The sequence below is a fragment of the Gracilimonas sediminicola genome (genome assembly GCF_024320785.1).
GTDB lineage: Bacteria > Bacteroidota > Rhodothermia > Balneolales > Balneolaceae > Gracilimonas > Gracilimonas sediminicola.
On record NZ_JANDBC010000001.1, the window covers coordinates 1,519,056 to 1,632,900 of the forward strand.

A 113,845-nucleotide genomic window follows, 5' to 3' on the forward strand; every position below is an offset into this window, starting at 1 on the left:
TTCTGAGGATTTTGAGTTAGAATGAAAATTACTTTTCTGGGTACGGGTACGTCTATGGGAGTTCCTGTTGCGGGAGGCTTTAGGCGCGAAGAACTTTCACATGATCCAAGAAATGAACGCACTCGCTGTTCCGTCTGGATTCAGGTTCACGGAAAATCGATCCTGATTGATGCCGGACCCGAATTCAGAATACAAAGCATTCGCTCGCGCATCAAAAAGATTGACCATTTTCTCATTACCCACGAACACATGGATCATGTTTCCGGGATCGATGATCTCAGAGTTTACTCTTATATAAATAAAGCCCCCATTCCAGCTTACACTTCCGGGCAATGCATTGAATCTATCCACAAGCGCTTTGATTATATGTTTGGGGAAAACAAATACCCCGGATCTACTTCTCTAGACCTGAACGAAGTAACCTCTTCTTTTAAATTAGATGAAGAAATCGAGGTTACTCCTTTACCGGTACAACACGGCGATTTGGATATTCTGGGATTTCGGGTAAATGACTTCTCGTACCTGACGGATGTAAAACATATCCCTGACGATACACTTGAGCTCATAAAAGGCTCTAAAGTGATTGCACTGAGTGCGCTGCGGTGGGAGCCGGAGCACCCTACCCATTTAACAATCCCCGAAGCGGTTGATGTGTTAGAAAACCTGGATGTCCCCGAAGCCTACCTCATTCATATGAATAGTTATGTGGATCACCAGCCAACCAATAAAAAGCTGCCGGATCATATCAAGTTAGCGTATGATCAGCTTTCCATTAAGATCTAATCACAGAAATTTTTGCAGGTCTTCTGCCGCCTTGAGCTGTTCTACAATTTGCTTAACACCCTGAGCAGAATTCAGGTCACATACCAAAATAGCGTCATCTGTTTCAACAACGGCAACGTTTTCAATGCCAACAAGTGAAATCATTTTTTCTGCATTAGAGAAGACCAGATTATTTTCAGATCCGGCAAAGGTTGCAAACGTGGTCTGAACAGCATTTCCAAGCTTGTCTTTATCTGCCAAATCATAAACAGCTGACCAGCTCCCTACATCATTCCAGCCAAATTCGCCCGGTACAACAAACACCGATTCAGAATTTTCCATAATACCGTAATCTATGGAGATTGATTCACAGGCATGATAGAAATCATTAACCGCAGCTTCGTGCATATTAGTATACAATTCGGGAGTGGCTGCTTTGACTTCTTCGTACATTGATGGAAGGTGACGTTCAATTTCTTTCAATACCGTCTCTGCTTTCCAGACAAACATACCGCTGTTCCAGTAATAATCACCTGAATCCAGAAATTTCTCGGCCGTAGGTAAGTCCGGTTTTTCGGTAAATGCTATAACAGGGTGAACTTTATTCTCTTTTAGTTCTTCCAGAGAGCCATTATCTGAATGAATATACCCGAAGCCTGTCTCCGGACGGTCAGGTTTGATACCAATGGTGACCAAATGTTCTCCGGATTTTGCTTTTGCAATAGCGCTTTCTAAGTACTGATTAAAAGCACCCGGATCTGTTATATGGTGATCTGCAGGAAGTACTACCATAACCGCCTCAGGATCCTTTTTATAGAGCATTTCTGCTGCTATAGCCACACACGGAGCTGTGTTCTTGGCAACCGGTTCTCCAACAATATTCTCTTCAGGTACTTTAGGGAGCTGTTCTTTTACAATGTCCACATAACTATCGTTTGTGACCACCATTATCCGCTCTTGTGGAATGAGGCCTTCAATCCGTTTGGCGGTATTTTGAATCATAGTTCCTTCACCAAAAAGAGAAAGAAATTGTTTGGGAAGCTTCTTTGTGCTTTTTGGCCAGAACCGTGTACCTGACCCGCCGGCCATTATTACTGCATATACCATAAATATTATACTTGTGTCACTGTTGGTTTGGGAAGGAAAGTACGATTTATATAATCAAACCTGAACCGGATCCAAGCGACGAAGGCTGATGGTGAAGGTTGAGCCTTTGTTAGGTTTACTTTCAATGTTGAACTTTTCTCCGTGGGCTTCCATAATATGCTTAACAATGGCCAGGCCGAGCCCTGTTCCGCCCCGTTCTCGGGATCGGGATTTATCAACCCGGAAAAACCGCTCCGTTACCCTTGGGATATCTTTTTCATCAATACCAATGCCGGTATCTTTAACCGAAACAAAAACACGCTCCGGTTGTTTGGGCTTCGTGAACACATTTACTTCTACCTTTCCATTAGGCACATTGTATTTAATCCCATTTTCCACCAGGTTAATCAATACCTGCTTCACCTGATTTTTATCCGCCTTCACCTTAATGTTCTTGTCAAAGTCGTGCACAATCAGCTTTATATTCTCTTTCTCGGCTTTGTAATTCAGGCTTTCGATAATGTCGTGCAGTACTTCATAAAGGTAAATTTCCTCTATCTCTGACTTCAGCTCACCGGTTTCAAGCTTGGAGATTTCCATCAGGTCTTTGGTGAGGTAAATGAGCCGGTTCACATTCCTCATCGCTTTTTTCAGAAAATCCCGGTTTACCTCTTCATCCTCTAACGCTCCGTTTAATAACGTTTCTATAAACCCCTGGATGGCAAAAATGGGCGTTTTCAACTCGTGAGAAATATCGCCGATAAATTCTTTACGATAGTTCTCTATACGGTTTAGTCGTTGAATTTCCCGCTCAATGGTTCGGCTCGACTTGATCCCCTGCTTCACCAGGTAGTCAACTTCATCATTGTGGGTAGAGGTTACGTTTTCGTATTCCATGAACCGCTTGCGCGCCATGTTCTTAAACAAGCGTTCGATAGTATCAATTCTCTGGTGAGAAACGAAGTAAATGACGGCATAGGATGTCAGGAATATTACACCGCCCACAAGAGCAGAAACAGACCCAGCGTCTTTTGGGGTGAAATTATACCCCAACCACATCAGCAGAAAGATAAGCGCCGCTGAAATTAGTGAAATGTAGATGGCTGCACGAAGGCCAAAGCGAAAAACGCCTCGCTTCTTCTTTTTAGATTTACTCATTCTTTAAATCTGTAGCCCACTCCTTTTACTGTTTCGATGTAGTGATCTCCCAGTTTCTCCCTGATTTTTCTCACGTGTACATCAACGGTACGATCTACCACATAAATATTATCGCCCCATACTTTGTTGAGCAGGGTTTGGCGATCTCTGACTTTTCCCTTGCGGCTGGCCAGGTAGTATAAAAGCTCAAACTCTTTGCGGGGAAGCTGAAATTCATCGTCGCCACGTGTTACAATGTATCGATCTTTGTCAATGGAAAGATCATGAACATCCAGCCGGTCAACATCTTCCGTGGTTTCATCAAACCTGCGCATCACGGCTTTAATCCTGGAAATCAATTTTGTGGTACTGATGGGCTTGGTTATATAATCATCGCCGCCTTTATCGAGACCTTCCACTTCTGTTTTTTCATCACTGCGGGCGGTCAGGAAAATAATGGGGATTGATTTCAGGTCTTCATCGGCGCGCATGGTCTCCACGGCTTCCATCCCATCCATTTTCGGCATCATGATATCCATCAAAACCAAATCGGGCTTATGCTCTTTGGCTATTTTGATTCCCTCTTCCCCATTTTCAGCCTTCAAAACGGCAAAGCCTTCTTTTTTGAGATTATATTCGATCAGGTCGAGCAGATCTTTTTCATCATCTACTACAAGTATGGTTTGTTTAGCCACGGCATCAGGATTTTGTGAAGATTTTCAGATAAACAATGGTACTAATGTACCAAGTTAATAGAAAATGAATGGGGATTAAGAAATTGTTACCCGATTCTCTTTAAAATAAGTAGTTTTTAGCGTTTTTCTCTTTCTTTGCTCATCGCAGCAAATAACCGACATTAGCCGGTTGATGTAATAGCCATCCCGTTAAACTGTAACGGGGCACATTTGTGGTTAACACCTCATGCTCAATGGTATCACTTTTAAAAAGTAACAGACGTTTGGAAAGGGGCTCAACCATTATCTCCTCTCCATCTTTGTAAATAATAAGTTCCCCGCCATCTCCCTTTTTCCAGTCTTTGTTGAGATATATAAGAACGGTTATCTGTCGGTTGGCACGTTCATTAAACTGATCCAGGTGCCGGTGATAATGAGTGCCGGCCGGGTACTTGGCTATATGAAATTCCGACCCCGATAAACTCAGGTAGCAATATCGTCTCAGGCTTTGAACCAACTCCTCTTTTAAATCAAAGAAAAAGGAAAGCTCCTCATCTCTTTCTTCATCCAGCCAGTAAATGAAATCTCCACGGACTTCAGCTTTTAACTGGAAGTCCTTTTTTGCCCCGACTCCGGCTTTCTTCAGTTTATCACTTTCCTCCGCTTCAGTGAAAAAAGCCATTATCCTATCGTAGAACTCATCAGAAATGAAATCATCCACAATAACATAATCTTGTTCGGCCAGCCGGTCCATCCAGCTAACCCATGTTTCTTCTGTAAAAGTCATACTATTCAATAAATTAGATAAGCTTGTTCTCTCTTCAGATAATGAAATTACCCTTTATTTCAGAATAAAAGAATAGGCAGAATCACTGGGTGTATTATTTAATTTTGAGATGCAAAAATCAAAGAAATAATTTCATACAAACGCTCTTGCTCGAACTCATTTTCACCTTCGGTATCAACCCGGTGAACCATTACCAGCTTTGAGCCAGGATAAACCCCCAACATGTGAACCCCTGCTCCGGTATGATAGAACGATTTCGTTTTGCGTTGCTCATTGGGAATCAAAACACTCCACAACATACCATATCCAATATTTACATACTTGTTGGTAAGCGAGTAAGAAGTGGTGCTGGCTTCAACCCAACTTTTGGGCACAATCTGCTTTCCATTCCAGCGACCGTCATTCAGATATAAGACACCATATTTCGCCAAATCATGAGCCGACATTCTGAAGTGATACGCCGGATATTTTGATTTACTTTTTTCGTACTGATACACACCATCTGTATCCGGAAGCTTAGCCTTTTCATCTTCTCCATCCAGTTCTGCAAACCTCCCCTGGTAGTGGAGCATACCCAATGGAAGGGCAATTTCTTCATAAAAAAGATCGTATATGGATTCTCCTGTTTTCATTTCGAGAATATAGCCAAGAGTGTTGAAATCCCAGTTGTTATAGTAAAAATGCTCATTCGGTTTGAACGATCCCCGCTCCGGTTTTCCAGCCAACATACCACGGGAAACAGCAGCAGCATTATGGTACACCCCCGATCTGGATTTTAACAAGTCTGCAACTGTGGCCTGCTTTTCCCTCGGGGTTAAGGAGGGCTCAATATCATCAATGCCCAAATCTGCTAATGTAGCACTGGTATCTATCACCCCCTTCTCCACGAAAATTCCGTACAAAGAACTCAACAACGCCTTTCGTATGGAATGTATAACATGTTTTTGGTCCGTTTTGCCCCAATCAAAAAATACCTGCCCGTCATACACCAGCAAAAGTGCCGAAGAGCCTGAGCTTTCCAGATAATGTTCCAGTTTTTTAAGAGAGTCAGTATTAAAGCCCGCTTGTTCTGCCGACATCTCAGAAAGTCGGGTTTTGGGAACTTGCGTGAACGCAACCGAATTGAGTACAAAAAGAACAACTAAAAATACCGATGAAAACTTCATTAACTTTTGCTGGTTATCTGTGACCGTAATAAGACTTAATTTTCAGAAGAAAGTTACGACCGGCTCAAATAAACAACATCCTTTCTTTTAACTTCTCTTTGATTAATATTGCTGCATGAAATTTTTCACTTCCCAGATCAGCTACTTCGTTTCTAACCGAAATACCCGCACCAACATCCGGCGGCTTATCCGCTTTATGCTCATTTTATTGGGGATGATTATCTTATACGGGGTACTTTTTCATGAAATCATGGAGATGGAGGGGCAAAAGCATTCATGGATGACCGGTTTTTACTGGACCCTCACCACCATGACCACCCTCGGTTTTGGCGACATCACATTTACTTCTGATTTAGGCCGGGCCTTCTCCATTCTTGTGTTGATTTCCGGGGTGATTTCCCTGCTCATTATGCTTCCCTTTACCTTTATTGAGTTTTTCTACGCCCCCTGGATGGAAGCTCAGCACCGTGCACGAGCCCCCCGTGAGCTTCCCAAAGGCACCAAAGATCATGTTATCATTACCAGCTTCGATGCCGTAACCAAAGCCCTGATCGAAAAGCTGGACCAATACGGACATGAGTATGTGCTTCTGGTGGATGAACTGCAGCAAGCCCTTGATTTATATGATCAGGGATACCGGGTGATGCTTGGTGATGCCGATGACCCGGAAACCTACCGTAAAATGAATGTGAAAGATGCAGCCCTGGTAGTTAGTGGCGGCACCGATATGTTTAATACCAATGTGGCCCATACTATCCGGGAATTCAGCGATGATGTTAAAATCATCTCTACGGCCAACTCATATGATTCCATTGATATCCTGAAATTAGCGGGGAGCAATCATGTGCTTCATATGGGGAATATTCTGGGGCGAGCCCTCTCCCGGCGAACATTAGGGCAGGATGCCCGGGTGCACCCGGTGGGCAGATTTGGTCGGCTTGTAATTGCAGAAGCCACCACCTATAACACTCCGCTTGTTGGCAAAACACTACGGGAAAGCAGGTTGCGGGAAGACCTCGGTATTAATGTGGTTGGTATTTGGGAACGCGGTACTTTTGTGGGCTCCCATCCCGAAGTGGAAATAAAAAGTCACAGTGTGTTAGTATTGGCTGGTTCCGTTCAGCAATTACGTAAGTATGACGAGTTATTCGGTATTTACAGCATCAGCGATGACCCGGTTGTAATTATAGGTGCCGGACGTGTAGGCAGGGCAGCCGCCTATCACCTGAAGAGAAGAAACATCAAGTTTAAAATTGTTGATAAGAATCCGGATCGCATTCGTAATTCTAAAAACTTTATCCTTGGTGATGCCGCCGATCTGGATACCCTAAAGAAAGCCGGTATCGAAACCGCCCCAAGCGTTATCATCACTTCTCACCTGGATGATGTAAACATTTACCTCACCATTTACTGCCGCAGCCTTCGCCCCAATATCCATATTATTTCCCGTTCTACTTTGGAGAGAAATGTGAATACGCTGCACCGCGCCGGAGCAGATTTTGTGATGAGTTATGCCTCGATGGGTGCAAATGCCATCTTTAATATTTTTGAAGAGAATGACATTGTTATGATCGCTGAAGGGCTCAACGTATTCAGCCTTAAAACTCCCTCTAAAATTCAGGGTAAATCGCTTATTGAATGCGATATCCGAAATAAAACCGGATGTAACGTGATAGCCTACCAAAAAGACGGAAAGCAGGTTATTAATCCGGATCCCAAAGAACCCATCCCGCCTGAAAGTGAAATTATACTCATCGGGCAGGCAGATGATGAGCAACGATTCATTAGTCATTACAAAAAACAGGACGATTAATCGGTCGGTTCTTCCTTACTCATTCTGCGCGCAAGGGCGATGGCTTCGAGTATAATCCAAATCGTGAACCCGAGGATGACAGCTCCGAAAATAAAAAGCAGCATGTTTCCTTCCGTATTTCCGTAGCCTGACCAGTCAAAAATTACCTGTTTACTCATGGCCCAAAGCGTCATGATTAACAAGAAAATCATGGGTACCAGGGTGTACACAATGCTTCGTCCATTTCTTTTCAGCCAGATGCTTACCAGCAGCAAGCTAATTCCCGCCAACAACTGATTTGATGTTCCAAACAACGGCCACAGTAAGTATCCGCCGGAACCCAGGCCTCGTGGTCCTTCGGGGAGCAAAACCAGTGCTGCACTGGCACCAACGGCAATCAGCGTAGAGGTGTGAAGTTTGGTAAGGGACTGTACTTTATACTCTTCTCCCAACTCGTTAATGATATATCGCATCAGTCGAACGGATGTGTCCAGCGTGGTAGCCGCGAAGCTGATCACAATAACTGCAATGATCGTCTTTGCGACTTCAAGCGGAATGAGTAGTGCTGTTGCCAGTTGGGCGGCTCCTTCCACAAAAATAGTTAACCCAACGGCTCCCGCCTCCGAAAAGGAATGATAGACATCCGTAAATTCGCCGGTGGTGTTGAAATAGGTTACAATTGCCACAATGGTGATAAGCGCCAGTGAACCTTCCCCTATTGCCCCGATGTACCCAACAAAGCGCGCATCGGTTTCATTATCAAGCTGTTTGGCGGTTGTACCTGAAGAAACCAATCCATGAAATCCGGAAATAGCACCGCAGGCAATGGTTATAAATAGAAGTGGAAACCAGCTCACATCCGAAGTTTCGGGATTGGTTGCCGGTGCGGTGATTTCCGGGCTGCTCACAAATAATCCGAGATATAAAATGCCCAAACCCAATACCAGCTGATAAGCATTAATTAAATCGCGCGGTTGTAATAATAACCACACAGGTAAAGTTGAAGCGAAGTACACATAGATCATCAAAATGACAATCCAAACAAAAAAAGCCATTTCAATGCCGCTCAAACCAAATAATACAACGTTTTCCGCTCCACCAAAATATTGTATCAAGTCAATTTGCAGCACCGGCACATAACTGGCGATAATGGCTGTGAAGTACATCACAAAAAGCACAAGGATGGTAGGAATGATCATGCCCCCGGTTTTTTTGAACGACCGATAACCAATCCATATAGCCAGGGGAATCTGAATAAAAATGGTCAGCACCGTTGCCGGGAAGCTGATAAAGAGATTGGAAATCACCCACGCAAACACGGCATTTACCATCAGCACCAAAATCAGGATAATAAAGAGGAACAGAAGTTTTGCACGTGAACCGATTAGTTTATCAGCAAGGGTTCCTACGGATTGTCCTTTATGGCGAACGGATAAAACCATGGTCCCGAAATCATGGACTCCGGCCGCAAATATGGTTCCTAAGACCACCCAAAGCATAGCCGGGAGCCAGCCCCAGTATACCGCAATAGCCGGGCCTACAATGGGCGCAGCCCCTGCAATAGAAGTAAAGTGATGACCAAGCAACACCCATTTATTAGTGGGCACAAAGTCCACCTCATCGCTGAACTCATGAGCCGGCGTCATAAAATCAGGGTTGAGCCGGTAGATTTTCTCCGCCAGGAATTTGGAGTAATACCGATAGCCTATAAAAAACAACAGTAACGATGCCGCTGCGACCCAACTTGCCTGCATAATTGATTCGGTTTAATTATTAAGTACCAACAATCTGCGACTTAATTACTATTTTTCATTTTGTGATGCAAGCCAACCCGAAACACCAATGTACCAGCGAGATTTTCTTATAAAACTTGTGCAGGCCCGAATGCCTTTCGGGCAATACAAGGATCGGTATATCACGCAGCTTCCCGTTCACTACCTGGAGTGGTTTTCTCGCCAGGGCTGGCCCAGCGGTCAGCTTGGGCAATATCTCGCCACCATGTTTGAGATTAAAACAAACGGGCTCGATGAGGTACTAAAACCCATCATCCGCCAGCATCGATAAAAAATTTAATTTTGTGTGTAACATATTTTTTACACCACGTAAAGAACTTTTGACATCTAACTAACACAATTTCATTATGTCAAAACAAGAAATTTTATCGTGGACCTCTATCGGATTCTCTCTCTCCGTTGTATTCTTTTATGTAATGTTCGTTTTTGGCTGGCCTGACACGATTCCTGATTATTCCGACCGGTTCGTAAAGATCTTCTTTAATGTATTCTGGGTTGCTGTGATTGTGGAGTTCATTATTGAATTGACAGAGAACAAGAACCAGATCAACAAAGATGAGCGGGATGAAAAGATAGAAGCCATTGGCCATAAGCGGGCTTATTCATTCCTTATTTTTGCGATTGTGGCCATTCTTTTTCAGGTGCTGCTTTCCAATTTTATAGGTGTGGCCAATAATGATTACCTGTTACTTGGGCAGCCTAACATGATCTTCCATGCTTTATTCCTGGTTCTGTTTACAGCCAGCATTGTGAAGAGAGCTTCCATGCTTTATTACTACCGAAAGAGCTATTGATATGGAAGACGGACAAATTGTAAATCAGATTCGAAAGCTTCGGTTTATGCATGGTGAAATGACCCAGGCTGAACTGGCGGAGAAAGTCGGGGTTACGCGCCAGACCATTATTGCCATTGAAGCCGCTAAATACTCTCCTTCTTTAGAGCTGGCTTTTAAAATTGCGGCCGTATTTGATAAGCCTTTGGAAGAAGTGTTCAAATATAAAATGTAGGCTTTACCGGAGCTGGAGTTGAAGATTCAATTCCTTTCCTATTCTCGCACAAGCGCCCTTAGAGATTGATCACTTTTCTGTACAAAACGTCGCCCTCCTATTTCTTCGGGTAGTATTCTATCTATTCTCAATTCTATTCAACTTTTTTATTAGTAACACCTTACCCAATATTAAGCTCTCAGACAGTAGAAGCTCATTTTTTGGCCTTTCTTTATTAAGTAAAAAATCCGGCCTGTCGATAACCACGGTAACTATGGAGTAATAAACCCCATACCAAATGAACACAGATTTTGATGTGGATAAGTCGAAAGAAGAGTTCACAACAATAAACATAAATTAATTCATCATGTTAAAAATGAAAATTTCAGCTTTAACCACACTTTTTGTGTTAGTAATAGGTATAGAGAGTGCTTATACGCAAGGCTTTTGGGAGCCGGTTACCAATGTCACAGGATATATTTCCACAGAGTTTAATTATTTCGATGACCTTGATGGTTACGAAGTAAATTACGGTGCAGCCGTATCTGAAGCAGGCATGTTAGTAACATACCGACCTACTTCAAATTTCAGTATTAAAAGTGTATTTGTTTACCGTCCGGGATATGACTTCGACCCTATGCTCAACGAAGCGTTTGGTGAACTCAATACCTCAGATGCTTTAAAAATTAAAGTAGGACGTTTCCTGACTCCATTAAGTCCGATGAACACCTACTACTATGCACCGGTAAATACCAGTGCAACTCTGCCAATCATTATTACCAATAATGAAAACTTTCCCCTGAACATAGATGGTATTTCTCTGAATGGTTCACTTGGTGAATCATTTAAATTGAAATACGATGTTTTCGGAGGCGGATATACCAACTCAACCTGGAAACCTTCCGGAGCCATTAGCTTTTTTGGACAGGAAGTTCCTTACTACAAAGCTCAGATCAATTCCCAGTTTACCATTGGTGAATCTTATAATGGATCTTACAATGTAGGCGTTGGCGGTAAAGTCAGTGTAGCTTATGAAAGCTATGTTGAAGTAGGTGCCGGCTTCTTTAATCCTAAAAAAGAAACCATGCCTATTGCTATAACCTTGCCCCCAAATGCATTAGGTGCAGGCTCACCGGCTATGAATATTACCTCACCTACAGGCATTAAACGACCTACATGGGGTTATAATGCAAAACTTAAATACGGAAATACCGAAGTTAATGCAGAGTATTGGACCGGTGATATACAACTGGATGCCATTGCTTATGACTTTACCGGAGGAGCAGGAAGCCCAACAGTGCTTCAGGCAGAGAGTGAAGTTGAATTAGAAGGACGTTTTATCCAGTTAAGTCACCGCATAGATAAATTCATTCCTTATGCCCGGTATGAGTTTCAACATACATCTGACGCCAAGTACAAAAGATATTCTGCAGGGATTAACTACAAGCCCAGCTTTACCCGTACTGTAAAATTAGAGTATGTGCATTACGAACATAAGTCCGGCAATATCAATGGACTTGTTGCTGCCTTAATCTATTCATTCTAAAGGAGTAAAAATGAACACCATGAAAAAAATATTTATCACAGCTGTCCTCCTCCTTGTTTTTGGAATGAGTGAACTGGCTGCACAATCTTTTAAAGTGATTGTGAACGAAGCGAATGCTACCGAAAGCATTTCCAAAAAAGACCTCTCAGATATTTTTCTGAAGAAGAAAACCAAATGGAATAGTGGTTCTGATATTACACCTGTTGATCAGGGTATCCGTTCTACAACACGTGCTGCTTTTTCTTTGGAAGTGCACGGACAGAGTATCGGTTCCATCCGAAGTTACTGGCAGCAAGCGGCCTTTTCAGGTGCCGGAACTGCACCTTTGGAAAGATCAAGCGATGCTGATGTAATTGCTTTTGTGAAGTCGTACCCGGATGCGGTTGGTTATGTATCTGAAGCTGCGGATGTATCCGGAGTTAAGGTTCTAACCATCGAATAATCCTGATAAAAATAGAGTAGTACAATCTGATCTTTTACGATTAGGAAAAAGCCGGTTATTAAATTAACCGGCTTTTTTTATATCCAAAACTCAAAAAGTTCGACTGGATAAACGGTAAGGCTGGGCAGTTGAATCAATATCTATTTCAAAACTTATGATTCCCAATACCAGTCCTTCTTTGGTGATTACATCCACCTCCCACTCTCCTTCCATCATTTTATTCTTGTAGGTATATCCCCGAAATCCCTCATCCCTGCCGCCGGTTATTTCGAAACCTATTTCGTCTATTACTTCCCAATTATTGGTATGTGGACTATACCATTTCCACCGGTGCAATACATCTTTTCTGAAATCAGAAGGAGCAAAAATAGATGTAAACACATACACATCAGATCCCGGTTCATATTCAAACTGGTGCCGGTTATCCTTCCAGATTTTGTACCAGGGCTCGCGCTCATAGGTCACAACATACGTGTCATCGCTGCGCTCAACATGATGGGCAACCAAGCCTTCATCCAGCGCAAGAGGAACCGGAGGAATTAAGTTGAAGAAGTAAAACGTATGGATAAGCAGGTATATTCCAAAAATGAACCCCAGCATCTTACCAAAACTTATTTCTTCTCGGGTTGATGGGCTGGCGTTGTAGATATAAATAATCAGCCCAAGCGTGATCCCTAAACTAATGGCACCCGACAGCATAAAAATGAACTGGTTCATGGTTCCAACCACCATCGGTACAAAGAACGTGAAGAAGGTAAAGTTCACAAAAAAGTACGCGCTGAACTGAAGGTACTTGTTAGAGATCCGTTTCTTGAGCAACTCGTTTGCAAATAACAACGCCACAAGAAGGATGAAGAAAATGACCGTTTTGGAAAAGGATACACTTCGGGAAAAGTAAATAACGTATGCACTGCACAATCCTCCCAGAAAAAACTGAATAGCTAACGGCAGATAATCCTGATACTTCTCAAAAAAGGTGTCTTCCCATTTTCCATCATCAGCAAGATTGAATAGGTACAGACAAACGGTAAGTGAGCTGAGGTACGTGCATAAAATAATGCGATCATATAAGCGATCAATTCGTCCAAGAGTCAGCGAATCCCAAACAAAACCGGCCATAAAAAAGACCACCGGTAAATACCGCTGGTTAGCACGCACAAAAGCCCGGAACCTGTTGATCATGAAAGAAACATTAATACTTCATTTGAAATTGACATCCAAGATAGGGCGGAAGGATGTTTTTATCAGAAAATATGTGAAGGAGCTCAGGTATAACTATAAATATATTGAACCATGATTTATAGGATAAAAGGATTGTCACGATTATGAGGTTAAATCAAGGTAATCATACAATCTTTCAAATCATGGTTCAAAAATGTTCCGGCTATACATCCCTTTCATTTAATCAGCATCATCTTTTTTCGTTCTGCAAAAGAGGATGTTTTCAACTCGTAAAAGTAGATACCGCCGGAAAGTTGGGAAGCATCGAAGGTGATGGTGTGATTTCCTGTCGATTTAAGTCCGTTATACAATTGATCCACTTTTCTGCCCAGAATATTATAGACAGAAACCACAACATTGGAGGGTTGTGATAGCGTAAACCGAATATTTGTGGTAGGATTAAAAGGATTGGGATAGTTCTGTTCTAAACTAATACCATAAGCTTGGGTTGGGTGTTTATCTTCAGAAGAAGTAATCACTCTGAATCGGTTGTTTCTGTAAATCCGTTGATTGGTAACCAGGTACCCTGTTTTATTTTTTGTGAAAAGGACATCATTAATCTGCGTGTCGGGGTCAATAACCGTTTTGGACCAACTGTTAAATCCATTTGTTGTTTCCAGCAACACGCCCTTATCCCCGGAAATAAATACCGTATCCGTACTGACTCCATTGATGGATATATAATCATTAAGAGGGAGCTCAATAACCTGCCAGGTATTTCCTAAATCGTGAGACTTAAAAAGCTTTTTAGGATATCCGCGGGAATTTGACAGAACATACACTGAATTTCCCTCTACATAAGAATCCACAAAATAATGGGAGAGTATATTTTTCTCTTTTATCGGAAGGGGAAGCGGATTCAAATTCTCGCCGTCATCCGAAGTTCTGTACACAAAATAATTCGTTATAAACAGATTCCTCTGTCCGCCCCCCAATTTAAAATCGATAAGTGTTTCACGCTCATACATGGTTTCTCCATGGTTACCAAACAATGTGCTGTAATCGGCTATGGTTTCCCACGATTCTCCACCATTGGTCGATCTCAGTAATTTTCTGCCACCCACATAAATGGTATCCCGGCCAATGGTGAACATAGACTCCAGATATAACGGCTCGTCCACCCCAAGCAGGTCTACCGACCATGATTGTCCCCCATCTTTGGTTCTATGCAGATTGTCTTCCGGGCCTAAAGCCAGTCCGTTTAACGAATCATAAAAAGTGAATTCTTCAATGCTATATACTTCCGGTATTTGAAGAAATTCGCTTGTCTCAAAGCCATCATTTGTTTTGTAGAAATGATCGTACCCGTTGTAAAGGGCAAAACCCAGTTCATCATCAAAAAAATAGAGTCCGCCAAAAACGTACGAATCGGTTCTGTACACCTCTTCCCATTGAGCAAAGGCCGTGCTTGTACTGAAAAGACATAAAAAGAAAAGCAGTAATTTTTTCATACAGGCTGAATTATTTATCGGCTTCTTTTAATAACAGCACATTCAGCCAAATAGTTTAACAGCCTGAGATAAGAGATATAAGTGGTTTTTTAAGGCAGATCCACCTCTGCTTCAAAATTTCCCTTTATGGAAATCTCGTCACCCGGTTCATGACTGCTAAAAGAACGCTCTACAACCACTCTAAAATTAAAACTTCCCCTGATTTTATTAGATGAAGCATTGTAATTGGTAACCGTGACGGAGGGAACCACACTATCATAGTCAAGGCCGGCATAGGTTCCGATAGCATCACCACCGGTAACATGATAATACGAAGGATTTCTAACCTGGTATTTACCTAAGCTTCCATCAAAATCAACAATAGAAAACTCAAGGTTTTCTGAATTTTCCCATTCTCCTTTTCTGCCAATGATAACAATGTCTGCATTCCCCACATCATTCTGATAGGCAAGAGCCTCAGCTGAAAAGGATTTAGATCCTATATTCGCTTCAAAACTTTTACCATCTGAATCGGCATTAAATATGGAACACCCGCTAATGAGTACAACAGTAAATAGTAAAAGCAGTTTTTTCATGAGGTTGGTAATTATAGTTCGTTTTAAGTTAAACTAATCATTAACCGATTTATTATCTCACAGTTCCAATCTTAAAAACTTCTTCTCCCAAATCTTCCGCTCTTTTAGTAACAGCACCTACCTGATCTTCAGAAACCACGACAATCAGTCCAATTCCTAAATTGAAGGTAGCTTGCATATCCTCTTCCGGTACGTTCCCGATTTCCTGGATAAGGTTATAAACCGGAGGACGTTCCCAGCTGTCCCAGTTAATATCCAGTTTGAGTCCTTCCGGGAGAATACGCTTGGTATTCCCTACAATTCCGCCGCCGGTGATATGGGAAAAACCGTTTACCCCGTTCATTTCTTTCAGCTCAGTAATCAATGGCAGGTAGGACTTGTGAACTTTTAGTAATTCATCCCCCACAGTACTTCCCAATTCTTCTACATAGTTCTCTACTTTATACTTACTGAAAAGCACTTTTCGGGCAAGAGAATATCCATTGGTGTGCAGCCCGGTGCTTTTGAAGCCTAACAGTACATCTCCCTTTTTGATGTCGGATCCATTGATCACTTTCTCTTCATCTACGATACCTACGATAGTGCCGGCCAGGTCAAATTCTCCGGCATCATAAATATCCGGCATTTCGGCTGTTTCACCTCCAATCAGGGCTACACCATTTTCCTTGCAGGCTTTGGCAAATCCTTTTACCACATCCACACCTACATGCTGCTCCAGCTTTCCGGTCGAAAAATAATCCAGAAAGAATAATGGCTTGGCTCCGCAAACAGCAATATCGTTTACACAGTGATTTACTAAATCCTGCCCAACGGTATCATATTTTCCCGCCTTAAAAGCCACAATGAGTTTAGTCCCTACACCATCAACAGAACTTACAAAAACCGGTTTCTTGTAAGAGCCTAAATCCGGTTTAAAAAAACCTCCAAATCCACCAATGTTAGAAAGAACTTCCGGTCCGTGAGTATCTTTAACCACGCCTTTAATGGACTCTACCATTTCTTCCCCGGCTTTGATATCTACTCCGGAATCTTTGTATGTAATTTGTTTCTTGTCACTCATGTAATCGTTGATTTGAATTTGTCACGAAGGCTCTAAAACACAAAAAGTTAAGTATTACTCATTCCTCACTTTGGGTAACCAATCGAATATGGGCTAAATGATGATTGGAATGCCAGGCATAGTGATAAGCAGATCTTGCCAGCGTAAATGTTTCTCCGGATTCTGGGTTCGTATAGGTTCGCTCCCATTGGTTTTCATTCAGGCTTTGATAAATACGAACTATCATTTCATGGGTATTTTCAAGCATATCCAGTGTGAGTTCCAATGGTATTTCGAACTGAAAATCTACATGGGCCCATCCATCCTGTTTATAAGGTCGAATAGTGGGGTTATCTTCTGTTAGGGCTGTTTTTAAACGAACTATGGTGTTTAAATGACTATCAAGCAAATGACTGATTACCTGCCTGACTGTCCAGCCATTTTCCCGATACGGAGTAAGTAATACATCATCTGAACATCCATCAATCTCTTCTCGGATACGCTCTGGCAATAAAGCAATATCATCAAGCCATTGATCCAGATCTTCCTGAGTGTAGTCCTCAGAAAAAGAAGGTTTACCTATGGGAAATTGGTTATTCATTTTGGAAGAATATATTGCTTAAAGAACAATCTAAATATAGAATCTTTAAGAGAGTGTTTTAAGAACTTTTTGGCTTTCTTTTCCACAGCATAATACAATAAGTATGAGATTTATAGTTTTTGTAGTAGTAGTAGAGACTGTGGATAAGTGGATAACTTTTTTATCCTGAATTTTACCGGCCACCTTAAAAACATGTGGATATTTTTGTGGGAAACCTGCTGATAAAAATCAATAAGTTAAACCCGTTCTGAAATTGTTGTTCACATACACATATATTTTTTACATAAAACCGTGTTTACAACCATCAACATTAAAAGTTGTTCTTTTTGAATGTTGATTATCCGGTTTGATTGTGGAAACTTGTTTACAACTTTGGGGCATTTTAGTTATCCAACTTTTGTTAATGAGTAATCCACATAGTAATCCACATATCCACAGTTTATGAAAGCAGTTATTCAGCGCGTGAAATCATCATCCGTTATGGTCGATAATGAAATAACCGGGGCCATCGATCAGGGACTTTTAGTATTACTTGGAATCCACGAAGACGACACCGATGAACAACTGGAGTGGATGTGTAACAAAATTGCCAAGCTACGAATTTTTGAGGATGAAGAAGGAAAAATGAATCTTTCGGTACAAGATGTGGGTGGTGGCATTCTGGTGGTATCTCAATTCACTTTATACGCCAATGCTGACAAGGGCACGCGGCCAAGCTTTATAGAAGCAGCGCGACCCGAAAAAGCCGAGCCGATGTATGAGGATATGATTGAATGGTTTACAAACCATACAGACCTGGACATCCAAACCGGAGAATTCGGAGCCATGATGAATGTGAAGCTGGAAAATGACGGACCGGTAACCATCATCCTGGAGAAATAAATGGCGGTTATATTCATATTTATAGATGGCGTTGGGCTTGGCGAGAAAGATTCCTCTAATCCATTTGCCAAAAACAGGTATGAGTCGTTTGAGATTCTTACAGATGGCTATTTCAACAAAGATGCGAAGCCGGTTCAGCAGAAAGATCATCTTTATAAAGCGATAGACGCCAATTTAGGAGTAGAAGGATTACCCCAAAGCGGAACCGGGCAAACGGCTCTTTTTACCGGACGAAATGCTGCCAAAGAAATAGGAAAGCATTTTGGTCCTTTCCCTCACTCCGGAATCAAGCCTTTCTTAAAGAAAGAGAGTGTTTTTCATGGGGTGAAGGAGATGGGCAAGAAACCGTACTTCATGAATGCTTACCCACCCATCTTTTTTGAGCACGCCCAAAAGAGGAACCGCTGGAGTTGTACAACGTTAATGACCAAAAGCGCGGACCTGAAGCTGAATTCCACCGAAGATGTTCTGAATGAAAGCGCACTTACAGCCGAAATAGTGCAAAATGCCTGGCGGGAGAAACTGGGCATTGATATCCCGAAAATCACCCCAACGGAGGCTGCAAATCGCCTGCTGAATGTAGTACCAGATTATGACTTGGTGCTCTATGAATATTACCTTACCGATAAAGCCGGCCACAACCAAAGCCCGGAAGAAGCCGAACGGGTGCTGAAACCGCTGGATGAGTTTCTTCTGCAAATCATTAAAGAAAAGCGCAGCTCAGATACCCTGGTTATCACCAGTGATCATGGAAACCTGGAAGACCTCTCCACAAAAACACATACACGAAATAAAGTGCCCTTGTTTATATTGGGTGAAAATGGGGAAAAGTTCGGGGAAATAGCGAGCCTTACGGGTGTAAAAGAGGCAATAATTTCGTTAATTGAGTAGCAAACTCATCGAATTATGATTACGAAAGAACAAGAAAATATCATCATAGAAAAAACCAGGCCTTTTAAACCGGAAAGGATTGGAATATTTGGATCCTATGCCCGAAATGAACAAACCAAAGAAAGTGATTTAGATATTCTGGTGAATTTCAGAGAAAGGATTAATCTGCTTGACATCGTTGGCCTTGAGCAGGAGCTGAGTGATTTGCTTGGAATGAAAGTCGATTTGATAACAGAGAAGTCAGTAGATAAGAAACTGAGAAGTTACATTCGGAAAGATTTAAAATTGATACTGGATGACTAAAGACCCAATCGTTTATATAAAACATATGCTTGAGTGTATTAAGAAAGTTGAAAATTACACGAAGGGCATTAACGAAGAAGAGTTTTTAGATAATGATCTGGTTCAGGATGCAGTAATCAGAAACTTCGAGATTATAGGAGAGGCAACAAAACAATTACCAAAACACTTCAGAGAAAAGCACCCATCTATAGAATGGAGAAAAATTGCAGGTATGAGAGACAAACTCATCCATGATTATATAGGCGTAGATATAGAAGCGGTTTGGGGCGTAGTTGAAGAAATACTTCCGGACTTTAAAAAAGAACTGAATTCCATATTAGAGGATGTCGATTAAGAAAGTCCATTTAGTTTTAGGAAGTGGTGGTGCACGCGGGATTGCTCATATTGCCGTTATCGAGGAACTGGAAAAACAAGGATATGAAATCATCGAAGTAATCGGTTGTTCGATGGGCGCTGTAGTTGGAGGAATTTACGCTGCCGGACAGCTTTCCGAATACAAAAAATGGCTGACCGGCCTATCCCGGCGGGATGTATTTGAACTGCTGGACTTTACCTTCACCAAGCAGGGATTTATAAAAGGAGAAAAGCTTTTTGCTAAGCACCTGGAGGTAACCGGTAAATTCAATATTGAAGAATTTAATATCCCTTTTACGGCTGTTGCTACCGACATGAAAAAAAACGAGGAAGTCCATTTCAAGTCGGGAGATTTATATAAGGCACTGAGAGCCTCCGTTTCCATTCCCGGATTTTTTGTTCCTGTTGTAGATAATGGCCGGGTTTTGGTAGATGGCGGCGTGCTCAACCCCCTTCCTATAAATCTTGTGAAAAAACAGGACGATGCTATTATTATTGCGGTAAACCTGAACGGTAGATATAACCCGGCCTATGACAGAAAACCCGGCCCGGATCGTATTCAGGAAGTGCAACAATGGTTCGAAAACCTGCTGCCTGACGTGGTGAGAGAAAAGCGGAAAAAGAAGCAAAAATCAGAGCCGGAAGAAGACTCTTTTTCGCTGATTGAGCTCATGGACAGCACCTTCAGTTTTACGCAGGACCGGCTCACCGAACTGATGATCGACATCCATAAACCGGACAAGCTGATTGAAATACCCCGAAATGCCAGCGGCATGTTCGATTTTGATCACGCCAAAGAAATATTGGAAGTTGGCAGAGAATCGTATAATAAAGTCATGAATGAGTAAATGAGGCGAATAAAATGAACTATTCTTCACTGATCCTGTGGGTTGTGTCTGCCCTGCTTCTTTTAAGCTGCGAACAAGAAGTGTCCGAAACGGAGTATTTGCCCAGCGAAAACTACAACTACACCAAAGTAGATTTTGATGTTCTGGAAAAACGACAGAAAATCTATGTGCCTATTTATTCGGACATTTACGTTTTTTCGGGAAGCAAGCGGTTTCCTCTTACCGCCACGCTGAGCATCCGCAATACCAGCTTCACGGATACCATGTATGTAGGAAAGGTTGATTATTACGATTCCGAGGGAAACATGACCAAAGCATACCTGGATGAACCTATTTATATGAGTCCGCTTACATCGGTAGAATTTGTGGTGCGCTCCAATGAGAATATTGGAGGAGCCGGCGCTAATTTTATTGTTGACTGGGGAGCAAAAAGCCGGACCAAAAACCCGGTCATACAGGCGGTGATGATCGGGGAAAGTAACCAGCAGGGAATTTCGTTTGTGACCAACGGTATTGTAATCGAAGAGCATAATAATGGAAGTGGCGAATGAACAGAGCAGATTTCCTTGATGAGATAAAAAACTACAACGACTTTTGGGATATAGTGGTGATCGGTGGCGGGGCTACCGGATTGGGATGTGCCGTTGATGCGGCTTCCCGTGGGTATAAAACGCTGCTTCTTGAAATGCATGACTTTGCAAAAGGCACATCCAGCCGCAGCACCAAGCTGGTACATGGCGGCGTGCGTTATTTGCAACAAGGAGATGTTTCGCTGGTAATTGAAGCCCTGCACGAACGCGGATTGCTCATTCAGAATGCCCCGCACCTGGTTAGTCATCAGTCGTTTATCGTGCCGAGTTATGAATGGTGGAACGGCCCGTTTTATGGAGTTGGGTTGAAAGTATATGATGCGCTGGCAGGAAAGCTTGGGATCAAGAAATCTGAAAACCTTTCCAAAGAAAAAACCCTGGAAAAAATCCCCACGCTGGAGCCTAAAGATTTGCGCGGAGGGGTGATGTATTATGACGGCCAGTTTGATGACTCCCGCCTTTCCATAAATCTCGCTCAAACCATAGCCGATGAAGGAGGCTATCCACTGAACTACATGAAAGTGACGGGACTAAAGAAAAATGGGAAAGGTTTTATAGAAGGACTCCAGGCCCGGGATATGCTGAATGGGGAAGATCATGAAATTAATGCCCGGGTGGTGATCAATGCTACGGGCATTTTCTCCGATCATATTATGAAAATGGATGATCAGAACCATGAAAACATAATCCAGTGTGCCCAGGGAATTCATCTGGTGCTGGATAAAGATTTTCTGCCGGGCGAGTCGGCCATTATGGTTCCCCATACCGATGACGGACGTGTACTTTTTGCCGTTCCGTGGCATAATAAAGTGATCGTAGGAACTACCGACACCCCAATTAAAAAACCCTCGCTGGAACCGGTGGCACTCGAAGAGGAAATTGAATTTATATTACGACATGCTGCCCAGTATCTCACCAAAAACCCTTCCCGTAAAGATGTGAAAAGTGTGTTTGCAGGTTTGCGTCCACTGGTAAAACCACCGGATGTGAAAAAGACCTCTGAAATATCCAGAAGCCATCACCTGCAGGTATCTGAATCGGGCCTGGTAACTATAGCAGGTGGAAAGTGGACGACCTATCGCAAGATGGCGGAGGACACCATCGACCGGGCAGCGTTGGTAGCCGGATTGGAGGTAAAAGAGTGCCCAACTAAAGACCTTCGAATTCACGGCTGGCTGAAGAATGTGGATCGCAAGGATCATCTGTTTGTATATGGATCGGATAAGGTAGCCTTGCAAAAACTGATAGACGAAAATGAGGAACTGGGTGAACAACTTCACCCCGATCTCCCCTACATAAAAGCAGAGGTGATTTGGGCGGTGCGGAACGAGCTGGCCCAAACCATCGAAGATGTACTTTCACGACGGACAAGAGCTCTGCTGCTGGATGCCAAAGCCAGTGTGGAAATGTCCCCTGAAGTAGGCCGGCTGTTGGCGCAGGAATTCGGCAAAGATAAAAGCTGGGTGGAACAGGAAGTGAAGGAATACAAACAGGTGGCGAAAAATTATATCTTGGAATGATTGTAAAATGAACAAGCAGTAATGAATACGGAAGAAGCCATACAAAAACGCCGGACCCTGAAATTGAGGGTAAATCCGGATGAACCTTTGCCGGTGACTAAAGGGGAAGAATTTAACAAAACCATCGAGCGGCTGATTGAGCTGGCCGGGCAGGCGCCCTTTCATTATCAAAGTGCGGAAAGTCATCAAAAGAAGAAGCTGACCGGCGCGGAACCGTGGCGGTTTCACGTTTTGGATGGGGAAAGTTGTCGGCAATTGCTGAAAAGCCTGAAGAAGGAGGAGCCCATGAAAGCCAGCGATGGAATCAAACAAATGCTGGCCGCGGCTGATGCCCTGATTTTAGCAACCTGGCTTCCCGAGCGCTCAAGATCTCTGTCCAGAAAATTTCATCCCAACGTGAAAAATATGGAACACATTGCAGCCACCGGAGCGGCCATTCAAAACCTGCTGCTGGCAGCCACGGCTAAAGGGGTTATCAATTATTGGTCGTCGGGAGGATGCTTGCGAAAACCCAAAGTGTTGGAGTTTTTAGGAATCCCCAGGCAGGAAATTCTGCTGGGCGCCGTCTTTCTATTTCCGGACGAATACCCCGATTCCGTTCAAACCAAACCCGGCAAAAACGCAGAAGCCAGAGGAAACCTGACAGACTATATGGAGTGGGTTGAGCTGTAGAATATCGAACATTGAATATCGAACATTGAATATTCAATGTTCGATATTCTTTACTCTTCCTTAATCAAGGCCAGTAGGTCATCATTTTCCGATCCAGCGCAGAGTGAGTTTCTAACTTTTTTTGTAATATAAGGGTATGCCAACGGTTTTAAGAATAGACGGATACAGGTTCTTTTTCTTTAGCAACGAAGGAAATGAACCCGTTCATGTTCATATTGAGAGTGGTGATGGATACTGTAAGTTTTGGATTAACCCTGTTTCCATTGCATATTCTACTGGTTATCACTCTGCTGAGTTAAATAAGATCAGGAAACTTGTTGAGGAACATAGAGAACATCTCGAGGAGGCATGGAATGAATACTTTAGTAAAAAATAAACCTACCAGGGCAACGGAAATTTGGTTCGATGATAGCAAGCTGTATGCGCTTCTTGAAGATGGAAGAGAGATTGCCGTGCCCTTAGAATGGTATCCAAAATTAAGAGATGCGAAAAAAGAGGATCTGAATGAATGGCGTTTTATAGGCGGCGGGGTTGGCATCCATTGGGAAGAGCTTGACGAGGATTTATCAATTGAAGGTTTTCTGCATTAAAAAGCCAAAATACAGAATTCGCTCCGATGCAGAGCGTCAGATCGAGGTTTTGAGTGAGGCAACGATGGCCTAAATTCATCAAAAACTCCTAACCCCCCCGCTCTTGTTCTTGTTCCCATCGATCCGCGGTGGAACATATAACTAATACCACTGAGCCCTAATACACAGGAAGAAGCAACTCCACCCCCTCACTTCAACAGTGAATGTTCAATATTCGATATTCCTTACCCTTCTTTCATAAGTGTCAGCAGGTCATCAATTTCATCCTGGTTGATAAGCTCTGAACGCAGACCAAGTTCGTTCTTCATCCGGTAATTCCGTTGCGGACCCAGGGTGAAAAACATCCGAAGCAGTTCCAGTTCGTTGTCAAAGTAGGTTGAGGTGAACCGGTCTTTGAACGTCAGGTTCATGATATGCTCTTCAAAATGATCGGCCAGCAGGCTGGAAGACCCTTTCAGAAACTGATCCACTAAAAATCCGGATTCCTCATCCAGCCGAAGCTGAAATTTTTGAGGGGTGATCCGGTTTAGTAGCTGGCTGGGTAGATAATGGGCGCTGGTGATGCTCGTTTCCTGCACAAAAAGCAGCTTCAGCAGTGCGCCGAGTCCTTTTCGCGTTTTAAGGTGACCTTTAAAGCAGCCATACACTTCCGGATAATCATCCAGCACCCGCATGGATAAGCGGAACTCCTTCTTGTTGCCCCGGCGCGCCGTGGAAATATAATAATAGGTCTCCGGTTTTTTGTTGGCATGATTGAAAGGCGGACGTAATGAACGAATAAGCAGGTTCTCAAGCAGAATGGCATCCGTTTCCGTATTACACACTTCGTAGCTTATACGCTCCAGGTGGGCAATCATTCGCTGCACCTTTTTTGACTTGGAATACCGATAAGAGGTAATGCGCTGCTGCAGGTCTTTTCCCTTGCCCACATATAATACCTGGTCGTGCTTGTCGTACATGGTATAAACGCCCGGCTCATGGGGAGGAAGCTCCTCTCCCATGGCTTTGTTCACCCGTTCTTTTTGGGTGATGGCAGTGGGTTCAAACAGGTCTAAAGTCACGAATGGAAATTTATTTGATTGCTAACAACGAAAGCTAAAATAGAAGAATAGCGACTAAAAGTGGAATGGGATTTTTTGGGAAATATATCGGTGGAATAAACCATCATTTGTTCGTCCGGTTTATAACAACTTATTAATTGGTTAAACTCTATTCTGCCCGGTACTCCCTGATAAACAATTGTTTAATAAATCAGAATAAAGTAGCTTCGTTGGTATAGTTATATGTTATACCACATGAATCAATAAGGAGGTCATATGAGAACATTCAGTTTTATTCTTCTATTTACTTTTTACATTGGTTGTTCTGATAATCAATCTGTAAACCTATCTGATGAAATTGAGTTTGGAGCTGGATACAGTATTATTACGACTTCAGATTTACCAAACATTAATAATGATACTTTAGATACTAAAGTATCATACAGTGGTTGCAGTGATGGTCACGAGTTTGAACTAAAGAATCGTACGGCAAATTCTACAGCTGAGCTTTGGTTATTTAAAAAAACCGACGATCAGCCTTGTGATGCATATTTTGAGGAAGAAAAAACTTATAATCTTTCGGAAAGTATTCTTAGCGCTGAAAACATTGTTTTAATTACTCCAACTGAAGATAGAATAACCCTTAAGTAAACATCGCTCTGTGGTATAACAAGCAAATTAAGCGGACGCGGACGGAGTTTGACTACCATTTTTATACTATTCATTGCCAATCTTTCTTGAAAGTGATACTTTAGTGTTACTATGAAAACCGAATTAGTCACAACGCTTAAACGTCAAGCAACTAAACTTCTCAAAGAGTTACGAGAGGAAAAAGAACCTGTGCTAATTACTGAGCATGGAAAACCTTCAGCATATCTTGTGGATGTGGATCATTTTGAACACATTCAAAAAAAATTATCTCTTCTTGAAGGATTGGCTCGCGGTGAGAAAGCAATTCTTGAGGGCCGTATTGTTCCCCATGCCGAGGCGAAAAAGCGCATGGCAAGATGGCTCGAATAATTTGGACTGAACCGGCTCTCAATGAGTTAGACGAAATAGCTGACTACATTTCTTTAGATAATCCAGCAGCAGCAAAGAAGTTAGTTCGATCTGCATTCGAAAAAATAGAGCGCCTGGCTCCTCATCCTAAAAGTGGTAAGCTTGTTGAAGATATTGATAACTCTATATATAGAGAAGTAGTATTATCTCCTTGCCGAATATTTTATCGGGAGGAGAATGAGATTGTATATATAGTTCATGTAATCCGTGAAGAACAATTTCTGCATATAGATCTACTTAAATCGCGGTAGAATAATTAGCTTAAAAGGGTTTTTAAATTGAACGCGTATAAGGTGCGATGGAAACTTGTTTGCAAGAAATTAATTTCACTACTTCAAGTCGAAATACCATTCACAATTAAAGTAAAACATGATCATTCGAGACATACAGCCTGAAGAATTTGAAGCCCTTGGTAACATTATGGTTGATGTTTATTCCAGGCTCGGCGGTTTCCCGAGCCCTGAAGAACAGCCCAAATATTATGAGATGCTGCAAAACATTGGTCAACTCACGAAAAAACCAGATACCAGGGTGCTTGTCGCCTTATCAGAAGAGGATGAAATTTTAGGTGGTGTGGTCTATTTCTCTGATATGAAACAATATGGATCAGGTGGAACGGCTACCAAAGAACAAGGAGCTTCCGGCATCCGGTTATTAGCGGTTAGCCCTGATGCCAGAAAACAAGGCATTGGCAAAGCCTTAACGTTCCATTGTATTGACCTCGCTCAACAATCAAATAATAATCAGATCATTTTACATACAACCAAGTCTATGCAGGTTGCCTGGAAAATGTATGAAAAATTAGGGTTTGAACGGTCTGAAGATCTTGATTTCAAACAAGCCGACCTGCCGGTTTATGGGTTCAGGTTATATCTCTGAGCCACTAAATGGTTTTTGTTGTCAACAAAAAATTCTGCTTTTTTAAACTCGTTCCGCCGCTCTACTCCGGAATGCTTACACGAGGCTCTGCCTCAAACTAAACTGACCTTTTACTCACCAACCCAACACCTACTTTATCAGCGTAACCCCGCCGGATATATGCTCAATGATATAATTACTGATTCCGCCCGGGCCTTCATCGTTAATATCCCACTTAAAATCGGCCCCGCCTATAAAAAGGTGATCGGCTTTCAGCTTATTCATTTGCTCAACAATCACTTTCCCCGGTTCGCCTGTTTCCACAAAGGGAGTCAGCGGGCCTTCCTTTCCAGCGATGTCTTCGAAGGTGTATTTAGCCATTTCCAGAATAGCCTTCGCCTCGGTTAGTGAATCATCATCGATGGCAACTACCAGAATATAGACTTCCGGTTCGGTTCGTAAATCCCGAAAAAGCTCAGCTGCATATTTAACCGCTGCACTGGCGTATTTTGTACCGTTGGTAGCTATTACCCACTTTTTTGCATTTCCCATAATTCAAATATTAAGTCAAAATTATCTATATAGGTTAATTCCGGCGGGTTACTATGGTTATCGCCATCAAAACATTAACCGGTTTGTCGTTGTGTTCTCCGGGAACAAACTCAATTCTCTCAAAAGTTTGAAGGATCAGTTGTTCACAAAATGAATTAAGTTTACTCCGTGGGTGTAACCCTACTATTTTTCCCTCTTTTCCTATTACATATTGAAGTGTAAGGCTGGAAGGGCCATCACTACATGGTTGTTCTTTACGGTATGTATCTCCTAATGCAGAAGTAAAGAACTTACTTCCCCTAACCGGATAAGGTAAGTAATCCGGAGTAGTGTAAACGGTATCCTTATGACCATATTCCGATGCTTTGTCCCATGTCATTCCGCGTTCTATGCCCGGAGGAAGAGGGGGAGCAGCCCTTCTGTTAGATTCACAAGAAAGGATAAACAAGGAAAGAAATAAAAAAAGGTATTGAAATCTCATGTTATTGAAGAAACTACTTTTGGGAAAAATGATCAGACAAAATATCTTAGTTCTCCTCTGAAAGCAATCGCTAACATTCCTATCTTTGGCATGCTTTGAAACATATGGAAAATATACCGCCCGAACATCAGAAAGTATTTAATATCATCAGCCAAGCCGCACAGGAATTGGACTGCCCGGTGTATGTGATTGGCGGCTACGTCAGAGATTATTATCTCAACCGCTCTAAACAAGGAGAGATAGATCTTGACTTTGTTACAGTTGGATCCGGGATTAAGCTGGCTCGCAAAGTTTCTGAAAAGATTGAAGGCTCCTCGTTGGCTGTATATAAGCAATTTGGAACCGCACAGGTTAAAACCGGAGAGCTGGAGCTGGAGTTTGTGGGCGCCCGAAAAGAAAGCTACCGAAAGAACTCCCGCAAACCCATTGTGGAAGACGGAACCCTGGAAGACGATCAGCTCCGGCGCGATTTAACCATCAATGCCCTGTCGTGGTCGCTGAACAAAGAGAACTTTGGAGAGTTGAACGATCCTTTTGGCGGGATGGATGACCTGGAGCGGGCGCTCATCCGCACCCCCATCGACCCGAAAAAAACCTTTGATGACGATCCCCTGCGCATGATGCGGGCCATTCGTTTTGCCTCTCAGCTGGATTTCCGGATTGAGGAAAAAACCTTTGATGCCATTTCTGAAATGTCGGAGCGCATCAACATTATTTCCAAAGAGCGGATCATCGAAGAGCTGAATAAAATTATCCTGAGTGATTATCCCTCGCTGGGTTTAACCATGCTTTTTAAAACGGGATTGCTGAAAGAGTTCTTCCCAGAAATGCACAACCTGCACGGGGTGAAGGAAGTGAAGGGCGTTCGCCATAAAGATAATTTCTGGCACACCCTTAAGGTGCTGGACAATGTGATTAAAATGGATGCAGACCTGTGGCTGCGATGGTCGGCCATCATGCACGATATCGCCAAGCCTCCCACTCAGCGTTTTCAGGAAGGAGTTGGGTGGACGTTCCATGGCCATGACGCCCTGGGAGCCAAGTGGACCAAAAGAATATTCCGACGGTTGGGTCTTCCGCTGGATGAACGGATGCGTTATGTGAGGAAGCTGGTGCGATTGCATCTGCGTCCCATTGCCCTGGTTTCAGATGAAGTTTCGGATAGTGCGATACGTCGGTTAATTTATGAGGCCGGTGATGACATCGATGACCTGATGAAACTGTGCCGGGCTGACGTGACTACAAAGAACGACTACAAGCAAGAGCGCTACCAAAAGAACTTTGATTATGTGGAGCGACGCATTAAAGAAGTAGAAGAAAAAGACCGCATCCGCAACTGGAAGAACCCGCTTTCCGGGGAGGAAATCATGGAGGCGCTCGATATTGAACCGAGCCGGACTGTAGGTGATGTAAAAGATGCGGTGAAGGAAGCGATCCTGAATGGCGACATTCCTAACGATCACGATGCCGCTTTTGAGTATATGATGAAACACAAAGAAGATTTTTTGAACTGATGGCAGAACTTTGGATTTCAAATTCACACGCAAAAATTAACCTGGGGTTGAATGTACTCGAGCGACTGGACAATGGATACCACACCATTGAAACCGGATTTTGTTTTATAGAATGGAACGACCGTTTTGAAGTAAAACACGCTCCCCGGATGGAGCTGGTGATGAGTGATGAAAAAATTCCGGTAGATGACTCCAACCTGATTGTAAAAGCCATCAAGCTGCTTCAACAAGAAGCGGGACTTAAAGATGAGTTCTATATAGAAGTGGAAAAGAACATTCCGGCCGGAGCCGGTTTAGGGGGCGGAAGCAGTAATGCGGCTACTACCCTTCGAATGATGAACAAGATTGCAAATCTCGGCCTGAACGAACATGACTTAATGGAGCTCGGGAGAAAGCTGGGCGCTGATGTTCCCTTTTTCATCAAAGGGAAGCCGGGTTTTGCTACGGGAATTGGCGAAGAAATTGAAGAGCTGGACATTCAGCCCGATGCGTGGGTTGTAACCGTTTTCCCGGATATTGAAAGCAGCACGGCGGAAGCCTATCAATTTTGTGAACCCAACCCGGAGCCCGAATTCTCTCTTAAAAACGTGCTTCTCGATGAAGAGCCGGAAGAATGGCGTTACCTGCTGATGAATCAGCTGGAGCCTGCGGTTTTTCCCCGACATCACCTCGTAGGGAACCTGAAAGATCAACTGTATGAATTTGGCGCCGACTATGCCAGTATGAGCGGAAGCGGTTCCAGTGTTTTTGGCGTTTTTCAGCAGGATTTTGTTGCAATTAACGCCTATGAGTCGTTTCATAAGCTCGGATTTCCGGCAAATCTCACCCGGCCAAAGTTTGAGCCTGATACCGGCATTTATGTAAAGGAAGAGTGAGAGTGATAAGTGACGAGTGATGAAGTATCCATACTATGAAAGCGATACATTATTACGGATTAAAACTTTATCACTTCATTACTCCTAACCTTCAAAAAGATTTAAGATTATTTATTAAGGAACAGCATTTATGAGTACCAAAAAAACAAATGGAGTGAATATCAGGTCCGGGATGGATAAGGATTCGCTTCGCGAAGATATTAAACTGCACCTGCGCCATACCCTGGCTAAAGATGAGTTTTCAACCACCAGCTGGGATAAGTACAGAAGCGTGGCGCTTACCATTATGGATCGCCTGAACGACCGGATGCTGAAAACCCAACAGCATTTCTACAAAACCAATGCCAAGCGGGTGTACTATCTTTCCATGGAGTACCTGATAGGTCGCCTTCTGGATAACATGTTGGTAAACCTGGACGTGCGCGACCTGGTAGCCGAGGCACTCGACGACCTGGATCTTTCCTATGAAGAAATTCGTGATCAGGAATGGGATGCCGGACTTGGAAACGGAGGCCTTGGAAGGCTTGCAGCCTGCTTCCTCGATTCGATGGCAACATTGGGGATTCCGGCAATAGGTCATGGCATACGCTACGATTACGGAATTTTTTATCAAAAAATTAAGGATGGTTACCAGATTGAGCGGCCTGATTTATGGCTAAAATATGGGAACCCCTGGGATACGGTTCGACCTAAAGTACAGTACCCGGTTGAGTTTTATGGAAATCAGACCACCCTTCAATCCAGCAATGGAAATACCCACTACACCTGGGAAAATACGCACCGGGTCAAAGCAGTGGCTTATGATACGCCCATCCCGGGATACGACAATGGCATTGTTAACTACCTGAGATTATGGAAAGCGGAATCATCGGCAGGGATTGACCTAAAGAGTTTTAACCAGGGCCAATACATTGATGCGGTTCGTGATAACCAGCTGGAGCAAAATATTTCGCGAGTACTCTACCCGAACGACAAGGTGTTTGTAGGGCAGGAACTTCGGCTGAAACAGGAATATTTCCTGGTGTCGGCATCCATGCAGGATATCATCCGACGCTTTAAGAAGCAGTCGAGTGATTTCACCAAGTTTCCTGAAAAAGTATCCATTCAGTGTAATGATACCCACCCGAATCTGGCGATTCCGGAACTGATGCGTTATCTGCTGGATGAAGAGCACATGGATTGGGAGAAAGCATGGGATATCACAGTAGATACCATGGCGTACACCAACCACACGTTGCTCCCGGAGGCGCTCGAAAAATGGCCGGTTTCCTTAGTAAGGAACCTATTGCCACGCCACCTGAATATTATTTATGAAATTAACCGTCGCTTCCTCGACGATGTTAAGATTAAGCTGGGTGATGATAAAAGCCGTCAGAGTCGCATGAGTATTGTGGGCGAAGGCGAACACCCGGTGGTTCATATGGCGCACCTGGGAATTGTAGGATCTCACAAAGTGAACGGTGTTGCGGCGATGCACTCCCGCTTGCTGAAAGAATCCATGTTTCGTGATTTTGATGAGATGTATCCGGATAAATTCACCAACAAGACCAACGGGATTACACCCCGCCGCTGGCTGAAACAATGCAACCCGGACCTGTCTGACCTCATTTCGGACAAAATCGGGGACGAATGGATTACGGCACTCGATGAGTTGAAAAAAATCAACAAGTTTGCCGACGACAAGAAATTCAGGAATAAGTTTGCAGAGATTAAGCTGGAGAACAAGAAGCACCTGGCTGAATACATTAAAGAGCATAATGGCCTGGATGTAGATCCTGAGTCGATGTTCGATATTCAGATTAAGCGGATTCACGAGTACAAACGTCAGCTGATGGCGGCGCTGCATGTGATTACGCTGTACAATCGCCTGAAAGAAAATCCGGACCTGGATATGACTCCCCGCACCGTGATATTTGCCGGGAAAGCGGCTCCGGGCTACACCATGGCCAAACTTCACATAAAGCTGATTAACAGCATTGCCGAAGTGGTGAATAACGACCCGGAAGTGAATCAAAAACTGAAGTGTGTATTCCTGCAGAACTACAGCGTAACGCTGGCAGAAAAACTGATTCCTGCGGCCAACCTCTCCGAGCAAATTTCAACAGCGGGAATGGAAGCTTCCGGAACGGGGAACATGAAGTTTGCCCTGAACGGTGCCCTTACCATCGGTACGCTGGACGGCGCCAATGTGGAAATTAAAGAAGAAGTGGGCGATGAGAACATCTTCATCTTTGGGCTGGAAGAAGAGGATATCGACCAGCTTCGCCGCGAGGGATACAACCCTTGGGATTACTACAACGCCAACGAAGAATTGAAGCAGGCGCTGGATCAAATCCGCGATGGCTTCTTCAGTAATGGCGATAAAGAACTTTTTCAGCCGATCATTAATGCGCTGCTGCATGAGGGTGATTACTTCATGGTGCTTGCTGATTACGAAGCCTATGTGAATAAGCAGAAAGAGGTTTCGGCTTTATTCAAAGATAAGGACGAATGGAACCGCAAGGCCATCCTGAATACGGCGAATATCGGGAAGTTTTCGAGCGACCGAACCATCAACGATTACAACGATGAAATTTGGAAGGCTCCAAAAGCAAGCCTCGACAAATAAGTAAAAAAGAAAGCCGGGTTATGGCATACATGGCCCGGCCTTCGATTACGCTTAGAAAATACTTGTGGGTTTTTTGTTTCAATCCATTACATTTGGCTCTATGAATCAACTACCAACAACAGCACCTTCTCAAATCGATTCTCTTGCTCCCGACAGCGGGCTTATCCGGGCAGACTCAGTAGATATCCCCAATCCTACGGATTATTCTCTGTCTGAATTCTTTATCTATATCTGGGATTTGCTTCAGGTTCAGTTATTCTCCATTCAGAATACACCGGTTACCTTCTTGAAGCTGATAGTTTTCATTCTGCTTCTGGTGGGCTTTTCATTCCTGGCGTCTTTCACAAAGAGAATGCTGAACCGCAAAATATTGCCCCGCTTCGTTAAAGATGGCGGACTTCGCTATACCCTGTCGAGGATGTCTCAGTATGTGGTGGTAGTTATCGGGGTGTTTATATCCTTCCAGTTTTTGGGGATAAACATGACGGGGCTGGCGGTAATTTTTGGTTTCCTGTCGGTTGGTATTGGTTTTGGATTACAGAACATCACTTCAAATTTCATTTCGGGTTTGATTGTGCTTTTTGAACGCCCGATTTCAGTAGGTGATCGCGTGATGGTTAATAATATTGAAGGGGATATAGAGGAAATAAATATCCGCTCTACCAAAGTAAAAACGCTGGATAACATCTCCATCATCGTTCCGAATTCAGAGTTTGTGTCCAAAGATGTGATTAACTTTTCCCATGGTGATCCCACCTATCGGTTAGGCATCAATGTAGGCGTGTCTTATTCCTCAGATCTTGATAATGTGTTGAAGGCTCTCAATGAGGTAGCCGAAGAGAGCGATGATGTGCTTAAAACCCCCAATCATGAAGTGCAGCTTCGCAGTTTTGGAGATTCCTCCTGGGACATGAAATTACTGGCCTGGATTCCGGATGTGAAGAAAAGGTATCAGGTTCAAAATGCACTGAACCAGGCGATCGTCAGAAAGTTTGCTGAATACGATATCGAGATCCCCTTCCCGCAAAGAGATTTACATGTACGCTCGGGACTGAATTTTGATAAGGATGAAGTTAAACACGGCTCCGAAGACTCTAAAACTTCGAAGAAAGACTCACGGGAAGATTAGGTTGAATTGGTGGTGAACACTGTCCCGGTGAGTAAAAGAGAAGTTGTAAGTTCCGGCCGTTTTCACATCAATCTTAATCTCTTTTTCGAGTAAGCCACATACAGCCAGGCAGGGATTTCCACTTCTTTCTGCTACTAACTTAACAGAGTACTCATCTCCACTTTTCTTAACTTCTGGTTTAATGTTCTTCCAACAACCGGATGAGCAGGTATTAACAAAGTTAAAAGTAACCGAACGATCACTCTTCTCTTGAAGGGTAACTTCATTTGGCGTGATGGACAAAGTATCAGAATCTCCTGTTCCAATAATCTGATCACAGCTAAGAAAAAGAGATAAAGCTATAACTGGGAGAATAATTCTTGATTTCATGGCCTTGCGATTAAATGTTAATCAAACACAAAACGAAAAGTTATAGTACCCCACTGGGTTTGCTGTGGTACACCGCCCGGTAGTCGTGAAAAGCGCCAGGTACGGAGCGTACTCATCACTTCTCTCTCTAATTCCGGGTTCATCTTTTTGATGGGGATAATGCGCCCGACAGTACCATCGGGACGAACTTCAAACCGGACGGTGATTACGCCCTCAGTATTGGAGGTGTTTTCAGGAAGAGGCTGAACCATCGGTGAGCGGTCAATTTCTCCCTCCCACTTCAGTTCATAAGGAGAAGTTTTCTCTTCATCATTACCAATTCCCTGGTCAGAATTCATATCGCCTCGGGCACCGTCCACATCACCGCTTACTTTTGCACCATCGGTAGATGTCTCATTCTCTTTGGCTACAGGCGGCACTTCTACCTCTTCTTCCTCAGGTTTGTTTTCTTCCTGATTCGGATCAATCTTTTCTGTTTCCGGGGTTGAAACCGGATCTTCCTGAACATCTTCAACCTGGTCAGACAGGTCAACGGCCTTAGTCTGTTCTTCGGTTGTTTCCTGTGGGGTTACTTCCGGTTCCGGCAATTCTTCAACCGGCTCTTCCGGCTCTGTTTCGGAGGGATTAGGACGCTGTGCAACCTGCTCATTCTTTACTTCTGAGTACTCGGCAAGCTGGCCGGTTTTAAACTCTCCGAATTCCACTTCAATGTAAGACGGGCGTGCATTTCGGTTCATATCTAAGGTGAACCAAAGGGAGAACAGCAATAAAGCGGCATTTAACCCGAAGGTTACATACAATGCTAAGCGATCGTCTTCCGTGAATTTCATGGTGTGATTATGAGCCTTGTTCGGTGGCCATTATAATTTTAAGATTCAAAGCCTTGCTTACATTCATAACGCGAACGGCATCATCAACTTTGGCATCTTTGTCGGCTCTCAATACAACGGTTCCCTGGGGCTTATTATTTCGGGCGTTTCGGATGGCCGTAGCAAGTGATCCGCGGGCGGTTAAATCACCGTCCACATAAAACTCACCGTCTTTAGTAACGGCTACCGATATGAACTGAGCCTCTGTTGCCGCACTGCTTTCTGCCTTGGGTACCTCTACTCGAATACCGAAATTGGTAACGAAAGAAGAAGTCAACAGGAAGAAAATAAGCAGTAACAGTACAATATCCGTCAGCGACGACTGTGAGAACAGCGACAGCGGCGGCAGCTTTTTATCTCCACGTCTGAAATCGCGCGACATAATTAGTTATTCTCTTTTTTGGCAGGTGATTGAAGCAGATCAAGGAAATCAGCCGAAGCATTTTCCAACTCAAAGATAGAACGGTTGATTTTACCCAGCAGAAAGTTATAGAAGCCGTATGCAATCAAACCGACAATCAGTCCGGCTGCGGTGGTGATCAGTGCCTCCCAGATACCTCCGGCAAGCACGCTCGGGTTTACATTTCCCTGAAGCGACTGAATATCCATAAAGGCTTCAATCATACCGGTTACGGTTCCGGTGAATCCCAGCAGCGGAGCCACACCGGCGACGGTAGCCAGCCAGTTCATGCGTTTTTCCAGGAAGAAAATCTCTTTCTTTCCGGCATTGTCAATGGCATCCTCAATATCACGAATGGGCCTTCCCAGCCGCTTAATACCCGCTTTAATAATTCGGGCAATGGGTTTGTCAAAATCGTCACAATAATCCATGGCATTCGCAGCTCCGCCCTTTCCGGATTTAAGCATACTCTCAATGGTGGAAAGAAACTTTTCCGGCTGTACATGAGACCGGGTTACGGCGCTCCAGCGTTCAACGATTACATAAACCGAGATGGCGAACAGAAGAAAGATGGGAATCATTAAAACGCCACCCTCGATCAATAGGTCGAAAAAGGTGACGGTCTCTTCCTGCATGGCCATCAGTGAATCAACCGAGGCCGTGTCTTGCAAAAAAATCAGCAATAAGTGCATGTAGATGATATTCGTTTAGTTAATTTTGGTTATGAAATAATTTTCTGAAAGGGGCGAATCAAGGGTTTCCGCAGCAATGGCAGCATTACGCATCGATTCAAACTGCCCTAAACTTACGCGCCAAAGCTGTCCATATTGTTGTGAAGGTATGGTGGCTAAAAGCACACGATAACCATCATCACTTAACTCTTTTTCTATGGACTTGGCATTGCGTTCGCTGCTTAATGAGTAAACCACGATGGTATAGCCGTCATTAGCATTCGGATTTACGACACCATTCAGCCCGTACATAGGTTGTCCTGCAGGAACCGCTTCACTTTGTGATACCTGATTATCAGTTGCTTGTTCCTGAGGTGGATTTTGAGCGGATTGCTGGGCGGGCTCAACATCAGACGATGTTTCAGAATCATCCTGCCCCTGGTTGGTTTGATTGTTTTGTTGAGCGGGCTGAGTCGGGGTTTCATCAACAGGAGGAAGTGGAACCGGGTCAGGTTGAGTTGCGGAAGCCTGTTGAGGTGCTTGTGGGGTGATTCCCGGAATGTTTACCACTCCGAAATATCCCAGCCCATAAGTTCCTCCGGCCAGCAGAACGATAATTAACAACACCCAAAGCAGTACCGGCGCTCCCTGAGAGTCCCTCGATGTAGACGGGCGCTTCGGTCTCTTGGAGGATTCGTCTTCTTTTTCAGCCGTCTCCTCTTCTTTTTGATCGGGCTGCTCTTTTTCCTGTTCAGCGCGTTTCTTTTTGGTTTCTTCAGAGGCGAGGTTGGTAATAACCGGGATGATTTCATCCTGATCCTCTTCTATAACATCTGAATCTATAAGCTCGTCAGGGGTTTCTTCGGGTTCCTCTTCTTCATCTCCGGCAAGGGCAGCGAAAGGATCGTCTTCACCGCCACTCTCGTCATCCAGTTCTTCTTCTACATCCGCATCCCCGAACAGAGCATCCAGAGAATCGTCTTCATCGTCTCCTTCAGACAGTTGCTTGTTCAATTCAGCCGCCAGGTCAGAATCATCGGTTTCTGAGGATTCTTCTGCTTTCTCATCATCTTTATCTCCTAACAAGCCGGAGAAAGTGCGCTCTGCCGAATCATCTTTGTAAGTATCAATACCCCACTTATCGGGACCCGGTTTGGGTTCTTCGGCATCCGAAATTTCTTCTTCCGTGTCTTCCTCAAGGTCTTCATCAGCAAAATCGAAAGGCGCCTCTTCCTCATCATCGGCAAACTCCTCAACGTCCTCGGAAGTGTCTTCATCAATTGGTTCATCTTCGCTGTCATCAAGCTCAAAAGAAGGGGTTTCTTCGTCCTCCTTGTCTTCATCTTCAAGGAGTCCGCCAAAAGGATCATCATCCTCACCGGCATCAGCCACAACCTCATCCGATTTTTCAGAGGCATCTTCATCTTCCTTTTCTTCTGATTGAGGCGCTTCCTCGGTGGTTTCCGGAGCCGCGTCATCCATCTCTATCGGCTCCATGCCCACGTACTTATAATTTATTTCGGTGGCAAAATCATCCGAAGGGATAAAGAGAATATTATTTCCTATTCCGCTAAACACCCCCAGCCCGGATACTTCGTAAGCATCGCCTTCGGCAATGGCTTCTTTAATTTCTTCAACGAGTTCTTCGAGCTGACTTTCAACCTTCTCTTTTTCAATTCCCGAAGTTTCGGTGAGCAGCTCTACCAGTTTTTGATGATCTATATGCATGACTTACCCCTTATTTTCTGCTGTAAATTCAACGGTGTCTTTTGGGGGGATCATCACATTGGTACCGTCGGCCTGTTTTTCTTGTTTTTGATTGTGATGAACGGCTTTAAATGTACCCAAGCCTTTTATTTCTACGGAATTCTTCATGATGATTTGATCACGAATCACAATTCCCAACGCTTCTAAAAACTCGTTTGTCATGTTATTAGAATTTTATGGTTAAACCTCCGAAAACCTGGAATGGTCGTTCCTGATATCCATTCCAAATTTCATATTCCTGTCCCAAAAGATTTAATAGTTTGGCATAAACGCCAAAGGTATCATTAATTTGATATTCAACTCCGGCATTAAGCAGTACGTAAGCACTTAAATCTGAGTTTGCCGCCGGTGCTTCCCGTGAGCCAATATATTCTGCCCAACCGTTAATTGTAAGTTCTTTTATCACTTTATATGAAATAGCTCCTTCCACCCCAAGCTTCTCTTCATAAGGTATAAATCCACCCCCGCTTAACTTTGGGCTGCGAACATATACTTTACCGTCAAACCAGAATTTCTCAGGAAGTAATTGCTGGCTGGCTCCGGCGTAGAGTTCAAAAATGTTAGCGTCTGCATAGTTAACATTATAAAAGCCTGCAGTATTGGATGGCTGGAGTGTCTGACGCCGGTAATATGCATAATCTTTAACGTGACGATAATTAACTCCTCCAAAAATACGGTTGCCATCAAACAGCTGGAAATTGACTTCGCCGGTAGTCCCAAGGTGATAAGCATGACGAAGTTGATTCTGAACATTCAGGAATCGATTGTACTGGTGGTGTGATTGCTGAGTCTGCATTTCAGGTTTAGCAAAGGCGGTTCCTGAAATAGAGAGAGCGTTGCTAAAGTTATGTTTAATTCGGATTTCAGGAGTAAAATAGACCTTGCTGGTTGTGGGATCTGAGATATACTCAATTCCTCCTTTTCCACTTATTCTGGTACTGAAGTTTAACAATCGCTCATACTCAAAAGAAGCCCCGGCATCTACCCAGCTTTGATCGGATGATACGGGGTTTGAATAGTTTCCGGCTTCAAGAGAGGCGCTTATATCAAAGGTTTCATAAAGGCGATTTCCCGGCCAGTAATAAGAAAATGTAGCATGGCCAATCTGCTCATCTAAATCTCCGGAAAGGCCGGAGTTTCCGGCATCTAATGAAGTATTAAATACATTTCCTCCTAAAGCGGCTCGCCATCCGGTCAGGGTATTCTTGGACTGTTGAAGCGAAAGCTGCGCAGAGCCTCCGGAATAACTCTTGTTGGATGTTTTACCAATAAAATTCTGCTGTAAGTTATCGGAGAGGTTAAACAGATCATTATAATCGCTCAGCCCTCCCACATCAATGGTAAGCCTGAGATCATCCTGAACCTTGGTTATATAACTTACATTGGCATCCAAATATCGAAAGGAGCTTTCCTGGTTGTCTAAGTGTCCATCTGAAGCCCGCATGTTTACATCGGCAGAAATCAGGCTTTTTTCATTCAGCTTATAAAACCCATACCCATTCAGCTCCGGCGTGATAAAACTGCCAAAACCACCTCTTATGTAAGCATTGATGCGGTCAGGATTGGTGAGAACAGATCGTTGGGGAGGCTCAGGGCGGCCGAGTTGAGTGATAGAGATATCGGCTACGGCTTCTTCCCTCGTCTCCATAAAGGGCATGCGGTTGGGGTCGATCTGGAAAACCCGCGGCTTTGGATTGAAGCCCAAAATAGGCTGTCGTCTGAGGCCCGGAAAGCGTGCCTGGAATTCACTTCGGATCTCAATATCCTGAGGATTAATTTCCGGCAAAAGGGAATTATCGGCCCCTTGTTGTCCGCCCTGTGCCAAGGCGAAAATCGGGCAAAAAAGAATAAATAGGGTAAATAATAGCGGTCTTGATCTCATCATGGAACTGCGTTTCCTGAATGTACTAATTTTTATAGGAAGGATTAAGCGTTTACTAACGAAAAGATGTACCGGGAATTTTAGATGGTTGTTCCTGAAATGAGCTGTTTTCTATCGCTATATAGAGCTTGGTTGATTAACAAAGAGAAAATTATTGATCATTGTTTATTACCTTAAAATAGCTTGATTTGTTACTGCTTATAAAGTTTTTTGTAGTGTCATTTACAGATACTGCAACATCATACTCTCCTGGCTCTAGGTCAACAATGAAAGAGTAAGTATTTTCAGTTGTGGAAATAGTCTTTTGGCTATTAGGTAAAATCCATCCAAAAAGTAAATTCTGAGCCACACTATCTTCTAACACGCAGGTGATCATAATTACCTCATTCATTTTAACTGGGTTAGGATCTATATCAATTCGAATGATCTCAGCTTCAATCGGAGTTGGGGGATCTGGTACCGATTTAAAACCATCACATCCGTAAAGAATTGATATTAATAATACTATGGCGGGGAATAATTTCATTGGAAACGAGATCTGCGGTAACGAGGTTATGACCGTTCCAGCATTCGGTTTAATGCAAGCACCGCATTTTCTGCCACTGCTTCAGGCACGGTTATTTGATTAACCACTTCTCCCTCTTCCAGCTTCTCCAGCGACCACAGTAAGTGTGGAAGATCAATGCGATTCATCGTCAGGCAAGGACACATAAACGGATTTAAGGAAACAATTTCTTTATCCGGGTTTTCCTGTGCCAGCCGGTTCACCAGGTTCATTTCGGTGCCGATGGCCCATTTCGTGCCGGGCTCAGCATTTTCAACGGTATCAATGATAAAGCTGGTGGAGCCATTGTAGTCGGAGGCCTGAACCACATCATAGGTACATTCGGGATGAACCAGAATTTTTGTGTCAGGTTCCTGCTTGCGAAGGTTTTCGATGTGCTTAATATTAAACTTCTCATGAACGGAGCAGTGCCCTTTCCAGAGAATAACTTTCACATCTTCAAAATCGCCGTCATAGATGAACTCCCCTTCAATGGGAGCCCAAATGGCCATCTGCTCAAGAGGAACGCCCAGGTCGAAAGCCGTATTTCTGCCTAAATGTTGATCGGGTAAAAACAGAATGCGCTCCTTTTGGGTGAAGGCCCATTCCAGCATTTTTTTGGCGTTGGATGATGTTACCGTGGCTCCGCCATGTTTGCCTACAAAGCCCTTGATGGCTGCGGTAGAGTTGACGTAGGTAAGTGGCAAGATGGTATCACCCCAAATTTCCTGCATTTTCACCCAGCCCAGCTCGGTTTGATCGATGTCGGCCATATCTGCCATAGAACAACCGGCGCGCAAGTCAGGGAGAATTACTTTTTGATCTGGTCCGGTGAGCATATCAGCCGTTTCGGCCATAAAGTGAACGCCACAGAATGCAATAAATTCAGCATTGGGCATTTCGGCACAGATTTGAGCGAGTTTCAGGGAATCGCCCCGGGCATCCGCAAACTGTATCACTTCATCCTTTTGGTAATGATGACCCGGAATAAAGAGCCGATCGCCGAATTTGGCTTTTATTTCCAGAATACGAGCTTCCATTTCTTCCTGGGAAAGCTCACTGTATCGCTTGGGAAGGGATACTTCGGATTCAATCTCTAAAACATCTAAAACTTCCATAAAGGGATAATTAAGAATTGGGGTGCTTCTGAGGAGATTCCCTCAAAAAATTTTGCATCGCTTTAGAAGCATTTTTATGAAGTAAATCCCTGTCAGCATAATACTTTTCATAAAAACGATTTCTTAATCGCTTCTTAAGGTCCAAGGCTTTTATTTCTTTTTTTTCACCCATAATAAAACTCCTTTGGGGAGCGGATTTCTATTTCATCATAATTTAAGGAATTGTTGACTATATTAAATCCCTCAATTCGATTAAGGTTAACGATATGTTTAAAATTCCAGCTAACCAAGACATCGACTTTATAAACGGTTGAAATAGCTACGTGTAATGCATCTTCAAAGTATTTTTCAGAAACAACTTTTTCTTCTATGTATTTGTCAGCCAGTAACTCACAGTTTTCAGTCAATTCAAGGGTTTCAAGTTTGGTTGCTTTCAAAGACGTTAGCAATTGGATTACACGCTCCGGCGCTCCTTCATATAACTCATCCACCGTAATAGCTGATATTACCGGGCTTAACTTTTCCTGTTCGAAAAGCTCAAACAATCTCTTGGTTTCTTTCCTGAATTCTTTGTCAAAAAAGCCACCGAAAATGGATGTGTCTAAGTAAACTCTCATTGCCTCACTCAAGGTTAAAACTGATATCCAGGGCCTTAACAGAATGGGTCAGCCAGCCCAGAGAAATTACATCTGCACCACAATCTTTATAACCGGCGATGTTCTCCGGGGTGATGCCGCCGGAGACTTCAACAACAATCTCGTCAGGGATTAATTGCATCAGTTCTTTTACTTCTTCCGGAGAGCGGTTGTCGAGCATGATAACATCTGCTTTTGCTTTTACGGCCTCCAACACCTGCTTTTTATTTTCCGTTTCTACCTCAATTTTCACCATATGTCCAACCCGGGCTCGTACCAGCTCAACCGCACTTTTTATGTTACCCGCAGCTTTAATGTGATTGTCTTTGATCATTACCCCGTCATCCAGCCTGAAGCGGTGATTTTTGCCCCCGCCACAACGAACGGCATACTTCTGTAAAGAGCGAAGGCCGGGCAACGTTTTTCGGGTGTCGGTTATGGTAATGTTGGGATCTCCCAGCAGCTCAATAACCTGCCGGGTAGATGAAGCGATTCCGCTCAGGTGCTGAATCAAATTCAGAATAACCCGCTCGCCCTTCAGTAATACCTGAACAGGGGCTTCAACTTCGGCTATTTTCTCCCCTTCTTTTACAGGCATACCGTCATTTTTATGAAGGGAAATCCTGGCCGACTCATCTAACATTTGGTAGCCGGCGGCTATAACTTCCAGCCCTGCCAGCACCCCATCAGCCTTAGCGGTGTAAACGCCTTTCCCAAGCTGGTTTTTGGGAAAAATAGAATCGGAAGTCAGGTCGCCCAATCCAATATCTTCACGAAAAGCGTTGGTCAGAATTTCTTTTAGCTCAAGATGGTTCATAAAAGTGAATCAGCCGTTTTATTTGTCTATTTTCAAAGGGTAACAAAGATACCTTTTTTTAAACATAAGAGCGATCGTCGATGATTTACCTGGACCATGCCGCTACAACGCCCATCAGTGACAAAGCGCTGGAGGTGTATGTAAATGTCTCGAAGCATTATTTTGGCAACCCCAGCAGCATGCACGATGAAGGCTCTTCGGCAAAGCAGATTCTGGAAGCATCCGCAAAAACCATAGCCGGGACTTTAAACGCGCGCCCTAAAGATGTGTTCTTTACTTCCGGTGCATCAGAATCGAGCTTTCTGGCAATCTATTCACTGTTGAATTCGCTGGGGGAAGAATCGGGACACCTGATTACCACACCCATCGAGCATTCTTCGGTGAGAAACCTGTTTTTAAAGCTGAAGCAGGAAGGGTATGAAGTATCAGTAGTTTCTGTGAATGAGTATGGGGAAGTGGATTTTGAAGAGTTGAAAAACCTGGTTCGGGAAGATACCGTTCTTGCCTCCATTCAGCATGTGAATTCGGAAATCGGAACCATCCAGGATTTAGCCAGGATAGGCGCTTTTCTTCATGAAAAAGGAGTGATGCTTCACAGCGATTGTGTGCAAAGCTTTGGCCGTATCCCGATAGATGTACAAACCTTAAACGTGGATGCTATTTCCCTATCAAGCCATAAAATATATGGGCCGAAAGGATGTGGAGCAGTTTGGATGAACCCCAAAGTGGAATGGAAACCGGTATTCCCGGATACAGATAATCAAAAGAAATTTAAGCCCGGAACAGCGGATGTTCCCACTGTTGCAGCTTTTGCAACGGCGGCCAAGTTAATCACACAAAACCGCGTGACTGAACAACATCGCATCCTAAAACTTAGGGAGCAGCTATTAGCTGAATTAACAAAGCTGGATTATGAGGTGGTGGTTGAGCAGCACCCGCGTGAGTATGTGCCCAATATTTTAGGCTTGCGGTTTCCGGGTATCGAAGGGCAGTTTTTTATGCTGGAATGCAGCCAGGCAGGACTGGCAATCTCAACCGGGAGCGCCTGTCAGGTTGGTTCAGAAAAACCAAACAAGACCATGACAGCCATTGGAAAAGACGAACAAGAAGCACGGGAGTTTGTGCGTTTATCGTTCGGAAAGGAGAATCAAATGGAACAGATTCCACAGATAATTGAAAAAATGAGTGGTATCTTGAAGCGACATTTTGAAAAAGTTAATCATCATAAGAAGAAAGAAGGGATGACGACATGAAACGAGGATTATTCTTACTCACGCTATTTGGGCTTTTATTCAGCAGCACGGCATTTAGCCAGGGTTCAGGAGAGTCGGAAACGAGAATCAATATTGTGAAATACAGTGATTACCAGTGCCCGGCCTGTAAATACTTCGTATCCATCGAAGAGCAGCTGAAGGAAGAATATGGAGGTGAGATTTCCATCACTACCAAGCACTTTCCGCTGAATATGCACGAATACGCGCAACTGGCATCGCGGGTTGCCGAGGCCGCCAGGGAGCAGGACAAATACCAGGAAATGCATGACATGATTTTTGCCGGGCAGGAACAATGGGCCCGGGGAAATGCGGAAGCTATTTTTATCGGATATGCCAAAAGCCTGGACCTGGATATGGAGCAGTTCAGAAATGATATGAACTCCGCCGATATGCAGCGAAAAGTGATGGCAGATAAACGGGAAGGATTGAACCTGAACGTAAACTCAACGCCGACATTCTTCATTAATGGAACCAAGTTGGAGAACAACCCGCGCACCTTTGAGCAGTTCAAGCAGCTTATTGAGGCAATGGTTAAATCATAACCGTTACCTTTGATTTTATCGCTACTAAATCGTGAAAGCACAAAAGGCTTAGTGGTTGGTTTTTATGCCGTACTGTGCTCGAAATAGCAAGCGATGAAGTTGCAATTTCTCTTCGTTACAACGCAGAGATTCAGGAGCGAGATTGTCTCTTACACCGAATAGATTTATTGTGCATCGTTCAAAATTCAGTGTTTGATGTTCAATATTCGATGTTCTTTTCCCTTATCTTTGGGGTGAATTTTGAAACCCATTTTTTCATGAAAGAATATTTAGTCGAGATTCTCAGCAAGTCGCTGGATCAATTTGAGCTGGAAGAACAACCGGAAATTCGTATTGAGGAACCCAATCAACCCGAGCACGGGGATGCCTCCACAAATGTAGCGATGATGCTGGCCAAGCCTTTGAAGAATAATCCGCGGGCTATAGCTCAGCAGATTGTGGATGGTTTGGAATATAATGAGAAGAAAATCTCTGCCGTTGAAATAGCCGGTCCCGGTTTCATTAATTTCCGATTTGCCGAGGATTATTTGTTTGATGAACTGGGAGAAATTCTGGGCACCGGATCTGAATACGGGAAAACAGATGCCTACAAAGGGAAAAAGGTGCTGGTTGAATTTGTGAGTGCCAATCCGACCGGCCCGTTAACGGTGGGTCATGGCCGAAATGCGGTATTAGGTGATACCGTTTCCCGGCTCCTGGAATGGACCGGCGCTGACGTAGAACGAGAATATTATTTTAATGATGCCGGCCGTCAGATGCGTGTTTTGGGTGAAAGTGTTCAGGCCCGCTATTTGGAGCTGTTAGGCAAAAGTGACGAATTCCCGGAAGGCGGTTACGAAGGTGAATACATCCGGGACATCGCCCAGGCTTTGGTGGATGAGCACGGAGAGGACCTGATTGATGCTGAAGATGAAAAGCCGTTCAAAGAAAAAGCCGAAGAAGAAATTTTTGCGGACATCAGCAGAACGCTGGATCGAATGGGCATTAAAATGGATTCCTATTTCAATGAGCACAGCCTTTATGAAGACGGCAAAATTGAGGAAACTATTGAGAAGCTGCGAAAGCTTGAGTTAGCGTATGATAAAGACGGGGCCGTTTGGTTTAAAACCACCGAATTTGGTAAAGACAAAGACACCGTTCTGGTAAAAAGTACCGGTGAGCCCACCTATCGCCTCCCGGACATTGCCTATCATGCGAATAAACTGGATCGTGGTTTCGACCTGTGTGTGGATGTATTTGGGGCCGATCATATTGCTACCTATCCGGATGTGCTTTCGGGGATTAAATCTCTGGGCTACGATCCTGATAAAGTGGACGTGGTGGTTTACCAGTTTGTGACTATCGTTAAAGACGGAAAGCCATTCAAAATGAGTACCCGTAAAGCGAACTTTGTCACCCTCGACGAACTCATGGACGAGGTGGGAGCCGATGTAACCCGCTTCTTCTTCCTGATGCGTTCACCCAACACGCATCTTGAGTTTGATATCGCCCAGGCGAAAGAGGCCGGAGAGAAAAACCCGGTTTTTTATCTGCAATATGCACATGCCCGAATTTCCAGTATTCTCCGAAAAGCAGAAGATGAATATGATTTTTCAGGAAAAGTTGATCTAAGCCTGCTCAGCCATCCGGCGGAAATCACACTCATTAAAACCATGCTGAAGTTTCCTGAAATTGTTGCGACAGCGGCCAGGCTTAGGGAGCCTCATCATGTAATAACCTTCCTAAATCAACTGGCGTCCGATTTCACAAGCTTCTATCACGACTGCCGAATTCTGGGAGAAAATGAAGAACTGGCGCAGGCCCGAATGGAGCTGGCGAAGGCCGTAGCGCAGGTTCTAAGAAACGGGTTGGGTATTTTAGGTATCACCGCTCCGGAACAAATGTAAGCAGATGAGCAAAATTATAAATAAAAACGTAGGGTTAATCGCATGTCTTCTATTTGTAGCATCAGGCTGTGGGTACTTTGACTTTAGTGCAGACCCGCGCTTTTGCGATGAGGTGAATATAGTGGTGGAGGAAATGCCACAATTGATAGGCGGAATGTCTCAACTTCAGGAAAGTGTGGAGTATCCTGCTGAAGCAAAGGAAGCAGGAATTGAGGGTAGGGTCACTGTTCAGTTTGTGGTAAATAAATTAGGACAGACGACAAGGGTTCAGGTAATCAGGGGAATTGGCGGCGGAGCAGATGAAGCAGCTGTCAGCGCTGTTGAAGAAGCTAAATTTGAGCCGGGCAAACAAAACGGTAAACCGGTGTGTGTTCAGTATGCTTTACCTATTAATTTTCGGTTAGAGAGTTAGGCAGGAGTTAGTTCTCCGCTTGTGCGGTGTATTACTACAAACGGTTTATGAAGGTAATGTCCAAGCGGACGCTTGAATCAGTTCGTGTTTAGATGATGACTAAGAAGGGGTAAGTTTAGTAAAGCACACAATGCCTTTTACTAATTGCTCTTCTACGTTAAAGCCGGCTTGATTAAATAGCTTGTTACTTTCATCAACGGTCCAGAAGTGAATCCCCCCAATAGCTGCTGATTCTTGCAGCAGTCGGCCGTACCAGGCATCAGATTTAGTCAGGTGCATCATGAAGAAAACGCCATCGTCTTTAATAACGCGTTTGGCTTCATAAAGGACCTTCAACACTTCGGTAAGCTCATTAAGTGTTCCGCCCATCACAATGCCGTCAAATGTCTTAGAGAAAAAAGGCAGCTCCCGCCCATCGGCTCTTAAAAAATACATGTCGGTTTCATCGGCTTCTGCTTTTAGTCGGGCTTCTTCCAGCATCTGGTACGAAAAATCGAGAGCTACAATATTGGCTTTTTTCTGAGCGGCTTTAAGTGCGCGACCGTAAAGCGCCGTCGAGCATCCAAGGTCTAAATAAAAGCCATCTTCTTCGGGAGCAGTCCAGTCGATGAGAAGCTCATGCTCTTTTTCAATGGGGAACTCTTCACCGGATAAAAGAGAGAGAGAGCGCTTGCGCCAGATATCCTCATAAATAGCAGCGGTCAGCTTCCAGTGATTTGTGCTTTGGGCGATGGAAGTGAATTCGGGTTCTTTCCCGAGCAAATCTATAATGTTGTTTTTAACCTGATACTCATCCCCCTCTTTGGACCCTACGGTACCATTAAATGGAGTAGAAAGGATGGAAACTTCATCAGGGATGGAAATCCCTGCTCGTTCGTCTATTGGGGAGCGTAATTCAAGTGTCATAAAAACCAATCATTTTTTTGTGATGAATACGCTTAATTACCGCTCGTGTTACAGGTTCTTTCTATGTCTTAGTAACTTTTCCAAAGTTCCTAAGGGACGATAGGTGGCGTTGCTCCCTGTTAACTTTGGAAAAGTTAATTAGGGTTCCACTACCGACTACTTCTGCAGCACGATTGAGATTTGCGCACCTTTGTCAACACTTAACATCTGTCCGGCATTTCCTTTGTTGATACCAATTTCGAGCATCCCCGAACTGCCTATAAATGCTGCAGGCTCTCCTTCTTCCACATCCCCAAAGGTAGAGACGATCTTTTTGAGCATGGTATTACCCACATAAATTTTGACGTCTTTCTTTTTAATGTGTTCTTCAAAAAGTTGCTCAGAGATATTGGTAATCAGGTTGCCAAAACGGTCAATGTGAACAACCCAGCCCTGAAGGCCATCCTTATCAGCGATGGGAACGGCCCAATGATAAGTAACCAGCTCTTCGATCGGCTCTCCTATTTCGTCAAAGGAAACGCCGTTGCTGAGGTGAGCAGTAACCGGGGCAAAAACATCCCGTCCATGAAAGGTTTTGGATAAGCCTTCCTGCCGCCAATAATCTTTGTTGTTAATCTTTACGGCTTCGTATTCAAATTCATCAAAGAAAAGAGAAAAGATGCCGTTATCGGGTCCCACAAAATATTGATCACCTACTTTTAATGCGATGGGATGGCGGGGAGTGCCTACACCGGGATCTACAACAACAAGGTGAACTGTGCCGGGCGGGAAAAGAAAAGCTGCATTGCGTACCACCCATGCTCCGGCCATTATATCCTGCGGGGGGATGTCATGAGAGATGTCGATGAGGCGAGCATTGGGAGCAATTCCAAGGATGACCGCCTTCATAGCGCCCACATAATGGTCTTGCAGACCAAAATCAGATGTGAGGGTAATTATTTGACTCATCAGGCATAGCTGTTGAGCATCACCGGCATAACCAGCATTAGAATATCTTCGTTTTCATTCTCTTCCGAAGGCTTCACAATACCGGCGCGATTAGGTGAAGAAAATTCAAAAGTTACTTCTTCATCATCGATGTTGCTGAGTACATCACCCAGGTATTTTGCATTAAAGCCGATTTCCATCTCCTCGTTGGAATACTCGCATTCGATGGTTTCTTTCGCCTCGCTGCTCATATCAAGGTCTTCGGCGCGAATGGTGAGTTTGTCGGAGCCCAGCTGTAACCGGATCTGTCGGGTAGTAGTGCTCGAGAAGATGGCCACCCGTTTTACGGTAGAAAGCATCTGCTCTTTACTGATGGTCAGGAACTTGTCGTTATCGCGCGGGATAACGGAATCATAATTCGGATACTGCTCATTAATCAGTCGGGTAATAACGATGGTGCCGCCACTTTTAAATCGCGCATGATCTTCGGTTACGGTCAGGTCGCACTCATCACCGTCAATGGTTTTCTGTATGAGGCTCAACGCTTTATCAGGAACAATGAAATTCACGTCATTGTCGGCTGTAATCTCTTTGTTGGTGTATTTAACCAGACGGTGCCCGTCGGTAGCTACAAATTTGCTTTCATCGGTTCCAATCTGGAAATATACACCCATCATGGCCGGGCGAAGGTCGTCACTGGAAACGGCAAATAATGTTTTATGAATGGCATTATTCATCAGCTCCGTTGTAGTATTGATGCTGGTTCCCTCATCAAGGTTGGGCACTTCCGGGAACTCATCAGCATCATCACCTACCAGCTTATAGGTACCTTTATCGGTGCGGAAGTTGATGTTTTTGCGGTCGTCCACATCAAAGAAAACCGGGATGTTGGGCAGCTGACGTAAGGTTTCGAGCAACCTGCGTGCCGGTATGGCAACCGCTCCGTCTTCTTCTATATCTGCATCGATGTACTCGATGATTGAAATCTCGAGATCGGTAGCGGTGAGTTTGAGTTTTCCATCTTCGCTTTCAAAAAGGATGGTTTCCAAAATAGGAAGCGTAGCTTTTGAAGGCACGGCTCCAATCACGGCCGAAAGCCCTTTATTGAGTTCGTTGCTCGATACAGAAAATTTCATAAATGCATTATTTAAATGGGTTAAAAGGCAATTTTCAACCAACAGTTGCCCTTTCAGTGGAGTGTGCTTATACTAAGAAATACTGGCTCTCTCTGCAACCGCAGAAAGCGCAATTTTCATCCCAAATAAGTCACAGAATATATCGTTTAAAGCGCTACAGTAACTCTTAATATATCGCTGTTTTTTTGATGAACCGATCCTTCCCCGCGCTTTTACTTTTTGTGATGATTCCTGTCCTCACCTTTTCTCAAGCTACACAGGCGAAGTATGGAAATGATTTCCTTACAACAGGAAGCGGAGCCCGTGCGCTTGGAATGGGGAGTGCTCATGCAGCCCTAACCGGCGATGTGACTTCGGCTTACTGGAATGTGGCGGGACTTGCAGAGGTTGAAACCCCACAAATCATGTATATGCATTCCGAGCGATTTAGCGGCATTGTGGGCTATGACTATGGAGCAGCCGCTCTTCCCCTGAAGTCAAACAACGGGGTGGTTTCAATCAGTTTTTTCCGTCAGGGAGTTGATAACATTGCCAACACGTTGAATGCCTGGGACCGTGAACGGGATCAGCCCAAGCAGGATGTGGAATCTTATATTACCAGGTTCAGCACGGCCGATATGGCACTTCTTTTTTCGTATGCTACACAGAAAAGTGAGAAGTTGTCTTATGGTGCTTCTGCTAAAATCATTCGCCAGAAACTGGGGCCTTTTGCTGAAGCATGGGGATATAGCCTGGACATTGGTGTAAAGTACCAGGCCGATTTCGCCAGTTTTGGGGTCACGGTTCATGACATTACCACCATGCAGAAGATGTGGGATGTAAACGAGTCAGCCTTTGGTGATTACGAAGCTCAATTCGACAGTCTGGGAGCCTCGCTTCCAACCGGACAAAACGAGTTTGTGCTTCCGTCTGTGAAATTGGGTGTAGCAAAATTATTCCCGATTGGAGGCGACTTTTTGGTTTCAGCAGCTGCAGATGTGGACCTGCTTTTTGAAAACCGGCAGGCTTATTACATCAACCTGGGCAGAATGAGTGTTGAACCACATTTAGGTAGTGAAATTTCATATAAAGATGTGATTGCCTTACGTGCGGGCGTTACCGATTTCATTACTGATCCGGTTTCAGGTTTTTCCGTTTCTCCTACTCTCGGACTTGGCCTTAAGCTTTCCTCCTTTGTGCTTGACTACGGCTTTACCAGTTTCGCCGGCGCTTCCAGTGATTTAGGCTTCACCCATCGCATTTCTCTCCGCTTTGATATTTAATGTGTTTAAGTGTTAGAGTGTGAACGTGTTACAGTGTTATGATTATATTGTAACGCAAACTCACGAACACTTAAACACGGTATTTCTTGCGAATCATACTTTTAGGTCCAACAGCGGCCGGAAAAACCGAACTTTCTCTACAACTTGCTGAGAAGCTTAACACATCTATTATCTCGGCAGATTCCCGCCAATGCTTTAAGCATATAAATATTGGAACCGCAAAGCCTTCACCGGAAGAATTAGATAGGACTCAGCATTATAACATCTCCCTGCTGGGCTTGGATGAAGAAGACTCGGCCATGGACTTTCAAAAGCGGGCTGAGCAATGGGAAAAAGAAATTCTGCAGAAATCGGAGCACGTGATTTATGCCGGAGGTAGTACCCTCCACCTCCAAAGCCTGATCCAACCTTTCAACGAGATGCCGGAATCGAATGAGGAAAATATAGAGGAGCTGGAAAGCCGGATAGAGAGGGAAGGACTTGAATCACTTTATGGGATGCTAAAGGAAGTGGATCCTGAATACGCTAAAAAAATGGACGGAATGAACCGGCAACGCATTATCCGTGCGCTGGATGTGTGGATGAAAACCGGTAAGCCTTTCAGCAGTTTTCATAGCAACGATGAAATTTATCCCGATGAAGACACCTTGGTTTTTGGTTTGAAGTGGCCCCGGCAAAAACTCTACGATCGCATCAATCAACGGGTTGATCAAATGATAGAGCAAGGCCTGGTGGACGAAGTAAAATCAATTTTGGCATCGGGACATTCAAAGGAGCTACAATCGCTGAATACGGTGGGTTATAAAGAGATCATCAAGTATTTGGAGGGAGAGTGGACACTGGAAAAAGCAGTGGAGAAAATTAAAACAAGCACCCGACGATACGCAAAACGACAGATTACCTGGTTTAAGCGGTGGGAATTTATTGAATGGCTGGATGCGGAGGAGCTTTCTGTGGATGAGATGAAAGAAAGAATTGTGTTGAAAGTTGCACAGGGCTAAAGTCCATGCTTGTAAACTGGAAGATATTCAACCAAGGCAGGGTATCTCTTCAAGTACACAAGCAAGCCATTTATGGCTGTGAACAAATGGGAGTCAATTCTTAATCCAGGTTAGCAGCTAAGTTGCAGAAAGGTTAACTTTGGCACTCACTTAAACGAAGCCCAACTATGTACAAAGCGAAAGTAAATGTAACGCTCCGTCCATCTATTTTGGACCCTAAAGGTAAAGCCGCTCATCATGCTCTGCAGAATCTTGGTTTAAATGAAGTTCAGCAAGTTCGTATTGGAAAATTTATTGAGCTTGATGTGGATGCAAAGGATGAATCTGCGGCTAAAGAAATTGTAGAGTCAGCCTGTGCGCAGCTGCTGGCTAATGAAGTAATGGAAGATTTCGAAATTACTATCGAATCCTGATCCATGTTTCTGCTTGCTCAACATATCGATGAACTCGTGTTGTCTGGGACCGAAGTAGAAGAAACCACAGAAACCAAAGAGAAAGAAGAAGTCAAAGATGCGGTGGATACGCCCTGGCGACTGATTCTATATGATGATGATATTCACACCTTTGATGAGGTCATTTCCCAGCTGATGAAAGCGACCGGATGCAGTTTATCAGAAGCAGAAGATAAGACATGGAAAGTCCACAACGAAGGTAAAGCGCTGGTGCATGAAGGCGAATTTGAAGAGTGCCTTCGCATTGATGGCGTGTTAAAAGAAATTCAACTTGTTACCGAAATAAAAGGATAAAACAATGGCCACATTTGGCGTAGTAGTATTCCCCGGCTCTAATTGCGATCATGATGCCTATCATGCCATGAAGCACGTAATGGGTTGTGAGGTGAAATTCTTATGGCACAAAGATACCGACCTCTCAGGGATCGATTTTTTAATTATCCCCGGCGGATTTTCTTATGGCGATTACCTCCGCTCCGGAGCTATTGCCCGCTTCTCTCCCATTATGCAGGAAGTGGTGAAATTTGCTGAAAAAGGCGGACCGGTAATGGGCATCTGTAACGGCTTTCAGATTTTGCTTGAAGCCGGACTGATTCCGGGAGCCATGATGCACAACCAAAAGCTGAAATTTGTGTGCAAAAATGTATTTATTCGATGCGAAACTACTGATTCCCTGTTTACAAACTCGCTGAAAAAAGGTGGCGTTTTTGATATTCCCGTTTCTCATGGAGAAGGTAATTATTTTATTGATCAGTCGGGGTTGAAGTCGCTGCAGGATAACGATCAGGTTTTATTCAGGTATTGCGATGCGAACGGAGAGCTCACCGAAGGCGCCAACTTTAATGGCTCAATCGATCATATAGCCGGAATTTGTAATGAAGGGCGGAATGTGCTGGGGATGATGCCTCACCCTGAACGAGCCATGGAAAAGCTCCTGGGTTCTGAAGATGGAAAACCTATTTTTGAGTCTATTCTTAATTCTCTTTCCGTAGCTTAATCACACCGATATGAGCACAGAAACCCAACCGGAATTAAAACTGCACAGCGAGGGCCTGGTAAAGCGCTATCGCAAGCGAACGGTTGTGGATGATGTGTCGATTAATGTACGGCAGGGTGAAGTTGTAGGGCTGCTGGGTCCAAACGGTGCCGGAAAGACCACCACTTTTTATATGATGGTTGGCTTGGTGCGCCCCAATGCCGGAAAGATATTTTTGAATGAAAAAGACCTGACGGGCGAACCCATGTATAAAAGAGCCCGCATGGGAATCGGCTACCTTGCTCAGGAAGCCAGTGTATTCAGAAACCTGACCGTTCGTGAAAATCTCGAATCGGTGCTCCAGTTCTTATCTATCCCCAAAAAAGAAATTGACCTTAAAGTTGATAAGCTTATTGAAGAATTCGGGCTTCACAAAGTTGTTGACAGCAAAGGGTATAGCTTGTCGGGCGGAGAAAGGCGGCGGACTGAAATAGCCCGCGCTTTGGTTACAGATCCGAAGTTTATTTTATTGGATGAACCGTTCGCCGGAGTCGATCCGATTGCCGTAGAAGATATTCAGCAAATTGTATCGGGTCTCCGCCATCAAAACATTGGTATTCTAATTACCGACCATAACGTACATGAGACGCTGGCTATTACCGACCGCGCCTACCTTATGTTTGAAGGAAAGATATTAATGGAAGGCTCCGCTGATAAGCTGGCCGAAGATGAAAAAGCCAAACAGCTGTACCTTGGAAAACAATTTAAATTAGATCGTTACACCTCAGAATAATCAACCATGAAAGAAGTAACCGTACAAGAACTGAAAGAGAAAAGAGAATCAAACGAGGACTTCTTCCTTCTCGACGTCCGCGAAGATGTAGAATACTTGGTTTCAAACCTGGATGGAGAGCACATTCCCTTGGGACAGCTCGAAAACCGGATGAAAGAGATTGAAGATAAAAAGAGCGAAGAAGTGATCGTGATGTGCCGCAGTGGAGGGAGAAGTTCCAAAGCCGTTTCTTATCTTGAAAATAACGGCTTTGAGAAGGTGGCGAATCTTAAAGGCGGAATGAAAGCCTGGGCTTCTGAGATTGACCCATCGGTTCCGGTGGCGTAGTTATTCGTTCCGACGCAGAGCGTCTGGAACGAGGTGGATTTAGATTTTAAAGCCTCATCAACAGTTGTTTCCTTGAAGGAAGGCGTTGATGCCGATGAAATTCGGAGTCTCTGAGTATAAACGGCAAGACCGGTGTGATAAATATCCGAAGAAAAGCGAACTCGCTAAAAGGTCATTCTGAACGAAATGAAGAGTCTTTGCCGCGAAATATTAATCAAGTCAGTTCAGGCAAAGATTGTAACGAAACCTCAGGATAGTTATTAAGCCAGCGCCGCAATTTGGTTAAGCAGCTCTTGGTTGCTGTCGGTGTTCTTAAGCACTTTCAACAAGCCAAGCATAGACTCTTTTGGAGATTTTTTAAGCAAATATCTTCTCACCATGTTTCGCTCTTCAAGAGAGTCGGTAATAAACTTATGCTCATTTCTGGTTCCGGACGCCGCAATATTAATGGCCGGGTAAATTCGGTCGTTCGCCAATTCCCGATCCAAAACCAGCTCCATATTTCCGGTTCCCTTAAACTCCTCAAAAATCAGGTCGTCCATTCGGGAGTTTGTTTCAATCAGGCAGGTGGCGATGATGGTAAGTGAGCCGCCCCCTTCAATTTTCCGCGCAGACCCAAAGATCTTTTTAGGTATTTCGAGTGCACGGATGTCCAATCCACCGGAAAGCGTTCTTCCGCTATTGGATTGCACGGCATTGTAAGCACGGCCAAGTCGGGTCAGGGAGTCAATCAGAAGTACGGAGTCCTCTCCCATCTCGGCTTTACGTTTGGCATAACCCAGGGCCATTTCGGTGATTCGGATATGGCTTTGTGTGTCTTTGTCGTTAGAGGAAGCAAAAACCTCGGCCTGTGTTGAACGGATAAAGTCTGTCACCTCTTCCGGGCGTTCATCAACCAAGAGCACGCTTACGTGAATATCATCTGAATAATTATCATTGAGCGTTTTGGCGATCTTCTTCAATAAAACAGTTTTACCCGTTCGCGGAGGAGCCACAATAAGCGAGCGCTGCCCTTTCCCGATGGGAGCAACTAAATCGAGAACGCGCATTTCAACATCGTCTGCATTATGTCCCATTTTAATCCAGTCAACAGGCATGATGGGGGTTTGTCGCTCAAAACGACTGGATTTAGTCCAGGCTTCGACCGGACGGCCGTTAACCACATCTACCGAAGCCACGTGCTTATGGCCTTTGTTATCTTCTTCAAACTCTCCTTCTAACACCAGGCCGGGACGGAGGTCAAGCTCCTTCACTTCATCGGGCTTCAAAAAAGGATCTTTAGGCTGATAAGAAAATTCGTAATCCAGCTTCCGGATGAAGCCCCAACCTTTAGAGTTGATTTCTAAGACTCCTGCATACTGCCCGGCAATCCCCTGGTTGTTTTTCCAGTAAAACTTGGGGATAAATACGTTTCCGCCTTTATTATTATTACGGTTTCGTTTGTTCTTATTACGATTTTTTCTACGTGCCATTAGCTTATGTGTGTTATTTATCCTTCTCCCGAAATCGAAAAGTGAGATTCAAATATGTATGTGACTTGAAAAGGAGGGAAGGGAAAAAAGAGGTGCGGATTTAAAGATCCGCACCGTTGAATTTAGTAGATAAGAAAAAGATACAAATGTTTTTGTTGATACCCAATCCAATTACCGTACAGTGGTGGTCTCATTTATCCAGCTGTAGCAAGGCATCAGAGAGCCGTCAACTTTAATTTCTTGTCCGTTTTCGAGGTTCAAAGTAAAAAACTTATCCTCTGTAGTTGGAGTTACGGCCTCATAGTTAGGTAGCTGCCGGTTTACGGTAGCAGCAACAGATGGATCTTCTTTCTTGGCTCTGTTTAGGTAGTCAACAACTAACCAGTAAACAACGCGGTCTTGGGCTTCAAGCTTACGGTCGCTGGTACATTTTGTAATGGCTGCGCCATAAATGGTAGCCATCTTGATGTATGCATTTCCGTTTTTTGGCTCAATTTTTAGCGCGTTTTGCACATGGCCCTTGGCAGCACTTAGCTTCTCAAGGTTAATGTTAACATCAGCAAGATCAAGGTAAAGCTGAACTTTGTCCTCATCTGAAGATGCACGTCCTAAAGCCTCGTTAAAGTATTTGGCCGCTTCGGTGTAGTTGGCATTCCCTTTTGCAAGCTCGGCAAGCTGTAATGCGGAGTCATAAGAAGGTTCCAGCTGATTAATTTTGACAAGAGCTTCTTTACGCTTCTGACGGTTTTCAGTCTCCTCATACGCACCTTCGAGCGCTTTCCAGGCAGCAAGATCGTCCGGATTATCTTTTATAATTGGAGTAAAGTATGCGATTTGCTCTTCTGGTGAACCGAGAAGTTTCTGCTGCTGTTCCTCTACATACTCAAGCTTTTCGCCATCAACAAAAGGCTTCACGATATCTATCAGGGCCTGTGCTTGTTCTTTGTTATCCCTGTCCACAAGGTTGCCGAGAGCTTGTCTCAGGTAATATCCATCACCCATATTAATAGCGCGCTCGGGGTTAATTTCAAAAAGCTTGGCATAATCGGCGTAGGCTTTTTGAAGGCCATCTTCAATGTAGTCATAGTTCTGCTGGTAGAAACGTCCCCGTTTGAAGATGATATCAAACCTGCTTTCCTGGTTGGTTCCAAATAGCTCAAGACTTTCATTCAAAAGGGTAAGAGCTGTGTCAAGGTGTGCAGACCGAACACCGGGGTCTTCTTTTCCTCGAGCAATTTCTTCATAAATGGTTACTAACCGGTTGTACTGGGTTTCCAGCTTAAACTGAGGATTACCATCCAGCTTTTCCGGTTGGGCACATGCCATCCATTTTCCATATTTGAGGGCAAACTCATAGTCTCCATTTTTATAGTTTGAATAAAAAAGAGAATAAGCTGCCAACGGTGATAGCCCGTCAGGAGGTGTTTGTTTACAGTTTGCTTGCGCGTGTGTAAGGGAAGAGCTAACAAAAAGAATCCCTATAAGTGTTATTAGTTGCTTCATCGATCTTGTGTTGTTTATACCTTTTGTCTATTAAACTAACCAAATAGTTTAATTATTATATCAGTGAATTTGTAGCTTAATTTAGTTTTTGCCGGAAAAACATAAGTTCGGACAAATTGATGGACAAATTTAAAGCCCAAATATTTTCTCTTATTAAATCATTATTCGTCGTTCCTCTCAACCCGTAGCGGATACTGATATCCACAGAAGAGCGTGTTCTTGGATTAGGAGAAATTATTCCTAAACCGGCAGAAAACCAAAGGGTGTTTATGTCTTGTCCCTCTATATTAAGGTGTCCGGAGTCAAAAGTAACCCCACCACTGTATCTGAAATTAGACAGAAACCGTGTAGAATTGGTTCTGTAAGGGTGATACTCTACTCCCAGGCCGGCTTTTACACGATCTTTCATGTAAGACAATTCAGTGCCCCGGTCGAAAGCGGATTCGTAATTACTCCACTGCTCATACAAACCTTCAAGCGAGAAATTCACTAAACTGGTAGGATAATAAGTCAATCCGGCATTTAATTCTACCGGCAATGTAATTTCACCCTGCTTTGGGTCCCGTAAAAGCACTTCTTGCTCCCGCCCATTCACGAATTTAGTTACCGTTGTTTTTTCCTTCGCATCTATGGTAACAGGAAGTGTAGCCGTAGCACCAAAACTGAGGCGATCGTTAGACCGAAACAGTTCACGGAATGTCAGTAACGTACCAAAGCGATGCCCCATAGCGGTACCGGTTATTTTAGCATCGGAGTTACTGGTTCCATAACCTGACTCGCTGAAGAAAACATCTTCGGAGTTATTCTGAGACATAAATGTAAGAGACGGTGCATAACCGAAGGCAATATTCTCATTAATCTTCCAGCCAAGCCCAAACTCAAGCTTATTTACACCACCGGAACCACGAATATCCGACGCATATTCAAGCATATTTGTGGGTGATGTAGCGGCAGAATCTAACGTAACAAACCGGTAATTAGAGCGGGTTACGGAATACAAAGAAGCAGATATCCCCACCTTTTCTCTGGCGACCGGAAAGGTAAACTGCAAATATCCTGCTTCCAGAAGCTGGTTTATACTGTTGTTTGTTTCGCTGGATGCTCTGAACTGTGTAAGGTTAAAGCCGGAAGAGGCCGATGTAAACACATTGGTTCCCCATAAAGCCGGGTTTTGAAGGGTGTTGGAATCATCACTGTGTAAGGAAACGCCTAAAATTCCCATCCCCAGTTCTCTGGGGTTGCTGTTATCGGTAGGAAAGCCGACTCCAAAAAGCGAGTAAAAAGATCCACTTCTGCTCTGGCTGGCGCCTTCAACCTGAGCGAATAACTCTTTAGCGGGTAAAAGGAAAAGAGCTAATAGTATAAGTCCGTTAATAGTCTTCATTATTGTTGATCAGCTAAGGAGGTGATAATTAACTTTGGCCGAAGGTTTTCCGGTGCAGTAAAGTCGTAGATCAGTGTTGACCTCAACTGCGCGGCGGTGTTGCGAGTACCAATAACCAACTCATCTTCCGATTGATCACCGAAAAGCACGCTGTTCACATAATTGGTAACGTTGATTTTAAAAACACCGTCACCGACATCAGAATCGGAGCCTCCTATAGTAGCACCGAATTGATATTCATAAACCGGTTCAACATCAGGCTCTATATACAAGTTTAGGAAATCGACAGGAGGCCGGTTGTGATTTGCCGGAATGCTTTGGCTCATCTCGTCTTCAGCCTCGTAAAAAACAAGGTCGGCCCGGATTATATTCTCTGACTGACTCTCTTCTATCAACACATCATTAGGCATGGTGATTTTCATCATTCCCTCAAGGGTAGAATGCAGCGGAAATGTATTCGGAGAGTTTATCGCTCCTGTGCGCTCCATTGTAAATCCCCAGTCCATAAGCGGAACGGTGACCGTGTCGGTGGTGTCTGATTGCACGCCGTTCACAAGGATGAAGTTAAAACTTCCCGTTCGGGCAATTGAAATTCTGGAGTTGTTTTGATCGGCAACCAATGCCAGCCCTTTCATTTGATTTGCGTAGAGCGAGTCGGAGCTGGCGCTTTCATTGAAATAGAAATTTTTATAGCGATCCACCCAATCCTGACTTAAGTCCACAATAATGTTTTTCTCATCGCCAACGGTGAAAGAGCCTACCTGGTTGGAATACTGAATTTCGTCATCGATGCGAATGGAACGCCCCCGCCAGTCTGAAGAAATCTCGTAGAGGTTGAAATTCGACTGCGAAAGCGTATCGCCGTAATGGGGCAAGCTGTCGAGCTGAATCCGCATTTTAAGCTGGAAGTTCTCATCAACCTCAATGGAATCATCCACAGATGGGTTTATAGATGGTTGAACCAGGCTGAGCACGTCAACCTCTCCAAAAAGCTGATCGTTGTACTTTCCGAATGGAATAAAGCTAAGCCTTCCGGAATATGCGTTGTAACTCAGGGCCTCAGTTTGTGAGATAGATAAGGTATCGAAGGTTAAACCGGGTCGCTCAACAAATTCGCTGCCAACGCTTCCGGGATCCTCACATCCATTAAAAATTATAACTAAGGTTAACAGTGAAATACATAAGGAAAAAAAGCCCTTATTTGTTCTGCTCATTAAATAAGTATTTAAATTGTTCTCTATCTATTATTCGGCGTCAGAAATAGACCGATAGTACTCGGCAAACTTGTCAGATACGTCTTCCGGGGAACCCTGAATTTTTGTAGGGTTAATTCCCAGCTCATCGAACATGTCGTCAAACTCGTCTTTGAGGTAGTTTCCTGTAACCACATGATCGCTGTACTTTAATCCAAGTTTCAGAAGATCGACTCTGCCTTCTTCTGTCAGGTTGTCGATATCGGTATCGGCCGGAAGCCCGAGAAGTTCTAACACTCTTGCTGAGTCTGAATCTCCCTCATTAATAGGGTGATGCAGGTTATATACAATCTGAGTGTTTTTAAAGATTTTCTCGTCCTTGTATTTAGTTCGCACTAAAAGCGGAATCAAACCAGCAGGCCAGTCATGGCAGTGGATGATGTCCGGTTCCCAGCCGAGCTTAATAACTGTTTCCAGCACGCCTTTATTGTAGAAAGCCAGGCGCTCATCGTTATCCTCATAAAATTCATCGGTATCCGGCTTTTTGAATAGCCCTTTTCTCTTGAAATACGTGTCGTTATCTAAGAAATAAACCTGCAGCTTCGCATTAGGAATGCTGGCTACTTTTATTTTCATGCTCTCGGTATTTTCACCCACCTCAACCTCAATTCCGGAAAGGCGAATAACCTCATGGAGCCTGTTGCGCCGGTCGTTAATGGAACCGTATTTAGGTAGCAGAATCCGAATTTCGAATCCTTTGTCTTGAAGTGATGCAGGCAAGAACCGAAGCAAATCGGCGGTATAGGTCATGCGTGCAAAGGGGGAAATTTCTGCTGCAACGTAAAGAATTTTCATAAATATATGCTCTCAGTGATTACTCTTCGTTAGAGATTGCGTTATTGTCTTTCATGACTTTGTTGAGGTCCTCATCGTCATCCAATGAGTAAAAGTCTAATAGGGTATCGCCGCGGAGGCCAAGTCTGAGTGTTTCTACAGAAATGACATCGGCCGGCTGGATATTTCCTAAATTCACATTACTTCCAAACTTTCGAATAAACCAAACCTGCTGCTCTTTTTGAGGAGCTTCGAAAATCAACTTTTCTTGGGGAATCTGGTCGGTTATTTCTTCTATTAAGCCGGATCGGACTTCACCATTGGGCCGGAAAACACCAACCGTTCCGCTTTCGCGTGCCTCACAAATAACTTTTTCGGCACCGGCGGCTAATTCTTTTTCAATGATACGCACCCACTTGTAAGGAGGGATGATGTCATTCGGGTTTTTGCTACCCACTTCAGAATAAACGGTGAAATCTGTACTTAAATCTTTAATGATGGCCTGCTTTCTTTCATCAGAAAGCCAAATGGTGCCGTTGGATACTTCTACATTTTTAATGCCGTACTTATTCATCAGCTCTACATATCCATCCAGCTGATCGCGCAGTACATAAGCCTCAAACAAGGTTCCGCCAAAATAAACGGGGATGCCGGCATCATGATAAACAGCAATCTTTTCTTCCAGGTTTTGGGTTACATATGAAGTACCCCAGCCCAGCTTCACAACATCAATATAGTTGGAGCAAGCTTCTACAAAGTCTTCGGCCTGACGAACGCTGTATCCTTTATCCAGCCCCATGGTAAGGCCTTCATTTCTTGGTTTTTCAGTTCGCTTTGGTAAGTGATTTAGTGAAAACGCCATATGTATTTTTTGAAATATCTAAGCCTGAAATATACAAAAACACCGTCTGTATATGAAATCAAGCATTTTAGATTACGAATTGGTGTTAAATCGTCTGTTACTAAGTTCTGCCAGATGTCGAATTTGGTCTTCGTCAACTTCATTTAACATGTCCGGGGTGTACCTCCAAAGCCAATTGCCTGATGAAGTGCCCGGTATATTCATTCGGTGAGTACTGTCTAATCCCATAAAATCTTGCAGCGGGAATATAGCCTGATCTGAGACCGAAAGCATGCCCAGCCGGATAAATTCCCAATGGATACTTTCGCCGGATGAGCGGGTGTAGGTTCGTGCCCGGTGCTGCTCTTCAGCGTTGGTGGTGTTGTACCATCCAAGGGCAGTGTCGTTGTCGTGCGTGCCCGAGTAGGCCACACTGTTCTGTGAATAATTGTGGGGAAGAAAGCTGTTGGTGGAGTCTGAGTCAAAGGCGAATTGTATAATTTTCATCCCCGGGAAGTTATACTTGTCGCGTAGCTTTTCGACTCCCTCCGTCACAAAGCCAAGGTCCTCAGCAATAATGGGCAGCTCGCCACATTTTTCTAAAATAGTATCAAACAGTTTTTCTCCGGGACCGGGCACCCACTTCCCTTTTTCTGCTGTTTTTGCCGTTGCTTTCACTTCCCAGTACGCATCAAAACCACGGAAGTGATCCACGCGGATGGCATCACAGGCATTGAACATGTGTTTAAAGCGGTCGACCCACCAGGAAAATCCGTCTTTTTCAAGTTCATCCCATTTGTAAAGGGGGTTGCCCCATAGTTGACCGGTTTTGCTGAAGTAATCCGGCGGAACTCCCGCTACCAATTGCCGGTTTCCCTGCTCGTCCACTTCAAAATATTTTGGGTTGGCCCATACATCGGCGCTGTTGTGATCCACAAAAATGGGGATATCGCCCACAATGCGAATTCCCCGGTCATTAGCGTATTTCTTAAGGTCATTCCACTGGTTGTTAAACTCGTATTGTAACCAGTATTGAAGCTTTATTTCCTCTCGGAATTTCTCACGGTAAGCTTTCAGCGCTTTTGGCTTTCGCTGGGCAATGTCTTTATCCCATGTGTTCCAGGGCTGTTTGTCGTAATGAAGAGAGCAGGCCATGAACAGCACATAGTCATCCAGCCAGTGCTGATTTTGCTTTTTAAATGCGTTGAAGGCTTCTTCCTCTTCTTTCTTCAGGTTCTTGTAAAACCGGTCAGAAGCAAGCTTGTAAACCTTGTCCTTATTCTTAAATGAAGCCTCGTAATCTGCACTAAGCCCAGAAGGCAATTGAATGCCTTTAATTTCTTCTTCCGTAAGCAACCCTTTTTTATGAAGTACATCGGGGCTGATCAGGTACACATTCCCCGCAAAAGCGGAATAGCTGGCGTAAGGGGAATTTCCATATCCGGTTGGTGTAAGCGGAAGAACCTGCCAGATGGTTTGATGTGTGCGTTCTAAAAAATCAATAAATGTGCGGGCTTCAAATCCAAAATCACCCATCCCATATTTTCCGGGAAATGATGTTGGATGAACTAAACAACCGCAAGAGCGTGGAAACCTCATCTATGTGTTAACTCTTTGGTTTTAAAATTACACCGGCCAGGGGTGGTATGGTGATTGAAATGTTGGCTTTTTGGTTATGCCAGTCTCCCCACTCAGCATGTATTTTGTTGTCTCCGGCATTACTGCCTCCGTAAAATTCTGAGTCGCTGTTAATCAGCACTTCGTATTCTCCTGCATGGGGAACCCCAATTTTATATCCATAATGAACAGTGGGGGTAAAGTTAAGAATCACGACCACAAAATTTTCAGGATCTTTTGCACGGCGAACAAACGAAATAATGCTGTTGTCGGCATCACTGATATCAATCCATTCGAAGCCGCGCCAGTCAAAATCAACTTCATGGAGCGCCTTCTCTTCTTTATTGATGCCATTTAAATCCTTAATCAAAAGCTGAACGCCCTGATGCTTTTCCCATTCCAGCAGGTGCCAGTCAAGCGAGCGCGACTCACTCCATTCTGCCCACTGTGCGAATTCACATCCCATAAATAACAGGTTTTTTCCGGGATGTGTGTACATATACAAATAAATGAGCCGGAGATTTGCAAACTTCTGCCAGTCGTCGCCGGGCATTTTGGCAAGCATAGACTGTTTCATATGCACTACTTCATCGTGAGAAAAAGGAAGAGTGAAGTGCTCTGAAAAAGCATAGATCAACGAAAAGGTAAGTTGATCCTGGTGGTATTTTCGGAAAATAGGGTCCTTCTCAATGTAGGAAAGAGTGTCATTCATCCACCCCATGTTCCACTTAAAATCGAAGCCGAGTCCGCCGGTTTCCGTTGGCCTCGAAACGCCTCCCCAAGATGTGGATTCTTCAGCAAAAGTAATAACTCCGGGAAAATGATGGTGAACGGAGTCATTAAAGTTCCTCAAAAAATCGATGGCCTCAATATTTTCCCGCCCACCGTATTGGTTGGGAACCCACTCGCCTTCATCGCGGGAGTAGTCCAGGTATAACATGGAGGCAACGGCATCAACCCGAAAGCCATCAATGTGAAATTTTTCGCACCAGTAAATGGCGTTTGAAATCAAAAAGTTTTGAACCTCGGTGCGCCCGTAATTAAAAATGCAGGTTCCCCAGTCTTTGTGTTCACCTTTGCGGGGATCATCATGTTCAAAAAGGCCGGTGCCATCAAAACGGCGAAGGCCATGATCGTCTTTAGCAAAGTGAGCGGGAACCCAGTCTATAATCACACCAATGTCATTCTGGTGGCACAGGTCTACTAAATACATGAAGTCTTCAGGAGTGCCAAAGCGACTGGTGGGCGCGTAATAACCGGTAATCTGATATCCCCAGGAAGGGTCGTAAGGGTGCTCGGCAACCGGGAGCAGTTCAACATGGGTGTACCCTAAATCTTTGAGATATGGAACCAGTTGGTCGGCCGTTTCCCGGTAGCTTAAAAAGTCGGGGTCCTCACCTACTTTACGTTTCCAAGAACCAATATGCATCTCGTAGATAGTGATGGGCTGATTCGGCGCTTGTTTTTCCTGCCGAGATTTGAGCCACTTTTCATCGCTCCAGCTGTAGCTGTCAATATCTGTAACAATAGAGGCTGTTCCCGGGCGCAGTTCAGAATAGAAAGCAAAAGGATCCGATTTTTTCAGCGGGGGATCCTGAACGGGAGTTTTAATTTCGTATTTGTAGTAGTCCCCTTCTGTAACATGGGGAATGAAAATCTCCCAGATTCCCTGGTCATGAAATTTTCGCATTCGGTGAACCCGGCCATCCCAGCCGTTAAACTCACCTATTACACTAACGCGATCGGCGCTGGGAGCTGTAACAACAAAATGAGTTCCATCCACCCCTTCAATAGTTCGCTGATGGGCCCCCATAAATTCGTACGCTTGGTGGTGATTTCCTTCACCCCAAAGCTGTAAGTCAAAATCACTTATTAAAGAGTCGAACTGATAAGCATCAGTAATGGTAAATTTTTTGCCTTTATGAGGTACAATCTCCAGCTCATAATTAAACTTATTTTTTCTGCGGGCAAAAACGCGCTCAAATAATCCCTTGTCCGAAATACGATCCATTTCATATTTCTTCTTGCCTATAATAATGGTAGCTGATTTGGCTTCGGGACGAAAGGCTCGCAACACCAATTTGGTTCTACCGTCAATGTCAGCCTCATGAAGTCCAAGTACGGAGAAGGGATCGCCGTGGGATCCATCAGATATTGATGCAATAATTTCTTTTGTAAGCGTTGAACCCATTGGTATTTTTGAATTCGAAAAGGGCGTTAAAGATACTAAAACTTTAACAAATGTCTGTCTTCATTTAAAGTGCTTTCAATTGCTTGATTCTATATTTTGTGCCTATGAAGAATTCCGGATTTATTGCTCGGCGGTACCTGTTTTCCCGAAAACATATTTCGCTGATTTCCACCCTTACCTTTATCAGTATCACCGGTATTACCATTGGCACGGCTCTTTTAATTGTGGTTTTGTCGGTTTTCAACGGGTTTTTTGATGTGATAAAAAACTTCCTGCTCTCCTACGATCCGGATGTAAGAATAGAAGCTTCAGGGGCAGCTACCTTCGCACAAAATCAGGAAATGATGGAGCAAATAAAGGCACTTCCTGAGGTGCGGGTACTCTCTCCATATGTTGAAGGAAAGGCGCTGTTGGCTTTGGAAGGGGTTCAAAACGAAGTGGTGGATGTGAAAGGTGTGGAGCGGGATCTTTTCTTTCAGCTGGTGGATATAGAAGAAAGCATTACCACCGGTGTTTTTGATATTTCTGTTCGGGATCGCACGCCGGGTATTATCGTGCATGAAGAACTAAAAAACCGGCTGAGGCTGAATATCGGGGAAGATATTGCCCTGCTGAGTGCCGCCGGGATGAAGAATGCACTCACGCAAATCACGGTTCCGCAAACCTATCGCTTTGACCTTCGCGGGGCGTATTTTTTACAGCAAGTAGCGGGCGGACCAAAAGTGTTTGTAGATATTGAAGCAGCAAAGCGATTGTTCCGTGCCCGTAACGAGATTACCGGCATCGATATTAAACTTCACAGCAATGAGAAAGCTGAGGGTGTTAAGAAAGAACTACAAGCTATGCTGGGGGATGATTTTGAGATTTCAACCTGGTACGATCTTCAAAAACCGCTGTACGATGTAATGTACCTGGAGAAGTGGGGCTCCTTTGTAATCTTAATTCTTATTGTGATTGTGGCCGTGCTGAACATCATCGGCTCCCTTACCATGATTGTGATTCAAAAGCAGCGGGATATCGGCATCCTTATGTCGATGGGATACAGCAAAGCAGGCATCAAATCAATTTTCAGAAAACAGGGATTATACATCGGACTAATTGGCTGCGGAATTGGCGGGGCGCTGGGCTTACTGCTGAGCTGGCTGCAAATGAATTATGGATTGGTGAAGCTTTCCTCTGCATTTATCATTGATGCTTATCCCGTGCAGGTCAGTCCTTTGGATGTGATTATTATTTTAGTTGCCAGTTTATTGCTGTGCATTTTGGCGAGCTGGTATCCGGCGCACCGGGCGTCGCAGGTTCAGCCCGCGGATGCGGTTAGGTATGAGTAGGAAATTATAAATTAGAAATGTTGAATTATGAATTTGGAATGACCCTGAAAGATAAGATTAGTCCTCCAATTCATAATTATTAACTCAACATTTCTAATCCCTACTCATTATACACATCAGGGAGGTCGTTTTCGTAGAGGATGATATCTCCGGCGCGGGCATGTTTTTGGACAAGTTCGTTCGCCTCAAACAGGGTGTTCACTAAGCGGACATTCATCGCGGTGCTGTCAAAGCTTTTGATGCCTTCCAGAATGGGTTTGGCTCTCTCTTCCCCCACCAAAACAACCAAATCCAGGTTAGCCTTGCCAATGGTTTCGCCGAATTTCCTGTTTTCCTCTTCTTCAATCTCACCCAGCTCCACCATTCCCGGAGTGATGATAATGCGCTGGCCGGAATTAAACTGACTCAGGATTTCCACCGCATTTTTTGCCCCAACCGGATTTGAATTAAAAGCATCATCAATGACATAAAGGTCGCCCTGTTTTTTGAGCTCAAGGCGATGCTCTACGGGTTCAATCTTTGCCGCAGCAAGAGCCATGGTTTTCAGGCGCAAGCCAAAGTGATGCGCCACCCCTACAGCCAGTAATAAGTTTTGAACATTGTGGGCGCCCAGCAGTTGGGTTTGAAAGCGCTCGGTTTCACCCTCTATCTCAACATCAAATTCCATTCCGGAGGTGTCGTACAAAATGTTGGAGCCGTGAATTTCACCGCTGTTCAATCCGGCTAAAATACGAGTGATTTCAGCCCGCCCGGCCCCCATTTTGGAAACCCGGGGATCGTCCGCATTCAGGATGGCAGTATCTCCCGCAACCAGGTTATCAACCAGAGTTCCTTTTTCGCGGGCAATAACATCCTGCGAGCCAAAAGTTTCTAAATGCGCAACTCCAACATTGGTAACAACAGAAATATCTGGCTTGGCAATATCACACAACTCCTGAATATTTCCTTCGTACCGGGCTCCCATTTCAAGGATAAGTATCTGGTGATGCGATTGAAGGTCGTTATTAATGACTTTGCAAATTCCCATCGGGGTGTTGTAGCTGCCGGGTGTTGAGCAGACGTTGAAGCGCTCTTTCAGTAAATCCCGAATCATGAACTTGGTGCTGGTTTTGCCGTAGCTGCCGGTGATGGCAATCACTTTTAGATCGGGCATGGAAGCCAGTTTGCGGCGGGCCTGTTTTTTGAAGCCGTTTTGAATAAAATGCTCAATGGGTTTGGTAATCAGTCCGGCCACGAAAAGGAAAAAGGGAACGATCATAGCGCCAAAAGCCCAGCCGAATACAAGGATGGTCAGGTCAAAACGCTGAAGCCCGGAAAAATAATTGGGTAGCTGCACATCCAGAAAAGGAAGCATTCCGGTAAAACCCAGGTAGGTAAAAAGAACCGGGAAGAAGCTGCAAAAAAGCACGTATGGAATCATCAGCCGGATAACCCTTGGGGTAAACACCAGCGGCTTCTTCACCTTTTCAGGCTTGTAGTTAGAAACCGACCCAAACCAAAAATAGCTGACCACAAAAAAGAAAACAGCCAGCGAAGAGTAAGTGAACGTGTCAAGAAACCATCCATCAAACCAGATAAAAATAAAGATGAATACATTAAGAACGGCGATGTTTGCCGGGATCACTTTTTCGTCCCAATGACTTTTCATCCACTGCCAGAACTCGTTGTTTTTATATCCCACCTGCTGATAGGTGTGCAGGAAAAAGCGCATCCTATACCAGGTATATCGCAAAAAAATGAGGCAGAACAGAACAGCGCCGGCATCAAGAAGTGTATAGTACCAGTTCAATATGTTTGGTTTTAGTTAGTTATGCAGATGATATGATATTCAGGGGCATTAACAAGAGGTTATCATCAAAACAGAAAGTCGAAATTGGTTGATAACCCCCCTATATTCACCGCCACTAAATTAAATTGTTTCAAGTAACGCAGCCAAATATATGAAATTAATTATCCCAATGGCCGGACGTGGAACTCGTGTTCGTCCTCATTCTCATACCGTGCCCAAGCCCCTTCTGCCTGTTGCGGGAACCATGATTATAGAACGCATTATAGAGACGTTTAACCGCACCCTGGATCGCGACATCACCGAGATTGTGTTTATTCTGGGGCCTGATTTCGGGGAAAATATCAAACAGCCGCTGCGCGAAATGAGTGCCCGCCACAAAGCGAAGCCCATTTTTGAAGTACAGGCCGAGGCTTTAGGAACCGCCCATGCCGTTGCCTGTGCAAGCGATCACCTGGATGGTGAGGTTATCATCGCCTTTGCAGATACTATTTTTGACAGCGAAGAACCCTTTGAGTTGGGTGATGCCGACAGTGTGATCTGGCTTAAGAAAGTTGAAGATCCATCCCGATTTGGAGTAGCCGTGTATGAAGGTGATACCATTACCGGGTTTGTGGAGAAGCCGAAAGAATTTATCTCTGACTTAGCCATTATCGGGGTGTATTATTTCAAGAGCGGTAAGGCCCTGAAAGAGAAAATCGATAAGGTTATCGGTGATGATATGCGCGGCCCGGGCGGAGAGTATTTCCTGACCGCAGCCCTTGATATGATGATTAAAGAAGGCAAAGTATTTAAAACAGCCACGGTTGATGAATGGCTGGATTGCGGAACGCTTCCGGCCTGGCTGGAAACTACAGGCATCATCACCGAAAAAGAATTTGACGGAGTAGATGAAAGTAAATATCCCGGATCAACCATTATTCCGCCGGTGTTTATTGGGGAAGATGTGCAAATTGAGAACAGCACCGTGGGTCCCAGGGTGAGCATTGAAGCCAACACGGTGATTAAGAACTCAAAAATTGAAAACACCATTATCCGGGATCATGCCACGCTGGAAGATGTAGAAACGGAAGGCTCAACGATAGGCGCCCATACGCATCTCAAGAATGTGAAGGGCAAAGTGGATGTGGGAGATCACAGTGCGCTGGATATGGAATAGAGGTAAAACCATATTCTGATAAATTAAAAGCCCCGGATTGCCGGGGCTTTTTTATGTTCCAAAGAAAAACAATTTTCTGTACAGACAGTGAATTAAACTTATTAACCAGCCTTTCTATTTGTTCAAGCTGGCAAGGGCTTTCTTAATGATTACTGAAGGATCATCACTGCCGGTGTTTTTGATGGCTTTGAGAACCGCTTGTTCGGATTCTTTTTTCTTGAAGCCCAATGATTCAAGGGCCGATATAGCTTCTCCGGTTACCCCTGCTTCTTTCGATCCGGTTGGAGTTACTCCGGCTGAAACAGCATACTCAGCCAGTTTGTCTTTCAGTTCCACAATAATGCGTTCGGCTGTTTTCTTTCCAATTCCCGGCACTTTGGAGAGGGTGGCTGCATCGGAGCCGGTAATTGCACCAATAAGCTGATCGGCGGGAAGGCCTGAAAGGATCGTTAAGCCAAGCTTTGGTCCCACCCCCTTCACGGTAATCAATTTTTCAAAAAGAGCTTTTTCATCGGTTGAAAAGAACCCAAAAAGTCGCTCATCACTGTCAGTGATATGATGGTAGGTTAGTAATTTTACTTCTGAGCCGGCGCTTTCCAGCTGTTCCTGGGTGATAGAGGAAATCTCAACCCGGTAGCCTACGCCCTGAACGTCGAGCACTACAACGCCGTCTTTCTTTTCTTCGATGTACCCTTTTAAAAATGCGATCATCTTCTATAATTATTTCTTTAATCGATAATGAGGTTCCCACTTTCGGGGGAATGACGGTTTTGGGTTATGGTTAGTCTTCATCGTAAAGCAAAGATAGTTCAAGCGTCCGCTTGGACGAATTAAAGCCCTTTCACCCGGTCCGGGTTATCCTGCACAAAACTGGCCCAATCCCCTTTTTTGTTGTTTTGATGCGTTTTCTTTTTAGCTGAACCGGGAATACCCTGCCCTTTCATTAAATGACACCAGGCTACAGCCAAAGCATCCGTGGCATCATTGGATAGTTTCTCATCCGGCAGCTTTACCATTTTATTCAGCATAAAGGCCACCTGCTCTTTGCTGGCGTTTCCGTTTCCGGTAATCGATTTTTTCACCACTTTTGGGAAATACTCGGTTACTTCCCGGCCGGAATTTTTAATGGCCAGCATGGCGGCCGCCTGGGCTCTTCCCAGCTTCAGCATCGCCATGGGATCAACTCCATAAACCGGGGTTTCAACCGCACAGGAAGTGGGCTGGTTAGACCGGATGATTCCGGAAACCTGGTCAAATATCACCTGTAATCGCTCGGCATGATCATCAATATCGGCCATTCGGATTACATCACACCGCAAGGCGATCAGTTTTCCGTTTTCTTCCGTCAACAACGCATAGCCAGTGTTTCGGGAGCCGGGATCAATACCGAGGATTATATCAGGCATAAATTATTCGTCGTCGTTTGAATACAGCTTGGCGAGGTCATCAATCATTTCCTCAGAAATACCAGCGGTCACAAAACCACCGTCATGGTACAGGTTCTGCATGGTTACTTTGCGGGTCAGGTCTGAGAATAAAGTCACACAGTAATCGGCACATTCATCGGCAGATGGATTCCCCATAGGAGCAATTTTCTCTGCAAAGGTGTACATGCCGTCAAATCCTTTAATGCCGGTTCCGGCCGAAGTTTTGGTAGGTGCTTGGGAAACGGTGTTTACACGAATGCCGCGATCTGCCAGTCGGCTGCCATAGTTTCGGGCAATGCTTTCCAGCAGTGCCTTAGCATCGTTCATATCCGAATACTTGGAGAAAATACGCTGCGCCCCGATATAAGAAAGAGCCACAACACTTCCGCCATCATTCAAAATCTCGGATTTCTCGGCGTGGTGCAGCACCCGGTGCAGCGAAATGGCTGAAACATCCAGCGTTTGCTGATACCAATTATAATTTAGATCCGTGTATTCTTTTTTCTTGCGAACATTGGGGGACATCCCGATAGCATGCAGGATAAAATCAACACCGCCCAAGTGTTCTTTGGTTTTGGTCATCAGCTCTTCAATTTCATCATCGTTGGTTACATCACAGGGGATGATGGGGGCATCGGTTTCTTCCCCGAGCTTATCCAAAGCACCAAGCCGTAATGCAATGGGGGCATTTGATAGTACGAAGTCAGCTCCTTCTCGTTTACAGGCCAGGGCGATTCTCCAGGCGATGCTTCGATCGTCCAGCGCTCCGAATATGATTCCTTTTTTTCCTTTTAGTAGTCCGTAACCGTCACTCATTTTCTGTTAATTTCTTTGGGTTGATTGTAGTGTGGTGAAATTCACGATTATCTTGGTAAAATGATAGTGTGGAAAGTGTTTGCGTTTGGATGTGTTATAGTGTTAACGGGCTAAAGTGCCCATTAAATTACTTTAGCCCGTTAACACTATAACACGGAAACACTACAAAGAAAGCTCCAATTGCTCGTACACGGTTTTCTCATTCAGGTTTAAATTTGACAACGTGATACCCAGCAAACGCACCGGTCGACTTCCCACTTCGGTTTCCTCCAGCAGCTTTCGCACTACTTCGGTGATGTCGGTATAACGATTGGTATAATGTGGCAGTGAATAACTCCGGGTAATGGTATCAAAATTTTTATAGCGGACTTTAAGAGTGATGGTCTTTCCGGCAGCATTTATCTTCTTCATCCCCTCAGAGATGGTTTGCGCCAGCTCGTCCAGGAAATTATGAATCCACTCCAGGCTGTCGATATCTTCAGAAAAGGTTCGCTCCTTGCCATACGATTTTCGAACGCGATGTGGCTTTACCTCACGATGATCAATCCCCCGAACAATCCGGTAATAGAACCGTCCGGATTTTCCGAAAGCTTTAACCAGATCAATTTCACTCCACTCTTTTAAGTCAGCCCCGGTCTTAATACCCACGGCATGCATTTTTTTCTGTGTCGCCTTACCCACTCCAAAAAACTGTTTGATATCCAGCTCTTCCAGAAAAGCTTCAGCTTTATCAGGAGTAATTAAGGTAAGTCCGTTTGGCTTGTTGATGTCGGAGGCGACTTTGGCCAGAAACTTATTATGTGCCACCCCCGCCGAAGCTGTTAATTTGGTGACTTCATAGATCTTTTCCTTAATCTCTTTAGCAATTAATGTGGCTGAGGGAATCCCCTTGTGGTTTTCGGTTACATCCAGAAAGGCTTCATCCATAGAAAGGGGTTCCACTAAATCGGTGTATTCAAAGAAGATTTCGCGGATTTGCCGGGAGGCTTTTTTGTAGGCGTCAAAATTAGCTTTTACAAAAATACCGTGCGGACAAAGTCGGATTGCCTGAGAAGCGGGCATTGCCGAGTGAACACCAAATTTCCGGGCTTCATAACTGGCGGTAGCTACAACTCCGCGCCCGCTGGGTGAGCCTCCCACAATCACCGGCTTCCCCCACAAATCGGGATTGTCCCGCTGCTCAACGGCGGCATAAAAAGCATCCATATCAACATGGATAATCTTGCGGATGGGAATTTCAGAGCTCATAACATAAATTACACATATGCACTCATATTAAAAAGCGTTTAATTTCTTTAAACCGAAAGAGAGGCATCGATTTGGAGGAACAATTACTCCCCACAATCCATTTAAAAGAATGAACTGAAAACAATGAAAATATTAATCATGAAATTTTTGACACCTAAGTCCATACTAAGCACACTAATTGTAGCGCTAATTGTATTTAGCACCGGTTGCCTGGATAATCCCACAGGTAATGATGATGACAAGGATATCGTTTACTCCCACGCAGAAAATCCGGGCCATTCTGCCAATGATTTTCTTTCGGGAGAAACATTCACTTCTCTGGAAGTAGAAATCGATTACATGCAGGGCTATGCACCCAATGCCGAGGCGGTGGATAGTCTTGAGGCGTTTTTAGAGCAACGACTAAATAAACAATCAGTTGTAATAAAAGAGCCGACGGAGATTCCGGCAGTAGGTCAGTCTTCATATACCGCAAGCGAAATCCGAGCGCTGGAAGAAGAGCATCGTGATGAATTTACATCCGTTGAAGACGGCACCCTCCGAGCTTATATGATTATTGTAGACGGCGAGTTTGAGAGTGGGAACGTGCTGGGTATTGCTTACTACAATACTTCAAATGCCTTTTTTGGAGCGACTTATGAAGAAGTGAGTGGCGGGTTCAATCAGCCCTCAAGAAGATTGACAGAGTCTGTCTCTTATCGCCATGAATTCGGACACTTGTTTGGACTGGTAAATATTCCCGGATCAGGAACTGAAATGCAGACCAACCATCAGGATACGGAGCACGGACGTCACTGTGATAATGACAGCTGCCTGATGTATTATGCCATGGAAAATGCAGGTGTATTCGGTCAGTTTTTAGGAGAACAAATTCCTCCGCTTGATGCAAACTGCATCGCCGACTTACAAGCCAACGGTGGCAAGTAAGTTGTAGAGAACATCGAACAAGGAACATCCAACTTCGAACACTTTAAGTTGGATGTTCGGCGTTCGAAGTTATTTGCCTTGCTTGAACTTTAAATTATCAAGTAACTAAAGTTCTTTCTGTGAGATCAGTAAACCCTCGTTATACTCTATTTCTCCCCTTTTACTTCCATCCTCGTTATAAATTAAAACCGTTCCATGATATAGATTATCATCGTTCAATGGTATTACGGTTTTGATATTCCCATTTTTGAAATATTTGGTTTCAGCAAAATGCTCATAGCTTGCTATCACATCACCATTCTGATTGAATACATCTCCGAAGCCCTCTTTAAAAGTCATTTTTAGTGTGCCATCTTTAAACCAGGCCCGGCTTTCAATTTCCTCATTCTTATCAAAGCGGGCAAGAAATGCAGGTTGTCCATCGGCATAAAAACTTTCGATGCGTACCATGTAACCATTTTCTATAGTCCACTTTCCGGTTTCACCGTTTTCATACTTTTTTGAATGGGTTCCCGTGTACGGCTCTTTTGAGTCTGGATCAAATAATCGATAGGGAAAGTTATAACCTCTGACAGATATGGTTTGACTACCAATATTATGTTTATTGGTGTATTCAGCCAGCAAAGTCACCTCATCAGTGAGAGAATAAGGGTGATACTTTCCAGTGTTTTGCATGCAGGAAGCAGATAGTAAAATTACAGATACAGCAAAAATAATTAGCTCTCTCATATGTCTAAGGTAATTTAGGTGATTAGTGAATAACCTAAATACATATGAAATAGTCAACTAACGTACATCGTAGCAGCACCCAACATGATACATTAAATGTTGAGTGTTCCTTGTTCGACGTTCTTATCCTTGTTTGAACTTGAATAGGTTTTCTTTGCCGACCTTTTCTTCGCCTTGTGAAAGGGCATACTGAGAATCGAACAGTACAATAGGGTTTTCTTCCATGTCTTTCGTGACGTGGGTGGAGTAACTGGCTTCCAGTTTTTCAATCACATCATCCCGGTCGTTGGGCAACCAGCGGGCACAGTGATAGGATACCGGGGTTTTGATGAGCTCAACCCCATATTCAGTCAGCATGCGGTGTTCTACCACTTCAAATTGAAGTACACCCACTGTTCCCAGCAGCAGCTCATTTCCTACTCCGTTTGGCACTTCAAAGACGTGAACCACCCCTTCTTCAGAAAGCTGTTTCAGACCTTCTCTAAGCTGTTTTCGCTTGAAAGGATCTTTAGTGGCTACTTTCTGAAAATGCTCCGGGGTAAAGAGGGGGATTACATCAAACTTAACTTCATTCTTTTCAAAAATAGTAGTTCCGATACGGAATGAACCGGGGTTGAAAATAGATACGATATCACCGGGATAAGCATCTTCCAGCAGCTGGCGGTCATCGCCCATCAAAGTATGGGGGGTCGACATCTTCACTTTCTTGCCGTTTCCGGCGATGGTTACCTGCTGTCCGCGCTCGAATCTACCGGAAGCCACACGGATAAAAGCGGCGCAGTCGCGGTGATCTGGATTCATGTTGGCTTGCATCTTAAAGATGAAGCCGGAGAAGCCGTCGTTTAAATCACGGGCCACACCGTCGGGTGTTTTGTATTGCTGTGGGTGCGGGGCAAGCTGATGGAAGTAGTTAAGAAACACATCCAGCCCGAAGTTGTGCAGGGCCGATCCAAAAAATACCGGCGTTACTTTACCGGTTGCATAAGCTTCCCGATCCATGTTTTCGTACATGTCGTCAATCAGCATCACCTCTTCTTCGAAGGCTTCCTTTTCCACGCTCGACATGGACGAAGCTTCAATAGCATCTTCCAGATCAAGAACTTCCGTGACGGCCTTTTTGGCTCCGTGTTCCGTCTTTTGATACATGTGTACTTTCTTCTCAATCACATCATAGATGCCCTGGAATTTCTGTCCGTAGCCCATAGGCCAGCTGGCTGGCACGGCTTCAATCCCCAGCTTATTCTCGATGTTGCTGAGAATTTCCAATGGCTCCATCCCGGGGCGGTCACATTTATTCACAAAGGTGATTACCGGCACTTCCCGAAGCTTACATACTTCAAATAATTTCTCGGTTTGCTCCTCCACGCCTTTGGCTACGTCAATCACCATCAGGCCGGAGTCGGCAGCTACCAAAGTTCGGAGCGTATCTTCAGAAAAATCTTTGTGACCCGGTGTATCCAGCAGGTTGTATTTGATGCCTTCTTTCTCAAACCGGAGTACGGATGATGTTACTGAGATACCACGCTCCTGCTCTATCGACATCCAGTCGGAAGCGGCGTGCCGGGTAGCTTTTCTCGCACGGATAGATCCCGCCTCGTGCAGCGCTCCACCATACAGCAACAGCTTTTCAGTGAGGGTGGTTTTACCTGCATCCGGGTGGGATATAATGGCGAAGGTTCGTCGCTTTTTCGCCTCTTTGATGATGTTTGATTCGGCTGTGGCCGTGCTCATAGTACTTTTTGACTGCTTGATTAAGCTTTAAAGATACGGCCTTTTGCGTGAAGTTTGTAGTGAATGATTTTCGGAATAAGTGATGTGGTGATAGGGTGAAATGGTGATGTGGTGGAGGGGATGATAAGTATGCCCGGTGCTTGAGACTGATTGAGCCTCGTGCCGGACGCTCTGCGTCGGCACGAAGACTTACCGGGCAGGATTTGCTTTCCTTTTCCACAGATTGACTGGGAAAGTAGTGAAAATTTAAAACCGGTAATACAAGTTCAATATAGGGTCAATCAATTCAGATAATCACTCAAATCGAGCGTAAAGGTTTTTCCAAAAGTTCTTCCTTCAGCTTTAATTTCTATATAACCATGATATACGCTTTGAAGGGTATCATTCTCAGGCACAAAATAATGCTCGTTATCAGATCCGGAATGATTTTTCAGATTATAGATAAACTTATTTTGTTCACGAAGAACGTTAAGATCGAGAGTAGGAGTAAGAGTTAGCCAGGAGCTGAAGTTCGTATAGTTCATATTCTCAACCAATGGTGAATAATGTGTGAGTAATCTAACTCTGGGGAATTCAGGGTCAACATCTAAGATTTCAACACGCTCAATTCTTCCGGTTGGAGGGAAAACCACTCTTTGTCGACCTCGTTCAACAGGCTCTTCAATTACCGTGATATTTATAGGAAGAAAAACGGAATGAAGATCGTTGGAATCATTTCTTCTAATATCAGCACTGCCTACAATAGCTCCTGTAAATTGCCCGGTTTTTTTGCCGATTATAAAGACATAGTCTTTCTGCCGATAAAATTCGACATTCTGTGAATTAGTGATAAATGTTTCTAAATAGGGTTCTGTTCTGAGGTTCCCTTCACAACCATAATCATAGTCCCAATAGGGATCAGTATTAAAAAACACAGTATCTCCTAAAGTAACATATTGTTCAGGTACAGGAGAAGTGGATACAGAACCAATATCTGAGTTCAAAAATATATAACCGCACTCTAAAGCATCCACCACAAAACACCCCGGAAGAAAAAGCACAATCAGCAGTAAATAGACAGCTCTCAACATCTTTTACCTCTCTGTTTTTTCAGAATGTAATTAAAATGAGGTAAATAAGGAACTTAGACCGTAATTATCTCAGCTCCCAAACACCGGTTGTTTTACCTGACACTTCGAAATCACCGGAAACGTCTATTTTTTCTCCTGAAACCACATTTACACCATGTTCAAAACCATTTAGAATTTCGGCAAAGCGAGTGCGGTTAAAAGTATAAGGCTCTTCATTGGCATTCATGACCACCATCACGGTTTGCTTTTCGTGAACCCGGAAATAGACGTAGGTATTATTTTCGGGCACAAAATGAACAAGCCGCCCTTCATGAATGGCTGCAGCATCTTTTCGCCAGGTGGTTAGTTCACTGATCCAATCCAGGATCTCATTCTCCTTGTCGGTTCGGCCTTTTTCGGTAAATACGCTGCGGTCGTCATCGGGCCAGCCGCCGGGCATGGTTTGTCGCCAGGCCTCATCATCACCACCCCTGTTTTCGTGCCCCATCATCAGTTCTGTGCCATAGTAAACCTGTGGAATTCCCCGTGTGGTCATCAAAAAAGCATAGGCCATTTTGAAATAGTCCTCATCTTTCCCCACCGTTTCGTAAATGCGGCCCATATCGTGGTTATCCAGGAAGTTTACGTTCAGCATGGGGTCGGCATACACAAAATCCTGAGACAGCACGTAATACAATTTGCTTAGTCCGTTCAGCCATCCAAAGTCTTCATTAAAGGCCTGACGGATGGCATTGGCAATTTGGAAATCGGTTACGCTGGGAAGGTTTGAATCATAGCCATCATCCACACCGGGCTCATCGTATTGCCAGTAGGCTTCAGCAGGAACGGTGTTCACCCATGATTCTCCCACAATGTTAAAATTGGGATAGGCTTCCAGCACTTCTTTCGCCCAGCGCGCCATATACTGCTGGTCGGGATACACGTAGGTATCCATGCGGATGCCATCGATTCCGGAGTACTCAATCCACCAGATGGTGTTTTGAATCAGGTAATCAGCCAGCAACTCATTCTTCTGATTCAGGTCGGGCATTTCCTTCACAAACCATCCATTCATCAGTTTGTCAGAGTCGTATTCCGAGGCATAAGGGTCGGAGGCCACGGCTCCCCGAAAATTCGTAGTTCCGTATTCTTCGATATCATGTACCCAGTCGGAAGTCGGCAAATCATCCATCCACCAGTGCCGGTCGCCAATGTGGTTGTGAATCATATCCATGATCACTTTCATGTCTTTTTGGTGAGCTTCTTCCACCAGCTTTTTATACTCCTCGTTGCTTCCATAACGGCGGTCAACCCGGTACAAGTCGGTGGCGGCATAACCGTGATAAGCCCCGTATTCGGCAGCCATATCATTTTCGATAATTGGCGTGAACCAAATGGCGGTCATCCCTAAATCTTTGATGTAATCCAGGTGATCCATCACCCCCTGAATATCCCCGCCCTGCCTACGTTCGGGGTTAGATCGGTCGGCTGCTTCCAGCAGTCCTTCTACGCTGTCATTAGATGGATCTCCATTGGCAAAGCGGTCGGGCATCATCAGGTAAATAACATCGGAGGCATCAAAGCCCTGGTGGCGACCTTCCTGAGACTCCCGGGTTTTCAGTTCGTAGTTCAAGGTGATGCTTTTCCCATCCCGGGTTAAAGTGATGGGCATGGTTCCGGCTCTGGCATCCTCCGAAATATCAAAATAGAGGAAGAGGTAATTAGGAGAATCAACAGCATACTGAGCGGTAATTTCCACGCCGGGATATTCAACGGATGCGCGGTAGTGACCCAGCTCCTCTCCGTACAGCTGAAGCTGGAGTTCATTAACCGGCATTTCTACCCACCAGAAAGGCGGGTCAACAATCTGAATTTCTTGTGGAGTCTGAGCCTGAGCAAGTATTGATAAAAGGAACAGGAACAGAAAAAGGGAACAAATTTTCTTCATGATGAATAGGATCTTTACTTAGTGCCAACGCCAACTATAATAAAGATCAGTTCACACTTTTTCTTATGTAAATGCTTACATCAGGAAATACCGGTCTATTCAATAAAAATTTTAGCCAGCTCATTTCGCAGTTCATTCATTGGCGCACTTGATCGGTTAATGGCAAAGGCGATGATAACCTCATTCTCCAGATGCATCAGAAACATGGTGCTTCCGCCTACAGATCCTCCGCTGTGTCCCTTCCATTCTGTGCCGTCAATTTTCATGGTTGCCCAGCCAATACCGTAGTTAGTGGATTCGCCATCATCGGTTTCAAGCGGCTTCATCAAGCGATCTTTTGTTTTCTTATTCAGAAAGTCGGTAGAGAGGTGAGCTTCCCCAAACTTGATCATATCTTCGGTTGTGGAGAGGAATCCTCCGCCGGCCCATTTGTAACTGTTGTCCACATAGGGGGCTTCTTTGTTTTCTCCGTCTTCATTGATATAGAATTTGGTTCTTGCAGGAATGTCCCGGTAGGCGTAATCGGGCATGGTGTTATTCATTCCCAGGGGTTGAAAAACTTCGGTTTCCATGAAAGGAATGAATTCTTCACCCGAAGCGCCTTCAACAGCAGCGCTTACCAAATTCCATCCATAGCTGGAATAGGAATAAGAGGAGCCGGGTTCAAACAAAAGGGTGTCTTCCTTAAAAATTTCGAGTCCGGCCGTAACGGTGTTATACCGCACGGTACTCATAAATTCATTATCGCGATAATGTCTAACCCCAGCCAGGTGCCCGGCCACTTCTTCAACGGTAAAGTCGTATTTCTTTTCAGGAAATTCCGGTACGTAGGTGTGAATCGATTCATCCAGATCCATTTTTCCCAGCTGGTACAGTAACCCGACGGCAGCGGCGGTATAAGTTTTGGATACGCTGCCTACCCGAAACAAGGTGCCGTCAGGGTCGACCGGCGTTTGGGTGGAAAGATCCGAATAGCCAAAGCCGCGTGACCAAATAATTTCTCCATCCCGGTACACACTTACGCTCATCCCGGGGATGTTATAGTGCCGATAGTAAGACTCAACGAGTTTTTCGGCTTCGGCAATGTCGTCCTGAACGGCCACTTCCTGCCCAAAGGCAGTCAGGGTTAGGAAAGAAAACAGAATCAGAAAACTAAATCGCTTTTGCATAGGTAGTTGGAATTGGTTTTTGATTTATTCAGCTATGTTAACAGTTTACATTCCGGCGGAATTCATATAATCAATCACCAGATTGCTCATCGCCCGAACACCTAATTTCATCCCGCTTTCATCAATGTAGAAATCCGGGGTGTGATGCCCGGAAGCCTCCCGGTTGGGATCTTTTCCGCCAATAAAAAAGTATAGGCCGGGCACTTCCTTCTGGAAAAAGGAGAAATCCTCTGCTCCGGTGATGGCATCCATAATCATTGCATTTTCTTCTCCGGCTACTTCTTCAATAGTGGGAGCCATCATGGCCGTTAATTCCGGGTCGTTGTATGTGATCGGGTATCCCTTGTGGATCGTCAGGGTTGCTTCGGCCCCGTTGCTTTCTGCCGTATTTTGGACGATGGTTTCCAGTCGCTTAAAAATAAGCTGACGCATGTCTTCATCCAGGGCGCGAATGGTTCCTTCAAGATGAATGCTTTCCGGGATGATGTTGTGACGAACACCTCCCTCAATAACGCCAAAAGTAACAACAGCCGCTTGTTTGGTGAGTTCCATATTCCGGCTCACAATGGTTTGGGCATTATTGATGATTTGAGCGGCCGTCACAATCGGGTCGACTCCATTCCATGGAGCTGAGCCGTGAGCTTGCTTCCCTTTAATATCGAGGCTGAAGCTGTTCACGCTGGCCATAATTCCTTCGGGACGGTAGCGAATAGTTCCAACCGGGGTGGCATCATTAATATGTAACCCAAAGATTACATCTACATCCGGGTTTTGGAGAACGCCCTCTTTAACCATCAGCTCGCCACCGCCTTCTTCTCCCTGAGGCGCCCCTTCTTCTGCGGGTTGAAAAATAAACTTAATGGTTCCCTTCAGGTCGTCTTTCATTTCCGTGAGTATTTTAGCCACTCCCATCAGGATGGCCATGTGGGTATCGTGACCGCAAGCGTGCATTACGCCAACTTCTTTACCCTGATACATCCCGGTCGCTGTTGATTTAAAGGGAACATCGGTGCGTTCGGTGACGGGGAGGGCGTCCATGTCGGCCCGTAAAGCGATGACCGGCCCGGGCTTGCCGCCTTCCAAAAGTGCAACTACTCCGGTATGGGCTATTTCGGTTTCCACTTCTAAGCCCAGCTCATTCAGGTATTCAGCAATGTAGGCAGCCGTTTCAAATTCACGGTTAGAAAGCTCCGGGTTTTCGTGGAAGTGCCGGCGCCAGTCTATGACCTGCTGTTCAATTTCATCAGCCCGCTCATCGATAATTTTTTTTAGGTCGGCTGTGGATTGGGCAAAACTGCTTAGGGTGAAAAGTGAAACGAAAATCAGGGAGAGTACTTTTTTCATACGAATAATGGACTTGTTTATAATGTATCCGATTGTAACCATTACCCGTCACTTTCAAAAATAAAAAACCCTCGGGAAGAGGGTTTTAATGGATACAAAGAAAAGTGCGCTACCAGGCAGTTGCCCCAAATTGTATGGGCGGCAGAATCATGTCGTTACCTGATAATCTGAGTGAGCGCGGCCGTGGCTCCTCATATTTTTTTGATTGTGTATCAAGAACAAAATTATAGGATATCTGATCTCCATCCAGGTAGCGTTTGAATGTTACCTCGGCGGTAAAAATGCTGTCGATGGGTTCCTCATCCCGAAGATAAATTTCATTGATCTCATTCAGGGGTCGCACATCCCCAACAAGAATTACTTTATCTGTTGAAGGGATGAAGAGGCTGTCCTGCAGAGCTCTTTTCATATCAAGATTGAAGGTGACGGTAGTTTGAGCAGCTGCTGATACATAACCAGTGATGGTGAGCAGCAGAATAACGGTGAATTTGATGATGAATTTATACATGGAAGTAGGTTTTATTAGATAAGAGGGTTCAGTTTTTAACAATTACGCGGTCTTTCCAGGAAAGAATGGAGAACACACTTTCACGTGGGAAATACGGAGGGATTGAGTACCGGAGCCGGGTGTCATACTCATAGTTTTTTGAAAATCCGGTGTCTCCGAAAAATCCACCGAAAGTGCCAACCGGTCCCCTGTTCTTTTGAATGATGCCGCCCAGTAAGTTTATTTTTCCGCGATAGCCTCCCGAGCTGTAATTTTCAACCCGGAACGAAGTACCCATCGCCATGATGGAAGCGTGAAGGTTTACATCAGCGGAGCCCTTATAGGTATGAGCGTCTTTGTCGAGAATCACATCTTTTTCACTCACCAGTCCAAGCAGGTCAGCAGACACCTCATTGTTTCGCGGGTCGTCGTAATATTCCAGATCGCCCATAATTTCAATGTCGTCTTCTGAGTGCAGGGTTAACGGACCGGAAACAGTGCCTTTGACCGATGCTTTTTTGGTAGTGGAAATAATTCCGTTGTGTTCGGTTGCATCATATTCCTCAGCCGGCAGCCAAACTTCGGCAGCCTCATCATATTCGGAAATAGAAACGGAGCCGTCATCCTGAAAAGTCACGTCAATTTGATTGGTAAAAGTTAAGCCGGTTGCCGTGGCGGCACTTTTCAGGTCATTAATCTGAGTTTGGGTGGGTAAAGGGCGTTCCGGGGAGTTAAAATCAGTAGTACTCCGGAAGTCAGGGTTATCGCCAAACAAATTTCGGCTTTCCCAGTTGTTCGGGCTCGAAACATGTCCATAAAAAGTAGGTGTTCCCGACATTCTGAATGTACCATTCGTGTGAATGGGGCCGGAAATGACATCCGAGGAGTAGAAGTAAATTTCTGAGTTACCCAGCAGGCTGCTTCGCTCTTCATCAGAGAAATAGGAATATTTGGAATAAGAATCCCGGCGCATCATCACCTCAATAACGGCGGTGTAATTTTCATAGGTGGCTTCGCTGTACAGCAGCACTTTATACTCGTCCCAGCCGCCTTGGCCTACCGATATTCCTTCGGGATAGGAGGAGCTTTCTGAATCGTAAAGTTCGAGGGAGGCCGTGCCCGGAAGTGCGCTTACATCCGAAATCTCTCCATCCCATTCATTATCGATGGTGATTTTTTCTATGGCCATCTTGATCATACTGACGGCCGAATTTTTGGCTTGAGCCTCGCTGATGTTCTGCGCAGATTTCTGCGGCAACATCATAGCCCGGCGATTATTTGAGTTTGTAATAACGCCGGTGATAATCATAAATCCGGCCACTAAAATTAACATAGATCGTCCCATAACAGCAGGTTCTTAAAAAGTTAAATTGTTTGGCACAATAGTTCGGTTCCACACCGAGCGGTAAAATTTTTCAGCCCCTTTGGTGCTGACGTAATAGGAGTTTTTTGACTCGTGGACCAGCTCAATGGAAACCTGTTTCACAAGCTCGGGGTCGTTGGTTTCGCTCCCGTTGGCATCGAGGTATTTAAATTCCAGGTGAGTGACGTAGAAGGTTAGGTCTTCACTGTCTCCGCCAAAAAAGGGATCGGGGTCAAAGGTGCGGGTCAGGATATAGTCGTTCGGGTTGTCTGTGGAAGTAGCTTTGTTTGAAGTCAGGTTCCACTCCACGGTGTTGTAGTCAGCAACGGTTCCGCTTCCGTCTTCATCATAAATATCGCCCTTAAATTTGAACTCGCCATCTTTCATGGTAAGGATATTGTCAGCCGTGCCGGTGTTGTAGCCCAGGCGGTTGATATCATTCTGAAGTATTTCAACAATAGTATCGAAGGAATTTTCAGTAATAACCCCGGTGGTGGTTTCAACAGCTGAGTTGAAAACAAAATTATTGAAGGCCAGCAAAGTGAGCAGAAACAGGCCGCCGATTACGAAGCTTGTGAAGATATTCAAATTCATTTTTCAAAGGATTTAATGAATAAGAGAGTAGCTTCAGACTTATAGTCTTTAACGGTGTTGGTTACCGTTACGGTAACCAGGTATCGGTTGAGCAGCGGGTCGGGTTCCTGAATAAGTTCGGAAGTTGCCTCTACCCGAAAGGTTTCTTCGTACTGGTTATCTGAACCATAAACATTGGTTTTGTTTTTGGGATAATCAGCGAACATATAGTCACTGTTTCCTTCTTTTAGATAATCCTCTTTGTCGCGGCTCAGCAGTTTAACCTGTTCAATTTCATCCTGGGCGAGGGCAATAGATCTGTTTTCAGTACCCGCGGTAACCATGCTTTCGGAAGCAGCCAAAAAGCTTTTGGAAATATTGGTGGACATCAAAGAAAAAAGCAGCATGGCTGCCATCAGGTAAATAATATCGGAATAGTCGGTCATAAGTATAGCTTCATTTTGTTTGGCTATACATACGATGATGGTTTTGTGGGGGATTGCCCGGAAATGATTAGTTTTTCTTAATGTATGCTACAGGTAAAAAATCTCGTCCAGCTCAAAGATATGATATCCCTTGGGGCATTTATGCAGCGAGTTGATCATCCCTTCAGCCACCTTTCCTGCAAAGATAGGCCGGTACTTTTTGAGTCCAGGAATTTTGGTGAAGAGTTTTCCCATAAAAATGCCAATAGCCTCTCCCAATCTGTTTTCACTTCGGTCGCCATCCAGGAAAGAAGGCCGAAGAATGGTGATAACCTCAAAAGGCAGTTCTTTCACGGCCTCATCCAGTTCGCCCTTAAGCTTAGTATAAAATGCGCGGGACTGAGCATTTGCTCCCGCCGAGGAAACCAATGAAAACTTATCTACGCCGTTTTCAGCTGCCGCTTTAGCTGTTTCATATTGATAGGTGAAGTCGATGGTGTATTGCTTTTCCTGGCTGCCGGCTTTTTTGATGGTAGTACCCAATGCAGAATACAGCTCGTCTCCGATTAGCCGGTGTTTCCATTCCTCCATGTTATCGAAATCAACAACATGCTCTTCCAGCTTGGAATGCTCAACGCCTGTACTTCGCCGGTGAAACACTTTCACGGTTTCGTAGCGATCATCTTCCAAAAGCTGTTTCAAAATATGAGAACCTACCAGACCGGTAGCACCAATAACGATCGCTGTTTTATTCATCTGTTTCTTTTCTTCCACCTTCGTCGTTCAAACCATCCCATTTCCTGGGTGATGATATCTACCGGATGTACGGCCCTGTAAATATGATCGGGCTTAAGTTTAGCGTTTTTTTCAACCGAAGTACGAAACAGGGGAACGGCATAATTCCAGTACTTATCGTCAGAACCGCTCCTGTAATCATCGTTCTTGTAGGCAAGGGTAAACCGGAAACCGATTTCAGTTTCGTCTTCTTTCGACGCTACAATCCCGATCGGATCTCCTGCAACTACCTCATCTCCTTTTTGCACAAGAATGCCGCCTTTCTTTAAGTGAGAGTAGGAACCGAAGGTGCAGTCTTCATGGACAATTTGCACATAGTTATAATTTGAAGTGAAATAATTCTCTGTCTCAGAGTCATCGTTGTCAACTTCAATATCAGTGATAACTCCGCCCCTGCTTGCATAAACGGTGTCTCCGGCTTCGGCCCTGAAACCGAGCGCATAGAAATCATCGGGGGTTTCTTTATCAAACAATTCGCCAATATGGCTGAGCCCGAATATTTCAGTGGCTTTCCCTTCAGCAACAGGGAGTAAATACTCCAGATCATCCGGTTCTGTATCCAGGCATCCGATATTATAAGAGTAGGTGTATGAAAACCTTACATAAGAATCAGACAATCCTGATTTTTTGATCTCAAGAAGGCGTGTCTTTCCAAAGCGCGCTGTTTTTTTATAGGGATTTGGATTGGGAGGCATGGCGTTACTTACCGACGAGAAATCAAGGTTTACGGTATATGGAGTCAGCGACTTGTTCTTAGCATAAAAAGTGGGCTCACCTTCATCGTTATACTCCACTTCGATGGTAATAGGCAAGTCCGCATATTGAGCGAAGACATTGGAAAAGGTAAGCGCAAAAAAAAGGAGAACTAAACCGCTGAACTTAGATGCAGGCATGGGTACAATTAAATGATCTTATTAAAATTTACCTGAGTAGGGTAATTAATTTAAAAATAAGAAGGTAGTGCTAATTAAGATTAATCATTCAACAGCTTCTAACACACGTTTTACAACCCCATCCATAGCGCTTCCTTTAATCCATCGTGCGACAATAACCAGATCATTTTCCTGATCTACATAGACCATGTTTGTGCCGGCGCCAAGGTGAAAGAAAGCGGTAGTTGGGGCACTGGTAAGCCGGTCTTTATTCACATTTAAGAACCAGTTCATAAAGCCATAATTAGAATTGGCTTCGGTAGGAGTTTGGGCCATTTTATTCCATTCTTCAGAAATAATCTGTTCATCTTTCCATCGGCCGTTCCTTAACGTTAACAGTCCAAACCGGGCCTGGTCTCGGGCGCTGATAAACATGCCTCCGCCCCAATGCCCTCCACCGCTTACGGCTTGCATTTGTTGTCCGTCAATAATTACCCATGAGTTTTCATATCCCATCCAGCGCCAGGTAGGAGATGCTCCGATTTTATCCATAACCTCTTCACGAAGCACTTTAGGTAGCGGCTCTCTTAGCACATTCATTGCGGCAAGAGCCAGCAGGTTTACGCGAACGTCATTATATTCCCATTCGGTTCCGGGTTCATGCCGCTCGCGGGTCATCCACTCCGAACGGTCGCCGGAAGGTCGGTCGGCCCAGTCAGGTTTACCCCACAGGGTTCCTTCCCAATCAGAAGTTTGACGTAACAGGTGGTTCCAGGTGATTTTGGAGTTATGTTCTCCTTTGAATGGTTCAAACACTTTTGGCTCTTTAAGCCGGTCGGCTTTGTTTTGGTTGTTATCCCATTCCATGAAGTAAATCGGAGCCATGTAAGCATTCACTTTGTCGTTTACATCCCGGATTAAGCCGCGATCATAGGCAACCCCAACGGTGGTGGTGAGGAAGCTTTTGGTGACGCTGTGCGTCATATCAACCCGGAACGGTTCGCCCCACTCTGCAATAATATATCCGTCTTTCACAATAATTCCGGTTTGTTCGCCGCGGTCTTTAAACGGCCCGATTCCATCCCCAAAAGGTTCACGAGCAAAAGTGCCGTAGTGATTTTCTTCCATGCTGCGGGGATTGTCGGTCTCTTCGGCTTGGGCATATTCAATGGCTGCCTGAATTTTCTTCGCATTCATGCCTACTTTTTCCGGTGATTTTTTCTCCCAATCACCCCAGCTTCCGGGATAATAGCTTTGAGCTTGCAGGGGTGAAGTGGAGACAAAGAACAGGACAAACAGTAATAACCGGCGCATAGATTTCTATTGAGTTAGATAATGATCGAATCTACAAAAATGATTTCTAATCCAAAGTTAAAGTCTCTTTGCAGCGGGGACAGTCAATTATGGCTATGAGTCGCTGATCTTCTTTCTCCAGAAGTCGGTAAAGAAACTAAGCCATCGCTGTACCTCCAGAAACCCATCGGTGTGTAAAGAACAGTGACGTTCCCTTCCCTTATTTGTGATAGTGATAAAGCCGTTATCGTGAAGGATATTTACATGCTTGGAAATGGCGGGTCTGCTGACCTCAAAATTTTCGGCTAAAGAGTTTATCGTATGTGTTTCCCGGGTTAGCATTTCAAGAATTTTTCTTCGACTTGGGTCGGCTATTACCTGGAAAACATCTAAATCCGGAATATTCATAAGTATTCCCATTGGGTGTTAAAGGCTGTTTATGGAATAAAAGGTAACTCAAAAGTTACTTTAATATATATGTAACTTATAAATTACACAAAATTAAAGTCGGTTTTAAATCCTCAGGTTGGTAGCTGGTAATTAATCCAGGTCCTGAACAAAGATAATTGCATTATGAGCCGGGGAGTAGAAGCCAAATTCATTGGTTCCCCATGGAGTGTTATCTCTTCGCTTGATGTCGAAGCCTTGTTCTCTGAACTCTGACTCCAGAGCATCTAAATCATTTACCCAAATTTTGATTTGTTGGGCGGCATCTTTCGCAGGCATGTCCTTTTCAAATTGAAACTGAAGATGGACATTCTGCCCATCCCGGTGAAGAACGGCATAGTCTAATTTATCGGAATAATTGAGAGAATCGTAAACGTTTTTAAATCCCAGCCGCTCAAAAAATTCAATTTCGGCTTTCAGGTCATTGGCAGGAAGAACCGGAGATATATTCAGAAAGTTTTTCATAGCCGGATGGTTAATCCTTCTGAAGCTACTTTGAACCCCAGCTTTTCCATTTTCCTGCGCTCAGGGCTATCCAGAATAAGCGGATTGGTATGGTTAAAATGAATGAACATGACTTTGGCTTTTTCGGATGCGGGCAGGTCTTTGAAAAGCTCAATGCTTTCCTCTACATATGGATGAGGGATTTCACTCATATCCCGGCCGGGTAGTTCTGCCGCATCATAGAAAGTACCATCAAGAAGAGCCAGATCAACCCGGCCAATTTCTTCGATGATGTCCCTTTCCCAAATATGCCATTTATTAATATCCGGAATGAAAAGCACATCCTTATTTGGGGAACTGATTCTATAGCCCACCGTTTCCGAGTATTCATCCCGATGAGGAACTAAAAACGGGGTAACAGACAGATGTGGCGTTAGTTGGATGGTAGAATCAGAACGGAGTACTTGCAAGGAGATATTACCCATGGTAAACAGTTGGCTCCATGGCCCGTTGGTTTCCAGATAGGATTTCATCCGTGGCATGGCATAAACCGGTACTTCTGATGCACCCATTACCTCATGACCGAGATACATCAACCCCGTATAGTGACCAATGTGTGCATGAGTTAAAAACACCCCGGAAAGATCGTCATTGCGGGAAGTTTTTTTAAGCTGATGCAATTGGGCGGTGAAATCAGGAGCGGCTTCAAACATCCAGTTTTGACCGGTGGATTGGTCGGTTAATCCCAGACTTACAACATGCCGTTTCTTTACCTCTCCATCCCAAAATTGTTGGCAATGCACTTTTTGGCAATCAGACTGCGGGAAACCGGCATCCTGTGCAATGCCCAAAATGGTGATGAACTGTCCAGTCTGTTCTGTTTCATCAGGAGTGGACTTTTCGGTGCACCCGGAAATAAAAAGCAGGGATAAAAGTAAATATCTGATCATGAAGGAATGAAGCAAAAAGAGGGGTGAATTCAAAGCAACCTTTCAGCGTCCGTAGGTCTTGGAAGCGTTGCGGTGTTTGCAAAGGGATAGAGAGCTGTAATCAGCCATCGAGCGCTCCAAGGACCCTCGGACGCTTGGAGGTTCTTGAGAGTAGCTGAAAAAAATGAAAGTTTTCAGAAATAATTACTACACTCCCACAGTCATTTTTTGATATAATCGGATCCTTATGCTGCTGACCATTCTTATTCTTATAACGGCCTTTCTGCTGAATCTCTTTTTGCCCTGGTGGAGTATCGCCATACCGGGGCTTGTGTTTGGCTGGTGGTTTAATGAAAAGGCAGGTCCGTCTTTTGTATTTGGTTTCGTGGCGCTGTTCATTCTTTGGGGCGGGCAGGCTCTATACGTTCACTTTGCCAACGATGCCATACTTTCAACCCGTATTGCCGAAATGCTCCAGGTTGGCTCACCGTTGGTTGTGGTTCTGATCACCGGGGTGTTAGGAGGATTGGTAAGTGGCTTGGCAACCTTGACTGGTGCTTTGGTTCAGAATAAACCCCGGCAATTCAATTCCTGATCGCATGTACATGTAATTTCATCAAACCCTGAAAAGCGATATCTCTACTTGAAAAAAGAGGTGCCCGATGCAATTACGATTTATTTTCCTATCCCTTATTCTTCTCACTTTATTTATAGCCGGATGTGCTACATCTTATCACCCTGAAAACTGGCGAGGCTATGGTTTTACCGAGAAGCAGCTTTCCGAGCAAAGCTATTTGGTTTCCTTTAGCGGAAACTCCCGCACTTCGCCAACTGATGTGCAGCACATGTTACTCCGTCGCTGTGCAGAACTCACCATACAGAATGGCTTCAGTTATTTTTTAATTCTGGACAAAGACTCGGATAAAAAATCTGAGATTTCATACAGTGAAATTTCGGAGGAGTACGATCACAGCGAATCATTCACGAAATCCGTTCAGATCTATATGGCTCACGAAAAGGAAATCAGTCCCGAGGGACGCCCAAAAGCAATTAATGCCGGTATTTACCTTCGGGATTAATCGTCAGAAGATTATTCCTTGTTACCATAAAAAGGACGGCCGGTATAGGTTTTATGGATGATTTTCCAGCCCTCTTTTAACTTCAGGAGCAGGAAGTAATCGGTATATACACCACGATTCGGCATCACAATTTCAACTTTAGCGGTTGCTGCATCGTTTTCATGATCGATGGAAATAATCCGGCCAATGCGGTTGCTTTTTCGTCCTTCCCGGAATCCCGAAATATAATCCTGGCCATCCCAAACCCTGAGGCTGTCGTCACCAATCACGGTATATAAATTAAAGTCGGGATGAAAAGCCTTATGCAAGCGGTCCGGTTCTCCGTTGGCAGTTCCTTCTATATAATCAGTTAGGGTTTCCTGGATGAGTTCTAATTCTGTTTGAGCGAAAGCGGTAAAGCTGATAAATGAGCAGATTAATAACAGGCTAAGTTTTTTCATGGCGAATTGAGGTTAGTACATGATTAGGTAAATCTTTACATCAAGAACGACCTACGGACAGAGGCATTAATGGTTTCGGGTTGGCGACTAGGGGATTTTGTACAAATACTAATCTTGATGCTCTTTATAAAATACCTTTTGTCAATTTCAGCCGCCTTTCGTTTCTTTGCAGCCATGGATAAAAAGATCCCTGCCCACATACTTCCTGTAATTGTACTGGCCCAGTTTGCCGGCACTTCACTCTGGTTTGCGGGTAATGCCGTGGTGGATGAGTTGATCCTTACGTTGGCCCTCCCGGAATTATTTGTGGGATATATAACTATGGCGGTACAGGCGGGGTTTATTGCCGGAACACTGCTCTTTGCTTTCTTAAATATTGCAGACCGGTTTTCGCCGGTGAGAGTGTTTCTATTTTGTGCTCTTGGGGGATCTGCAGCTAACCTGTTGGTGATGGGATCAGCATCGGGGTTGGGTATAATCGCTGCCCGTTTTGTAACCGGATTCTTTTTAGCCGGCATCTATCCGGTGGGGATGAAAATAGCTTCTGATTGGCATAAAGAGGGGTTGGGAAAGGCGCTGGGTTACCTGGTTGGAGCCCTGGTTGTGGGAACAGCATTTCCTCATCTTCTGAAATTTATGGGCGGAGAGCTCCCTTGGCGCTATGTGATTGCAGGCACCTCGGTAATAGCTTCAGGCGGTGGATTGCTTTTGTTCTTTACCGTGCCCGAAGGACCGAACAGAACGCCATCGGCAGGGTTTAAATTTGATGCCGGCGCCATCCTGAAACTGTTCAGGAATACGAATTTCAGGTCGGCCGCTTTCGGGTATTTTGGTCACATGTGGGAGCTATATACTTTCTGGGCGTTTGTACCGGTAATGCTTGCATGGTATGCCTTACAAAATAATCAGCCGGATCTTTCAGTTTCATTCTGGAGCTTTGTGATTATAGGGGTTGGTGGTATCAGCTGTGCCATAGGAGGGTATTGGTCGCTAAAGAAAAGCAGTAAGTGGGTATCAAAAATTTCATTAGCCGGCTCGGGGCTGTGTTGTCTGCTCATTCCTTTCTCCTTCAACCTTCCTCTCGCATTATTCCTGGTGGTACTTATCACTTGGGGAGTATTCGTAATTCCTGACAGCCCCCAGTTTTCAACAATGGTGGCCCGGTCTTCAGAGTCCTCCTATGTAGCTACGGGCTTGACGATTGTAAACAGTCTGGGTTTTGCAATTACTATCGTTAGTATTCAACTGGTAAACCTGAGCTGGTCGGCTACCGATAGCCCGTATGTTTTTTGGCTGATGGCATTCGGCCCGTTAATGGGATATTGGGCGATAAGTGCTTACAAAGGGACGGAAAACTGAACAACCATGCCTAATTTCTTTTCGGGGCTGATTGACATATTCAGTATGGGAATTGCGGATTAAACGGATTAGGTAATTTTGAATGAATAATCCGTGTAAATCCAGACATCCGCTTAATCAGTGATTCAGGTTTTTGCCGCAAGAAGCGGGATATATTTATTGGGGAAATAGATCAAAATTCAGGTGGTTTTGCAACAGCTTGAAGTGCTTGTCTAAGCTAAAAAGCGATAGTTTTTCTTCTATTACTTGCTGCATGATCATCAAATCAGGGATACCCACTTTGTTAACACCCCTCTCAAGGTTCATAAGCTGATACCTGCGAATAATTTCCCAGTCGATTTTTAAAGGTATCATTTCGATAGCTTCCAACCCTTCCAAAACCTCACTTTCTCCCTGTTTTAGTAATTCCGGTGCCAATTCTGTTAGTATAATCTCATTAATGCAGACCAGATTTTCTTCAATCAAACGATCAAGTGCCGGAATATTTCCAGATTTGAAATATTCAATCCAAACCGAGCTGTCCACAAGCACCATGTATTTTGACATTATTCACGATCCCTCAGTGTATCCAGGTTGATATTAAGGTTGATGGTGCCTTTGTGTGAAATCAGCCGCTTCCTTTTTTCGTGATCAATTTGCTGCTGCAGGGCATCACGGATAAGCTGACTTTTGGTTTTAGCACCCGTCACCTTCATGGCTTCTTCCATCAGTTTTTCAGGTATTTCTAACGTTGTTCTCATAATATTCTATGTAGTTATACATAATAATATATGCATAATACTTTTTCAGTTCATAAATAGCAAAGCAACTTATGAGAATTCTACACCGAGGCTTTTTCGGATTAAGGGATTTCGCTGATTTCTTTGGACTAATCTGCGTTAATCTAAAAATCTGGTTAATCAGCGTTTCAATTACTATGTGGCTGAAGAAGTGAAGCATATATGTACCCAAAAATTATTACCAATTAACCTAAAAAACCGGAAACTTGCTCTAGCCAACGAAATATTGATTAAAACACAGAATCAAAATTGAATCCAATCTTCGCACTGCGTATCTTAGGAAAACTTCAAACAAGCTTTTGACTCACATTACCATTTTAGCAATCCATAGTTTTGAAGCACTGCCACCGCGCACCCAAAAATGGAGGTCGCGCGATTGATGGCATTTCCATTTCCCAATATCATTTTCAAAATCCGGCGCGGTATTCGCAGTCGGATTTTTTTTGACCTGAAAATTTTATCGAACGCCTTTCCTGTTGCAAACACCGTGTTTGTGACCTCTTATCAACCAAACTCACTAAACCCGAAATACATCTAATCCATGTCACTACGCCCACAGAAAAAAGCCATACTTGCACTCAGCGATGGTACCGTTGTTCACGGCCAGGCCGTTGGACACGAAGGAATAACCGGTGGCGAGTTGTGCTTTAATACCAGCATGACCGGCTACCAGGAAATTTTCACCGACCCGAGTTACTATGGTCAGCTTATGATGATGACCTACCCGCACATTGGAAATTACGGAACCATGCCCCGGGATGATGAAGCCCGAAAGGTGATGGTGGCCGGAGTTATCACCCGAGCCTTTTCATGGGAATATAGCAACCCCATGGCCGACCGAAGCCTTCAGGAATATCTCGAAGACAATGAAATTACCGGAATATCAGGTGTGGACACCCGTAAACTGGTTCGTCATATCCGGGAAAAAGGAGTAATGAATGCCGTAATCTCCAGTACTGAGCTTGATGAGGACAAATTAGTTCAAATGGCAAAAGACTGGGACGATATGGAAGGCCTGGAGCTGGCTTCAAAAGTAACCCGGTCGGAGGCTCAAACGGTAAACGGAGAAGACGAATATCGTGTAGCTGCATTTGATTACGGCATCAAACAAAACATTATTAACAACCTGAACGAGCGAGGATGCACACTCCGGGTATTTCCGGCCAAAACTCCGGTTGAGGAAGTGGAAGCCTGGGAAGCAGATGGATACTTTTTCTCGAATGGTCCGGGAGACCCAACCGCAACAGCGGAGTATGCTCTTGAAGTGGTTGACTTCGCCAAGAAAAGCGGAAAACCGGTCTTTGGGATTTGCCTCGGCCACCAGCTGATGGCGCTGAATGAAGGCCTGAAAACCAAGAAAATGTTTGTCGGTCACCGCGGGGCTAATCAACCCGTAAAAAACCTGAGTACAGGTCTGGTTGAAATATCAACTCAGAATCATGGTTTTGCTGTAGATGAAGACTCCCTGGACGACAAGATCGCCGAGGTTACCCATGTAAACCTGAATGACGGGACTATTGAAGGGCTGAAGTTCAAAAATTTCCCCGGCTTCTCGGTGCAATATCACCCCGAAGCATCCCCCGGCCCGCATGACTCAGCCTACCTGTTCGATCAGTTCATCGATATGATGAAAGAACAGAAGTGAACATTGAACAAGGAACATCGAACATTGAGTGCAGAACGAGGATTGACGAGGGGTCTAAAGGCAAACGAAAAACATCAATGATCTTTAGCCTGTCAATTACTTAAAACGAATAACTACCAACGAATTAACAAATAACGAAACAAACAATGCCAAGACGCGACGACATCAACAAAATTCTGATTATCGGCTCCGGACCTATTGTAATTGGTCAGGCCTGCGAATTTGATTATTCCGGATCTCAAGCTTGCCGTTCGCTGCAGGAAGAAGGCTACGAGATTGTACTTATCAACTCGAACCCGGCTACCATTATGACCGACCCGATTATGGCCGATGCGGTTTATATGCTACCGATGACTACTGATTCCATCCGGGAAATTGTAGCCAAGGAAAAACCCGATGCGGTACTCCCAACTATGGGTGGGCAAACCGGGTTGAACCTGTGCCGTGATCTGGAAAAAGAGAACTTCTGGAAAGACAATAACATCCACATTATCGGGGTGGATATTGATGCGGTTGAGCTGACCGAAGACAGGCAGCTGTTTAGGGATAAAATGGAAGAGATTGGGATTGAGCAGTGTCGCAGCCGAACTGCCCAATCGCTGCTGGATGCAAAAGAAATTGTTGAAGAGCTGGGCGGCTTGCCAATTGTTATTCGACCTTCGTTCACCATGGGTGGGGCCGGAGGCGGTATCGTTTGGAATGAAGATGAGTTTGAGCGAAAAGTACTGCGTGGCCTCGAGCTGAGTCCCGTTCACCAGGTGTTGATTGAAGAATCCATTTTTGGGTGGAAGGAATACGAGCTGGAGCTGCTACGCGATGCCAACGACAACGTGATTATCATTTGCTCTATCGAGAATATGGATCCGATGGGTGTTCACACCGGAGATTCCGTAACGGTGGCTCCGACACAAACGCTCACCGACAAGCAATTACAGCACATGCGGGATTCGGCCATCAAGATGATGCGTTCGATCGGAACCTTTGCAGGGGGATGTAATGTGCAGTTTGCCATGGAGCCGGGTTCAGATCGTTTGGTTGCCATTGAAATTAACCCACGCGTGAGTCGGTCTTCCGCACTGGCTTCTAAAGCTACCGGGTATCCGATCGCTAAAGTAGCCACCAAGCTGGCTGTGGGATATACGCTGGATGAGCTGAAAAATCAGATCACCGGAACCACATCTGCCTGCTTTGAGCCAAGCATTGACTATGTAGTCTGCAAAATTCCACGCTTCAACTTTGACAAATTCCCGGGTGTGGATGAAGAGCTCACCACACAGATGAAAGCCGTAGGCGAGGTGATGTCGATCGGCCGGAATTTCCCGGAGGCATTGAATAAAGCCTGGCAATCGCTGGAAGTTGGCCGCGATGGCTTAGGCGCCGATGGCTACGAAGAATTTGATCGAAAAACGGTCCGCGAGCGATTACTGAAGCCCTACTGGGATCGCTCCATGCAGATACGGAATGCGTTCAAGATGGGAGCTTCTGTGGAAGAAATTGCGGATATCACTAAAGTAGATCCGTGGTTCCTGCAGCAAATCCGATACATGGTTTCGCTTGAAAACCGCACGGAAGGCCAAGCACTGAAAGAGATTTCAAAAGACGATTTCTTTGAGCTGAAGCAAGCCGGTTTTTCCGACTCTCAAATCGCTTTCCTGCTAAGTAAAAGCGGAGAGAAAGTAGATGACAAAAAAGTGCGCGACCGTCGTAAAGAACTCGGAATTACCCCGTCATTCAAGATGGTTGATACCTGCGCGGCTGAATTCCCGGCACAAACACCATACTACTATTCTGCCTATGAAGGTGAAAACGAAAGTGAAGTAACCGACAAGAAGAAAGTGCTAATATTGGGCAGTGGCCCGAACCGAATCGGACAAGGGATTGAGTTTGATTACTCCTGCACCCATGCTGTGCTGGCTGCGAAGGAAATGGGCTACGAAGCCATAATGGTTAACTGTAACCCCGAAACGGTATCCACCGATTTCGACTTTGCCGACAAACTGTACTTTGAGCCAGTGTATTGGGAACGTGTGCTGGATATCATCGACCATGAAAAACCAGAGGGAGTGATCCTACAGGTGGGCGGACAAACAGCCCTTAAGCTTGGAAAACGATTTGTGGAAGAAGGCATTAAGATCTTCGGAACCGACTTCGGCATGATTGACTTTGCCGAAGACCGAGGCGAGTTCTCCAAATTCCTGAAGAAACTCGACATTCCGTTTCCCGAGTACGGAACGGCTCGAGAGGTTGAGGAAGCAGTTAAGATTGCCGGAAGAATTGGCTACCCGGTTCTGATCCGCCCGAGCTATGTACTGGGAGGACAGGGAATGCGGATCGCTGTAAAAGAAGAAGAGCTGCGCAAATATGTAGCCAACATCCTGAAAACACATCCCGAGAACGCCTTTCTGATTGATAAGTACCTGGAGCAGGCTGTTGAGGTAGATGTGGATTCGGTTTATGATGGCGACCAGCTTCACATAGCCGGGATCATGCAGCATATAGAGCCGGCCGGTGTACACTCCGGTGACTCCACCGCTGTTTTGCCGCCTTACTCATTGAGTGATGAAGTCATCAAAACGATCGAAGAATACCAGGAGAAGATAGCGGAAAACATGGAGATTCTCGGATTCCTGAACGTGCAGTATGCCGTCAAAGATGATAAGGTGTATGTGCTGGAGGCAAATCCAAGAACCACGCGTACCATCCCGTTCCTTGCCAAGGCAACACAACGCCCGGAAGCAGCCATCGGTGTCAAGGTGATGCTGGGGGCGAAGTTGAAGGAATTCGATCTGGAATCGAAGTTGGAAAACTGGGCAATCAAAGAGCCGGTATTCCCATTCGACAAATTCCCGGAAGTGAAGAAGGAGCTGGGGCCGGAGATGAAATCCACCGGCGAAAGCATCTACTTCGCCAAAGACTTCAACGACGATCACTTCAAGAAACCGTATGAGTTCAAGAGCCTGTATCTCTCGAAATAATGCCGACTGTAAGAGTCGAGAGATCAGATTCCATATTTTTGGATTCTATAGATTGGATCATAATTAATTTGTAAGGAATCTAATTGAAGTGGCTCTTACTGATTAGTAGTAGATGAATGTCCCAACGGGACAAAATCAAAAAAAATAGTGCAAAGCACTATGTAAAACACGAAAATCAGTAAGAGCCCCAAAGGGGCGTAATCAGGAGGAGATTATGCCACAATCATTGTCAAAAGTATATGCCCATATTGTATTCAGTACGAAACACAGGCAGAATATGATAGATAAGAGCATTGAAGTTGAATTGTATAATTACATTGGAGGAATCTGTAAACAATCAGGATCTGCTCCCATCATGGTGGGTGGGCATAAAAATCACGTTCATATTTTATGCCTCTTATCGAGAAAAGTACCTGTAATGAAATTGGTTCAAGAGATTAAGCAGAGTTCATCAAAATGGATGAAGACAAGAGCAGCCCGATATGCGAATTTTTATTGGCAAGATGGATATGGGATCTTCTCTGTATCTCAATCTCATGTTGACAGGGTGACACGGTATATTCAAAATCAGGAATTGCATCACCGAAAGAGAGATTTTAAGAAAGAGTATCTAACATTGTTGAAGAGGTATAATGTTGATTATGATGAGCAGTATTTATGGGGTTAAAGACAGCGCCCCCTTGGGGCTTTTCAGGTTCTTTTTTGAGACTACATAGTGCATGCCACTATGTTCATGCCTAAACCCTTCCAGAGTTTTTAATTGGCAGGTTTTTTATTTTCGTCCGAAGCAGCTCTGTGTGCAGAACTCTTTCAGCTTTTCATTTAGATGAGGGGCTCAAAAAGCCTTATCTTTATATTTATCAGTATAAAATTTTAAAGCTGCAACACATTCACAGCAAATTATAAATCTGTGAAATCCTAAAATCAAAACAATCTGTGATCAAAGAAGCAAAAGCTACCCTAAAGGAAACATTTGGCTACGACACCTTCCGCCCGCTACAGGAAGACATTATCGACCAGGCCCTCAAGAGAAAAGACGCACTTGTAATAATGCCCACCGGTGGCGGTAAATCACTATGCTACCAAATTCCGGCGCTGTTGTTTGATGGATTGACCGTGGTTGTGTCTCCTCTTATTTCACTAATGAAAGACCAGGTAGAGCAGCTCCGTGAATATGATATTAATGCGGTGCATTTGAACAGCTCGCTATCACCGGAAGCTTATGGATACAACCGCCGGCAGGTGCTGCAGGGAAAAGCCAAGCTGCTGTACATCGCTCCGGAAACGCTGCTGATGGATAAGACCAAAGACCTGCTAAAGGATATCAAGGTAGAATTGTTCGCAGTAGATGAAGCTCACTGTATTTCAGAGTGGGGGCATGATTTTCGGCCGGATTACCGTCAGTTGGCAGAGGTTCGAAAGGAATTATTCCCTGATGCTACCTGCATGGCATTAACCGCCACAGCTACTCCGCGTGTACGAAAAGATATTATGCGAACGCTGGAGTTTGGCGAGTCTGAAGAATTTATAGCCAGTTTTGACCGCCCCAACCTGTTCCTGAAAATTGCCGATAAAGACGATCCAACGAACCAGGTTTTAGACTTCCTTTATACACGAAAAAATCAGTCCGGCATTATATACTGTACTTCCCGCCGGCAGGTAGATGAACTTTATCAAGAGCTTGATGATGAAGGTTATTCGGTGAAACCCTACCATGCGGGCTTATCTGATCGCGACCGCGCCATCAACCAGCGTAAGTTTATCCGTGATGATATACAGATTATTGTGGCAACCATCGCCTTTGGGATGGGGATTAACAAGCCGAATGTCCGGTTTGTGATGCATTACGATATGCCGCAGAACATCGAGCAGTATTACCAGCAAATTGGCCGGGCAGGACGAGACGGCCTCCGCTCCGATTGTGTGATGCTATTCAGCTATGCCGACACACAGAAGATTAAATACTTCATCAACAAGAAAGAAGGGCAGGAAAAAGAAATTGCAGAAAAGCACCTTGATGACCTGCTCAAATTTATCGAGTCTAAAAAGTGTCGCCGTGTGCCGCTGATGAAATATTTCGGGGAAGAATATCCGAAGGATGAATGTGGCATGTGTGATAACTGCCTGTCTAAAGATGAAGATGTGGAAGACTTCACCCTGCAGGCTAAGAAGCTGCTTACCTGTGTGAAAGAGCTGGAAGAAGGCTACGGAAAAACACAGGTAATTAATGTGCTGAGGGGCTCTAAAGCTAAAAAAGTGCTTGAGCTGGAGCATGATAAACTGGATTCCTACGGCTCCGGAAAGGAGTGGTCGAAAGATCAATGGGAGCAACTCTCCAGAATGCTGGTGCGTCAGGACTATCTATCCAAAGGAGAATACGCGGTTCTTCAGCTGGAGGATAAAGCCGATGCCGTTCTGAAAGGTGATGAGAATGTGTACGGAACCTTAGACCGAACCAGCACCATGCTCAGTGATGAGGAAGCATCGCGGGTGGCTACGGAAGTGGAAGCCTCCTACGACGAAAACCTGTTCGAGATCCTTCGCAAAGAGCGGAAGAAAATGGCTGATGAGAAAGGAATCCCTCCCTATACTATCTTTCCGGATACCACACTTATGGAAATGGCTTATTACTTCCCGAAAGATAAAGAGCACCTGTTGCCTCTCTACGGTGTGGGTGATGTAAAGCTCAAAAAATACGGCTCGGCTTTTATCGGGATTATCAAGAAGTACACCTCTGAACACGGTATTGAAGCCAAAGAAGAAACGCTGCAAGAGAAAGCCGAAGAGCTGGAAAATGTGGAGCTGCACCAGAAAATCGGAAAGGCTTTCAACGATGGGCAACGAATTGAGCACCTGGCTGAAGAGCATGGCGTGAAGGAAGTCACCATCCTCAACCATCTGAAGGATTATCTGAATGAAGGCAACGATCTTCGGCTCGATGGAATCACGGAAGCCACATCACTTTCACTTCGGCAGCAGGATGAAATCATTAAAATCTTTGACGAAAAAGGATCTCATATGCTGAAGGTGGTTTACGACCGGATGAACAAAAAAATCGGCTACGACCAAATTCGCATTATGCAGCTGTATTACATGGCCAACGAAAAGAATGGATAACTAACAGTCGTCTTTAACAGGAAGCGTGATTCTGAATCTGGCTCCGCCCTCATCAAGGTTTTCAGCTTCAATGTTACCGCCCGAGCGTTTTATGATTTCGTTAGAGATAGGTAAGCCGAGGCCCAGGCCAAACTTGGCGCCCTGGTTTTTAGTGGTGAAGTTGGCTTCAAAAATACGATGAATAATATCCTCGGGGATGCCGGGGCCGTTATCTGTAATTTCTACCACAATTTTGCCAGCCACATGTTTGGTGGAAAAGGTGATTTCACCGGAGTCGTTGAGGGCATCGCAGGCGTTTACCAGAATATTAGTCCAAACCTGATTTAAGTCGCCCACCTGAATACAGGTTTTGGGAATGTCGTTCAGATCGAGGTTCAGGTTTATATATTTGAGCCGATTACTTAGTACCAAAACCGTATCCTTTATACCCTCTCTGATATCGGTAAACTCTTCTTTGTTGCGATCCTGGCGGCTATAGCTTTTCAGGCTTTTCACCAGGTTGGCAATCCGGTTACTGGCAATACGGATGTTGTGGATCATGCGGCCGGCTTCAAAGTGATTGATCAGGTTCTCGATATCCTGTTTCTTCCGCTGTTCTTTAATGATTTGAAGGGCATTGCCGGGCATTTGGGCCAGTTTACGTACCGAAGCCCGGTCATGAACCCAGGGAAACTGTTTCTCGATATGAAGCATTTGCTTACGCAGTTCAGCACTGTCCAGCGGTTCGCTTTGCAATCCCAGTTTGAAAAGTTGATAGGTTGCATCTGATTCCTCGAAGGTGGAATAAATTTCGATCAGGTTTTCTGCCGACCGCATCAGCGCCGAGGCCGGGTTGTTTACTTCATGGGCAAAACCCGCCACCAACTCACCAAGCGTAGCCATTTTTTCCTGATGAATCAGCTGTTGATGGGTTTCTTCCAGACGCTTGTAGGCGTTTTTCAGGTCATCCCGTTCTTTTCCAAGTTCTTTGTTTAAAAGGTGCGTTCGGGTGTGAAGCCGAATGTTACTTTTATATCGCTGAATCATGTTGTTCAGCATCAGCTGCTGGAGCGGATGCTTTAACCGGGGGTGGTCGCTGAGATACTGCTCAAACTGCTGGGGTTTCATCTTAAGGGCCATCCCTTTTTGTATGATTTTAGCCGTCGTAAGCGTAGGTTCACCGGTTGTGAATGCAATCAACCCCACAAAACTTCCGGGATTCAGCGTGGTTAATGTGATGTCACTGTCATCAGCCTGCGTTCGGGTCAGCTTAACCTGCCCTTCAAGCAACAGATAGACGTCTTCGAGGGGATCTCCCTGGCTGAAAAGAACCTCTCCCTCTTCCAATACCAAAAGATGTTCTTTCAATTCATCCAGCTCATGAACAAGCCGCTGTATGAACCGGAGAATAGTCTCGGTATCATTAAGCCACGATATGCCCTGTTGAAATTCCATATACGGTTAGTGGTCGGTCATTTGGTTATTACGCATGGCTGCTGAAAGTTTTTCGGCATCCAGAATCTGCATGAATGGAAGAAGGTTCTTTTTGTTGGCAATTACGTAGTCCGTTAGTTCGGCTAAAACTACTTCTTCCAGCTGCTCTTTCGTCCATGGTTTTGCTATATAATGGTCAAGGTCAGCTTTGTTGATGGCAAGTATGGTATCCTCATGTCCGGCCTGACCGGTAACCAATACCTTGCGGCTTTTGGCGGCTTCCGGCAGTTGCTGAAGTTCAATCAACAAATCCACTCCATTTTGTCCGGGTAATACATGGTCACATAAAATCAACCCGACTTTATGGCCATGATCCAGAATGTAGTCTATGACGTCCCGGGCTTCGTCAGCGTTGTTGGCTGCTTCAACGGGAAAGAATTCCTCGAACTTCTCAAGGTCTTTAATGAGGGCGTCCATCACTTCAAGCTCATCTTCAACAATCAATATGTAAATTTTTTCATCCATTGCAGAGTCCTCATCAATTTAAGATTAATGGCCAATAAAACAGGGCATAAAGCGTCACCATCATCAGCCCGAAAATTCCAATGGCGAAACCGGCTTTGGTCATTTGGTTTGTTTTTATAGTTCCGGTACTCATAGCAATAGCATTTGGCGGGGTTGATATAGGCAGCATCATCGCGAGGCTGGCACTCACCCCAATCACCAAGCTGATCAGCACCAGGCTAAATCCTTCACCGGCCGCCCCGGAAGTGGCAAGGCTCACGGCTAACGGGATCAGTAATGTGGCTGAAACGGTGTTGGATAAAAAGTTAGACATGACAATAGCCACCAGGCTGAATGCGATAATCAGGAAAATGGAAGTAAACATATTCCAGCTTATACTGGTAATAATCCATTCGGCCAGCCCGGTGCTTTCCATGGAAATCCCCAATGAAATGCCGCCGGCAACCAGCCATAAAACCTCCCATGGAAGCTTGCGAATGCGCTCCTGATCCAGAATGCCCGTTAAAGAAAGAGCCGCTACCGGAAGAAGGGCTACGATGCTGCTGCCAACTCCGTGCAGCGACTCTGTTATCCAAAGCACAACGGTAATTCCGAAAATGAGATATACAAAAATTGCTTCCTTATTTTTCTGGAATGAGCCGCTCATGTCGAGCTCAATTATTTTGGATGCCGGTTTGTACATCCAAAGTATAATAACCCAGCTGGCCATTAAAACAACGATGACAAGAGGAGCAGCGAGCAGCATCCATTCAGTAAAAGCAATATGAATGCCCTGTGTTGTAAGAGCACCAATTACAACGGCATTGGGCGGGGTTCCGATGGGTGTTGCAATCCCCCCGATGTTAGCTGCAAAAGGGATGCTCAAAGCGAGCCCAATTCGAAGCGGGTCGCCGGGCTTGGTTCGGGCTATAATGGGCAGAATGACGGTCATCATCATGGCGGTGGTAGCGGTGTTACTCATAAATGCTGAAAGCAGAGCAGTAACCACCATCAACCCAAGAATGATGAACTTTGGGTTGGCTCCAAAAGGTTTTAGCAAAACCCGGGTAAGGTTTTTATCCAGATCGAATTTTACGGCGGCATCAGCCAGTACAAATCCCCCCAAAAATAAAATGATAATAGGGTTTGCCAAGGTGCCTATAAATTCAGTGTACGAGTTGGGAGTGTATTCGGCCGAGACTTCCGGAAAAAGAACCCCTTGCTTGCTGAGGAAAAATACCTGAAGTAGAATCACCAGCATGGAAGTAGCGTAGATGGGAACAGGTTCCAGCATCCAGAAGATGGCGGCAATACAAAAAATGCTCAGGGCCACATGTCCGGCTTCCGAAAGTCCGGGGATCTCAATGAAGAACGGAATCAAGAAACCGACAAGGCCAATAATTATCGAAGTGAGTTGTTTATAGGTAGCATTCATGAAAGAAAGCATGTAGTGAGTGAGTGCCGGTATGTTACCGGTTCTATGCGAAGTAATTGTGAAGAAATCAGCTCAGAAGTAAAGAATCCGCCTTTCAAAAAAAGATTATTAATAGTACAATAAATCATGATTTTAGAACCGAGCATACTGTCGAAATTATCCTCGCTTGAACTGCGGGCAAAGAAGATTGTAGAGGGATTTATTTCCGGGCTGCATAAAAGTCCGTTTCATGGGTTCAGTGTGGAATTTGCGGAACACCGGCCGTACAATCCCGGCGATGACTTCAAGCATATCGACTGGAAAGTATATGCCAAGAAAGAGCGGTTTTATGTGAAGCAGTATGAGGAGGAGACAAACCTGCGCTCTTATGTGATGCTGGATACAAGCTCGTCCATGCTGTTTAAGCATTTTGGGGAATGGACAAAGCTCAGGTATGGAATTCATTACGCCGCCTCGCTGATGTATATGATGCACCGCCAGCGCGATGCCTGTGGGCTCATCCCCTTTAATTCAAAGATCGATGCTTTCATCCCCGCCAAATCAACCTATGCCCATCTTCGCCAGATTTATACTGAGCTGGAGCGGGAACTGATCCGTGAGGAAAAGAACGACCCTGAAAAGCGTAAGACAGCTTCAGCCCAGGCTATTCACGAAGTGGCCGAACGGTTAAACCACCGAAGCCTGGTGGTCATCATCACCGACCTTTTTGAAAATATCGATGAGCATGAAGAGATTATTTCTGCCCTGAAACACCTTCGCCACCGAAAGCATGAAGTGCTGTTATTCAACGTGCTGGAAAAGAAAAGTGAACGCGACCTGGATTTCCCCGACCGGCGCTTTGTTTTTGAAGACATGGAGGTTGATGAGGAAGTGGAAGTGCTGCCGGCTCAGGTTCGGGAAGATTACCGGAAGAAAGTGGAAGAATACACAAAGAAATTCCGCATGGCCTGCAGTGAGTTTGAAATCGACTTTGCCGAAATGGATACGCAGGGGCAATTTGATCAATCCTTGCTGGCTTACCTTATAAAACGGAAGCGGTTAGGGTGAGTTCGTTAATCGTTATTCGTGAATCGATTATTATTAACGAGTCCATATAAACTTCTTTTTTAGTGCCTTTACTGGTAACGATTTAAAATATTTTCGATCACCAACCTTGGTTCTTCGGAGGATGAAGTTTTACTTATTGACTTTTTGGAGTGTCCACGTGTTCTCACATAAGAACCTGAGATAAGTAAAAATCTTCCCTTAAGACCTCCATCTAAATTATAATAATTTTTCTCGTTAGGCAGGGGGCCTTTAATTGCTGTAATATTTACTTTTATAGATCCATACAGGCTCTGAAAGAAGTCCTTATTGAACATTATTGAGTTTGTATTAACTACTACTGTATCCCATACAATAGAGTTATAATATGTAGACTCAATATCGATACTGTAGTAGTCGGCCCCACTAATTTCATTCCAAGAAAGTTCAATTTCGTTACTAGTGGTGTCTTGATCATCAAGCAAAATTTTGTCATAACTAAGTTCAGGCATAATGTGGTCAGAAAAGGTGGTCTTTCTTCCATTGTATTCAACTTCCAGCTCTAATAAAATTCCTTCATCTACAGTAAAGGTTTCTATAGTGTATGCGAACTCTATATCTTGCCTGAAATATCCAAGATCTTTTTCATTAATACTTGAGCGTATGAGGTCAGGGTTTTTAAAGTTATAGGCCTCAATTCTTGATTGAATGGTTGCATATCCGGTCACATCGTGTAAGTCAAAAGTTCCGGCATACCCAATTATAAACTCATTTCTTTCTGCTTCATTTTTACATGAAAGCAAGAAGATTGATAAGAAAATAAGGGTTAATGAAAGTAGTGACTCACGACTGATAGTATGCATATACAGAAATTATATCTGGGTAAATAGATTTGAACACCTTCGAAAATTAACAGGGAGTGGGTCGTCTTTACTGTATCCCTGGTGAGTCGGTTCTGGCCCCCAACAGGACCATAGGTAAAGCTCTAATGAAGCGTTTGGGTTGAAGTCAGCAGGTATCGATACAAACGTTTCAGAGGTTACAAATTGTTTGTGGTAGAAAATGTACTCACGATTATCTCTGTCATATTCGCGATAGCCTAAAATAACAATATTAAAGTCTGGGCTATTATTATTGAGCCAAGGAAGTTTAAAATCTGTATGAGGTTCTCTGTAAATTCTACCTTCTATTACTGAGTCTGCAGCACTGGTGTCTAATTGAGAAATAGAAATTCGGTCCAGATCAAAAGTAAAATTTTGGGTTACACCCTGATACTGAAGCTCAATAGAATTATTATCGGTGAATAATTGATCATCAGGATTAAACCGGCCCCAAATTATTTTGTTTCGTCCCCAAAAACGAGAAGATAATAATGAATCATTTACAGCAAGTTCAATGTCAGAGATATTAATGTTTCCGACCGACGATAGCTCAATAACCACTTCATTATGTCCAACTTCTACAGATAGATTTATCTCATATTCAGGCAGGGATGTGCTAATACTATCTTTGCAGGAGTAACAGAAGACGATGCAAAGTACAAACAGGAAGTAATTAATTTGAAGTGCCATAGACGCAAAATTGACTCCGAAACTACGTAACTTTCTGGTTTTTCAAAATCTTGTTTAATAACGTTGGGGAGAACCGCTGCACCCAAAGGGCCAATTTTTCTTTAAAGCCCGTTACATAGATTTCCTCTTTTTGAGCCTTTATTTTAGGCATCACCTTAGCCACCATTTCATCGGCCGTCATGGCATTGGAGTGGGCGTCTCCCATCTTGTCGAATTTGGAACCGTCTCCGGTTAAGGCATTTTTGGAGATGTCGGTTTTGATGAATCCCGGGCAAAGTAAGGTCACGGCTACGTTATGCTCATACATTTCCTGTCGAAGTGAATTGAAAAATCCCTGAACCGCATGTTTACTGCCGGCATAACCTGACCGAAATTTAGTGCCAATTTTACCCGCCACGCTGCTGGTTACGATGATATGCCCCGATTTCCGATCCACCATATGTGGGAGTACTTCTTTAGTCAACCCAACAGCCCCAAAATAATTGATCTCCATCAGTCGCCGGAATGTGCTCATTTCAGATTCCATCACGGTTGACCGCTGACTCACCCCTCCGTTATTAATCAGAACGTCAATCTGACCAAAGGCAGCCAGCGCTTCCTTGGTTTTTTCGGGAAAAGAGTCCCCGTCCATCAAATCGAGAGCGATAATCTTCACATTGGAAGTGTCTTCTCCCAAACTATTCCTTACTTCTTCCAAAACCTCTTGTCTGCGCGAAGATAGAATCAGGTTGGCCCCTTCTTTGTAGAATGCCCTGGTGAAGGCCTCTCCGATTCCTGATGATGCCCCGGTAATCCAGATGGTTTTTCCTTGGTAATTCATTCGTAAATTCTGATTTTTTGCAGTAATAAGCGTTACAGTATGAAAGTGTTGGGGTGTTAAAGTAATGCTAAAAAACGTACTTTAACACCCGAACACTTAAACACGTTTATACATAAAAAGTGAATAAATGAGCAACAAACATACAATCCTGTTGGTGGAAGACGAGGAAGAATCCGGCGAGATGCTGGCAAACTTTCTGGAACTTAATGACTATGATGTCCTGTGGGCAAAAGACGGCAAAAAAGCCATTGAACTAATTGATGATAACGCCAATGATCTACACCTGGCTATTCTTGATATCATGGTTCCCCATTACGATGGGAAAGAAATATGCAGACACATTCGCAAACATCCGGTGGTGTACGAAATCCCGGTTCTTTTTCTGACAGCACGGGATGAAGAGAAAGATGAAATCGAGGGGCTTGAGCTCGGGGCGGATGATTACATCAAAAAGCCAGCCAGCTTGAACCTTGTGAAAGCACATGTTGAAACACAACTGCGCCGTCGTTCGCCAGATAAAAGTAACTGGATTCAGTACGGGCATGTGTATTTAGACCTGGACTCTAAGGAGCTCTACATCAACGAAGAACTTATTGACCTGACGCACACCGAGTACACCATAGCGGAAATGATTTTGCAGAACCCTAAACTGGTATACAGCCGGCAGCAGATTCTGGAAAAGATCTCCGATGAGGAAAAGTATGTATTTGACAGGACCGTTGATGTACATGTCAAAAATCTGCGCTTAAAAATGGGTGATGAAGGCAAGCTCATAAAAACATACCGCGGTGTTGGCTATGGGTTCAATAAAGAGTTTCTACACAGATGAAAATAAGATCCAAACTGGCGTGGACCTATATCATCCTGCTTATCATCGGGATCATCACCATTAGTGCCTATTCCATACTAACTATCCGCAGCTTTTTGTTGGATGAAGGCGTGGAACAGTTTGAGAGGGATGCTCTTTCCCTGGCTCTTGCGGCTGGTAGTTTTAAAGATAATGCTCTGTTTGATGATAAAATTCAGCGGCAAGCCCGACTTTCTAAATACGAAATGGCGGTTTATGACAGAGGCGGGGTTCGCTTTTTAACCTTTCCTGATTCTGCTTTTGAGGATGTAGAACCGTATTTGAACGAAGATTTACTGACCGAGCTGGAGCGTGAAGATGGCGACCCTATCGTCCGGTCTGACGAGAACCCGGAGAAGCTTATCGCTTATGTAGATCTGGGTCAGTCGGATAACGCCGCTCAGTACCTGAGAATAAGTCAGGACAAAAGGCAGTATTACGCAGCTGTAGCCAGCATTCGTCATATTATTTATGCGGGGATGTTCTTCTCTATAGCAGCGGTGATTGTGGTTAGTATCTTATTTGCGCGGTACATGGCGGCACCCATTCAGCGGTTGAATGAGGCAGCACTTGATATCGCAAAAGGAAATCTGGACCGAAAAATTGATCTGAACAGAAATGATGAGTTCGGCACGTTAGCTGATTCTCTAAATCATATGGCTCGCACCCTTCGGGCAGATAATGAGAAGCTGAAAATGCTCAACGAAAAGCAGAGCCAGTTTTTCGCGGATATAACTCACGAAGTCAGAAATCCCCTGCACACCATTTCCGGAGCCCTGGAAATGTTAGAGCTGAAAAACCTTCAGCCCGAAAAGAAAAAGCAGTATATGTTGACCGCTCAGAAACAGATCAAGCGAGTAGCCCGGCTATTTGAAGACATCAAAACATTGCAACGCTATGACTTTGACGAAAACTTTATCAATCGGGAGGTTTTTGACTTAAAGGAAATTATTGACGAAGCGTTGATGATGTATGAGCCGATTGCACAGGAAAAAGGACTTCAGCTTAAAGCAGCTAACCTTAAGTCATTTATGGTAAATGCCGATCCAAATAAAATGGAGCAGGTGGTAGATAACCTGATTTCGAATGCCATTAAATACACGCAGGAAGGTGAGGTGGAAGTTGGGCTGAAGCAAATGGATGAGCGGGTAGAAGTGTACGTAAAAGATACAGGACCCGGAATTGGCGAGGAACATCTGGATCGTTTGTTCGATCGCTTTTATCGTACTGATAAGGCACGATCAAGAGACAAGGGCGGAACAGGTTTGGGCTTATCGGTTGTTAAGGGAATCCTCAATGCACATCAAAGTGATATCAAGGTAGAGAGTGAAGAAGGAGTTGGAAGCCGGTTCTATTTCAGAATTCCAATCTATGAAAATAGCTGAACGCAAAAGCAGCTAATGCCCCACCCGTTAAGGGAGCCAGTGTATAAAGCAGAGAGTGAATAATAGAATTTCCTCCGTTGATAAGATCGAAGCTGGCTGTGCCGATGGAGGTTGCCGGGTTTAAAATACCACCTGAAACGGGGGTAGCCACCATAAGCATCCCGCCAAAAGCGAGACCAACAGCCAAACCGGAGAGAGAACTTTTACGAAAGCTTTTAGTGAGGGCCAGAGTCAGCATCACTAACACAAAAATGAAGGTGAATACCACCTCGGCAAATACCTGCTGATATAAATTGGTGGTAGCCGGCGGTTCAATGTAAAAAACGGAAGTGGAGAGAAAGAAAATTGCTGCTGCTGCCAGAAATGCTCCGAAAAGCTGTGCGATCAGGTAGCCTGCAAATTCAGCTCCGGAAAGCCTTCTTTTTAAAAAAAATGCGAGGGAAACGGCAGGGTTATAGTGAGCTCCCGAAATGCGGGAACCAATATAAACCAAAGCCATTAAGGTTAAGCCGATGGCGAGCGGATCTCCTGTAAAGCCAAAAACCAATACAAGAAAAAAGGCACCAATCGCCTCCATTACATATGAATGCATACCCTGATTGTTAGTCTTCAAATAAACTCCGAATGTCCTTCCTTTCAGCTGAAACTACCTGCCGGAAGAAGGAATTGCAAGAAAGCACAGTAGTATTTTTGTAAAAATTTCCTACAAATAAATCTAACTATTTAACTTCATATAGGTTTAGAAAAAGGATATTTTTTGACAAATAAAACTTTTGTGATGAAAATACTTCAACAATTAAAATCCCGGTGGGGAATAACCAGCAACTGGCAGGTGCTGGTGATACTCATCGTCTTTGCTTGCACCGGCTTTACGGCACTTTACGCCAGACGTTTCGTTTTTAATCTGATAGGGATTATCGACACGGATCCGTTCTGGCTTAAGGCGGTTGTTTGGCTGGTAACTATCCTTCCGCTGTATAATATTTTTCTGCTGATCTACGGGGCCTTGTTTGGTCAATTTGAATTTTTCTGGGCTTTCTTTAAAAAGATGATGAGCCGCATGGTACCAGGTAAATCGGGCTCAGGGGGATAGTGCTTAACGATCTTTTCGGGGAAGCTTGGCGACTACTAAGTCATAAGAATGTTTAATCAGCTCAAAGAGTAGCTCATCTCCCAAAGCACCGGTAGTGCTCACCGTGTTCCAGTGCTTTTTGTTCATATGATAGCCGGGCTTAACTTCCTCATAAGATGCGCGAAGTTCGAGCGCTCTCACCGGCTCACACTTAAGGTTGATGCTTTCAAAAACCTCAATGTCGGTAAGGGCAAACATCTTGCCCATTACTTTAAAAACCAGCGTTTGTTCTCCAAATGGGAAGTCTTCGGAAACCCCGGGCAGTGACAGGCAATAATCGTAGAAAGCCTCAATATGCATTTCTCAAAACCTGCACTCCAAGCAGTACCCATCCGGTAATAAAAGCGACACCACCAATGGGGGTTATAGCTCCGAGCCAGCTTGCTCCGGACAGGCACAGTATATACAGGCTGCCGGAGAAAATAAGGATTCCTGACAGAATCAGTGAAGCCGGCCAGGTTACAACCATCTGAAACTGAGCTCCGATTAGGGCAATCAGCATCAAACCCAGAGCATGCCATGCATGATATTGAACGGCCGTTTGCCAGGTTTCGAGTCGCTCTGCACTCAGAGTATTTTTTAAAGCATGGGCGCCGAAAGCACCGGCTGCTACAGCAATGGTGAGCAAGAAAGCCGCAACAGCAAGTATGATTTTAGGATTGGACATCTTGATAACTGTTATTCGTTATTTTGAGAATGGATGAATATCCTTGATAAGTTAATAATTACACGAATAACCTTTAATCAGAGACAAAACCGACTTTCTTGTGAGTGCCATCGCAAAAGGGTTTGGTATGGGATCCCCCACAGCGACAAAAACTCATTTTCTTGCTGCATGTTTCCCTTCCGGTTTCTTCACCTACCAGGTCGTAATTACCCTGTACCAGAAAGGGCGCGTTATCAAACAGTTTGATGGAAAGCTCCCCACCCTTTCCGTTTACCGGTTCGGTGCGCAGGCGTTCCGGGTTGTAGGAGGTATCGGCTTTGAACTCGGCCTCAATATGTGAGTTATCGCAAAGAGGTTTATTCTTGGATTTACCACAGCGGCACATGGCTACGCGTGTATCTTTGAGCACGACGTTTTCATCCATATCACGAATCACCACTTCGCCGTGAATATAAATGGGCCCGTCTTTCTCTATGGTGATTACATTCTGTTCCGGCGCCTCTTCCTTTTCAGTGGTTTTCTTTAATTCATAATGTAAGGCTCCGGTAGGGCATCGCTCAATCACTTCCGCCAGATCCCCGGCTTCGGCTTGCTCAGGTTGTATCCAGGGCTTTTGGTTGGGGTCGAATACATCGGGTAGCCCGTGCACACACTCTTCAGCATGGATACATCGCTTCAGGTCCCAGGTGACTTTGATGTCTTCGTTTTCGTAGGATAATATTTTCTCTTTCATGATGAATGTCCGGGTTTAAGATTATCAGATGATAATGAAGCAGCTTCACCAAACCAAGTTTGTTAAACGGTACACACTTCCTCTGCTTCCTTTATAATTTTTGATCTTTTACTATGGCTGAACCGCAGTTGATTCAAGACCTCTTGCTGATCCAGCAGCTGCTTGCAATGAACGATATCCTCATTTAATAATGACTGTTTCTCTTTCCTGGTTAAGCTTAGTAAAGCTGTAATCGGGTGGATTTGTGTCTCTTCAATCAAGCTGCGCAATCCCTGTCCTTTTGGGTAATTCCAGCTCAGTAATTTCATTCCGGAGCATGCAGCGTAATCAATAGCATCCTGAGTAAACCGGGTGTTGGTTGCTATAAAACCACAGGATTTTTTGTTTTTTAGATTTGAGTCAGTCTTCCAGGTTTCTGAAACATCCAAAAAACGGGACTGCACATACAAAGGTATAGTGACATTACAATGATGATCTTTCCGGTTATGGAACTTGCATTCAATCATGAAAATCTCCTGTTCATCTTGTGCAATTACGTCTATTTCATGAGAAACACACTTACCCTGAACGGTTTCCCCAACCTCAGTTTTGTACCCTAAGCTCCTGAATACTTCAGAAATCAAAACTTCAAAAGGATATCCTGATGGGCCAAGTTCGAGCAACGATTCTTTCAGTTTATATCTGCGTGCCACTCGCTTCGAGTTCTTTTTGAGAAGACGGTAAGCCTCGCGGTAAATTTCTTTTGTAGTGATATCATCCCGAAAGTAACCGGTTTCTTCTAAATGATTCACTACAGCCTTAAT

General features: G+C 44.4%; 123 protein-coding genes (2 of these 123 only partly in view). 51 read left to right on the plus strand and 72 right to left on the minus strand.

The features are described 5' to 3' along the window. Positions 1-25, plus strand: partial view of a hypothetical protein gene (locus tag NM125_RS06835; RefSeq protein WP_255134096.1) — the final stretch only. It extends 275 nt beyond the left edge of the window; the window shows 25 of its 300 coding nt (coding positions 276-300); its start codon lies off the left edge, out of view; the stop codon is at positions 23-25. Continuing rightward, positions 22-783 carry an MBL fold metallo-hydrolase gene (locus NM125_RS06840; protein ID WP_255134099.1) on the plus strand — a complete coding sequence of 254 codons (762 nt, stop codon included), beginning with the start codon at positions 22-24 and terminating at the stop codon, positions 781-783. Before NM125_RS06835 ends, NM125_RS06840 begins: the two co-directional genes overlap by 4 nt. Here the strand turns inward: NM125_RS06840 and NM125_RS06845 are convergent, their stop codons facing one another. From NM125_RS06845 to NM125_RS06865, 5 genes are all read right to left on the minus strand, one after another. Continuing rightward, on the minus strand, positions 784-1,869 hold the full coding sequence (locus NM125_RS06845; RefSeq protein ID WP_255134101.1) for a mannose-1-phosphate guanylyltransferase: 1,086 nt from the start codon (positions 1,867-1,869) through the stop codon (positions 784-786). Positions 1,870-1,923: 54 nt separating this feature from the next. After that, positions 1,924-3,006 (minus strand): sensor histidine kinase, encoded by a 1,083-nt coding sequence (locus NM125_RS06850; RefSeq protein WP_255134103.1) that lies wholly within the window; start codon positions 3,004-3,006, stop codon positions 1,924-1,926. Continuing rightward, a complete protein-coding gene (locus NM125_RS15965; protein WP_255134104.1) occupies positions 3,003-3,680 on the minus strand; it encodes a response regulator in 678 nt (225 codons plus the stop codon). The genes NM125_RS06850 and NM125_RS15965 overlap by 4 nt, the downstream gene beginning before the upstream one ends. Before the next feature lie 139 nt (positions 3,681-3,819). Beyond that, positions 3,820-4,446: a 2OG-Fe(II) oxygenase gene (locus tag NM125_RS06860; RefSeq protein WP_255134106.1), complete on the minus strand. Its 627-nt coding sequence runs from the start codon at positions 4,444-4,446 to the stop codon at positions 3,820-3,822. Between the two features lie 98 nt (positions 4,447-4,544). Next, positions 4,545-5,612, minus strand: coding sequence for a serine hydrolase domain-containing protein (locus NM125_RS06865; protein WP_255134109.1), 1,068 nt, complete (start codon positions 5,610-5,612; stop codon positions 4,545-4,547). Between the two features lie 115 nt (positions 5,613-5,727). Here NM125_RS06865 and NM125_RS06870 point away from each other — a divergent pair, with 115 nt between their 5' ends. Beyond that, on the plus strand, positions 5,728-7,425 hold the full coding sequence (locus NM125_RS06870) for a potassium channel family protein (protein ID WP_255134111.1): 1,698 nt from the start codon (positions 5,728-5,730) through the stop codon (positions 7,423-7,425). Here NM125_RS06870 and NM125_RS06875 read toward each other — a convergent pair. Beyond that, entirely contained in the window at positions 7,422-9,158 is a 1,737-nt protein-coding gene (locus NM125_RS06875) for a carbon starvation CstA family protein (RefSeq protein WP_255134113.1), read from the minus strand. The genes NM125_RS06870 and NM125_RS06875 overlap by 4 nt on opposite strands. A gap of 88 nt (positions 9,159-9,246) precedes the next feature. Here NM125_RS06875 and NM125_RS06880 point away from each other — a divergent pair, with 88 nt between their 5' ends. From NM125_RS06880 to NM125_RS06900, 5 genes are all read left to right on the plus strand, one after another. Further along, entirely contained in the window at positions 9,247-9,468 is a 222-nt protein-coding gene (locus NM125_RS06880) for a DUF3820 family protein (RefSeq protein ID WP_255134116.1), read from the plus strand. A gap of 76 nt (positions 9,469-9,544) precedes the next feature. Then, entirely contained in the window at positions 9,545-9,991 is a 447-nt protein-coding gene (locus tag NM125_RS06885; RefSeq protein ID WP_255134117.1) for a hypothetical protein, read from the plus strand. A 1-nt stretch (position 9,992) separates the two neighbouring features. Beyond that, entirely contained in the window at positions 9,993-10,205 is a 213-nt protein-coding gene (locus NM125_RS06890) for a helix-turn-helix transcriptional regulator (RefSeq protein WP_255134119.1), read from the plus strand. Between the two features lie 355 nt (positions 10,206-10,560). Beyond that, entirely contained in the window at positions 10,561-11,730 is a 1,170-nt protein-coding gene (locus tag NM125_RS06895; protein WP_255134121.1) for a hypothetical protein, read from the plus strand. A 19-nt stretch (positions 11,731-11,749) separates the two neighbouring features. Further along, positions 11,750-12,172 carry a substrate-binding domain-containing protein gene (locus NM125_RS06900; RefSeq protein ID WP_255134123.1) on the plus strand — a complete coding sequence of 141 codons (423 nt, stop codon included), beginning with the start codon at positions 11,750-11,752 and terminating at the stop codon, positions 12,170-12,172. Between the two features lie 90 nt (positions 12,173-12,262). On the opposite strand, the gene NM125_RS06905 is transcribed toward NM125_RS06900, so the two are convergent. The 5 genes from NM125_RS06905 to NM125_RS06925 form a co-directional block, all read right to left on the minus strand. Next, a complete protein-coding gene (locus tag NM125_RS06905) occupies positions 12,263-13,354 on the minus strand; it encodes a DUF2914 domain-containing protein (protein WP_255134126.1) in 1,092 nt (363 codons plus the stop codon). Between the two features lie 215 nt (positions 13,355-13,569). Then, the gene (locus NM125_RS06910) at positions 13,570-14,844 is read right to left on the minus strand and encodes a T9SS type A sorting domain-containing protein (RefSeq protein WP_255134128.1); all 1,275 of its coding nucleotides are present in this window, start codon (positions 14,842-14,844) and stop codon (positions 13,570-13,572) included. A gap of 89 nt (positions 14,845-14,933) precedes the next feature. Further along, positions 14,934-15,419 carry a hypothetical protein gene (locus tag NM125_RS06915; protein ID WP_255134129.1) on the minus strand — a complete coding sequence of 162 codons (486 nt, stop codon included), beginning with the start codon at positions 15,417-15,419 and terminating at the stop codon, positions 14,934-14,936. 52 nt (positions 15,420-15,471) lie between these two features. After that, complete coding sequence (purM, locus tag NM125_RS06920) at positions 15,472-16,479, minus strand: phosphoribosylformylglycinamidine cyclo-ligase (RefSeq protein WP_255134131.1); 1,008 nt, start codon at positions 16,477-16,479, stop codon at positions 15,472-15,474. A 58-nt stretch (positions 16,480-16,537) separates the two neighbouring features. Further along, a complete protein-coding gene (locus tag NM125_RS06925; RefSeq protein WP_255134132.1) occupies positions 16,538-17,059 on the minus strand; it encodes a YfiT family bacillithiol transferase in 522 nt (173 codons plus the stop codon). Positions 17,060-17,500: 441 nt separating this feature from the next. Between NM125_RS06925 and dtd the strand changes: the two genes are divergently transcribed. From dtd to NM125_RS06970, 10 genes are all read left to right on the plus strand, one after another. After that, on the plus strand, positions 17,501-17,941 hold the full coding sequence (gene dtd, locus NM125_RS06930) for a D-aminoacyl-tRNA deacylase (RefSeq protein WP_255134134.1): 441 nt from the start codon (positions 17,501-17,503) through the stop codon (positions 17,939-17,941). Beyond that, positions 17,942-18,832 carry an alkaline phosphatase family protein gene (locus NM125_RS06935; RefSeq protein WP_255134135.1) on the plus strand — a complete coding sequence of 297 codons (891 nt, stop codon included), beginning with the start codon at positions 17,942-17,944 and terminating at the stop codon, positions 18,830-18,832. 15 nt (positions 18,833-18,847) lie between these two features. Beyond that, a complete protein-coding gene (locus NM125_RS06940) occupies positions 18,848-19,135 on the plus strand; it encodes a nucleotidyltransferase family protein (protein ID WP_255134137.1) in 288 nt (95 codons plus the stop codon). Then, a complete protein-coding gene (locus NM125_RS06945) occupies positions 19,128-19,469 on the plus strand; it encodes a HepT-like ribonuclease domain-containing protein (RefSeq protein ID WP_255134139.1) in 342 nt (113 codons plus the stop codon). Before NM125_RS06940 ends, NM125_RS06945 begins: the two co-directional genes overlap by 8 nt. Then, positions 19,459-20,337 (plus strand): patatin-like phospholipase family protein, encoded by an 879-nt coding sequence (locus tag NM125_RS06950; RefSeq protein WP_255134142.1) that lies wholly within the window; start codon positions 19,459-19,461, stop codon positions 20,335-20,337. The genes NM125_RS06945 and NM125_RS06950 overlap by 11 nt, the downstream gene beginning before the upstream one ends. A 14-nt stretch (positions 20,338-20,351) precedes the next feature. Beyond that, positions 20,352-20,888, plus strand: a complete 537-nt coding sequence (locus tag NM125_RS06955; RefSeq protein ID WP_255134144.1) for a DUF3124 domain-containing protein — start codon at positions 20,352-20,354, stop codon at positions 20,886-20,888. Continuing rightward, positions 20,885-22,447, plus strand: coding sequence for a glycerol-3-phosphate dehydrogenase/oxidase (locus NM125_RS06960; protein ID WP_255134146.1), 1,563 nt, complete (start codon positions 20,885-20,887; stop codon positions 22,445-22,447). The genes NM125_RS06955 and NM125_RS06960 overlap by 4 nt, the downstream gene beginning before the upstream one ends. Positions 22,448-22,468: 21 nt before the next feature. Then, a complete protein-coding gene (locus NM125_RS06965) occupies positions 22,469-23,119 on the plus strand; it encodes a nitroreductase family protein (RefSeq protein WP_255134148.1) in 651 nt (216 codons plus the stop codon). 136 nt (positions 23,120-23,255) lie between these two features. Beyond that, complete coding sequence (locus NM125_RS15970; protein WP_349294170.1) at positions 23,256-23,495, plus strand: DUF4160 domain-containing protein; 240 nt, start codon at positions 23,256-23,258, stop codon at positions 23,493-23,495. Then, positions 23,473-23,709, plus strand: coding sequence for a DUF2442 domain-containing protein (locus tag NM125_RS06970; RefSeq protein WP_255134151.1), 237 nt, complete (start codon positions 23,473-23,475; stop codon positions 23,707-23,709). The genes NM125_RS15970 and NM125_RS06970 overlap by 23 nt, the downstream gene beginning before the upstream one ends. A gap of 224 nt (positions 23,710-23,933) precedes the next feature. Here the strand turns inward: NM125_RS06970 and NM125_RS06975 are convergent, their stop codons facing one another. Beyond that, the gene (locus NM125_RS06975) at positions 23,934-24,770 is read right to left on the minus strand and encodes a nucleotide excision repair endonuclease (protein ID WP_255134153.1); all 837 of its coding nucleotides are present in this window, start codon (positions 24,768-24,770) and stop codon (positions 23,934-23,936) included. 255 nt (positions 24,771-25,025) lie between these two features. Here NM125_RS06975 and NM125_RS06980 point away from each other — a divergent pair, with 255 nt between their 5' ends. The 4 genes from NM125_RS06980 to NM125_RS06995 all read left to right on the plus strand — a co-directional run bounded on the left by NM125_RS06980 (position 25,026) and on the right by NM125_RS06995 (position 26,687). Next, a complete protein-coding gene (locus NM125_RS06980) occupies positions 25,026-25,400 on the plus strand; it encodes a hypothetical protein (protein ID WP_255134155.1) in 375 nt (124 codons plus the stop codon). A gap of 111 nt (positions 25,401-25,511) precedes the next feature. Next, positions 25,512-25,769: a type II toxin-antitoxin system Phd/YefM family antitoxin gene (locus NM125_RS06985; RefSeq protein ID WP_255134157.1), complete on the plus strand. Its 258-nt coding sequence runs from the start codon at positions 25,512-25,514 to the stop codon at positions 25,767-25,769. After that, positions 25,757-26,059, plus strand: a complete 303-nt coding sequence (locus NM125_RS06990) for a type II toxin-antitoxin system RelE/ParE family toxin (RefSeq protein ID WP_255134159.1) — start codon at positions 25,757-25,759, stop codon at positions 26,057-26,059. The genes NM125_RS06985 and NM125_RS06990 overlap by 13 nt, the downstream gene beginning before the upstream one ends. A gap of 118 nt (positions 26,060-26,177) precedes the next feature. After that, the gene (locus tag NM125_RS06995; protein WP_255134161.1) at positions 26,178-26,687 is read left to right on the plus strand and encodes a GNAT family N-acetyltransferase; all 510 of its coding nucleotides are present in this window, start codon (positions 26,178-26,180) and stop codon (positions 26,685-26,687) included. Between the two features lie 129 nt (positions 26,688-26,816). On the opposite strand, the gene NM125_RS07000 is transcribed toward NM125_RS06995, so the two are convergent. Next, entirely contained in the window at positions 26,817-27,218 is a 402-nt protein-coding gene (locus tag NM125_RS07000; protein ID WP_255134163.1) for a universal stress protein, read from the minus strand. A gap of 34 nt (positions 27,219-27,252) precedes the next feature. Beyond that, on the minus strand, positions 27,253-27,597 hold the full coding sequence (locus NM125_RS07005) for a hypothetical protein (RefSeq protein ID WP_255134165.1): 345 nt from the start codon (positions 27,595-27,597) through the stop codon (positions 27,253-27,255). A 206-nt stretch (positions 27,598-27,803) separates the two neighbouring features. Here NM125_RS07005 and NM125_RS07010 point away from each other — a divergent pair, with 206 nt between their 5' ends. The 4 genes from NM125_RS07010 to NM125_RS07025 all read left to right on the plus strand — a co-directional run bounded on the left by NM125_RS07010 (position 27,804) and on the right by NM125_RS07025 (position 33,825). Continuing rightward, the gene (locus tag NM125_RS07010; protein WP_255134166.1) at positions 27,804-29,213 is read left to right on the plus strand and encodes a CCA tRNA nucleotidyltransferase; all 1,410 of its coding nucleotides are present in this window, start codon (positions 27,804-27,806) and stop codon (positions 29,211-29,213) included. Continuing rightward, entirely contained in the window at positions 29,213-30,088 is an 876-nt protein-coding gene (gene ispE / locus NM125_RS07015; RefSeq protein WP_255134169.1) for a 4-(cytidine 5'-diphospho)-2-C-methyl-D-erythritol kinase, read from the plus strand. Before NM125_RS07010 ends, ispE begins: the two co-directional genes overlap by 1 nt. Before the next feature lie 130 nt (positions 30,089-30,218). Then, positions 30,219-32,696, plus strand: a complete 2,478-nt coding sequence (locus NM125_RS07020; RefSeq protein WP_255134171.1) for a glycogen/starch/alpha-glucan phosphorylase — start codon at positions 30,219-30,221, stop codon at positions 32,694-32,696. 100 nt (positions 32,697-32,796) lie between these two features. After that, the gene (locus NM125_RS07025; RefSeq protein WP_255134173.1) at positions 32,797-33,825 is read left to right on the plus strand and encodes a mechanosensitive ion channel family protein; all 1,029 of its coding nucleotides are present in this window, start codon (positions 32,797-32,799) and stop codon (positions 33,823-33,825) included. Here the strand turns inward: NM125_RS07025 and NM125_RS07030 are convergent. From NM125_RS07030 to nadC, 12 genes are all read right to left on the minus strand, one after another. Beyond that, a complete protein-coding gene (locus NM125_RS07030; RefSeq protein WP_255134175.1) occupies positions 33,811-34,194 on the minus strand; it encodes a hypothetical protein in 384 nt (127 codons plus the stop codon). The two genes, NM125_RS07025 and NM125_RS07030, sit on opposite strands and share 15 nt — an antisense overlap. Before the next feature lie 17 nt (positions 34,195-34,211). Beyond that, positions 34,212-35,024, minus strand: a complete 813-nt coding sequence (locus tag NM125_RS07035; RefSeq protein ID WP_255134177.1) for an energy transducer TonB family protein — start codon at positions 35,022-35,024, stop codon at positions 34,212-34,214. Positions 35,025-35,031: 7 nt separating this feature from the next. Then, positions 35,032-35,445, minus strand: a complete 414-nt coding sequence (locus NM125_RS07040; RefSeq protein ID WP_255134179.1) for an ExbD/TolR family protein — start codon at positions 35,443-35,445, stop codon at positions 35,032-35,034. A 2-nt stretch (positions 35,446-35,447) separates the two neighbouring features. Beyond that, positions 35,448-36,155: a MotA/TolQ/ExbB proton channel family protein gene (locus NM125_RS07045; RefSeq protein ID WP_255134181.1), complete on the minus strand. Its 708-nt coding sequence runs from the start codon at positions 36,153-36,155 to the stop codon at positions 35,448-35,450. 15 nt (positions 36,156-36,170) lie between these two features. Next, on the minus strand, positions 36,171-37,862 hold the full coding sequence (locus tag NM125_RS07050) for an SPOR domain-containing protein (RefSeq protein ID WP_255134183.1): 1,692 nt from the start codon (positions 37,860-37,862) through the stop codon (positions 36,171-36,173). 3 nt (positions 37,863-37,865) lie between these two features. Then, the gene (locus tag NM125_RS07055; protein WP_255134185.1) at positions 37,866-38,063 is read right to left on the minus strand and encodes an HU family DNA-binding protein; all 198 of its coding nucleotides are present in this window, start codon (positions 38,061-38,063) and stop codon (positions 37,866-37,868) included. A gap of 4 nt (positions 38,064-38,067) precedes the next feature. Then, positions 38,068-39,786: a TonB-dependent receptor gene (locus NM125_RS07060; RefSeq protein WP_255134187.1), complete on the minus strand. Its 1,719-nt coding sequence runs from the start codon at positions 39,784-39,786 to the stop codon at positions 38,068-38,070. 148 nt (positions 39,787-39,934) lie between these two features. Further along, positions 39,935-40,309, minus strand: coding sequence for a hypothetical protein (locus NM125_RS07065; protein ID WP_255134189.1), 375 nt, complete (start codon positions 40,307-40,309; stop codon positions 39,935-39,937). A gap of 26 nt (positions 40,310-40,335) precedes the next feature. After that, on the minus strand, positions 40,336-41,445 hold the full coding sequence (nadA, locus tag NM125_RS07070) for a quinolinate synthase NadA (RefSeq protein WP_255134191.1): 1,110 nt from the start codon (positions 41,443-41,445) through the stop codon (positions 40,336-40,338). A gap of 10 nt (positions 41,446-41,455) precedes the next feature. Then, positions 41,456-41,617, minus strand: a complete 162-nt coding sequence (locus NM125_RS07075; RefSeq protein ID WP_255134192.1) for a hypothetical protein — start codon at positions 41,615-41,617, stop codon at positions 41,456-41,458. Then, positions 41,610-42,062 (minus strand): type II toxin-antitoxin system VapC family toxin, encoded by a 453-nt coding sequence (locus NM125_RS07080; protein WP_255134194.1) that lies wholly within the window; start codon positions 42,060-42,062, stop codon positions 41,610-41,612. The genes NM125_RS07075 and NM125_RS07080 overlap by 8 nt, the downstream gene beginning before the upstream one ends. 4 nt (positions 42,063-42,066) lie before the next feature. Then, entirely contained in the window at positions 42,067-42,897 is an 831-nt protein-coding gene (gene nadC, locus NM125_RS07085) for a carboxylating nicotinate-nucleotide diphosphorylase (RefSeq protein ID WP_255134196.1), read from the minus strand. Positions 42,898-42,977: 80 nt separating this feature from the next. Between nadC and NM125_RS07090 the strand changes: the two genes are divergently transcribed. The 4 genes from NM125_RS07090 (at position 42,978) to NM125_RS07105 (ending at position 47,011) form a co-directional block, all read left to right on the plus strand. Further along, positions 42,978-44,150 carry an IscS subfamily cysteine desulfurase gene (locus NM125_RS07090; RefSeq protein WP_255134198.1) on the plus strand — a complete coding sequence of 391 codons (1,173 nt, stop codon included), beginning with the start codon at positions 42,978-42,980 and terminating at the stop codon, positions 44,148-44,150. Then, on the plus strand, positions 44,147-44,713 hold the full coding sequence (locus NM125_RS07095) for a DsbA family protein (protein ID WP_255134200.1): 567 nt from the start codon (positions 44,147-44,149) through the stop codon (positions 44,711-44,713). The genes NM125_RS07090 and NM125_RS07095 overlap by 4 nt, the downstream gene beginning before the upstream one ends. 257 nt (positions 44,714-44,970) lie before the next feature. Beyond that, the gene (gene argS / locus NM125_RS07100; protein WP_255134202.1) at positions 44,971-46,599 is read left to right on the plus strand and encodes an arginine--tRNA ligase; all 1,629 of its coding nucleotides are present in this window, start codon (positions 44,971-44,973) and stop codon (positions 46,597-46,599) included. 4 nt (positions 46,600-46,603) lie between these two features. Continuing rightward, the gene (locus NM125_RS07105; protein WP_255134204.1) at positions 46,604-47,011 is read left to right on the plus strand and encodes an energy transducer TonB; all 408 of its coding nucleotides are present in this window, start codon (positions 46,604-46,606) and stop codon (positions 47,009-47,011) included. A 99-nt stretch (positions 47,012-47,110) separates the two neighbouring features. Here NM125_RS07105 and NM125_RS07110 read toward each other — a convergent pair whose 3' ends face one another. The 3 genes from NM125_RS07110 to dnaN all read right to left on the minus strand — a co-directional run bounded on the left by NM125_RS07110 (position 47,111) and on the right by dnaN (position 49,980). After that, positions 47,111-47,917, minus strand: a complete 807-nt coding sequence (locus tag NM125_RS07110) for a class I SAM-dependent methyltransferase (RefSeq protein WP_255134206.1) — start codon at positions 47,915-47,917, stop codon at positions 47,111-47,113. 156 nt (positions 47,918-48,073) lie between these two features. Next, positions 48,074-48,865 (minus strand): SAM hydrolase/SAM-dependent halogenase family protein, encoded by a 792-nt coding sequence (locus NM125_RS07115; protein ID WP_255134208.1) that lies wholly within the window; start codon positions 48,863-48,865, stop codon positions 48,074-48,076. Beyond that, on the minus strand, positions 48,865-49,980 hold the full coding sequence (gene dnaN, locus NM125_RS07120; RefSeq protein WP_255134210.1) for a DNA polymerase III subunit beta: 1,116 nt from the start codon (positions 49,978-49,980) through the stop codon (positions 48,865-48,867). Before dnaN ends, NM125_RS07115 begins: the two co-directional genes overlap by 1 nt. Positions 49,981-50,168: 188 nt before the next feature. On the opposite strand from dnaN, the gene NM125_RS07125 reads away from it, so the two are divergent. From NM125_RS07125 to NM125_RS07155, 7 genes are all read left to right on the plus strand, one after another. Continuing rightward, a complete protein-coding gene (locus NM125_RS07125) occupies positions 50,169-51,242 on the plus strand; it encodes a PorV/PorQ family protein (RefSeq protein ID WP_255134213.1) in 1,074 nt (357 codons plus the stop codon). 86 nt (positions 51,243-51,328) lie between these two features. After that, positions 51,329-52,243, plus strand: a complete 915-nt coding sequence (miaA, locus tag NM125_RS07130) for a tRNA (adenosine(37)-N6)-dimethylallyltransferase MiaA (protein WP_255134215.1) — start codon at positions 51,329-51,331, stop codon at positions 52,241-52,243. Between the two features lie 167 nt (positions 52,244-52,410). Beyond that, a complete protein-coding gene (gene purS, locus NM125_RS07135; protein WP_255134217.1) occupies positions 52,411-52,656 on the plus strand; it encodes a phosphoribosylformylglycinamidine synthase subunit PurS in 246 nt (81 codons plus the stop codon). A gap of 3 nt (positions 52,657-52,659) precedes the next feature. Further along, the gene (locus tag NM125_RS07140) at positions 52,660-52,989 is read left to right on the plus strand and encodes an ATP-dependent Clp protease adaptor ClpS (protein ID WP_290963935.1); all 330 of its coding nucleotides are present in this window, start codon (positions 52,660-52,662) and stop codon (positions 52,987-52,989) included. A 4-nt stretch (positions 52,990-52,993) separates the two neighbouring features. Beyond that, positions 52,994-53,692, plus strand: a complete 699-nt coding sequence (gene purQ / locus NM125_RS07145) for a phosphoribosylformylglycinamidine synthase subunit PurQ (RefSeq protein ID WP_255134218.1) — start codon at positions 52,994-52,996, stop codon at positions 53,690-53,692. Positions 53,693-53,702: 10 nt separating this feature from the next. Further along, positions 53,703-54,464: an LPS export ABC transporter ATP-binding protein gene (gene lptB / locus NM125_RS07150; RefSeq protein ID WP_255134219.1), complete on the plus strand. Its 762-nt coding sequence runs from the start codon at positions 53,703-53,705 to the stop codon at positions 54,462-54,464. Positions 54,465-54,470: 6 nt separating this feature from the next. Then, a complete protein-coding gene (locus NM125_RS07155) occupies positions 54,471-54,791 on the plus strand; it encodes a rhodanese-like domain-containing protein (protein WP_255134220.1) in 321 nt (106 codons plus the stop codon). 260 nt (positions 54,792-55,051) lie between these two features. Here NM125_RS07155 and rho read toward each other — a convergent pair whose 3' ends face one another. The 8 genes from rho to glgB form a co-directional block, all read right to left on the minus strand. Further along, positions 55,052-56,263: a transcription termination factor Rho gene (rho, locus tag NM125_RS07160; protein ID WP_255134221.1), complete on the minus strand. Its 1,212-nt coding sequence runs from the start codon at positions 56,261-56,263 to the stop codon at positions 55,052-55,054. Positions 56,264-56,434: 171 nt separating this feature from the next. After that, entirely contained in the window at positions 56,435-57,766 is a 1,332-nt protein-coding gene (locus NM125_RS07165) for a tetratricopeptide repeat protein (RefSeq protein WP_255134222.1), read from the minus strand. A 76-nt stretch (positions 57,767-57,842) separates the two neighbouring features. Then, positions 57,843-59,150 (minus strand): hypothetical protein, encoded by a 1,308-nt coding sequence (locus NM125_RS07170; RefSeq protein ID WP_255134223.1) that lies wholly within the window; start codon positions 59,148-59,150, stop codon positions 57,843-57,845. Continuing rightward, entirely contained in the window at positions 59,150-60,364 is a 1,215-nt protein-coding gene (locus NM125_RS07175) for a DUF4270 family protein (protein ID WP_255134224.1), read from the minus strand. Before NM125_RS07175 ends, NM125_RS07170 begins: the two co-directional genes overlap by 1 nt. Before the next feature lie 30 nt (positions 60,365-60,394). Beyond that, positions 60,395-61,198: a glycogen/starch synthase gene (locus NM125_RS07180; protein WP_255134225.1), complete on the minus strand. Its 804-nt coding sequence runs from the start codon at positions 61,196-61,198 to the stop codon at positions 60,395-60,397. A 19-nt stretch (positions 61,199-61,217) separates the two neighbouring features. Beyond that, positions 61,218-62,039: a phosphosulfolactate synthase gene (locus tag NM125_RS07185; RefSeq protein WP_255134226.1), complete on the minus strand. Its 822-nt coding sequence runs from the start codon at positions 62,037-62,039 to the stop codon at positions 61,218-61,220. Between the two features lie 72 nt (positions 62,040-62,111). Continuing rightward, positions 62,112-63,617, minus strand: a complete 1,506-nt coding sequence (malQ, locus tag NM125_RS07190) for a 4-alpha-glucanotransferase (protein ID WP_255134227.1) — start codon at positions 63,615-63,617, stop codon at positions 62,112-62,114. A 7-nt stretch (positions 63,618-63,624) separates the two neighbouring features. After that, positions 63,625-65,826, minus strand: a complete 2,202-nt coding sequence (glgB, locus tag NM125_RS07195; RefSeq protein WP_255134228.1) for a 1,4-alpha-glucan branching protein GlgB — start codon at positions 65,824-65,826, stop codon at positions 63,625-63,627. Between the two features lie 104 nt (positions 65,827-65,930). On the opposite strand from glgB, the gene NM125_RS07200 reads away from it, so the two are divergent. After that, a complete protein-coding gene (locus tag NM125_RS07200; protein WP_255134229.1) occupies positions 65,931-67,157 on the plus strand; it encodes an FtsX-like permease family protein in 1,227 nt (408 codons plus the stop codon). Positions 67,158-67,257: 100 nt separating this feature from the next. On the opposite strand, the gene NM125_RS07205 is transcribed toward NM125_RS07200, so the two are convergent. After that, positions 67,258-68,946: a UDP-N-acetylmuramoyl-tripeptide--D-alanyl-D-alanine ligase gene (locus NM125_RS07205; protein WP_255134230.1), complete on the minus strand. Its 1,689-nt coding sequence runs from the start codon at positions 68,944-68,946 to the stop codon at positions 67,258-67,260. 151 nt (positions 68,947-69,097) lie between these two features. Between NM125_RS07205 and NM125_RS07210 the strand changes: the two genes are divergently transcribed. After that, positions 69,098-70,102: a sugar nucleotidyltransferase gene (locus NM125_RS07210; RefSeq protein WP_255134231.1), complete on the plus strand. Its 1,005-nt coding sequence runs from the start codon at positions 69,098-69,100 to the stop codon at positions 70,100-70,102. 114 nt (positions 70,103-70,216) lie between these two features. Here the strand turns inward: NM125_RS07210 and ruvA are convergent, their stop codons facing one another. The 4 genes from ruvA to dinB form a co-directional block, all read right to left on the minus strand. Further along, a complete protein-coding gene (ruvA, locus tag NM125_RS07215) occupies positions 70,217-70,813 on the minus strand; it encodes a Holliday junction branch migration protein RuvA (protein WP_255134232.1) in 597 nt (198 codons plus the stop codon). A gap of 119 nt (positions 70,814-70,932) precedes the next feature. After that, positions 70,933-71,508, minus strand: a complete 576-nt coding sequence (gene ruvC, locus NM125_RS07220; RefSeq protein ID WP_255134233.1) for a crossover junction endodeoxyribonuclease RuvC — start codon at positions 71,506-71,508, stop codon at positions 70,933-70,935. Between the two features lie 3 nt (positions 71,509-71,511). Beyond that, complete coding sequence (locus tag NM125_RS07225) at positions 71,512-72,345, minus strand: enoyl-ACP reductase FabI (protein WP_255134234.1); 834 nt, start codon at positions 72,343-72,345, stop codon at positions 71,512-71,514. 162 nt (positions 72,346-72,507) lie between these two features. Then, positions 72,508-73,593, minus strand: a complete 1,086-nt coding sequence (dinB, locus tag NM125_RS07230) for a DNA polymerase IV (RefSeq protein ID WP_255134235.1) — start codon at positions 73,591-73,593, stop codon at positions 72,508-72,510. Positions 73,594-73,731: 138 nt separating this feature from the next. Here dinB and NM125_RS07235 point away from each other — a divergent pair, with 138 nt between their 5' ends. Then, complete coding sequence (locus tag NM125_RS07235) at positions 73,732-74,520, plus strand: hypothetical protein (protein ID WP_255134236.1); 789 nt, start codon at positions 73,732-73,734, stop codon at positions 74,518-74,520. Between the two features lie 105 nt (positions 74,521-74,625). Here NM125_RS07235 and NM125_RS07240 read toward each other — a convergent pair whose 3' ends face one another. The 16 genes from NM125_RS07240 to NM125_RS07315 all read right to left on the minus strand — a co-directional run bounded on the left by NM125_RS07240 (position 74,626) and on the right by NM125_RS07315 (position 90,139). Next, positions 74,626-75,249, minus strand: coding sequence for a toxin-antitoxin system YwqK family antitoxin (locus NM125_RS07240; protein WP_255134237.1), 624 nt, complete (start codon positions 75,247-75,249; stop codon positions 74,626-74,628). A 123-nt stretch (positions 75,250-75,372) separates the two neighbouring features. Next, positions 75,373-76,980, minus strand: coding sequence for a peptide chain release factor 3 (locus NM125_RS07245; RefSeq protein ID WP_255134238.1), 1,608 nt, complete (start codon positions 76,978-76,980; stop codon positions 75,373-75,375). Positions 76,981-77,261: 281 nt separating this feature from the next. Then, on the minus strand, positions 77,262-77,993 hold the full coding sequence (locus NM125_RS07250; protein ID WP_255134239.1) for a hypothetical protein: 732 nt from the start codon (positions 77,991-77,993) through the stop codon (positions 77,262-77,264). A gap of 121 nt (positions 77,994-78,114) precedes the next feature. After that, positions 78,115-79,977: a glycoside hydrolase family 13 protein gene (locus NM125_RS07255; protein WP_255134240.1), complete on the minus strand. Its 1,863-nt coding sequence runs from the start codon at positions 79,975-79,977 to the stop codon at positions 78,115-78,117. A 95-nt stretch (positions 79,978-80,072) separates the two neighbouring features. Next, complete coding sequence (locus tag NM125_RS07260) at positions 80,073-81,146, minus strand: serine hydrolase domain-containing protein (protein ID WP_255134241.1); 1,074 nt, start codon at positions 81,144-81,146, stop codon at positions 80,073-80,075. Positions 81,147-81,191: 45 nt separating this feature from the next. Further along, positions 81,192-82,490, minus strand: coding sequence for an amidohydrolase (locus NM125_RS07265; RefSeq protein ID WP_255134242.1), 1,299 nt, complete (start codon positions 82,488-82,490; stop codon positions 81,192-81,194). Positions 82,491-82,599: 109 nt separating this feature from the next. Beyond that, positions 82,600-82,998 (minus strand): hypothetical protein, encoded by a 399-nt coding sequence (locus NM125_RS07270; RefSeq protein ID WP_255134243.1) that lies wholly within the window; start codon positions 82,996-82,998, stop codon positions 82,600-82,602. Positions 82,999-83,026: 28 nt separating this feature from the next. Continuing rightward, entirely contained in the window at positions 83,027-84,322 is a 1,296-nt protein-coding gene (locus tag NM125_RS07275; protein ID WP_255134244.1) for a DUF4900 domain-containing protein, read from the minus strand. 12 nt (positions 84,323-84,334) lie between these two features. After that, positions 84,335-84,934 (minus strand): hypothetical protein, encoded by a 600-nt coding sequence (locus tag NM125_RS07280; protein WP_255134245.1) that lies wholly within the window; start codon positions 84,932-84,934, stop codon positions 84,335-84,337. Next, the gene (locus NM125_RS07285) at positions 84,931-85,359 is read right to left on the minus strand and encodes a hypothetical protein (RefSeq protein WP_255134246.1); all 429 of its coding nucleotides are present in this window, start codon (positions 85,357-85,359) and stop codon (positions 84,931-84,933) included. The genes NM125_RS07280 and NM125_RS07285 overlap by 4 nt, the downstream gene beginning before the upstream one ends. Before the next feature lie 87 nt (positions 85,360-85,446). After that, positions 85,447-86,094, minus strand: coding sequence for an NAD(P)H-binding protein (locus tag NM125_RS07290; protein ID WP_255134247.1), 648 nt, complete (start codon positions 86,092-86,094; stop codon positions 85,447-85,449). Then, positions 86,091-87,026 (minus strand): M23 family metallopeptidase, encoded by a 936-nt coding sequence (locus tag NM125_RS07295; RefSeq protein ID WP_255134248.1) that lies wholly within the window; start codon positions 87,024-87,026, stop codon positions 86,091-86,093. Before NM125_RS07295 ends, NM125_RS07290 begins: the two co-directional genes overlap by 4 nt. A gap of 84 nt (positions 87,027-87,110) precedes the next feature. Further along, positions 87,111-88,319 carry a serine hydrolase domain-containing protein gene (locus NM125_RS07300; protein WP_255134249.1) on the minus strand — a complete coding sequence of 403 codons (1,209 nt, stop codon included), beginning with the start codon at positions 88,317-88,319 and terminating at the stop codon, positions 87,111-87,113. Between the two features lie 93 nt (positions 88,320-88,412). Then, complete coding sequence (locus NM125_RS07305) at positions 88,413-88,718, minus strand: ArsR/SmtB family transcription factor (protein WP_255134250.1); 306 nt, start codon at positions 88,716-88,718, stop codon at positions 88,413-88,415. Positions 88,719-88,838: 120 nt separating this feature from the next. Beyond that, positions 88,839-89,210: a DUF8817 family protein gene (locus tag NM125_RS07310; protein ID WP_255134251.1), complete on the minus strand. Its 372-nt coding sequence runs from the start codon at positions 89,208-89,210 to the stop codon at positions 88,839-88,841. Next, on the minus strand, positions 89,207-90,139 hold the full coding sequence (locus NM125_RS07315; protein WP_255134252.1) for an MBL fold metallo-hydrolase: 933 nt from the start codon (positions 90,137-90,139) through the stop codon (positions 89,207-89,209). Before NM125_RS07315 ends, NM125_RS07310 begins: the two co-directional genes overlap by 4 nt. A gap of 226 nt (positions 90,140-90,365) precedes the next feature. Here NM125_RS07315 and NM125_RS07320 point away from each other — a divergent pair, with 226 nt between their 5' ends. Together NM125_RS07320 and NM125_RS07325 are read left to right on the plus strand one after the other, a co-directional pair. Further along, positions 90,366-90,713, plus strand: coding sequence for a hypothetical protein (locus NM125_RS07320; RefSeq protein WP_255134253.1), 348 nt, complete (start codon positions 90,366-90,368; stop codon positions 90,711-90,713). A gap of 67 nt (positions 90,714-90,780) precedes the next feature. Further along, positions 90,781-91,197, plus strand: a complete 417-nt coding sequence (locus NM125_RS07325; RefSeq protein ID WP_255134254.1) for a CC0125/CC1285 family lipoprotein — start codon at positions 90,781-90,783, stop codon at positions 91,195-91,197. 11 nt (positions 91,198-91,208) lie between these two features. On the opposite strand, the gene NM125_RS07330 is transcribed toward NM125_RS07325, so the two are convergent. Beyond that, positions 91,209-91,637 (minus strand): nuclear transport factor 2 family protein, encoded by a 429-nt coding sequence (locus tag NM125_RS07330; RefSeq protein WP_255134255.1) that lies wholly within the window; start codon positions 91,635-91,637, stop codon positions 91,209-91,211. 174 nt (positions 91,638-91,811) lie between these two features. On the opposite strand from NM125_RS07330, the gene NM125_RS07335 reads away from it, so the two are divergent. Beyond that, a complete protein-coding gene (locus tag NM125_RS07335; protein WP_255134256.1) occupies positions 91,812-92,996 on the plus strand; it encodes an MFS transporter in 1,185 nt (394 codons plus the stop codon). Positions 92,997-93,152: 156 nt separating this feature from the next. Here the strand turns inward: NM125_RS07335 and NM125_RS07340 are convergent, their stop codons facing one another. After that, positions 93,153-93,542, minus strand: coding sequence for a PIN domain-containing protein (locus NM125_RS07340; RefSeq protein WP_255134257.1), 390 nt, complete (start codon positions 93,540-93,542; stop codon positions 93,153-93,155). Further along, on the minus strand, positions 93,542-93,736 hold the full coding sequence (locus NM125_RS07345; RefSeq protein ID WP_255134258.1) for a type II toxin-antitoxin system VapB family antitoxin: 195 nt from the start codon (positions 93,734-93,736) through the stop codon (positions 93,542-93,544). Before NM125_RS07345 ends, NM125_RS07340 begins: the two co-directional genes overlap by 1 nt. A gap of 580 nt (positions 93,737-94,316) precedes the next feature. On the opposite strand from NM125_RS07345, the gene carA reads away from it, so the two are divergent. The 4 genes from carA (at position 94,317) to recQ (ending at position 101,512) form a co-directional block, all read left to right on the plus strand. Continuing rightward, positions 94,317-95,420, plus strand: coding sequence for a glutamine-hydrolyzing carbamoyl-phosphate synthase small subunit (carA, locus tag NM125_RS07350; RefSeq protein WP_255134259.1), 1,104 nt, complete (start codon positions 94,317-94,319; stop codon positions 95,418-95,420). A 146-nt stretch (positions 95,421-95,566) separates the two neighbouring features. Then, entirely contained in the window at positions 95,567-98,395 is a 2,829-nt protein-coding gene (carB, locus tag NM125_RS07355; RefSeq protein WP_255134260.1) for a carbamoyl-phosphate synthase large subunit, read from the plus strand. A 214-nt stretch (positions 98,396-98,609) separates the two neighbouring features. Further along, positions 98,610-99,062, plus strand: coding sequence for an IS200/IS605 family transposase (gene tnpA / locus NM125_RS07360; protein WP_255134261.1), 453 nt, complete (start codon positions 98,610-98,612; stop codon positions 99,060-99,062). A 269-nt stretch (positions 99,063-99,331) separates the two neighbouring features. After that, on the plus strand, positions 99,332-101,512 hold the full coding sequence (recQ, locus tag NM125_RS07365) for a DNA helicase RecQ (RefSeq protein WP_255134262.1): 2,181 nt from the start codon (positions 99,332-99,334) through the stop codon (positions 101,510-101,512). On the opposite strand, the gene NM125_RS07370 is transcribed toward recQ, so the two are convergent. Genes NM125_RS07370 through NM125_RS07380 form a run of 3 tightly spaced genes read right to left on the minus strand, consistent with a single transcriptional unit; the run spans position 101,513 to position 104,864 of the window. Beyond that, positions 101,513-102,946 (minus strand): ATP-binding protein, encoded by a 1,434-nt coding sequence (locus NM125_RS07370; RefSeq protein WP_255134263.1) that lies wholly within the window; start codon positions 102,944-102,946, stop codon positions 101,513-101,515. It lies immediately after the preceding gene. 6 nt (positions 102,947-102,952) lie between these two features. Then, positions 102,953-103,450, minus strand: a complete 498-nt coding sequence (locus NM125_RS07375; RefSeq protein ID WP_255134264.1) for a response regulator — start codon at positions 103,448-103,450, stop codon at positions 102,953-102,955. Positions 103,451-103,463: 13 nt separating this feature from the next. Then, complete coding sequence (locus tag NM125_RS07380) at positions 103,464-104,864, minus strand: SLC13 family permease (RefSeq protein WP_255134265.1); 1,401 nt, start codon at positions 104,862-104,864, stop codon at positions 103,464-103,466. Positions 104,865-104,990: 126 nt separating this feature from the next. Here NM125_RS07380 and NM125_RS07385 point away from each other — a divergent pair, with 126 nt between their 5' ends. Further along, positions 104,991-105,911 (plus strand): DUF58 domain-containing protein, encoded by a 921-nt coding sequence (locus tag NM125_RS07385; protein ID WP_255134266.1) that lies wholly within the window; start codon positions 104,991-104,993, stop codon positions 105,909-105,911. A 68-nt stretch (positions 105,912-105,979) separates the two neighbouring features. Here NM125_RS07385 and NM125_RS07390 read toward each other — a convergent pair whose 3' ends face one another. The 3 genes from NM125_RS07390 to NM125_RS07400 are packed head-to-tail and all read right to left on the minus strand — an operon-like array spanning position 105,980 to position 108,278. After that, positions 105,980-106,750 carry a hypothetical protein gene (locus NM125_RS07390; protein WP_255134267.1) on the minus strand — a complete coding sequence of 257 codons (771 nt, stop codon included), beginning with the start codon at positions 106,748-106,750 and terminating at the stop codon, positions 105,980-105,982. A 9-nt stretch (positions 106,751-106,759) separates the two neighbouring features. After that, positions 106,760-107,458 (minus strand): hypothetical protein, encoded by a 699-nt coding sequence (locus tag NM125_RS07395; RefSeq protein WP_255134268.1) that lies wholly within the window; start codon positions 107,456-107,458, stop codon positions 106,760-106,762. Between the two features lie 22 nt (positions 107,459-107,480). Continuing rightward, positions 107,481-108,278, minus strand: a complete 798-nt coding sequence (locus NM125_RS07400) for an SDR family oxidoreductase (RefSeq protein ID WP_255134269.1) — start codon at positions 108,276-108,278, stop codon at positions 107,481-107,483. A gap of 127 nt (positions 108,279-108,405) precedes the next feature. On the opposite strand from NM125_RS07400, the gene NM125_RS07405 reads away from it, so the two are divergent. Together NM125_RS07405 and NM125_RS07410 are read left to right on the plus strand one after the other, a co-directional pair. Next, positions 108,406-109,107 (plus strand): response regulator transcription factor, encoded by a 702-nt coding sequence (locus NM125_RS07405; protein WP_255134270.1) that lies wholly within the window; start codon positions 108,406-108,408, stop codon positions 109,105-109,107. Beyond that, positions 109,104-110,510, plus strand: coding sequence for a sensor histidine kinase (locus tag NM125_RS07410; RefSeq protein WP_255134271.1), 1,407 nt, complete (start codon positions 109,104-109,106; stop codon positions 110,508-110,510). Before NM125_RS07405 ends, NM125_RS07410 begins: the two co-directional genes overlap by 4 nt. Here the strand turns inward: NM125_RS07410 and NM125_RS07415 are convergent. Then, positions 110,482-111,102, minus strand: a complete 621-nt coding sequence (locus tag NM125_RS07415; protein ID WP_255134272.1) for an MIP/aquaporin family protein — start codon at positions 111,100-111,102, stop codon at positions 110,482-110,484. The two genes, NM125_RS07410 and NM125_RS07415, sit on opposite strands and share 29 nt — an antisense overlap. Before the next feature lie 186 nt (positions 111,103-111,288). On the opposite strand from NM125_RS07415, the gene NM125_RS07420 reads away from it, so the two are divergent. Then, entirely contained in the window at positions 111,289-111,603 is a 315-nt protein-coding gene (locus tag NM125_RS07420; protein WP_255134273.1) for a DUF6787 family protein, read from the plus strand. A 3-nt stretch (positions 111,604-111,606) separates the two neighbouring features. Here NM125_RS07420 and NM125_RS07425 read toward each other — a convergent pair whose 3' ends face one another. From NM125_RS07425 to NM125_RS07440, 4 genes are all read right to left on the minus strand, one after another. Continuing rightward, a complete protein-coding gene (locus NM125_RS07425; protein WP_255134274.1) occupies positions 111,607-111,942 on the minus strand; it encodes an MmcQ/YjbR family DNA-binding protein in 336 nt (111 codons plus the stop codon). Continuing rightward, positions 111,932-112,309, minus strand: coding sequence for a DUF423 domain-containing protein (locus tag NM125_RS07430; protein ID WP_255134275.1), 378 nt, complete (start codon positions 112,307-112,309; stop codon positions 111,932-111,934). The genes NM125_RS07425 and NM125_RS07430 overlap by 11 nt, the downstream gene beginning before the upstream one ends. 73 nt (positions 112,310-112,382) lie before the next feature. Further along, on the minus strand, positions 112,383-113,042 hold the full coding sequence (locus NM125_RS07435; RefSeq protein ID WP_255134276.1) for a CDGSH iron-sulfur domain-containing protein: 660 nt from the start codon (positions 113,040-113,042) through the stop codon (positions 112,383-112,385). Positions 113,043-113,104: 62 nt separating this feature from the next. After that, positions 113,105-113,845: the 3' portion of a restriction endonuclease gene (locus NM125_RS07440; protein ID WP_255134277.1), read on the minus strand. 102 nt of this gene lie beyond the right edge of the window; only the last 741 of its 843 coding nucleotides appear in the window; its start codon lies off the right edge, out of view; it ends in the stop codon at positions 113,105-113,107.

Bases quoted from the DNA above. Each gene is read 5' to 3' on its own strand.
- NM125_RS06840 (WP_255134099.1), top strand. From the start codon at position 22: ATGAAAATTACTTTTCTGGGTACGGGTACGTCTATGGGAGTTCCTGTT.
- NM125_RS06845 (WP_255134101.1), bottom strand. From the start codon at position 1,869: ATGGTATATGCAGTAATAATGGCCGGCGGGTCAGGTACACGGTTCTGG.
- NM125_RS06850 (WP_255134103.1), bottom strand. From the start codon at position 3,006: ATGAGTAAATCTAAAAAGAAGAAGCGAGGCGTTTTTCGCTTTGGCCTT.
- NM125_RS06860 (WP_255134106.1), bottom strand. From the start codon at position 4,446: ATGACTTTTACAGAAGAAACATGGGTTAGCTGGATGGACCGGCTGGCC.
- NM125_RS06865 (WP_255134109.1), bottom strand. From the start codon at position 5,612: ATGAAGTTTTCATCGGTATTTTTAGTTGTTCTTTTTGTACTCAATTCG.
- NM125_RS06870 (WP_255134111.1), top strand. From the start codon at position 5,728: ATGAAATTTTTCACTTCCCAGATCAGCTACTTCGTTTCTAACCGAAAT.
- NM125_RS06875 (WP_255134113.1), bottom strand. From the start codon at position 9,158: ATGCAGGCAAGTTGGGTCGCAGCGGCATCGTTACTGTTGTTTTTTATA.
- NM125_RS06880 (WP_255134116.1), top strand. From the start codon at position 9,247: ATGTACCAGCGAGATTTTCTTATAAAACTTGTGCAGGCCCGAATGCCT.
- NM125_RS06885 (WP_255134117.1), top strand. From the start codon at position 9,545: ATGTCAAAACAAGAAATTTTATCGTGGACCTCTATCGGATTCTCTCTC.
- NM125_RS06890 (WP_255134119.1), top strand. From the start codon at position 9,993: ATGGAAGACGGACAAATTGTAAATCAGATTCGAAAGCTTCGGTTTATG.
- NM125_RS06895 (WP_255134121.1), top strand. From the start codon at position 10,561: ATGAAAATTTCAGCTTTAACCACACTTTTTGTGTTAGTAATAGGTATA.
- NM125_RS06900 (WP_255134123.1), top strand. From the start codon at position 11,750: ATGAAAAAAATATTTATCACAGCTGTCCTCCTCCTTGTTTTTGGAATG.
- NM125_RS06905 (WP_255134126.1), bottom strand. From the start codon at position 13,354: ATGATCAACAGGTTCCGGGCTTTTGTGCGTGCTAACCAGCGGTATTTA.
- NM125_RS06910 (WP_255134128.1), bottom strand. From the start codon at position 14,844: ATGAAAAAATTACTGCTTTTCTTTTTATGTCTTTTCAGTACAAGCACG.
- NM125_RS06915 (WP_255134129.1), bottom strand. From the start codon at position 15,419: ATGAAAAAACTGCTTTTACTATTTACTGTTGTACTCATTAGCGGGTGT.
- purM (WP_255134131.1), bottom strand. From the start codon at position 16,479: ATGAGTGACAAGAAACAAATTACATACAAAGATTCCGGAGTAGATATC.
- NM125_RS06925 (WP_255134132.1), bottom strand. From the start codon at position 17,059: ATGAATAACCAATTTCCCATAGGTAAACCTTCTTTTTCTGAGGACTAC.
- dtd (WP_255134134.1), top strand. From the start codon at position 17,501: ATGAAAGCAGTTATTCAGCGCGTGAAATCATCATCCGTTATGGTCGAT.
- NM125_RS06935 (WP_255134135.1), top strand. From the start codon at position 17,942: ATGGCGGTTATATTCATATTTATAGATGGCGTTGGGCTTGGCGAGAAA.
- NM125_RS06940 (WP_255134137.1), top strand. From the start codon at position 18,848: ATGATTACGAAAGAACAAGAAAATATCATCATAGAAAAAACCAGGCCT.
- NM125_RS06945 (WP_255134139.1), top strand. From the start codon at position 19,128: ATGACTAAAGACCCAATCGTTTATATAAAACATATGCTTGAGTGTATT.
- NM125_RS06950 (WP_255134142.1), top strand. From the start codon at position 19,459: ATGTCGATTAAGAAAGTCCATTTAGTTTTAGGAAGTGGTGGTGCACGC.
- NM125_RS06955 (WP_255134144.1), top strand. From the start codon at position 20,352: ATGAACTATTCTTCACTGATCCTGTGGGTTGTGTCTGCCCTGCTTCTT.
- NM125_RS06960 (WP_255134146.1), top strand. From the start codon at position 20,885: ATGAACAGAGCAGATTTCCTTGATGAGATAAAAAACTACAACGACTTT.
- NM125_RS06965 (WP_255134148.1), top strand. From the start codon at position 22,469: ATGAATACGGAAGAAGCCATACAAAAACGCCGGACCCTGAAATTGAGG.
- NM125_RS15970 (WP_349294170.1), top strand. From the start codon at position 23,256: ATGCCAACGGTTTTAAGAATAGACGGATACAGGTTCTTTTTCTTTAGC.
- NM125_RS06970 (WP_255134151.1), top strand. From the start codon at position 23,473: ATGAATACTTTAGTAAAAAATAAACCTACCAGGGCAACGGAAATTTGG.
- NM125_RS06980 (WP_255134155.1), top strand. From the start codon at position 25,026: ATGAGAACATTCAGTTTTATTCTTCTATTTACTTTTTACATTGGTTGT.
- NM125_RS06985 (WP_255134157.1), top strand. From the start codon at position 25,512: ATGAAAACCGAATTAGTCACAACGCTTAAACGTCAAGCAACTAAACTT.
- NM125_RS06990 (WP_255134159.1), top strand. From the start codon at position 25,757: ATGGCTCGAATAATTTGGACTGAACCGGCTCTCAATGAGTTAGACGAA.
- NM125_RS06995 (WP_255134161.1), top strand. From the start codon at position 26,178: ATGATCATTCGAGACATACAGCCTGAAGAATTTGAAGCCCTTGGTAAC.
- NM125_RS07000 (WP_255134163.1), bottom strand. From the start codon at position 27,218: ATGGGAAATGCAAAAAAGTGGGTAATAGCTACCAACGGTACAAAATAC.
- NM125_RS07005 (WP_255134165.1), bottom strand. From the start codon at position 27,597: ATGACATGGGACAAAGCATCGGAATATGGTCATAAGGATACCGTTTAC.
- NM125_RS07010 (WP_255134166.1), top strand. From the start codon at position 27,804: ATGGAAAATATACCGCCCGAACATCAGAAAGTATTTAATATCATCAGC.
- ispE (WP_255134169.1), top strand. From the start codon at position 29,213: ATGGCAGAACTTTGGATTTCAAATTCACACGCAAAAATTAACCTGGGG.
- NM125_RS07020 (WP_255134171.1), top strand. From the start codon at position 30,219: ATGAGTACCAAAAAAACAAATGGAGTGAATATCAGGTCCGGGATGGAT.
- NM125_RS07025 (WP_255134173.1), top strand. From the start codon at position 32,797: ATGAATCAACTACCAACAACAGCACCTTCTCAAATCGATTCTCTTGCT.
- NM125_RS07030 (WP_255134175.1), bottom strand. From the start codon at position 34,194: ATGAAATCAAGAATTATTCTCCCAGTTATAGCTTTATCTCTTTTTCTT.
- NM125_RS07035 (WP_255134177.1), bottom strand. From the start codon at position 35,024: ATGAAATTCACGGAAGACGATCGCTTAGCATTGTATGTAACCTTCGGG.
- NM125_RS07040 (WP_255134179.1), bottom strand. From the start codon at position 35,445: ATGTCGCGCGATTTCAGACGTGGAGATAAAAAGCTGCCGCCGCTGTCG.
- NM125_RS07045 (WP_255134181.1), bottom strand. From the start codon at position 36,155: ATGCACTTATTGCTGATTTTTTTGCAAGACACGGCCTCGGTTGATTCA.
- NM125_RS07050 (WP_255134183.1), bottom strand. From the start codon at position 37,862: ATGCATATAGATCATCAAAAACTGGTAGAGCTGCTCACCGAAACTTCG.
- NM125_RS07055 (WP_255134185.1), bottom strand. From the start codon at position 38,063: ATGACAAACGAGTTTTTAGAAGCGTTGGGAATTGTGATTCGTGATCAA.
- NM125_RS07060 (WP_255134187.1), bottom strand. From the start codon at position 39,786: ATGATGAGATCAAGACCGCTATTATTTACCCTATTTATTCTTTTTTGC.
- NM125_RS07065 (WP_255134189.1), bottom strand. From the start codon at position 40,309: ATGAAATTATTCCCCGCCATAGTATTATTAATATCAATTCTTTACGGA.
- nadA (WP_255134191.1), bottom strand. From the start codon at position 41,445: ATGGAAGTTTTAGATGTTTTAGAGATTGAATCCGAAGTATCCCTTCCC.
- NM125_RS07075 (WP_255134192.1), bottom strand. From the start codon at position 41,617: ATGGGTGAAAAAAAAGAAATAAAAGCCTTGGACCTTAAGAAGCGATTA.
- NM125_RS07080 (WP_255134194.1), bottom strand. From the start codon at position 42,062: ATGAGAGTTTACTTAGACACATCCATTTTCGGTGGCTTTTTTGACAAA.
- nadC (WP_255134196.1), bottom strand. From the start codon at position 42,897: ATGAACCATCTTGAGCTAAAAGAAATTCTGACCAACGCTTTTCGTGAA.
- NM125_RS07090 (WP_255134198.1), top strand. From the start codon at position 42,978: ATGATTTACCTGGACCATGCCGCTACAACGCCCATCAGTGACAAAGCG.
- NM125_RS07095 (WP_255134200.1), top strand. From the start codon at position 44,147: ATGAAACGAGGATTATTCTTACTCACGCTATTTGGGCTTTTATTCAGC.
- argS (WP_255134202.1), top strand. From the start codon at position 44,971: ATGAAAGAATATTTAGTCGAGATTCTCAGCAAGTCGCTGGATCAATTT.
- NM125_RS07105 (WP_255134204.1), top strand. From the start codon at position 46,604: ATGAGCAAAATTATAAATAAAAACGTAGGGTTAATCGCATGTCTTCTA.
- NM125_RS07110 (WP_255134206.1), bottom strand. From the start codon at position 47,917: ATGACACTTGAATTACGCTCCCCAATAGACGAACGAGCAGGGATTTCC.
- NM125_RS07115 (WP_255134208.1), bottom strand. From the start codon at position 48,865: ATGAGTCAAATAATTACCCTCACATCTGATTTTGGTCTGCAAGACCAT.
- dnaN (WP_255134210.1), bottom strand. From the start codon at position 49,980: ATGAAATTTTCTGTATCGAGCAACGAACTCAATAAAGGGCTTTCGGCC.
- NM125_RS07125 (WP_255134213.1), top strand. From the start codon at position 50,169: ATGAACCGATCCTTCCCCGCGCTTTTACTTTTTGTGATGATTCCTGTC.
- purS (WP_255134217.1), top strand. From the start codon at position 52,411: ATGTACAAAGCGAAAGTAAATGTAACGCTCCGTCCATCTATTTTGGAC.
- NM125_RS07140 (WP_290963935.1), top strand. From the start codon at position 52,660: ATGTTTCTGCTTGCTCAACATATCGATGAACTCGTGTTGTCTGGGACC.
- purQ (WP_255134218.1), top strand. From the start codon at position 52,994: ATGGCCACATTTGGCGTAGTAGTATTCCCCGGCTCTAATTGCGATCAT.
- lptB (WP_255134219.1), top strand. From the start codon at position 53,703: ATGAGCACAGAAACCCAACCGGAATTAAAACTGCACAGCGAGGGCCTG.
- NM125_RS07155 (WP_255134220.1), top strand. From the start codon at position 54,471: ATGAAAGAAGTAACCGTACAAGAACTGAAAGAGAAAAGAGAATCAAAC.
- rho (WP_255134221.1), bottom strand. From the start codon at position 56,263: ATGGCACGTAGAAAAAATCGTAATAAGAACAAACGAAACCGTAATAAT.
- NM125_RS07165 (WP_255134222.1), bottom strand. From the start codon at position 57,766: ATGAAGCAACTAATAACACTTATAGGGATTCTTTTTGTTAGCTCTTCC.
- NM125_RS07170 (WP_255134223.1), bottom strand. From the start codon at position 59,150: ATGAAGACTATTAACGGACTTATACTATTAGCTCTTTTCCTTTTACCC.
- NM125_RS07175 (WP_255134224.1), bottom strand. From the start codon at position 60,364: ATGAGCAGAACAAATAAGGGCTTTTTTTCCTTATGTATTTCACTGTTA.
- NM125_RS07180 (WP_255134225.1), bottom strand. From the start codon at position 61,198: ATGAAAATTCTTTACGTTGCAGCAGAAATTTCCCCCTTTGCACGCATG.
- NM125_RS07185 (WP_255134226.1), bottom strand. From the start codon at position 62,039: ATGGCGTTTTCACTAAATCACTTACCAAAGCGAACTGAAAAACCAAGA.
- malQ (WP_255134227.1), bottom strand. From the start codon at position 63,617: ATGAGGTTTCCACGCTCTTGCGGTTGTTTAGTTCATCCAACATCATTT.
- glgB (WP_255134228.1), bottom strand. From the start codon at position 65,826: ATGGGTTCAACGCTTACAAAAGAAATTATTGCATCAATATCTGATGGA.
- NM125_RS07200 (WP_255134229.1), top strand. From the start codon at position 65,931: ATGAAGAATTCCGGATTTATTGCTCGGCGGTACCTGTTTTCCCGAAAA.
- NM125_RS07210 (WP_255134231.1), top strand. From the start codon at position 69,098: ATGAAATTAATTATCCCAATGGCCGGACGTGGAACTCGTGTTCGTCCT.
- ruvA (WP_255134232.1), bottom strand. From the start codon at position 70,813: ATGATCGCATTTTTAAAAGGGTACATCGAAGAAAAGAAAGACGGCGTT.
- ruvC (WP_255134233.1), bottom strand. From the start codon at position 71,508: ATGCCTGATATAATCCTCGGTATTGATCCCGGCTCCCGAAACACTGGC.
- NM125_RS07225 (WP_255134234.1), bottom strand. From the start codon at position 72,345: ATGAGTGACGGTTACGGACTACTAAAAGGAAAAAAAGGAATCATATTC.
- dinB (WP_255134235.1), bottom strand. From the start codon at position 73,593: ATGAGCTCTGAAATTCCCATCCGCAAGATTATCCATGTTGATATGGAT.
- NM125_RS07235 (WP_255134236.1), top strand. From the start codon at position 73,732: ATGAAATTTTTGACACCTAAGTCCATACTAAGCACACTAATTGTAGCG.
- NM125_RS07240 (WP_255134237.1), bottom strand. From the start codon at position 75,249: ATGAGAGAGCTAATTATTTTTGCTGTATCTGTAATTTTACTATCTGCT.
- NM125_RS07245 (WP_255134238.1), bottom strand. From the start codon at position 76,980: ATGAGCACGGCCACAGCCGAATCAAACATCATCAAAGAGGCGAAAAAG.
- NM125_RS07255 (WP_255134240.1), bottom strand. From the start codon at position 79,977: ATGAAGAAAATTTGTTCCCTTTTTCTGTTCCTGTTCCTTTTATCAATA.
- NM125_RS07260 (WP_255134241.1), bottom strand. From the start codon at position 81,146: ATGCAAAAGCGATTTAGTTTTCTGATTCTGTTTTCTTTCCTAACCCTG.
- NM125_RS07265 (WP_255134242.1), bottom strand. From the start codon at position 82,490: ATGAAAAAAGTACTCTCCCTGATTTTCGTTTCACTTTTCACCCTAAGC.
- NM125_RS07270 (WP_255134243.1), bottom strand. From the start codon at position 82,998: ATGTATAAATTCATCATCAAATTCACCGTTATTCTGCTGCTCACCATC.
- NM125_RS07275 (WP_255134244.1), bottom strand. From the start codon at position 84,322: ATGGGACGATCTATGTTAATTTTAGTGGCCGGATTTATGATTATCACC.
- NM125_RS07280 (WP_255134245.1), bottom strand. From the start codon at position 84,934: ATGAATTTGAATATCTTCACAAGCTTCGTAATCGGCGGCCTGTTTCTG.
- NM125_RS07285 (WP_255134246.1), bottom strand. From the start codon at position 85,359: ATGACCGACTATTCCGATATTATTTACCTGATGGCAGCCATGCTGCTT.
- NM125_RS07290 (WP_255134247.1), bottom strand. From the start codon at position 86,094: ATGAATAAAACAGCGATCGTTATTGGTGCTACCGGTCTGGTAGGTTCT.
- NM125_RS07295 (WP_255134248.1), bottom strand. From the start codon at position 87,026: ATGCCTGCATCTAAGTTCAGCGGTTTAGTTCTCCTTTTTTTTGCGCTT.
- NM125_RS07300 (WP_255134249.1), bottom strand. From the start codon at position 88,319: ATGCGCCGGTTATTACTGTTTGTCCTGTTCTTTGTCTCCACTTCACCC.
- NM125_RS07305 (WP_255134250.1), bottom strand. From the start codon at position 88,718: ATGGGAATACTTATGAATATTCCGGATTTAGATGTTTTCCAGGTAATA.
- NM125_RS07310 (WP_255134251.1), bottom strand. From the start codon at position 89,210: ATGAAAAACTTTCTGAATATATCTCCGGTTCTTCCTGCCAATGACCTG.
- NM125_RS07315 (WP_255134252.1), bottom strand. From the start codon at position 90,139: ATGATCAGATATTTACTTTTATCCCTGCTTTTTATTTCCGGGTGCACC.
- NM125_RS07320 (WP_255134253.1), top strand. From the start codon at position 90,366: ATGCTGCTGACCATTCTTATTCTTATAACGGCCTTTCTGCTGAATCTC.
- NM125_RS07325 (WP_255134254.1), top strand. From the start codon at position 90,781: ATGCAATTACGATTTATTTTCCTATCCCTTATTCTTCTCACTTTATTT.
- NM125_RS07330 (WP_255134255.1), bottom strand. From the start codon at position 91,637: ATGAAAAAACTTAGCCTGTTATTAATCTGCTCATTTATCAGCTTTACC.
- NM125_RS07335 (WP_255134256.1), top strand. From the start codon at position 91,812: ATGGATAAAAAGATCCCTGCCCACATACTTCCTGTAATTGTACTGGCC.
- NM125_RS07340 (WP_255134257.1), bottom strand. From the start codon at position 93,542: ATGTCAAAATACATGGTGCTTGTGGACAGCTCGGTTTGGATTGAATAT.
- NM125_RS07345 (WP_255134258.1), bottom strand. From the start codon at position 93,736: ATGAGAACAACGTTAGAAATACCTGAAAAACTGATGGAAGAAGCCATG.
- carA (WP_255134259.1), top strand. From the start codon at position 94,317: ATGTCACTACGCCCACAGAAAAAAGCCATACTTGCACTCAGCGATGGT.
- carB (WP_255134260.1), top strand. From the start codon at position 95,567: ATGCCAAGACGCGACGACATCAACAAAATTCTGATTATCGGCTCCGGA.
- tnpA (WP_255134261.1), top strand. From the start codon at position 98,610: ATGCCACAATCATTGTCAAAAGTATATGCCCATATTGTATTCAGTACG.
- NM125_RS07370 (WP_255134263.1), bottom strand. From the start codon at position 102,946: ATGGAATTTCAACAGGGCATATCGTGGCTTAATGATACCGAGACTATT.
- NM125_RS07375 (WP_255134264.1), bottom strand. From the start codon at position 103,450: ATGGATGAAAAAATTTACATATTGATTGTTGAAGATGAGCTTGAAGTG.
- NM125_RS07380 (WP_255134265.1), bottom strand. From the start codon at position 104,864: ATGAATGCTACCTATAAACAACTCACTTCGATAATTATTGGCCTTGTC.
- NM125_RS07385 (WP_255134266.1), top strand. From the start codon at position 104,991: ATGATTTTAGAACCGAGCATACTGTCGAAATTATCCTCGCTTGAACTG.
- NM125_RS07390 (WP_255134267.1), bottom strand. From the start codon at position 106,750: ATGCATACTATCAGTCGTGAGTCACTACTTTCATTAACCCTTATTTTC.
- NM125_RS07395 (WP_255134268.1), bottom strand. From the start codon at position 107,458: ATGGCACTTCAAATTAATTACTTCCTGTTTGTACTTTGCATCGTCTTC.
- NM125_RS07400 (WP_255134269.1), bottom strand. From the start codon at position 108,278: ATGAATTACCAAGGAAAAACCATCTGGATTACCGGGGCATCATCAGGA.
- NM125_RS07405 (WP_255134270.1), top strand. From the start codon at position 108,406: ATGAGCAACAAACATACAATCCTGTTGGTGGAAGACGAGGAAGAATCC.
- NM125_RS07410 (WP_255134271.1), top strand. From the start codon at position 109,104: ATGAAAATAAGATCCAAACTGGCGTGGACCTATATCATCCTGCTTATC.
- NM125_RS07415 (WP_255134272.1), bottom strand. From the start codon at position 111,102: ATGCATTCATATGTAATGGAGGCGATTGGTGCCTTTTTTCTTGTATTG.
- NM125_RS07420 (WP_255134273.1), top strand. From the start codon at position 111,289: ATGAAAATACTTCAACAATTAAAATCCCGGTGGGGAATAACCAGCAAC.
- NM125_RS07425 (WP_255134274.1), bottom strand. From the start codon at position 111,942: ATGCATATTGAGGCTTTCTACGATTATTGCCTGTCACTGCCCGGGGTT.
- NM125_RS07430 (WP_255134275.1), bottom strand. From the start codon at position 112,309: ATGTCCAATCCTAAAATCATACTTGCTGTTGCGGCTTTCTTGCTCACC.
- NM125_RS07435 (WP_255134276.1), bottom strand. From the start codon at position 113,042: ATGAAAGAGAAAATATTATCCTACGAAAACGAAGACATCAAAGTCACC.